Below are 115,343 nucleotides of genomic sequence, written 5' to 3'. Positions count from 1 at the left end.
TTACAGCGGGTTGTAACGCCACAATTCGATATTGACCCACCAATAGGCGTCCTGGCTGGAGTAAGCCCACACTCGACGGGTGCAACAAAATCGGATCGAGGGAGCGGTGGAAATCCTCCGCGAGTGGTGCTGGCCCAGGCGGGCGCACAAGATAAAGAACCGCAGCAAGAGCTGCGGCTAAGGTGAGAAGTATGAGGGCCCAAAACAGCGCCAGCAGACGCAGTGTTAAAGACTGATACCAGCGAGTGCGGCCAGGAGCCATGGCTTACATTTCCAAAAGTTCAGGCTCTGTTACGCGATAACCACGGCCACGTACGGTTTGGATGCGTTCGGGCTGGTTTGGAAGTTTCTTACGAATATTACTAATGTGCACATCAAGGGAGCGATCAAAAGGACCCAATTGGCGGCCCAACACATGATTCGACAAGCTTTCTTTGGTAACGAGTTGGCCATGATGCATGACCAACTGACGCAACACTTCGAATTCAGTTGGCGTAAGGGTGAGCCCTTCGCCATCACAGGTGGCTTCAGCATTAACGATATCCAACTCAAAGCCAGCGAAACGAATTTGTTCGGCAATTTGGGGCACGCCTTTTCCCTTGGCACGGCGCAGCAAAGCCCGCACTCTCGCCACTAGCTCGCGCGGATAAAATGGTTTTGGCAGGTAATCATCCGCACCAAGCTCAAGGCCTACAACGCGATCCACATCGTCACCGCGAGCGGTCAGCATCAATACCGGTGTTTCAATTTCGGCGGCTCGCAGTTGCTTCAATACCTGTAGCCCGTCTATTTCCGGCAACATAATATCAAGCAAGATTAAATCAAAGGATTCACTCGTTGCAGTTTTTAAGCCCGCTTTGCCATCTTCCACGTGGGTGAGCTTAATGCCCTCACGTTTAAAAACATCCGTGAGCATTGCGCCCAAATCCGCATCATCATCAATCAGTAATAAGTGCACCACAGCTTTGCCCTCTGCTTTAAATGATTCCAATGTACCGCCTGCTAGCCCGAACAAAAGTCGATTTTCGTTCTCTTTACAATTGGCCTTTACATTGTATCTTTACACTGATCATGCCACTTTACATATAGGGGAAAGCCCTTATTTTGCAACGTTTTTATCCGTAAGTCGTTGAATTTTGCGGGTCAGCGTATTGCGACCCCAACCCAGAATCTCCGCTGCTCGTTGGCGATGACCGCCCGTCTCTTGTAAGGCAACCTCAATGGCTAAGCGTTCCACTTCATCTTGAACTTGGGTAAATATATCCTGAGCATCCGCACGGATTTCACGGCGCAAATAGGCGTAAAGCCCTTGCTGCCAATCATCAGTTTGCGGTTCCGACGTGGTGAGTTCCGGTAACTCATCTACATCCACCCAATCACCGCTAGCCATCACCGTGATCCAACGACAGAGATTTTCTAGCTGGCGCACATTACCTGGCCACTCCGCCTGCTCAAGGGCAGCCAATGCCGCTTTTGTTAAGCGCTTGGCGGGCATCTGCAAATCAACGGAGGCTTGCTGCAGAAAATGTTCGGTGAGGGCTGGTATATCACTGCGACGCTCTGTGAGAGAGGGTAAGCGCACATGGATAACATTCAGGCGATGATATAAGTCTTCGCGAAAGTGTCCTTCCGCAATGGCTTTGCGCAAGTCAATATGGGTGGCGGCGATGACACGCACATCCACAGTCGCGAGTTGATGGCTTCCTACGGGGTAGAACTGACCTTCTGCCAGCGCGCGTAGTAAACGGGTTTGCACCGCTAACGGCATGTCGCCGATTTCATCAAGAAAGAGTGTTCCGCCGTTCGCTTGTTGGAATCGACCATCACGACGCTGTAACGCGCCAGTAAAGGCCCCTTTCTCGTGGCCAAACAATTCAGATTCAATCAGTTCGCTTGGGATAGCTGCCATATTTAGGGCGACAAAGGGTTTATCGCTACGCGGGCTATGTTGGTGCAGCGCTCTGGCGACCAATTCCTTCCCTGTACCTGTGGCGCCAGTAAGAAGCACCGTCACGCTGGAGCGCGATAAGCGCCCGATGGCCCGAAACACCTCCTGCATTGCGGGCGACTCACCAATAATGCCGGTTTGCGAGGGTTGTACTTTATTGCTCGGCGCATCTTGAGTGCGTGATTTTACTGCCCGTTGAGCGACAGCAATCACATCATCGAGATCAAAGGGTTTCGGTAAGTATTCAAAAGCCCCCCCTTTGAACGCATTCACTGCGCTGGCTAAATCCGAATGGGCAGTCATCACCACGACCGGTAGTTGCGCCCAAGTGCTGCGGAGCTCTTTGAGGATTTCCATGCCGTCGATGCCAGGCATCCTTACATCGGTAAGCACCAAGTCTGGCGCTGACTCTGCATTTTTTAGCGCGTCTAAGAACGCATGGGGGTCAGCAAACATCACCGGGGTCCAGCCCGCTCCAGTAAATGCCCGCTCCAAAACCCAGCGAATCGAACTATCATCGTCGAGAACCCACACATCACGCGCCATCTACGCTACCTCCTGAGTGGTTTCGCTGCTTTCTGCATACGGTAAAAACACAGTAAATTCAGTGCAGCCAGGACGGCTATTCAGCTCTATTTTACCGGCGTGTTGGTGCACTAGCGATTGAGCAATCGACAGCCCGAGCCCCGTGCCGTTTTCTCGGCCGCTCACTAAGGGGTAAAACAAAGTATCCTTCAGATCTGCTGGCACGCCCGGGCCATTGTCTTGAATGCAAATCACAGCGCACTGGCGGTAACGCTTGCCATAAATAGTTTCTTGATGAGATACCCGGGTTTTAACCACAACTTCACCGCCGTTTTGACCTTCTACCACCTCAAATGCGTTCTTAATAATATTGAGTAACACTTGCTCGATTTGATCAGCGCTGACATGAATATCAGGCAAACTTGGGTCGTAGTCTTTGCGAATGGCGGTGTTTTCACTGTGCTCAAGGCTCAGTACATCGAGCACGCGCTGCAAAATGGCGTGAATGTTTTCGGGCGCTCGAGCACTCGGCCGATTGGGGCCAAGCAAACGATCCACCAGGGCCCGCAAGCGGTCGGATTGATCCATGATCATCTGTGTGTATTCCCGTTGGGATTCGGTGAGTTGTGATTGCAGTAATTGCGCCGCACCGCGAATACCGCCCAAAGGGTTTTTGATTTCGTGGGCAAGACCACGCACAAGTTGCTGTGCCGCTTCTAATTGATGTTGCTGCACTTGCTCTTGGTTGATTCGGCGAATCAGGTCCACTTGCCGAAGTTCTAGCAACACAACATCGCCGGATTCGCTAGCAACGCTGGGAAAACTGGCCACTGATGCTGTGAGTTCTACCGTGATGGCCTTGCCATCGTGCAGCACCCAGCTTACGTCGCTATCGGAAATGGTTTGTTGGCTTGCAAGAACAGAGCGCAGAAGGTGTAAATCAAAGCTGCTGTAGCGGAGTAGGGAATCTAGAGGAGCCCCAATTAAACGCCGTGAGCTGCCCGCGAAAATAGCTTCCGCCGACGCATTGGCGTAGCGCACCGCAAGCGACTCATCCAATATAAGCAGCCCCATCACCAACTGATCGGTGAGGTGTTCACTTACCCACGGCGACGTTGTTGCCATACCACCCTCAACTGAATATTCACGAACCCACAGTTTGCACCAACTTGGTGCAATACACAATCTCCAACAATTCCGCCCCAGGGGTACAATTCTGTTTTCGTGTATTCCACCCCTGGGGCATAACGCCATCTCCGATGTCTCCCAACTCCTCCACAACCCGCACCACACCGTGGGTTAAACAATTCCACCCCAGGGGTGCAACTCGGTTTTCGTGTATTCCACCCCTGGGGCGAAACTCTGTTTTCGTGAATTCCACCCCTGGGGCGGAATTCTGTTTTTGCCACTGCTGCAGGGATAAAAAAAGCTGCAGCGAGCGGTACCCGTGCAGCTTTCTTGTTGTGCTCAATCCCGTTAGCTGCCGGTGTCTACCGACAGCTCATCGGTATTAGCACGAGTAGTACATATCGAACTCAACCGGATGTGTGGTTTTGTTTAGTGTTTCCACTTCTGAACGCTTCAGCTTAATGTAGGCGTCGATCATGTCGTCGCTCATCACGCCGCCGGCTTTCAAGAAGTCGCGGTCTTTGTCTAAACAATCCAGCGCCATTTCTAATGAATGGGCAACGGTTGGGATCTCTTTGGCTTCTTCGGCCGGTAAATCATAGAGATCTTTGTCCATCGCATCACCAGGATGGATTTTGTTTTGGATTCCGTCGAGGCCGGCCATCATTAGTGCAGTAAAGGCTAAATATGGGTTTGCCACCGGATCTGGGAAGCGCGCTTCGATACGACGTCCTTTTGGATTTGGTACCAAAGGAATACGAATCGACGCTGAGCGGTTGCGAGCAGAGTAAGCGAGCATCACTGGTGCTTCGAAGCCCGGTACCAAACGCTTGTATGAGTTCGTCGCTGGGTTGGTGAAGGCATTCAAGGCGCGTGCATGCTTAATGATACCACCAATGAAAAACAGGGCAGTTTCTGACAGGCCGCCGTACTTGTCGCCGCTGAACAAATTCTTGCCATCTTTTGCTAACGACATGTGTACATGCATACCCGAGCCGTTGTCGCCAACGATTGGCTTCGGCATAAAGGTCGCCGTTTTGCCATAGGCGTGGGCAACGTTGTGCACTACGTACTTGTAGATTTGAATCTCGTCGCCTTTGTTCACCAAGGTATTAAAGCGCGTTGCCACTTCATTCTGGCCAGCCGTCGCTACTTCGTGGTGATGCGCCTCAACCACTAAACCCATGGCTTCCATCGTTTCACACATCACGCTACGAATATCGTGAGATGAATCTACTGGTGGTACTGGGAAATAACCGCCTTTTACGCCTGGACGGTGCGCTAAGTTACCTTCTGCGTAGTCGCGACCTGAGTTCCACTTTGCTTCTTCAGAGTCGATTTTGTAAAACGAACCGCTCATGTCAGTGTGGAAACGTACATCGTCGAATAAAAAGAACTCTGGCTCTGGGCCAAACAGTGCGGTGTCGGCAATACCGGTTGATTTCAGATATTCTTCAGCACGGCGTGCAATAGAGCGCGGGTCGCGGTCGTAACCTTGGCGGCTATCTGGCTCCAAAATTGAGCAACGAACGATAAGCGTTGGAATTTCTGAGAACGGATCCATAACCGCAGCATTGGTGTCTGGCTGCAGTACCATGTCTGATTCGTTGATTCCTTTCCAGCCCGAAATTGAAGAGCCGTCAAACATTTTACCGTCTTCGAAGAAGTCTTCGTCGATCTGCGACACAGGAATAGTCACGTGTTGCTCTTTACCCTTGGTATCAGTAAAGCGCAAATCTACAAAGCGCACTTCATTCTCTTCAATTAAATCCATAACGGCTTTAACAGACATAGTAACCTCCGGTTCGTCGCATCGTCTGTGCTTAAAAAGGTGTGGTCGACACCAAGTCGAATCACATTACGCTAGTAATTAGCGTGCTACAGATAGGTATAGCAAAGCCTATGCCAGATTGCTTACCTATTGATTTTTAAAGATTAAATAAATTCACTAAACGTAGGCAGGCGTGAGAATGGAAAATATGACATGAATTTATCGCATTTAGCACCAATATGGTGCAATTATGGCACCACTTTGGTGCGAAGTGGCGGTGGGCGTTCGCAAATACTGCCGACGCCCACCGCTAATGAGCTACTCTAAGGTAAATAGGTAATCTAACAGTGCATAATAATCATCGGTCGTAGCGATGTTTTCTGGTAATGAATTGCTAATCAAATAACGGCCATTCACCACGATAGCAGGCACGCCGCGCATATCATTTTGGCTCATATCCGTGAGATTAGCCTCCATAATCGCATCCACTTCTTCACTGTCGGCCTTGGCAAATACTTCATCTGCATCAAACCCGTGCTCTTCCATAAACTCAACCAAATCCTCACTACCGGGCAAGTTCGGTGCTTTGCTGGCATAAAATTGCAACAGCGCTGGCGTCACATCATGATCTGCCAGCAAGTCCATGGCGTGAAACACACGGCCATCGACGATCCAACGGTTGGTAAGCGAGCCGTGCCGGCGCACGAAGGTTACGTCAGGGTTCGCCTGTTTGTAACCCTGCAAAATGGGCTCAAACTGCTGGCAGTAAGGACATCCCACCCATAGGTATTCGACGATAAAGGGGGCGCTTTGATCCTGGTGCACAGGGAACTCAAGCACCCGATAATGGGCACCTTCTTGGAAGGTAAGGCTGGTGGTATCTTCTTCGGGAACTTCGCTACAGGCGCTAATCAATACAACGGTAACCAAAGCGAGAAGTGCCGAGCTGAGCCAACGACGAATCATAATGCTTCCTTATTTATAGCAGCGACGATAATTTCACGTCTAAGGCGGAATTGTTTGAAATCGTGAACTCCACCCCTGGGGCGGAATAGTTGTTCAACTCGATAGTAGCTTAGTCGAGGAGTGCGCACAAAGCGCTTTTCACATCATGCGGGAGCTAACTTGTTCATTTTTATTTTTTACAACTGCCCGCAACCCCCTGTAAATCGTTACCATTGTGTTAATTTTACGTGTCTAACTGCTATAGGTGCTTTTTTATTCAGCGAAATCAGCGTATGATCCGCCCCCCTAAGGCCCGCTGCCCTGCCTCGAATCGCTGATTCAGGGTGTAGGTGATGCCTTCTATTACAGGTTGAAAAACAGTTTTATGTCCAAAGCTATCGAAAAAATACGCAATATCGCGATTATCGCCCACGTTGACCATGGTAAAACCACCTTAGTTGATAAGCTTCTGCAACAGTCTGGCACTCTTGAGAGCCGTGGCGAAGTGCAAGAGCGCATCATGGATTCTAACGATATTGAAAAAGAACGTGGAATCACCATTTTGGCGAAAAACACCGCCATTAACTGGGGCGATTACCACATCAACATCCTGGACACCCCAGGACACGCCGATTTCGGTGGTGAAGTTGAGCGCGTACTTTCGATGGCTGACTCTGTTCTTCTGTTGGTTGACGCCGTTGATGGCCCGATGCCGCAAACGCGCTTCGTAACACAGAAAGCCTTTGCTCACGGCCTGAACCCCATCGTTGTTGTGAACAAAATCGACCGCCCAGGCGCACGTCCTGATTGGGTGGTTGATCAAGTATTCGATTTGTTCGATAACTTGGGCGCAAACAACGAGCAGTTAGATTTCCCTATCGTTTATGCTTCTGCATTAAACGGTTATGCAACCTTGGATCCAGCAAACCCAAGCACGGATATGACTCCTTTGTTTGAAACCATTATCGATAAGGTGTCACCACCGGATGCAGACTTAAATGGTCCATTGCAGTTCCAAGTGTCACAGCTTGATTACTCAAGCTACGTGGGTGTTATCGGTATCGGCCGTATCCGTCGCGGTACCATCAAGCCAAACCAACAAGTCACCATCGTTGATGCCGAGGGCAAAACCCGTAACGGTAAAATTGGTCTGGTATTTGGTTACCTCGGCCTTGACCGGATGGAAGTGACCTCCGCTCACGCCGGCGACATCTGCGCCATTACTGGTTTGGGCGATTTGAACATTTCTGACACCGTGTGTATGCATGGTCAGCCAGAAGCGATGAAGCCACTTACCGTTGATGAGCCAACTGTGACTATGACCTTCCAGGTCAACACCTCACCGTTCGCTGGTAAAGAAGGTAAGTTTGTAACATCGCGTCAGATTCTCGACCGCTTACAGCAAGAGCTCACGCACAACGTTGCATTGCGCGTTGAGCAAACCGATAACCCGGATAAATTCCGTGTATCTGGCCGTGGCGAATTGCACTTAGGCGTGTTGATTGAAAACATGCGTCGCGAAGGCTTCGAATTAGCCGTATCGCGCCCTGAAGTAATTATTAAGTATGAGAACGGCGAAAAGTTCGAACCGTACGAAACGTTGACCGTTGACGTTGAAGACCAACATCAAGGCGCTGTAATGGAAGCTTTGGGCTTACGCAAAGCCGAAATGACCAACATGAGCCCAGATGGTAAAGGCCGTACCCGTATCGACTTTATGGTACCAAGCCGTGGCTTAATTGGTTTCCAAACTGAATTTATGACGCTTACTTCAGGTACAGGTTTGATTTACCACGCATTCGATCATTACGGCCCACATAAAGGCGGTAAGATTGGTCAGCGCGTGAACGGCGTATTGATTTCAAACGCGCAAGGTAAAGCATTGGCTTACGCCCTGTTTAACCTGCAAGAGCGTGGGCGCTTGTTTGCATCACATGCAGATGAAGTATACGAAGGCCAAGTCATCGGTATTCACAACCGTTCTAATGATTTAACTGTGAACTGCTTGAAAGGCAAACAGTTAACCAACATTCGTGCGGCCGGTACTGACGAAGCGCTAACGCTAACACCACCAATTCGTATGTCACTTGAGCGTGCGCTTGAGTTTATCGACAACGATGAGCTGGTAGAAGTCACGCCTAAGTCGATTCGGATTCGTAAGAAGTTGCTCACTGAAAGTGACCGCAAGCGTGCTTCACGCCAAACCGAAGAAGCATAAAGACCTATCAAGTCAAAGCCCGGCAATCGCCGGGCTTTTTTGTATGTGTAATCCAGTACCCAACGCACCGCGTTGGCCTTGCGCATCTATCTCCACCAACGCGATGCATTGGCCTTGCGCATCTATCTCCACCAACGCGATGCATTGGCTACGCTAATATCACACCATAAATAACGGCGAGGAAATGGGCAACGCTGGCAGCAAGTACAAACACATGCCAAATCGCATGGTGAAACAGCATTTGTTTACGCACGTAGAAAATCACCCCGAGAGAATACAAGATCCCGCCACCGAGCAGCCACAGTAAACCCACCATGGGGACTAATTCCAGCATTGGCTTCATTGCCACCAAGGCCATCCAACCTAAACCTAGGTAGAGCGTGAGGGATAACCACTTCACTCGCTCTTTCTTCATGGTTTCAAGCAGCACGCCCAAAATCGCGATTGTCCAAATAATGATAAACAGCGTCCAGCCCCAGGGCCCGCGCAAATTCACTAACAGGAACGGCGTGTACGTACCGGCAATAAGAATAAAAATCATGGCGTGGTCCATCAACTGGAACACGCGCTTGGCTTTCGGATGGGTGATGGCATGATACAGCGTCGACGCGGTATACAGTAAGATGACCGACGCACCGTAAATAGACGTGCTCACCACCATCCAGATATCGCCGTACTTCACCGACAGCGCGACCATGACAGCTAAGCCGACAATTCCGAGCACGGCACCGATACCGTGACTCACCGAATGGGCGATTTCTTCAAGTAATGTATATTTTTTTGCAGAACTCATGATCACCTCTGACCAGTTACCAGAGATGGCATTTAATCATAGTTTTCATCGATATACTTCAGTTTCTGCGCAAAACTACCAAATGCCCGCTCTGAGTCGTAGTCGAGATGATAGGTGTTGTGGAAGCCTGTACGTAGTTTGACATTGAAGCCTTCGAGAAACACCGTATAACCATCGTGATCGGTAAATCCAGTAATCCCCTCCAACTCATGGCGCTCATCCTTGTGCTCGCCATGCTTCTGGACTTTCTCGAATACCGATAAAATCATGCGTACGCTTAAGTCATCTTTCATAACCGCTCCAATAGTGACGATCCTGTATTAGATCTATGGCACCGGATAGGCAATAACTCAAGGGCCGGACCTACTTAGATCCGGCTTTCTTGGCAAGTTCTCGTTTGAGGAAGGTTTTCTCAATCCACTGGTAGAATACGGGGATAAAGAAAATAGACACAAAAGTGGCAACCAACATGCCGCCAACCACTGTCACGCCCACTGCTTGACGCGCCGCAGCACCTGCACCGGAGCTAAACGCCAACGGCATAGCACCTAAAATAAAGGCCAGAGATGTCATTAAGATTGGACGGAAGCGTTGCTTACAAGCAGTAATAGCGGCAGCCGTTACGGCCATACCGCGTTTGCGATTAAGTACCGCAAACTCGACGATGAGAATGGCATTCTTCGCCGACAGCCCTAACAGTACCAACAACCCGACTTGGAAATAAATGTTGTTTTGTAACCCTGTCATCCAGGTCGCCATCACTGCACCAAACACCGCAAAAGGAATGGCGGTAAGTACAGCTAAAGGCAGCGTCCAGCGTTCATATTGCGCCGCAAGGAGCAAGAATACCATTAACAAGCCAAACCCAAATGCGAGAGGCGCGGCACTGCCGCTTTCCCGCTCTTGTCGCGATGCACCTGTCCAAAACAATTGATAATCGTAAGTGTCGCCCACCACGTCAGCAACCACTTGCTCAAACGCACGCATGGCTTGACCACTGCTGTACCCAGGCATAGGATCCGCCAATAGGCGTCCAGCTGGCCTATTATTGTAACGATGCACTGTATCTGGGCCCGTTGTTCGCTCCAAATGTACCAACGAGTTCAACGGAATCATCTCACCGCTGTTAGAGCGCACGAATACGTCAGCTAAGTTGTGGGGGCCTTCTCGGAATGAAGACTCACCCATCATGTACACCCGCCAAGCGCGCCCTAAATAGTTAAAGTCATTGAGGGTAGTGCGGCTGAAGTTCGCCGACATAGTGGCAAAAATATCGGTAATCGCAACCCCAGAAGACTTGGCTCGTTCTCTATCCACATGCGCAACATAACGGGGGATATCCATGGATAACGTCGTGCGCACATTTTGCAACTCTGGACGCTCATTGGCCGCGGCAATCACCTCATTTAGACGCTCAACCAAGGCTTCATTATCACCGTCCATCACCGCCATTAAATAGGCCTCGAGGCCACCTGTGGTAGAAATTCCCGAAATCGGCGGCGGGTTAAACGCGGTAATATTGGCTTCCCGATATGCTTGACCCTTTTCATTGATGGCTTCGGCAAACTTAAACGAACTGTTGCGTCGCAAATTGCGATCACTCCAGTGATCGAGGGTAACGAAGCTCGCACCCACATTCGGCTTCCGGCCTCCGCCTACGAGGTCGTACCCCATAAAGGTTAAGGTGTTGCTCACGGATTCTGTAGTGCGTAACTCTTCGTTCCAAGCGAGGGAAAACTCGCGCGTTCGATCCAACGATGCACCCACTGGGAGTTGATGGCTTACCAAAACGTAACCCTGATCTTCGTCGGGCACTAAACCGCCAGGAAGCTGTGAAATGCCTCCGAAAGCAATCAAGCCCAAACCGACAAATATGGCAAATGCCATGCCGGTACGCTTCAGCATAAAGCGCACACCATCGGTGTACTTCTGTGTGGCTTTTTCGAACCACACATTGAATCGCTTCAGCAGTTGGGGAGGATCTTCAGGCTTTTCCTTGAGAATTTGCGCACACAAAGCTGGGCTCAAGGTTAAGGCGACAAACCCCGATAAAATAACAGATACAGCGATAGTAAGTGCAAACTGCTGATACATCACTCCCGCTAATCCGCCGAGGAAGGCAACAGGAATAAATACAGCGGCTAGTACCAACACCATGGTGACAATCGGAATGGATACTTCTTCCATCGCTTCGATGGCAGCTTGCTTCGGCGTGAGACCTTTCTCACGCATCAAGCGTTCCACGTTTTCTAGCACCACAATGGCATCATCGACGACAATACCTATGGCTAAAACCATGGCGAGTAATGTGAGTAAGTTAACTGAGAATCCAAATACAAACATGCCGGCAAATGCACCAATCAGCGCAACGGGAATGGACAGTAGCGGAATTAAGGTAGCGCGCCAGCGTTGTAAAAAGAGATAGATAACGCCCATGACCAACAAGAGTGCTTGGAACAGGGTGAGCACCACTTGCTGAATCGACACTTTGACAAAGTCGGTGGTATCAAATGAGGTGGAATAAGTCACCCCGCTGGGGAAGGATTGGCTCATTCGCGCCATCACTTTATCGACTTCCTCCGACACCTCTAGTGCGTTGGCGCCAGGGCGTAAAAAAATCCCCATGGAGACCACGGTTTCACCGTTCTGAACCGCATCGAAATCGTAATTACTCGCCCCAAGCTCAACGCGTGCCACATCACGTAGTCTTACCACGGAACCACCTGGGTCGCTGCGTAAAATGATCTCTTCAAATTGCTCAACCGAGGAGAAACGCCCCTCAGTACCAATCGGGAGCGTCAGTTCTTGCGGGTTTCCTGGGTTCGGTGCGTCACCAAAACGCCCTGCTGCGAACATATTGTTTTGTTCATTTACTGCAGCACGTACATCGGCGGGGGTGAGGCCATAATCTGCCAGTTGGTCCGGCAGCAACCAAATCCGCATTGAATAGGTCTTCGAACCAAAAAATGTAACCTGTGCCACGCCATCCACACGACTGAGTTCATCTTGCACTGTTAGGGTGGCGTAGTTATTCAAAAACAGAGCATCTCGGCTACCATCCGGAGAGCTCAATGAAATAATCTTCAAAATGGCGCTCGATTGCTTGCGAATCTCAACACCACTGCGCTGCACTTCTTCCGGTAAACGGGAATAGGCTCGTTGCACTTGCGCTTCAACATCAATAGCCGCCTGATCCACATCGGTACCCACGGCAAACACAACCGTTAGTGAAACAGAGCCCGTATCATCTGCCGACGAGGTCATATACAGCATGTTTTCCACGCCGTTGATGTAGAGCTCCAGTGGTGCGGCAACCGCTTGCGATGCGGCCTCAGCTGTCGCCCCCGAATAACTTGCACTCACCACCACTTGGGGCGGTACAATCTGCGGATATTGCTGTACCGGGAGCATGCGTAATGCCATTAACCCAGCCAATACAATCAGAATTGAGAGCACCGATGCCAGCACCGGGCGCTCAATAAAGTGGCGTGCAATCATTCATCTTCCTCCACGTGCACCCGAGTCCCTGGCTGCAACATGGACAAACCTTCAACGATCACGCGATCGCCACTTGCTAAGCCTTGTTCGATCAATTGTTGATTACCTACACGCACACCGAGCGTCACTTCACGTACCTGCACAATGTCTTGGTTATCGACAATGTACACGACCGAGTGCCGGCCCGATTGCACAACGGCGCGCTGCGAAACCGTAATGGCGTGCTGTAATTCAATTTGCGGGAGTTGTACTCGAACGAATTGGCCTGGCAGTAGTGTCATATCTGGATTAGGGATAACCGCGCGAGCCTCTATGCTACCCGTTTCCCGATCAACAATCCGACTCACATAATCAATGTATCCTTCGGTCGTATGCTCGCGACCATCGCTAAAACGTAAGCGGGCCGCAGGACCAGGACGCTCGTCGTCAGCACTAAGGCTGGTCGCACGTAATAAATAGTTTGCAGCGATATCACTTTCTGGCACATTGAAATGCACATAGATAGGATCCAAGCTCACAATAGTGGCTAGTGTGTCATTCGCTTGAATCAAGTTCCCCACAGACACCGACTCACGACTCGCGACACCGGTAATTGGCGCACTAATTTCGGTGTAGTTGTAGCGCAGCTTCACGTCTTCTAAGGTAGCTCGCGCCCCTTCAAGCTCCGCTTCCGCTGATTCCACCCGCGATTGAGTTTGATCAAATTCACGCGCACTCACCGCGCCATCGCTAAACAGGTTCTCTACCCGCGCCCAATCTCGACGCGCTTCGTTATAGGTTGCTTCGGCGCTTGTAAGCTCGGCTTGAGCCTTTTGTAAATCCACTTTGTAAGGGGCCTTTTCGATAGAGAACATAATGGTTCCCTTCTCCACCAATTGGCCTTCATTGAAATGACGTTCTTCTAGCTGACCACCAACGCGCGCACGCACTTCGGTAACCATAGAACCTTCTGTTCGGGCGGCAAAAGAACGTTCTAATTCAAGAGTTTGTGCCTGTACTGTATTCACCAGTACGCGATGAGCGGGACGCGTGTCTTCATCGTTCATCGCCGTCCCTTCTGAGCACGCAGACAGCTGAGCAAGCATTAGTGTTGCACTTGCAACCACCAATACTCGGCTCCATGGGTTTAACGTCTGCAGTCGTTTCATTCGATTCACTCCAATTTGGCATCTTTACAATTGTAAAGAATACGGTACTAGCTTCAGACCAACAGTCGATTTACCTTTACTTTACGCTCCGCCAAACATGGAAATTATCGAACAAAATAAGGCAAATTGCTTAATCTTTAGGGTCTTTCGGGGGCTTACTTTGTGCTGCAGAGCCACGATGGGGGTGAATTTGCCCTTGAGCTTGTTGGTAATGACGATGGGTCAGCACAAACGCATGAATTATTGAGATCACGTAAAGCACTGGAGCTGCTGCGTAGGCCCCGGGGGTTTCACCACCCGTAGCGATCCGAAATAACATTAATGCGGCCAAATAAAGTACCAAACTCAACCACATTTGCTTGCGCGCCCCAGACATCCACACCGCAACCGGTGGAAGAACTAAAGCCAGTAAATAATTCATAATGCAGATCCTTTCTTATTGTTAGTGTCGCACTCTGCGCAGATTATCAGGTTCCTCAAGGATCGCCCAGATTTACACAAACGGCAAGATTGAATCTGCACGCTGCATCGTGTTCTTTACGAAAGTAGGCGTTGATCAGATTACCAAGGCAAGCGCTCGCCATCCCAGAACCAGAAATCTCCGGACTCTTGGGGTGTGAGATTCCAAATCACCGAGCAGATTCGTTGCGCGGATTGCTCAGGTGAATAAAGCTTATCTTTGGGTAGTCGATCTTGAAAAGGTTCCGACAAAGGCGTGTCTGTCGTGCCTGGGTGAATCACAGCTAGGGTAAGCAACTTATGGGTGCGTTTCAGTTCAATGGCAGCGGTTTTAAACAGCATATTCAGCGCCGCCTTCGATGCCCGGTATCCATACCAACCACCCAACTGATTATCACCGATACTACCCACCTTGGCCCCAAGTTGAACCACGAAGCAGCGCTTCTTTTTTGCAAGCACAGGTTTAAGTATTTGAATGAGTAGTGCTGGAATCGTCGCGTTTACGCGAAAGTACTCTTGCAGCTGTTCTGAGTTCAACTGTTCGAGCCGACGCTCCGGCTGCCACTCGCCATGATCCGCGTCAATGCGGTGTAACCAACCGATGGTTGAAATGACACCGTTCAAAAACACCCCTTCTTGCTGCCACTTCTGCACCGCAGCAGCGGCGGCATCGAGAACCTCTCCGGTATACTGATGCCAGATCAAATTCGTTATGTCCGCTAACTGATCTGGACAAGGGCGGCGACTAAATCCGTGAATCTCGGCCTCTGGATCACGTTCATACAAGGCACGTACAAGGGCCTCACCTAAACCACCACCAGAGCCAAACACCGCATACACGGCCATAGATTTACCCCTCAGGCACCACCTGAATTCAAGCTATGCCGACAATTGAACAGACTTGGACGTCGCTGCAGTATCTTTCTTACCAAACCGCTGCCACGCCTTCTCATGAAAGAAGTACGCAACAGTATTCACTGCCGGTTCAATCAAGGCGATTAATCCACCTAAAACAAAACTACCCGTGATTAACCAAGTAACGCCAAAGGCCACAGTAAAATGCACAATGGCAAATGAAAATGTCTTCTTCATGATTCGCTCCTAACCACATCAGTGCCACCAAGCACTTATCTATAAATCGATAATAGCGATTGCATTAAAAATATACAGTTAATAAAACCGATTGAGGAGTTCGGGCCAACGCGGTGCATTGGGTACAATGGTCCAGAGGGAGACATTGGCTTCGTGGGGGTGTCTGCCGCAGGGATGCGGCAGCCAAGCCTGCATGGATGCATTCACGGCGTCCCCCACGGGGCTTTCCCAGCGCCGAGCTGGTTAAGGGGAGGTGAGGGTGAAGGTAACGGGGCCGTCGTTGATGAGACTGACTTGCATGTTGGCGGCGAAACGGCCGGTGGCGACGGGAACATTAAGGCTGCTAACAGCATCGGCAAACGCGTGGTAGAGGGTTTGTGCTTGTTGCGGTGAGCCCGCCGATGAAAAGCTAGGTCGCCTTCCTTTGCGGGTATCCGCAGCGAGCGTAAACTGAGACACAATTAACATCTCCCCTTGCACATCACGCACATCTAAATTCATTTTATCTTCAGCGTCGGCAAAGATCCGATAACCGACAACGCGCTCGGCTAAGCGCTTGGCGTCGGCAACCGTATCATCACGCTCAACCCCGAGTAACACCAAAATACCGCGCCCGATGGCACCGACAGTTTCACCTTCGGCCGTTACTGCCGCCTGAGTGACCCGTTGAATCAACGCAATCATGCTTTATCCTTTGCCGTGCTGCGCTTCTTCGTAGATGAACGTTTCTTCGTCGCTGTAGCTTTTTTCTTCGCGGGTTTAGGCGTCTCTACATCTTGCTTCTCCGCAGGTGCCTCTTCTTCCGTTGCATCTTCCGTTTCAGCGGGCTCTTCTTCCAACTCAGACGGCGGCACAGGCTCATCTGGGTCCTCCGCAAATTCGCTTATACTCACGCTCAATTCTGCACCCAGCAAAATAATGTTCCATGACAAATAGATCCAAACGATTAAAATCGGAATCGTCGCCAAGGCGCCATATATAAGCTCATACGAAGGAAAATATTGGAGATAAATGCGGAAGCCGTTCTTCGCAAGCTCAAACAAAACAGCTGCAACTGCCGCACCCCAAATCGCATGACGGAACTTCACCACTTTGTTCGGTACCATGACATACAACAGCATAAAGGCCATGGCGCTGGTGAAAAATGGGAACAAAGTAAGGAGTGTGGCTTGCACGCCCGTCACATAATCATCGGCAAAAGCCGCGACCGACAACAAATATGATGATAAACCTATGCCGGTACCGACCAGTACTGGCCCCATGGTGAGGACCATCCAGTATACCGCCAAGCTTATAATCATACGGCGCTTGTTCTCGACGCGCCAAATTTGGTTCATCGCTTTATCGATGGCGCTGATAAGCATAATCGCCACCACAAATAAGAACACCACACCAATGGCCGTCATTTGATTGGCGTTCACCACAAAACGGTTTAAGTACTCCTGAAATGCCTCACCACTCGTGGGCACTAAATTCTCTAACAACGCGGTTTGCAGCGCCTCGCGAGTTTCAGCGAACATGGGAAATGCAGCAAACATCGCAAACATTACAGCAAGGAGAGGCACTAAGGATAGCAGGCTCACATAGGTGAGATGACCCGCCATGACATTGATACGGTCTGTCGCGCAACGGCGCAGAAAGTAGCGCAAGAATTCGAAACTCGTGCGAATTGCATTAGGGGCGTGGGACTTGAACAGAGTCCACAATTCTTTGCCACTTCTCATAATTTCGCCATATCGTCCGTTAGTTAAGAGCTCTTATTGTGGCAGGCATCCAAATTTACGACAAGTCGCACGCGTCTCTATCTTGATTCTGTCACACTGCTCGCATACCCTCGTCTGTCTGACTTTATTTTGGATGAGATCATGGAATATCAGATCGTCGCCCCGAAAACCAAACAAGAATTCGAGGACTATTACGACTTGCGCTATCAAGTATTGCGCGAGCCGTTCCAGCGTCCGCGTGGCTCTGAGAAGGACGAATACGATTTAGTCGGCGAACATCGCATGCTCATCGACGCCAATAAACAGCTCATTGGCATCGGCCGCCTGCACTTTAATAGTCGCGAAGAAGCACAAGTACGCTTTATGGTGGTCAAACCCGGGTTACAAGGCGAAGGGCACGGCGTTCGCTTACTGCATGCACTAGAAATATTAGCCCGGGAAAATGGCGCGAAGCGCGTAATTATCCGCTCACGGGATGCCACGCTAGGGTTTTACCTCAAGTGCGGCTACGAGCTTCATGAAGAAGGCAACACCGTCGATAATCCAATGGCTGAGCACCTGTTGGTCAAAACCCTCGACCCAGTAAACCATATCATCTATCGACCGCAATGGTGCGTAGAACTTGAAGCCACGTGGCACCAGAAGATTCCAATTAGTGAAGCCATGGGCATTCGTGTGCATCAATATACCGGCCGTGAATTCGAATTGCGGGCCCCCTTACCGCGCAACATTAATCTTCACAACACCATGTTCGCTGGCAGTATATATACGCTGGCAACCCTTACCGGCTGGGGGTTGATTAGTCTACAAATGCAAGAGCGCGGCATTTCCGGTGCCGTTGTTCTGGCCGATGGTCATATTCAGTACCAGCAGCCGGTGCGTTCGCATCCGCGCGGGCTCGTCCACTTGCGTGATTTAGAAGGCGATATGAGTGTGGTAGAACAAGGCAGGAACGCGCACCTAAAGCTCACCACATATATTTACGATGGTGACAACGAGGCCGCTGCAGCTACCTTTACCGGGCAATACGTGATTTTAGCCCCACGGGACAAATAAAAAGGGCCCTTCAGTGAAGGGCCCTCGATGTAACCAAGTTTAGTTATTCGCCGAGGCGTAATTCCACCATCTCAGTCAGCTCACCCGAGCGCACCAACTCCGCAATCGCAATGATGTCTGGTGAGAAATAACGGTCTTCATCATAGAAGCCAACCCGTGCCCGCACCGCACTATGCGCTTTTTCAATCATCGCTGATGACTGTAACGGACGACGGAAATCAACGCCTTGGGCAGCCCCAAGCAATTCAATGGCAACAATATTAGCCACGTTTTCGGCAATATCTTCTAAACGACGGGCCGCAAAGGTTGCCATAGACACGTGATCTTCCTGATTCGCTGAGGTTGGTAAGCTATCAATCGAAGCCGGATGTGCCAAGGTTTTGTTTTCCGACGCCAAGGCTGCAGCAGTCACTTGCGCCAACATAAAGCCCGAATTCACCCCGCCGTTTTCCACCAAGAAAGGCGGCAAATTGCTCAGGTTACGATCCACCAAAAGCGCAGTACGACGTTCGGACAACGAACCTACTTCTGACACCGCAATGGCGAGCATATCCGCTGCCATCGCCACCGGTTCTGCATGGAAGTTACCGCCCGACAAAATATCGTTATCGTCGGCAAACACCAGTGGGTTATCCGTTACGCCATTGGCTTCTGTGCCTAGCACGGTTGCCGCATAACGAATTTGATCCCAAGCTGCGCCCATCACCTGTGGTTGGCAACGTAAGCTATACGGGTCTTGCACTTTGCCGCAGTTGGTGTGCGATGCACCAATCTCACTGGTATCGGCGAGGAGTCGACGCAATTCCGTTGCCACATCGATTTGTCCCGGCTGACCGCGTACCGCATGAATACGGGGATCAAACGGTGTGCGCGAACCAAGCGCGGCTTCTACTGACATCGCCCCAGCAAGCATGGCCGATGCAAACACATCTTCGATGGCAAATAGGCCATGCAGGGCCAACGCCGTTGATGCCTGAGTACCATTCAGAAGCGCCAGTCCTTCCTTCGGTGCCAACTCCATCGGGGCCAAGCCAAGCTGTTGTAATCCCTCTTTGGCTGGCATACGCTCCCCAGCGATACGTAGCTCCCCTTCACCAAGTAAAGGCAACACAAGGTGTGCCAAGGGTGCTAAATCGCCACAAGCGCCCACTGAGCCCTTCTCAGGTACACAGGGATATGCCTCATGGTTCACCAATGCGATGAGAAAATCGATCACCTCTGGACGAACCCCAGAGTAGCCCCGCGCCAGTGAGTTGATCTTCAAGACCAACATTAAGCGAACCACGTGGTCACTCATCATTTTGCCAACACCCGCTGCATGTGACAGCACAATGCGTCGCTGCAGATCGGCCAGTTGTTCAGGCTGAATCCGGGTATTCGCAAGCAAGCCAAATCCGGTATTAATACCGTACACAACACGACCTTCCGCAAGCACATCTGCTACTGTCTTTGCGGCACGGGCAACATCCTTGCGGGCTTGCTCAGGCAAAGTTAAGCGCACCGGCTGCCGGCTGATGGTGCGTAATTGGCGCAGCGTTAGCTGTCCAGGGGGTAGTTCTAATTCATATACGCGAGTCATTACGAGCTCCTACTTCAGGCTGAGCCTAGTTATTCGTTATCCAACATGGGCAAATCGAGATGACTTTCCCGTGCTGCTTCTTTGGCGATATCATATCCTGCGTCCGCATGGCGCATCACGCCCGTGCCTGGATCATTCCATAACACGCGGCTGATACGCTCCTTCGCAACGTCGGTACCATCGGCCACAATCACCACCCCAGAGTGCTGGGAATACCCCATTCCTACGCCGCCGCCATGGTGTAAAGATACCCATGTAGCGCCGCCGGCTGTATTTAATAATGCATTCAGCAATGGCCAATCTGATACGGCATCGGAACCATCGAGCATGGCTTCGGTTTCGCGGTTCGGGCTAGCCACCGAACCTGAATCCAAGTGATCACGACCAATCACAATCGGGGCTTTCAGCTCGCCGTTCTTCACCATTTCATTAAAGGCTAAGCCCAAGCGCATGCGATCCTTGAGTCCAACCCAACAGATGCGCGCCGGTAATCCCTGAAACGAAATCCGCTCTTTGGCCATATCCAACCAGTTGTGCAAATGCTGATCATGGGGCATGAGCTCTTTCACTTTCTGATCGGTTTTATAGATATCTTCCGGATCACCGGACAAAGCGACCCAACGGAACGGGCCAATACCTTGGCAAAACAAAGGGCGAATATACGCAGGCACGAAACCTGGGAAATCAAAGGCATTGGTTACGCCCTCGTCTTTAGCCATTTGCCGGATATTATTGCCATAGTCGAGCACCGCCGCACCGCGCTTTTGGAAATCCAGCATGGCTTGCACTTGCACTGCCATGGACTGCTTCGCCGCTTTTACTACCCCTTGCGGATCCTGCTCGCGCATTTGTTCTGCTTGAGTCATCGTCCAGCCCTGAGGTAAATAACCATTGAGCGGATCATGGGCTGAAGTTTGGTCCGTCACAACATCTGGGGTAATTTGGCGAGCAACCAACTCGGCGTATACATCTGCCGCGTTGCCTAATAGCGCCACCGACACGGCTCGGCCTTCATTTTTGGCCTGCTCCAAGCGCGCTAATGCATCATCGAGGTCTGTTGCTTTCTCGTCGACGTAGCGCGTGCGCAGACGAAAATCGATACGGCTTTCATCCACTTCACAGGCCAACATGGAAAATCCTGCCATGGTTGCGGCGAGAGGCTGAGCGCCGCCCATACCACCTAACCCGCCCGTCAGTACCCATTTACCCGCCGCGTCGCCACCAAAATGTTGGCGTGCCACAGCACCGAAAGTCTCATACGTACCCTGAACAATGCCTTGGGAGCCGATATAGATCCATGAGCCGGCTGTCATTTGGCCGTACATCATCAATCCTTTTTTATCGAGTTCGTTAAAGTGCTCCCAATTAGCCCATTCAGGCACTAAGTTTGAATTCGCAATAAGCACCCGTGGGGCATCCGGATGCGTTGGAAATACACCTACTGGCTTGCCGCTTTGCACCAATAACGTTTGGTTGTCTTCAAGACGATCCAGTACTTCAACAATCTTATCAAAGCACTCCCAACTGCGGGCCGCACGTCCAATACCGCCATACACCACGAGTCCTTGTGGATGCTCAGCAACCTCGGGGTCAAGGTTGTTCATTAGCATGCGTTTTGCCGCTTCTGTCTGCCAGCTCTTCGCGGTTTTCTCACTTCCATGGGGGGAGCGAATCACGCGATTTTTGTCGATACGAGTAAAGCTCATTGCTCGTCTCCTGTTGTTGATCCCTTGGCCGCACCGCGGCTAGATCGCTGTGTTGATTTAAATGTCATATGCCCACCTAAGCGGAAACGACTGCCTGGATGCGTCAAAGTCGCCTGACTCACCACGCCATCACGACACCAGGTGCGCCGTTGGATTTGTAAGCAGGGCTCAACCTCGTGCATATCAAGCCATTTGGCGGTTTGCTTTGTCGGCATGACCGCTTCAATCAAATGACTTGCTTCCGTCAGCGGGGTTACTTCGCACAAATACTCGTGCGGAGTGTGTTCGGTAAAGTCTTGCTCGAGATAATTCGGCACTAACAGTGGATTGACAAAACGCTCCTCCACTTGCACCGCCTGACCGTTCTCAAAATGCGTAATGACGGAGTGAAACACGTGGCCTTCTGGATCCAATTGCAGGGCAGCTGCAATGTGTGGGAGCGCAGGAACGGACTGCAACGAACGCACAACCGCATGGTGTTTGTGATTACGCATTTTAATTTCATCCGCGATGTTACGAATGGTGAGCAACGCTGATTGGCTTTTCAAAGGCGCCACAAAAGTACCTGATCCCCGAGTTCGGGTGACCAATCCTTCGTCGGACAGCTCTTGCAGCGCTCGCCGCGCTGTCATTCGACTCACGTTAAATTCCGCCGATAACTCATTCTCAGAACTTACCGGGTGATACTCAGGCCATTCACCGGATTCAATTTTCTGATAGATGTGTTCTTTAATAACCGCAAACTTAGCCATAATAGGTCCGTCTTGTAATTACGTAGGAATTTGCTATGTTGTATATACATTAGCAAGTTCATCGCATTTAGCAAAGGGTTTTTTTATGTCGAATACGTCGATGCAGCCGGGAACCGTCACCTTGATCAAAAACGTGACTGCGGCAACCATGACTGATGCACAGCTGGGCCTGATTGAGCAGGCGGCCATTGTGGCGCACAACGGAGTCATTCAGTGGGTAGGCCGAGAAAATGCACTACCTATGGAATATCAGCATCTTGTGCTTGCCAGCGAGGAGCGCCAAAGTGCGACCATCATTGATGGCCATGGCATGCTTGCAACGCCTGCCCTCACCGATTGCCATACGCATCTTGTGTGGGCTGGAAGTCGCGCCAATGAGTTTCGCCAACGCTTGCATGGCGCCAGTTATCAAGACATCGCTGAACAAGGCGGGGGCATTCTTTCCACTGTACGCGCCACCCGTGCTGCCAGCGAAGATGCGTTATTTCGAATGACGTTGCCACGAGCAAAAGCGCTCTTGAGCCAAGGCGTCGCCCATGTGGAAATCAAATCAGGTTACGGTCTCAGTCTCGATGATGAACTCAAACAATTGCGGGTTGCACGACGTATTGGCGATGCCCTACCATTGCGTGTAAGTACCACCTTATTGGCCGCCCACGCACTACCGCCCGAATTTGCCAACGATAGTGACGGTTATATTGATTATGTGGTGCGGGAAATACTTCCGGCAGCTGCCAACCAAGGCTTGGTGGATGCGGTGGATGTATTTTGTGAGCAGATTGGGTTTAGCCGAGAACAAACCGATCGGGTATTTCGGGCAGCCAAACAACTGGGAATTCCCGTTAAACTGCACGCTGAGCAGTTGAGCGACCAAGATGGCGCTGCATTGATGGCATCTTATCAAGGACTCTCAGCGGATCACTTGGAGTATTTATCGGATAAGGGAATTCGCGCAATGGCCGATGCCGGTTCAGTTGCCGTACTTTTGCCTGGGGCTTTTTACTTTTTGCGAGAAACCAAATTACCGCCAATTCAGGCGCTGCGGGATGCCAAGGTGCCGATAGCCATTGCTACCGACGCCAACCCCGGATCCTCACCGCTGATTCAGCTTCCCTTAATGATGCATTTTGCTTGTACATTGTTTCAAATGACGCCGGAAGAATCTTGGCTTGGGGTCACCAAGCATGCAGCCGCAGCTTTAGGTGATCACCAGCAGGGCACCCTAGCACCAAATCAGCGTGCTGATATTGCCCTGTGGGATTTAGAGAGCCCCGAAGCGATGTGTTACGAGTTTGGTATTAATCCGCTTCGGCATTTATTGATTGGTGGCGAGCAAGTAAGTAAAGACCAACTCGCTTAATAGCTGCCCACAGGCTTTATTGCCTGCTTCGAGTCCCGCTGGATGACAAGCAGGCGCCGCTTCCGCTAAGTGCAAGTAGCGCGCTTTCGGATAGGCCGCTAGCCGACGCACAAATACCTGTGCTTGTGCAAATGACACCCCCGTGTAATTAAAAGCACTTGCCGGTGCACCAGTAATGGCATCCACATCCAACTCAATGCCAAAGGGTATTTGCCAATCACAGGCCTGCCGAGCAACTTCGGCCATCACTTTATCCATACGACTTTCCGCCAGCTGATGCATAGGCACATAGCTTGCCCCTGCATCCGCTAACTGATCGAGGGTACTGCGAGAATTTTTCGCTTCATGCAAACTCACCACTTGGTAATGCTGCAGCAAGCCTGCCTTGTGTGCATAGGAGAAGCCATTGCCACTATGCCGTCCTTCGAGCGGACGAAAATCTGAATGGGGGTCCAGATTTACCGCGCCCACAGCACTATTTTGTGCCGCCGCAAGCGCTTGAATCAGTGGTAACGCATTATTATGACCACCGCCAATCAGTATAACGCGCACGCCACGCGCAAACAGGGGCGTTAATATCTCACGGACACGCCCATCGAGTTGTTCGCACAGCGCTCGTAATTGGCTGAGATCATCGGCGTTACTAGCATCTAGATGCGCTGATTGTTCCATTAAATCACGGCAATCCACTTCGCCGCCCAGCAGCAAACGCTGCACGGGTAAGCGTCCGGCATCTTGCATATTGAGGAATTGCTGCAAGAACGCAGCAAAGCCTGCTTCTGCGCCACCGCGACCAAGATTCGCCCGAGGTCCAATCGACTCCGGTACACCAATGAGCACAATACTGTCGTCGGCTATACCATCCAGCAGTGCCGACCATTGCTGAGGTGCGTTGATAGACTCGCCGATACGGGTTTCACCAGCACGGGCATGCACAAATGCGCCCGGATTAACCGGGCGCCAGTATGAAGGAGATTGATGCATCACGTTGCAGAACCTACCTGTGGTTTATTCGATATCTAAAGCTTCCGGCGACAAAATAATCCCGGTGCTATCCGCATATAAATGATCTTCAGGCAGGAAAGTGACCCCACCGAAATTCACCGCAATATCACTTTCCCCAACGCCTTCTGAAGGCGCACCCACGGGAATTGATGCAAGCGCTTGAATGCCAATATCGAGATCTTCAAGGGCATCGACATCACGTACACAGCCGTAACACACAATGCCTTCCCAATCATTTTCCAAGGCCAACTCAGCAATCGCAATATCAATTAATGCACGCCGCATGGAGCCGCCGCCATCAATTAATAGTACTTTGCCCGCGCCCGGGTTTTCGAGAACCGTTTCTATCAGTCCTTTGTCTTCGTGGCACTTGATGGTCACGATTTGTCCGCCAAACGATACCCGTCCGCCGTAGTTCACAAACATGGGCTCAACGACGTCTACTTGATCTGCGTATAAGTCACAAAGTTCCGAGGTGTTGTATTCCATAAGAAACGCTCCTGCGGTGTTACGGATAAGAGGGGATTGACGCTTAGTATAAACCTTTTCCGACAAGGAGCGAAACGATAACGCAAGAAACCTTGAAAACTGCCGTTTCGGTTGATTTATGTCACAAAAACGCGTTAAATCAGGGTACGCACATAATAAAAATAAAGATTCGTGTATTGATGCTATTCAGCGATGAAGCAGTTCTGGGGGCAACAAACGCTGGGCAGGGGCTTATGGTCCTTGGCTTTGCGCTACTGCTTACCCATTATTTCAGGCTTTATCGGCGTCCCTATCTCCGCTTTTGGTCCTATGCGGCCGTCTGGTTCGGCTGTAGTTCTGCCGTCAAACTTGTCATCAATGCCAGTCATGATTGGTTAACCCTACCAAGTTTTGTTGTATCTGGTCTAGAAACCACGAGCTTAGCATTAATGTATGTGGCCCTCGGCCTCCTCGCCATTGGTGTGTTCGACATTACAGTAAATCGTATTCCCGAGCGACGCGCTCGCTGGCGTATTTATTTTGGTTGCTTAGTGATCGCTCTGTTTACCTCTACCGAGCTCGGCCCCGTGGGTGATCCACTTACCTGGCAGCCATTTTTCAAAGATGCCAGCCTGTATTTAATTAGTGCCATTACGCTTGGAATTATTGGTGGGGTAATCTTAGCGCAATCAACACCCACGATGGGGCCGCGCTTGATCGCTTCGGCGTTTCTCTTACAGGCCATTAAAAACGTATTTTTAGTCAGCCTCTTGTTACTGGATAGTACTTGGCTCAGTTCGCAGCTCGTGTGGGTGATTACCGGCATCGTCAACGTGGTGTTTCTTACCTCAGCCATGCTCGGCATCACCATTTGGCTACTGGAAGCTGAACGGCATCGCGCCGTAGATGCTATTCAGAAGGCCGAATACGTGAATACCCACGATGCCCTCACCGGCATTGAGAACCGCGACGAACTCATGACAAAATTACCTGTATTTATTGATTCCTGCCGAGGCGACGGCCGTGAACTTGTGCTCTTTATGCTCGGTGTCGACCGCTTTAAGGCAATTAACGATACCATGGGCTTACGCGGCGGCGACCGAGTACTTGTTGAGCTGAGTCAGCGCTTACAGAACCTACAAACCCGGCCCGTGTCTGTTGCCCGTATCAGTGGCGATGTGTTTGTGGTGATATACGACCATGTCCGTGGACGCGAAGATATTTCCAATCTGGGCTACGACCTACAACGAATCATCCAAAAACCCATGCTGATCGACGGCAAGACGATGAACATTACTTGCAGTATCGGTGTGTCACGTTTCCCTCAACAAGGCAGCCGGGCGGAAGGCCTGCTCAGTAAAGCCAATATCGCACTGGCCAACGCCAAACTACCGGAAAGCCCTTCGGTGGTGTTTTATCGCGACGGCATGGATGATCAATATATCAAGCTCGTCGACATGGAACCCGAGTTGCGCAAGGCCTTGTTACGCAATGAGTTTGTAGTACACCTGCAGCCGATATTTGATGTCCGTACGCAATATTTAAGCGGCTTTGAAGCCCTATTGCGCTGGCAACATCCTATCAAAGGCATGCTCAATCCAGACAGTTTCTTGCCGTTTGTGGAGCAACTCGGATTGTCCTCAGAAGTGGACGATTGGGTACTGCGCCACTGTGCAAAATTGATTTCACGCTGGCGAGCACAAGGTGAGAAAGTACTCCCGATTGCAGTCAACCTTTCGGCGCGCCACTTCCAGCAGCCGGAATTGACCGATAAACTACGTCGCTTATTCCGCGAATACCAACTTAAAGCAGGCGATCTGGAACTCGAGATTACGGAAAACGTGGCCATGTCGGATATCACCACGGGCATGAATGTACTTAATCGCTTGCGCGATATGGGGATTCGCGTGGCTATCGACGACTTTGGCACCGGCTACTCATCACTGGCCTATTTGCGCAAATTGCCCGTGGATAAGATCAAAATCGACCGCAGCTTTATCAACGAGCTAATGGCAAGCAAAGAAGACTCCACCATTGTGCGCACTCTGATTGAGCTGTCGCATGTGTTGAACAAGCAAATTGTCGCCGAAGGCGTGGAAACTGCAGAGCAGTTTGCCATGCTCAGCGAAATGCACTGTGATTCGGTGCAGGGATTCTATTTCTCACCACCGGTGAACGAAGAGAAGTCTCGAGGTATTTTACAGAAGTTTTGGCGTGAGTTCCTACATCTTAGCAATGCCAAAGGCAATGACAGCGGGGCCGCGCCTGGCCCCAACACCCTCAAAGCCTAATGGAATCTCAGATTGAGTCGGGATTGGCGCGCATGAATTTTTGCATCGACGCGCCGCACCCGCTCAAGGCCCTGGGGGGGTTATAGGATAAACCGGCTTAGATCTTCATCGTCCGCCAAGCTATTCAGATGTTCATTTACATAATCACGATCAATGGTGAGGTGTTGCCCATCCATATCCGACGCATTAAATGACACTTCTTCCATCAAGCGCTCTAGCACCGTATGCAACCGACGAGCCCCGATGTTCTCGGTTTTTTCATTGACCTGCCAAGCAATCTCGGCCACGCGACGAATGCCATCTTCCGTGAACTCGATGCCCACGCCTTCGGTGGCCATCAGTGCTTTATATTGGACGGTTAATGACGCGCTCGGTTCCGTAAGAATGCGCACAAAATCTTCTGTGGTGAGCGCACTTAACTCGACCCGAATCGGTAAGCGGCCTTGCAGTTCTGGAATCAGATCCGATGGCTTTGACATTTGGAAGGCGCCGGATGCAATAAACAGAATGTGATCGGTGTTCACCATACCGTGCTTGGTGCTCACGGTAGTACCTTCCACCAATGGCAACAGATCTCGTTGCACACCCTCGCGGCTTACATCCGGCCCACTGACATCGCCACGTTTACAAATTTTGTCGACTTCATCGAGAAACACAATACCATTTTGCTCTACCGACTCGATGGCCTTTTCTTTGATCTCTTCCGGATTTAGCATTTTCGCTGCTTCTTCCTCGATCAACTGCTTCATGGCGTCTTTGATTTTGAGTTTACGTTTCTTGGTTTTGCCCGAACCCATGTTCTGGAACATGCTCTGCAATTGCGAGGTCATTTCTTCCATGCCTGGAGGCGCCATAATCTCCACGCCCATTTGTGGCATAGCGATATCAATTTCGATTTCTTTATCGTCGAGCTTGCCTTCGCGCAGCTTCTTACGAAACACCTGGCGGGTGTTTTCCTGATCGTCGGCTTGACGGGTTTCATCGTCGCCCCATGTTTTCCGAGCCCGCGGTAATAACGCATCTAGGATTCTGTCTTCTGCAGCATCTTCTGCACGATGCCGCATACGCGCCATTTCTTGTTCGCGCATCATTTTAACCGCAGTGTCTGTAAGGTCGCGGATAATGGATTCCACTTCCTTACCCACATAACCAACTTCGGTAAATTTAGTGGCTTCAATTTTAATAAAAGGTGCATTAGCAAGTTTTGCTAAACGTCGTGCGATCTCAGTTTTACCAACACCCGTAGGACCAATCATCAAAATATTCTTGGGGGTAACCTCTTGGCGTAGTTCACCATCGAGTTGCATACGGCGCCAGCGATTCCGTAGGGCCACAGAAACCGCGCGCTTGGCGTCCTGCTGACCAATAATATGACGGTTTAGTTCGTCGACAATCTCGCGTGGGGTCATATTCGACATGCTTACTCCTTATTCACAGATTCTGCATCGAGCACTTCGATGGTCTGGTGGCTATTGGTAAATACACAGATGTCCCCAGCGATAGTGAGACTCTTCTCGGTAATTTCGGGTGCGCTCAAATCGGTGTTTTCTAACAGCGCTCGAGCGGCCGCTTGAGCGAATGGACCTCCGGAGCCGATGGCAATCAGGTCATCTTCCGGCTGCACCACATCGCCGTTACCGGTGATAATCAGAGACGTGGTTTTATCGGCAACCGCGAGCAAGGCCTCTAAGCGCCGCAACATGCGGTCGGTACGCCAATCTTTGGCAAGTTCTACAGCTGCGCGGGTGAGATGGCCTTGGTGCTTCTCGAGCTTCGCTTCAAAACGCTCGAATAGGGTAAAGGCGTCGGCAGTACCGCCAGCAAACCCTGCGATCACTTGGCCGTTATAGAGTCGACGAACTTTGCGGGCATTGCCTTTCATCACGGTGTTGCCCAGAGAAACCTGGCCGTCACCGCCGATGGCGACTTTATCGCCGCGGCGAACAGATACGATTGTGGTCATGTGCTTTCCTCTTTATCGCTGATAAAGAGGAAGTGAGGGCGGAGGGTGTAAATTTCAATGGAAGAGTGTGTTAATCCAGATTCCACAACCAGATTTGGCAGCCGTAAATGCCACCACGTTGCAGTTGGTTGTTCACTCGTTGCGCTGCACGTAGATTTTCAAAAGGCCCTAAAATCACCCGGAACCAACGACCATTGCTGCCATGGCTTTCTCGAACTTGGGATTCAAACCCTTGCATGGCGATATTGGCGCGCAAGGTATCGGCGTCGTTAAAATTACGAAACGATCCGCATTGCATCAGGCGCGGGCGTGATTCTTGTCGCTCTGGTACGTCTACTTCCACGGTGCGATTTTCTAGTTCGCGAATATACTGCCACCGCTCTTCCGGCTTTTCTGGTAAGGGATCCAATTCTCGCTCAGGCGCCGCATTCGGGGAATCTTGCGCCGACACGACCACTTCCGGCTCACCGTTTTTGAGCATCCACAAACCCACACCGAAGGCCAATACCACGAGCAGGGTAATCACGACCTGTTTAATCGGCGGCTTCTGTGGCCCGTTTCCTTTTCGATTGCGCACGGCACCGCCCGAACGCCCGCCGGAATTGCGACTTTTCGCAGCAGGTTTGCGTTTCTTGGGGGCACCTTTTTTAGCGTAATCCACGGGCATAAGGTTACATCTTCTCCAGCGTATCAATACCCAACAAGGCCAAACCTTGCTGCAATGTGCGAGCCGTTAATGCGGCTAGCTTTAAGCGGCTGTTCTTCAGTGCGTCATCGTCGCTGCTCAAAATAGGGCAGGCTTCATAAAACGATGAGAACGCACCCGCTAATTCAAACATGTAGCCACACAGGAAGTGCGGCATACCTTTATTACCAACCGATGCAATCACCTCTGGGAACTGAGCAAGTTTACTCGCCAGAGCTTCGTCTTGATCGGTCTCTAGTTGAATATCACCGTGCACTTGATCCAAGGTAATACCCGCTTTTTGAAAAAGGCTATTCACCCGTGTGTAGGCATAAAGCAAATAAGGCGCGGTATTCCCTTCAAAGGATAACATGGTATCCCAATCAAATACGTAATCACTGGTCCGGTTTTTCGACAAGTCCGCATATTTCACCGAGCTGATACCCACCACTTGGGCCACCCGCGCTTGTTCTTCTGCGCTTAAATCGGTACCTTTGCCGGCGATCAATTCCGCCGCCCGACGCTCTGCTTCATCAAGCAAATCCGCCAGCTTAGTCACACCACCATCACGGCTCTTATACGGCCGCCCATCTTTCCCTAACACCATGCCAAAGCCAAGATGTTCGAGGCTCACTTGATCATTGGCATAGCCGGCTTTGCGCGACAGCGTAAAGATTTGCTGGAAGTGTAGTGATTGGCGCGCGTCCACCACGTAAATTACACGGTCAGCCTCTAGTGCCCCGGTCCGATAGCGCACCGCGGCTAAATCCGAGGTCGCATAGAGATAGCCGCCATCTTTCTTCTGCACAATAATCGGCAAGGGCTCGTCTTCTTTGCCTTTGAACTCGTCCAAGAACACGCATTGGGCGCCTTGGTTTTCCACCAATAGTCCTTTGGCCTTGAGGTCTTCAACAACTTTCGGCAAATCAGCGTTGTAGGCCGATTCCGCCATCACATCCGCACGGGTCAGTTGCACTCCCAGACGATCGTACACCTCTTGGCAGTGGGCCAACGAGGTTTCAATAAACTGGGTCCACAACTGCTGGCAATGGGCATCACCCGATTGCAGTTTCACCACCAAGCTGCGCGCTCGATCGGCAAAACCTTCCTCATCGTCAAAGCGTTTTTTCGCGGCCTTGTAGAAGGTTTCCAAATCGCTCAGTTCGAGCTCCGTTGACGCCCCTTCGTTCTTTACGTCTTCCATGTGTGCCAACAGCATGCCAAATTGCGTGCCCCAATCCCCTACGTGATTCTGCGGAATCACTTTGTGCCCTTGCAGTTGCAGAGTCCGCGCCACCGCATCACCGATAATGGTGGAGCGCAGATGGCCTACGTGCATTTCCTTGGCCAAATTCGGTGAGGAGTAATCGATCACTACCGTTTGTGGCTGCTCTGCTTGCGGCACACCCAAGCGTGCATCCGCGTAGGCTTGTTCTAACTGTGTAATCAGGTGGGAACGGTCTATCGAGAAATTAATAAAGCCAGGACCTGCAATATCAGCCTTAGCAATTAAATCATTCTCTGGAATGGCGGCAATAATGGCCTCGGCTAATGCGCGCGGATTTTGTTTGGCCGGCTTGGCCAACATCATCGCTAGATTACTAGCAAAGTCACCATGACTCTTATCGCGTGGACGATCCAGTTGGATTCGGAAGGAGACGTCTTCAGGCAGAGTGCCCTGGGCAATCAAACCTGCAACCGCCGACTGGAGTAACGCTTCAATTTGCTGTTTCATGGGTGCCGCACAACCTTGGAATTGGGAATACAGAATCTGTTATTTTCGAGCCCGATAGTTTAATCGTTCAGCGCCCTAAAAAAAACCGCTGAACACCGCTTCTTACGTGAAATCCTGTGGATCAATATCCAGACTCCAACGTGCCTTCCGCGTTTCCGCTAAGGTTTCTATCAAACTTAGCTTAGATAACAATAATTTATGCAATGCAGCACGGTGTGTACCATGGAGCATTAGCTGGTAACGATAACGGCCGGCTTTTCGAGCCAAAGGCGCCGGCATTGGGCCGATCACCGTAACTTCGCCATTTCCGTCCTGTTCTAGCGTTGCCATAATCGCACGTAATAGCGCTTCGGCGGCTTCTTTCTCCAATGCCTCGGCACGGAATAGAGCCATGGCCGCATAGGGCGGTAACATCGCTTGAGAGCGTTCCAGTAACGCACTGCGGGCAAAATCCGCGTAGCCGTTATTGACTAACTCTTGAATTAACGGATGCTCCGGATGATGGGTTTGCAACACCACGGTGCCTGCTTTGCTTGCGCGACCAGCCCGACCCGCAACTTGAATATAGAGTTGTGCTAAGCGTTCTGGGGCACGAAAATCGGCACTATACAAAGCACCATCCACATCCAACAGGGCCACTAAGGTGACGTCGGGAAAATGATGCCCTTTGGCCAGCATTTGTGTCCCAATTAAAATATGATGTTCGCCCGCGCTTACCGCATTCAGGTGTGATTCGAGCTGGCCCTTACGGCGTGTGCTATCACGGTCGATTCGTACTGTCGAATAGTCTGGGAACAACTGCTGAATACATTGTTCCAGCTGCTCGGTGCCCACGCCCCGACTAATGAGTTGGGTGCTACCACAACCTCCACATTGGCGTGGGATGCGTTGGCTCGCGCCACAATGATGACACTGCAAGCTATGATTATGCTGATGCACTGTCATGTTCGCTTGGCAGCGCCGGCATTCGGCTACCCAACCACATTCATGGCAAATCAATGCATTGGCAAAGCCGCGACGGTTTAAAAACAACAGCACTTGATTACCCTGCTGCAAGTGTTTGCGCATAGTACTGACAAGTTGCTCCGAGAGCCCTTGTTGCATCCGCTGCTGCTTCAAATCCAGCAAAAAGTGTTTAGCCGGCTTCGCGTTCCCCGCGCGGTTTTTCAATTGCAGATGGTGATAACGCCCTTGTTGTGCGTTGCTTAGGGTTTCTAATGACGGTGTCGCCGACCCTAAAATCACGCCAAAGCCTTCTTGGTGAGCACGCTTAATCGCCAGATCACGAGCGTTGTAACGAAACCCATCTTGTTGTTTAAAGGAGGCGTCGTGCTCTTCATCAATGATCAGCAAGCCTAAGTTTTTAATAGGCGTAAAAATTGACGACCGCGTACCAATAATAATGGCCGCGTGTCCTTCTCGGGCTTGCAGCCATGCTTGCAATCGTTCTTGATCACTAAGCCCTGAATGCAAAACCACTACGGGCACTTGGTAGCGCGCGCGAAAACGGGCCACGGTTTGTGGCGTTAAGCCAATTTCCGGAACCATCACCAACACCTGCTGGCCTCGCGCGAGTACTGCCTCCATGGCCTGCAAGTACACTTCTGTCTTGCCACTGCCAGTGACTCCTTCGAGCAACCAAACGCATGGGTTCGGCTCCGCCAGTCCGGTGGTGAGTGCGGCAACGGCCACAGCTTGCTCTGGGTTTAATGGGTGCGCTTGCTCACCGCGTTGAAGTGTCCATGCCCCAACACCGAGGGCTTCGGCTTCCACCTGCACCCAGCCTTTCTCTTGTAATGTTTTGAGCGCCGTTGGCGCTAATTCAAGGGATTTTACATCCGCTGAAGTGAGCGCTCGCTCACGCAGGGCGCTAATTATTTTGCGTTGTTGTACTGCGCGCTTGAGTGAGTTGAGGTCGATTTCGGCACCACTTTCAGTCAGGGAATAGCGCAGTATTTGTTGGAATTCAGGGGGCTCACCATGGCGCAATGCAATGGGGGCTGCATGGGAGAGCACGTCGCCAAGGGGATGGTGGTAATACTGAGCCGCCCAGAGTAACAACTCCCACATTGATTGCGACCACAAGGGAGTTGCATCGGTCACCTGCTCAATCGCCTTTAACTTTTCAACCGGGGTATGCGGCGAAACATCCGTCGCGGTAACAAAGCCAATCAGTGAACGGCTACCAAAAGGAACGCGCACCCGCGCACCAACAACTACAGCGTCGGCATCGTCAGGTAGCAAATAATCGAATTGACGACGCATAGGGACGGGGACCGCCACTCGCACGCAACGCTGCTCCTGTTGATTTTCCATAGCCGACGACTTCCTGTTGTTAGATAAAGTTTATGCTACCACGCTCTGTTTGATCAGGGGTATCCCTTTACTCCATGACGAACTACTCAACACCGAGCGCCACACCAACCCGTGCTTGATCATCACGCGAAATCACTCTATAATCCGCGGCCTTGATTAGGTGAAGTTTCATCCAATCAGATAAACGAATCGAATTAATTACGCGTGGTGTTCGTGGAAAGCACGGATGGCGATGCGGCCTGAACTGAGGTAACCCCATGAAGCAAGGTATCCACCCTAAGTACGACACAGTGAAAGTCACGTGTTCGTGCGGTAACGTTTTCGAAACGCGCTCAACCCGTTGTGAAGATTTCCACATCGACGTATGTTCTGAGTGTCACCCATTCTACACCGGTAAGCAGAAAGTTCTGGATTCTGGTGGTCGTGTGGATCGCTTTAAACAGCGTTTTGGTTCACTTAAGTCTAAATAAGACGATTGAACCTGCTTACGCGCTACATAGGCGCTGAGTAAGAAACCGTAAGAGAAAACAATAAAGGCTGCCCTCGGGCAGCCTTTTTGTTTGCTTCACCTTAAGGCCCTGCATGCGTTGGGTACGGTCGGAACTATTCGAGCAGGCCTTCTCGGGCTGCTAAACGAATCAGCTCAGCGGTGTTCGCTACTTCCATTTTCGCCAATACCCGGCCCCGATGATTCTCCGCTGTCTTGTGGCTCATATCCAGAAGACCCGCGATATCTTTCGTTGTATGCCCGGCCACGACAAGGAAAAACACTTCCCGCTCCCGGCGCGTGAGTCCACCTAACAAGGATACCGGTTTTCCGCGGCCATTCGCCGTGCTTTCCAGAGATTTTTCCAACACATCAGGGAAAAAGGTACGACCGCGATGCAAGGCACGAATCGCCGTCGCCAGTTGATCTGTGGATGATTCTTTTAACAGGTATCCGCGCGCACCAGCTCGATGCAATGCCACCATATATTCGATTTCATCGTGCATCGTCAGCACCAGCACTTTCGCATCGGAGCGTTGTTGAATCACCCGATCAATCGCCACCAAGCCGTTCATTTTCGGCATGGAAATATCCATCAAAATAACATCAGGGTTATGTTTAACAACGGCTTGCACTAGAGCAACGCCATCTTCACATTCACAAATTACATCGAACTCATCGTGTTGCCTAAGCATTTGCACAATACCCTGGCGAACCAGCGTATGATCGTCCGCTACGATAAGGCGGATCTTATTGTCATTGATTGTCATAGGGGTACCAATACACTTATATGGCAGCCGCCTCCGGGGCGACTTTTTACATAAAATTCAGCAGCAAAAGCCGCTGCACGGTCGCGCATACTTGTTAACCCTACCCCTTGCTCGACCGTATCCATATCGAAACCACACCCGTCATCTATGACATCAAGGCGCAAGGTTGTACCTGCGCGACTTGCATATATATTGATCATTGAGGCATTGGCGTGGCGAACAGCATTGGTTAACGCTTCTTGTGCTATCCGAAACACCAAAATAGAAGAGGCCGCGTCCGGTGGGATATCGATGTCTACTTTCACATCGGTCCGTAGGTCTTCATCTTCACATAATGTGCGAACCAACCAGTGCAATGCCGCTTCCAAGCCCAGATCATCGAGAATTCTCGGACGCATCAACCGCGACATTTGACGTACATCATCCAATGCCTGTGTGGCGATTTCCGGAATCTCTTGACCAATCATACCTGCATCTGCGGCACTTTGTAATCGGCGTGTTAATGCGGTGAGTAATTGGCCTAAACCATCATGCAGCTCTCGCGACAACCGAGCGCGTTCCGCCTCTTGCTGACTCCACAAACGCTGAGCTAAATCACGAAGGGTATCTTGTTCTTGTTGCAACAAATGTCGCAGCTCGGCCTGGCTGCGTCGAAGCGCCTCAATTTCCTGTTCGATCTTGAGTTTGGGATCGCTCATAGACGCGTTGGTATGCCTCAATCTGATCGGGAGTCATATGCTCAAACAATGCGGTACGCAATTCGTCGGCCCGCCGTTGAGAGTCCTCATCACTAAAAATCTCATAATACAAATGATTACGCCAGTGGTATGGATGATTTTGTAGCATCCGACGTAGATTTTCACGCGCCTGAGCATCGTTAAACTGAATCACTTGTAAATACAAGCCGTGCATATGTTCTTTATACATCACTGGCCGGGTTAATTCACGCACTCGTTCCCATTGCCAGCTATCTTTCGGCAGTGGATGCAGCTCCAATGTCATTAATAACACGCGAAGCTCGGTTTGTACTGGGAGCAACTGCTTACGGAACTTCGACCAAAATGCGGCAATTTCGCTCGCTGTAGCGGTGTTCTCATACACACCAACGGTTTTATGTAGCCATTCCAACAAGATAATTTGTTCAGCATTAAGTTGCTGTGAATTTTCTTCCAATAATTCAATTTGTTCGGAGATGCAATCACTATCAGCGAGTTGCGCGCACATCTCCGCGATCCAAATACGAGTTTCAATCATTGGCCGGATATTCCCTATTTCTTCGGCCAGTTTTAAAGCACGGTAACTGTTTTGTAAGGCCGTTTCGATCAAGCCCAAAGAGAAATTACGATGGCTTAAGAAGTATTGAGTCACAAGCTCTTCTTCCGGTCGGTGGTCTTTCGCCTGTTCCAGCACCTCACTTAAAATATGGGTGGCGCTGGTGTAATCCCCACGGGTTAAACTCAAATGTGCAAGATTTAACTTGGTGCGTAAAATACCGCTCTGATCTCCAACCCGAGTAAATATATTCAGCGATTGTTTCCAAAAAATGTCTGCTTGGCTAAAATCGGCCATCAAAAAGTGCATATAGGCCACGTTATTGATGGTTTCCGCTTGTTGTAGGGTAGCCCCCGCCTCGATACGTAAATCTAGAGCCATGCGATAGTGGGTCAGCGCTTCACGATAGCGCCCTTGCTCTTCGAGCAGAATCCCCCACTCATTTTCTACCTGGGCTAGCCCTAGCTGGTCGTCCGTTTGCGCAAAGAGTACAGCGGCTTCTGCCAAAGCGGCCTCTGCTTCTGCATACTGCCGCTGGATACTCTTTACAGTGGCTAAGTTCGCCAAGGTCACCGCCCGCCCGGCGGGATCACGTTCTTCCGTTCGAAATTCAAGGGCTTCGTTAAAGTAGCGGCTCGCCATCGCTGGATCAGACCAGCGCAGATAGGCCACACCAAAGGCATTCAATACCATGCCCTGACCGCGTAAATTCTCTTGTTGTCGGAACTTAATTAAGGCTTGAGTCAGTTCGTTATCCAGGGCCTGTTGGATTTGCCCTTGAATAATGCGTAAGCGTGCTAGCTCGAACCAGCGTTCAGGGGAGCTGGGGTCCAGTTCTAACGCCGCCTGATACATACGAATGGCAGTGTCAGCGTCGTCCATCCATAACGCCAGCTCCGCACGCCGCTCTAATAAACCACTACGCCCGGGAAAAAGCTGAATCAGTCGTTCAGTAACTGCAATAGCAGCATTCACATCACCGGACAATTCAGCTTCGAGAGCGCGGCCCTCAAGGTGCCAATATTCATCGTCTTGGGAGAGCTGGAATACTCGGTCTAACTGATCTTGAGCTTGTTGGATATTGCCCTGATTACCCGCTAATCGGGCGCCTGCCAACCAACCACCCGCAAATTCCGGCCATTCTTCTTGCAGTGAACGCACAAAAGTTTGCGCCTCTGCTTCACGCCCTTCGCGCATAGCGCGCAGTACGGGCTCTACCCGTTGTAATTCTTCCGGACGAACAATCGGCTGCCGTGCCGGTAAAGCCAGTTGCTCATTGAGGTGGGTGAGCATTTGCTCCATGGTTTGCGGTAGGGCATCGTTACTCACGGTTCCCTGAAAAGCACCGAAAAGGCGATTCCCTGGCATTTCTGCGAGCAGAACTTGCACGCGTGGCGACTCGCCGGAGCTAATTTGACTATTTTGTAGCAGCACCATCACATCAGCATTTACTAGCTGCGCTAAGCGGTTTCGGTGATCTTGTTGACGGAAGGGGCGCAAGCCTAAATTTCGCACCAACGTATCCACCCGGTCTTGCTCCACCACATCCACCCCACTTTGGGAAATCAGGTGCAAATGCAGCAGCTCGGAAATACCGCCTAACAGATGATCATCAGGTGAGTATACAATCGCTACTCGTTTGACCACATTCTCCGACGTCGCTGGAGTCTCAAACTCACCCACGGGTTTTGACCAAACCATATACAACAACACCACCAAACCTACCCCAATTAAACTTGCGGTGTAGGCCATGTTGCGATGATGGGCTGGGGCAATACGTTCTTGCGCTTCTTCGATGCTAATGCGCTGATGGGCGAGCGGCTTGCTCAATTGCTTGGCAACACGCTTTAAGCGCAAGTACCAACGCCAATCCCCCATGTGCCAGGTACGGATGTGAGTGGCGGCCAGCATATCCGCAAACAAGCGACCACTGCTGTAGCTATCACTACGCGGGCTCGCCTTTCCAAACTGCGTAACCTCAGGGGCCTTGTACCCTTGCGAGCCGGCAAAGTCAGCCCGTTCATAATCTCCGTGCACACCAATGCCAAAATCTAACAGCACTAGATTGCCCCGCTCATCGATAAGCAGGTTTTCCGGCTTTACATCTGCATGGGTAATATTGTGAGAATGGCATGCTCTAAGCGCCAGGAGCAGTTGTTCGCTCCATAGTTCGGTTTGCTGTCGGCTAATGCCTTCATGCAAAAACTCAGCGAGACTTCGTCCTTCGATTAGCCCCATGGTTAAGAACACCCATTGGCCATCCTGATAAAACTCAAATACCCGCACAATATTGGGGTGATTGAGCTCACGGGCTAAAAGGGCTTCTTGACGGAGGCGTTGTACTTGTTCTACATCGAGGGCATGCTGCGGAGCGATCAGTTTCACCGCAATGTCGGAACCAAGAATTTCATCTCGGGCCGCATACACCTGCGCCTGACCACCAATACCTATGGATCCTAAAATACGAAAACGACCCGCGAGGACATGACCTTCCGGCAATATCCTCGTGTTCGTTAATGACGCTGTCTGGTGACCGGTAGAATGGCTAGGCCGGTCTGAGCTGACTGTCACGTATTTTCTCCATCAGTGCTTTCGCTGATATTACCAAGAATACTCCGCTTGGTAATACCTTTGCAAAAACATATGTGTAGAAAACACAAATTAAATGGCTTGAAGGGTCGACAGGCGCCGTTCGAGATCCTGAACTTGCAAGGCCATCGACAACTGGCGGGCAAACGCACGCACAATGACCAGATCTGTATCCAAGAAACTCCGTTGCTCTGCCGTACTGTCTGCATAAAGCACTGCCACCACTTGGTCACGGTAGGTCACCGGGTAGCATAACAAGGCTTGAATGTGGTTTTTAATCACACTCTTTGCGTGCGACAGCAAGGGGTCGGCACTAACCTTGGACAACACCACTGGCGCATTCGTACTTAGCGCTTGTTGAATTGCCGTGCGGCTACCAGTGAATTGCTCACCGTTCATCCATTGGGGGAATCCGCTGCATCGAGAAATATCCCCTTGTTCATCGAGGAATATCACAGCAGCGCGATCGCTGGATAAAATAGTACTCAAGGTTTCCGTTGCCGACATCAAAAGCCGATTGAGCGACGTTTCCCGAAACAGTTGTTCCGTTGCTGTATCCACAAACCGCGAACGCCACTGGCGAAAGCTACTTTCTGCGGTGACTTGGCGATGAGGTACTTGCTCGAAGTAACAGTTCACCGGACCCAAGGTAATCTCCGCCCGTCTCGCCAAGTGCAGTTTGTTGATGCGATCCGAGCCACTAAAACACCCGTTCTGGCTATTGTGGTCAATCAAGGTCCAGTTACCGGTGCGCGCCTCAAGACGCGCATGGTAACGGGATACCTGAGGATCATCGATAATAATATCGCAATCGTCCGCTCGGCCGAGCAGATAGTCTTTTCCTTCAAAGAGGATATGACTCTCTGCAGGCCGATGTGGATAACGAAGTTGTAATCGTAATGGCATAAGTGACGCTCACTTCGTTGTTACAGTTGTGACAGTGTAAAGCGCAGGTTTCGAGCGCGCGTTAACAACTCACCTTTCACGTTTTCAATATCGTCTGATGACCGCCATACATCTGGAATGCTGTCGCCAGAAGTACGCTCAAGCACACGAATGAAGTTATTCACTATAGCAGCAGCGGCATTAAAGCGACCCTCGTATACATGTGCTTCTGCGTTGCGACTCAGAGCACGCAGCTCTGCACCTACGTCATCGCCAAGCGAATCAACGAAAGAATACAGATAGCTCGATAATTCTCTTGCTTTCGCAGCAACTTGCGCTTGCGGGTCGCGATCATCAACAAGGATTAGGAAATCTGAGAACTGCCCTGTTGAACCATGGGCGCGCAAGCTACCGGCTGCGGTTAAGGTGGTAATGTCCTCAAACTGTCCTTGATTGTGTGAACGGAATAAACGCAGATTCTCTGCGAAATCGATGCTTTGGGTATAAAGCTCCAATTGCGCTTCACCGGTAAAAGCAAAACCACGATCAGGGCGCGCGGTAACGGTAATTAATACCGGAAATCCATCGTGCAGCGCTGTATGCATGGAATCGGGCAAGCGACTGGTAATACTTGAATCAAACGGAGAGACCCGTTGGGCAGTGACTTTAAAATTAGTTTCGTTCAAGCCAACTGCGTGCTCAAACGAAATTGAGAAATCGAATGATAAATTTTGGTCGAACTTAACATCAGCGACCACCTTGTTGCTATGATACGTCACCGTACTTGTCGGTGCCGCAACTGCCGCAATCATCGCTTGTGCCATCAGACCAAGCGCTAACATCATCGTGATAAGATACTTTTGCATCTTCGTTATCCTCTTGTTTTAACCAACTAACTGCCATTACCGTTTCAGATTACGTGATCTGTGTGGGGGTAAGCAACTAGCATTAATCCCTTTTTGAGGCCATAGCATGGCAAGAGGAAAAGGTTTCCGCTATAGGGGTTTACCCTCAATTTGTACAAAAAACCCTCTTTTTTTGACAAAAAGAGGGTTTTTCCGTTGTTTCCATCCCGTTGAGAAAGAAAACTATCGATTAATCAGCTTTCTTTACAATCTCAATTGCCCATGCAAATGGTTCGTTCTCGAGATTAAAATCGGAGTAATCGTTCTGTTTTGATGCCTTACCTGCCGACTTGATCACCGCTTTCACGTCAGCTTCTGTTAACGACGCTTTTACTTGGTCTTGCACACGCATTAAATGCGCCTGCAACATGTTGTATTCACGACCTAAGGCTTGCAGAGCCATTTCTGCTTTTTCTGCGCTATCGACCGATTGAATTAAGCGCGCAACACGGCCAATGATATCGTCAACCCAAACGCGCTCGGCATCGTTGCTGAAGCGCTCACGCAACATGTCCATAATCCAACGCGTCGTTTTCTCTGTGGCTTGACCGTGTTGGCTGCTCTTCCAATTGGCCACAGTATCTGCCTTCAAATACTGTAAACCGATCCGCAGCAACAAGTCTGCTTGCATAAACAACGGGGTTTCGTTGAGGGTGTATTCGAAAACACGTACGCCGGTTTTTGAATCTTGCATAATCGACGATTTATGATGATGCGCAAGCATGACCACTTTGCCACCAGGCTTAAGCACGCGCAGAATTTCTTTTAGCGCTGCTTTGCGATCCGCATACTCAAACGCGAACTGGCTCACCACGCAATCTACCGAGCCATCGTCGAACGGTAATTTGCTCATGTCGGTATCACCGTGGAACTGAACTTCACTGAGTAACGCTTTCAGCTCTGGTGTACCATCAACATCTTCAGCCGGATTAATGGTCGCGGCGTCGACACCATGCACCGTCCAATTTTTCTTCTGCTGTTTGCCAAACTGGTTCGCCAACAGCGCTAATGCACCATTTCCAGTGCCCACATCCACAACAACCGCGTTGTCGTCTAAGTCTTTTAAATGAAATTCCCAGAAAGTTCGGATATCACCTTCGTAACCACGCCCCGCGTCACCTTCAGCAAAACTACTTAGCGCATTTGATACTTTCCAGTACTGACTCCAATGATTCATATAGTTACGTCTCTGTATTTTTTAGTCTTTTTTTTGGCCTTGAGTCGGCCGAGATGTGCAGCCCCGTGCTACGCCATCTTTCCCCCTGAACTTATCAAGCAACACCATACCTGTGGGGCGTTTCGCAAGCAAGTCTGATCCACGTAGGTGCGGCTGAAAACACCCCTACGGATTGGTAAGATTTGTTCATTCGGGAAAACCCATTACACTGGCTTACAATCCCAGGTTGCTTACTTACCCTGGATATTTCTTCCTGCACACTGTTTATGGACACCACATCACCATGACCGATTTCCGTCAGCAAGCCCTTGATTATCATGCGCTTCCCGTACCTGGGAAGATCAGTATTGAGCTCACTAAGCCCGCTGAAACTGTACGCGATTTAGCCCTCGCCTACAGCCCAGGGGTGGCGGAGCCAGTGCGTGCCATCGCGGAAAATCCAGATGATGTGTATAAATATACTGCCAAAGGAAACCTTGTGGCAGTGATCAGTAATGGCACGGCGATTCTCGGTTTAGGTAATTTAGGTCCGATGGCATCCAAGCCGGTGATGGAAGGCAAGGCGTTATTGTTTAAACGCTTCGCCGGGCTCGATTCCATTGATATCGAAGTAACCCATCGCACCACCCAAGATTTTATTAACACCGTGGCCAGCATTGCTAATACCTTTGGTGGTATCAATCTTGAAGATATCAAAGCCCCTGAGTGCTTCGAGATTGAAAAGGCCCTGATTGAGCGCTGCGATATTCCGGTATTTCATGATGATCAACACGGCACTGCGATTGTCACCTCTGCAGGCTTACTTAATGCCTTGGCGATTCAAGGCAAATCAATCGAAAAGGCACAAATCGTATGTATGGGCGCGGGCGCCGCGGCCATCGCCTGTATGGAACTTCTCATCCAGTGCGGCGCACAACGGGAGCATATATATATGCTCGACTCAAAAGGCGTCATTCATACGCGCCGCACAGATTTGAACGAATACAAAATGTTGTTCGCCAACAACACCGATAAGCGCACGCTGCAAGAGGTGATTACAGGTGCGGATGTCTTTGTTGGTGTATCGGGCCCGAACTTGCTCAGCGCCGACGATTTGCGTTTGATGGCGGATAAACCCATTGTGTTCGCGTGCTCCAACCCTGATCCAGAAATTCACCCTGATATCGCCAACAGCGCCCGTGACGATTTGATTATGGCCACAGGTCGTTCGGACTACCCCAATCAGGTCAACAATGTGCTCTGCTTCCCGTTTATTTTTCGCGGTGCCCTTGATGTGCGCGCCAGTGCAATTAACGATGACATGAAACTTGCCGCGGTTCACGCACTCAAAGATCTTGCGCGGGAACCAGTTCCGGAAAGCGTGTTAACTGCCGCCAGCGTAAGCGCATTATCGTTTGGCAAAGACTATATTATTCCGAAGCCCATGGATCCGCGCCTCTGTGGACGGGTCGCACGCGCTGTCGCTATTGCTGCAGTGGAGTCTGGTGTTGCGCGCATCGATTTACCTGAAAATTATTTTGTAGAAGGAGGTTAGTATGCCCCGTATAACCGCGATTTTTGTAGCGCTTTTCTTGGCCATAGGGTTGAGTAGTTGTGCCAGTACCGCGAAGAGTAACGGTGCGGCAACCATTACCTTAGATCAAAATCCACAAACCTTGCGTGCTTTTCGTGATGATCCCGGCATAGCTGATTTTCGTCATTCCGGCCCGATTGATATCCTTTGGTATGACGATACCTTGCGCGATCAGCACATCGCTTATGCAGCCATGCCTCGGGGCAGTGAGTTGCCCGCAGAGCTGGCGCAAGCTGAGCGACAAATTCGGCGTGCAGTCAACTATCCGATTCGCTTTGGAGTGTCGGGAAATCGTATGTGGATTGAACCCCGCGGGGCCGATGTTGATTATCGCTATGTGGTAGCAGCGTTAGCAGGCACCGGCCTATTCACGCGCGTGCAGGCCGGGCACCTGATTTATCAATAAGCGCGATATCTATCTATGAACCGAGGTGTTTGCTCAGCCCCGCTGGCAGGCGTTTCGGTTCAAATATTTCAATCCAATAGCCGTCCGGATCTTGGATAAAAGCAATATCGTTCATCTTGCCATCTTGCGGCCGCTTCACGAAACGCACCCCTAAGGCTTCAAACCGTTCACAGGCTTCATCAAGGTTAGGCACCGCAAAGCCAATATGTCCAAAGCCTTTGGGTTCATCGTTGCCGTTGTGATAATTCACCTGATCATCATGTTCGCTTCCCCAGTTATAGGTAAGCTCAAGCATCGCGGGTCGGGAAAAGGTTTCCACCAAACGAGTATCCGCATCTGCCGACCAGTCTTTTAATTGCTCTGGCGTGAGTGCCGCCAAAAAGAATAAGGTGAATTTCATTTCTGGAAACGGGAGTTTTTTCACGAGGGTCATCCCCAGTACCCGCGTGTAAAAATCTAAGGTGGCTTCTGGGTCTTTGATGCGCAACATAGTTTGGTTGAACACGTAAGCGTGGGTTGCTTCGTCGTGGGCGTCATACAAACCAGGTGCCTCTTCAAAATGGCGACTCATACTTCCTCCACTATTGCAGTTCTAGTCGATTTCAGGATCAGAGGTGAGGTCATCTTCTGAATATTCAATCCCCAACGCATCCATAATACGGCGCGCTTCAGCAGGGATTTTATGGGGATTATCTTTGCGTAGGTCCTCATCACTTGGTAGAGGCTGTCCGGTGAAGGCGTGGAGAAACGCTTCACACAGAAGTTCGCTATTGGTTGCATGGCGTAAATTCGCCACCTGCCGACGGGTCCGCTCGTCAGTAAGCACCTTCAGCACGTTCACGGGGATGGACACAGTGATTTTTTTCACTTGTGTGCTTTTTTTCCCATGTTCGGCGTATGGATAGATGTACTCACCATCCCATTTCATTGTGAAAACCTCCGGTAAATATGTACTGCCGTTGTGCGCATTGCGCTATTGTTATTTTCGCTATGGGCACAATTCTGCAATACTCATTTGGAATATGCTTATGCCCTAAGACGGCAAGTATGTCATTTTTCAATGTATTTAGCCATCTAAACTTCTATTTATCATTTAAGTTCGATATGATGCCGACACTCCATTCATCAATGAGGCACGCAGTTACGCAGCATGAATAGCGACCAACTTCCGAACCCCGACCGTATTCGCGCTATTGCCGATGAAATTCACCTGCATAAGTTTGGCGGCAGTAGCCTCGCCGACGCTTATTGCTATCGCCGCGTTGCTCGCATCGTCACCGAATATGCGGGCGTCAGCGATCTTATCGTTGTCTCAGCAGCCGGTGATACTACCAACCGTATACTCGCTATCATTGATGCCCGTGAAGCCCAACCGGAGTATGCCGCCACGTTATTGGCATCCTTACAACGCTATCAACAGGGCTTAATTGAAGAGCTACTGTCTGGTCGCCAACTCACCCGTGTAATGGCGGCTTCCGAGAAAGACTTTGCCCGTTGGCAACAATGGTTCATTGGCGAGGAAACGATCGAGCGCGCAGAGCTCTGCGCCTACGGTGAGCTTTGGTCAGCTCGCTTACTCGCCGCACTGTTAGAGAAACAAGGCACACGCGCGGATTATATCGACGCGCGCACATTTTTATCCGCCACTGATGCCGCCGAGCCGGTGATCGACGTTGCCCGTTCTCGCGATGCTTTATTAAAACGATTAGGCCCCTATCCGGGCATGCGCTTTATTGTCACTGGGTTTATATGCAGTGAGACCGGCACCGGCCGCACGTTATTGCTCGGGCGTAACGGATCTGATTATTCTGCCACCCTGATCGGGAGCCTCATTGATAGCCGCCAAGTCACTATCTGGAAAGATGTGGCCGGTGTTTATTCCGCCGATCCGCGCAAAGTTGAACGCGTCGTGAGTTTACCTACCCTCGACTGGAGCGAAGCGGAAGAGCTCGCACGCTTGGGCAGCCCGGTATTACACCCACGCACCTTCCAGCCCGTGAACCGCGAACGCATGGTGATTAGCGTGCGCTCGAGTTTAAAGGTGGAAAATCAACAAACACGTATTGGTCAGTACGATTACACCGAAGCCCAAGGCAAGGTGCTCACATCGTTGCAAGATGTGGTGTTGTTTAGCATTCATGTAAGCGATAGCGATCTCATTGCTCGCTTCGAAGGCACCCAGCTCGAACCATTGGTGAGCTGGATTGAAGAAGAAAGCCAAGAAAAATACTACGCCTTCCACCAAAACCATTTGGAGTTTATTCGCAGTTGGTTGAGCAAAGAAGATGCAGAGCACCACGTGCATGAAGTCAGTGGCTACAGCATGATCGCTTTGGTGGGCGCGCGCATTCAAGAAAGTCGGCAGTTTGCCGTGTTACGCCGAGAAGCTGGCGAGCAGCAACTGCGCCGGTTTTTAGTGTCGCCTCAGAAAACATCCGCCATCGCCATATTAGGGCAGAAGCTAGATACGCGATTGCTCAATCGGTTGCACAGTCAGTTATTCAACTTCCGCCGCAGCATTGGCTTGCTGGTGCTGGGTCGCGGCAACATCGGTGCCGAATGGTTACAATTATTCCGGCAACAGCGCGACCGCATGAACGAAAATGTCGATGTGCGCATTATGGGCATCGCTAATTCCTCACGCATTTGGCTCGATTACAGCGGGGTGGATTTACAGGATTGGCAAGATAACTTTGAACGCCTAGCACGGCCCTATGTGCTCACCGAACTGCTGCGGGAATTGCCGAACGCCCCGTGTGACGAAATGGTCGTGCTCGACCTCACCGATGCGGCCTCGATTGCCCAGCTGTACCCTAGCTTTTTCGCCAATGGCATGCATATTATCAGCGCGAACAAGCGAGCGGGCTCCGCCCACGAATCCTTGTATCGGGAAATTCGCACCATTCAACACGAGTACAAACGAGAATGGTTGTACAACACCACCGTGGGTGCGGGCTTACCACTCAATTATGCACTAAATGACTTGATTCGGTCTGGCGATCGCATTCGCAGTATCTCAGGCATTTTCAGCGGCACCATGAGTTGGTTGTTCGAAAACTTTGATGGCGAAGTAAAGTTTAGTGATCTGGTGCGGCAAGCGCGTGCTGAAGGCTTCACAGAGCCGGACCCACGCGAAGATTTATCCTGTCACGATATCGTGCGCAAGCTCCTCATCGTTGCTCGGGATATCGGCGCCACCCTCGATTGGGATGATGTGGAAATTCACGGCTTGGTGCCAAAAGCCTTGCAAGATATTCCCCTCGATGAGTTTTTGCAGCGCCTCACTGAGCTCGATGAGCCCATGCAAAAGCTGTGGCACGAGGCACAAGCGGAGCGCAAAGTTCCGCGCCTAATGGCGAGCTTCTCTGTCGGTGAAGATCGTTCCCATGCCCGGGTCGGCATTGAGTATATTTCTGTCGACGATATGCTCACCAACTTAATTCCTGGCGAGAACATTTTTGTGATCTTCAGTGATTGGTATAAAGACATGCCGCTCGTGATTAGCGGTCCAGGTGCGGGACGTCAAGTAACAGCAGGCGGCGTGCAATCGGATTTACACCAATTACTCGCCCGCCTCGCCGTTAAACGCGACGTGTAAACTCGGGTTAATTCTTTAGCGGAATAACCCGTCGTCATCTTCGAACAATTGCGGCCGGCGGCCATCAGAATCTGCGAATTCTTTTGGCTCTGTGCCGCGCACGAAATATTCAAACATACTGGTATGGTCGGAACGGTTGGTGAGCTTACCGGTCGGTTGATCAATGCGCACCGACATCATTCCTGATGGTAATTCATAAGGACTGGTATCCACATCGCCAATTACCCGTTCCATATACAGAATCCAGCCCGGCAGCGCGGTGGTTCCCCCAGCTTCTGAACCAACAATCGGTTGCCGCTGGCGACCTAAATTGGCGTTCAAGCTAGTCCGTCCGAGCGCAAACTCAAGATTATCAAAGCCCACCCAAACCGCCGACACTGTGCCTTGGCTATAGCCGGCAAACCAAGTATCACGCACGTCATTCGTGGTTCCTGTTTTTCCTGCAATGTTTCGATTGCGAAGGCTTTGCGCGCGCCAGCCAGTTCCGTTCCAACCGGTTTGATGTGCCCAACTACCGCCCCCCCAAATCGCTGATTGCAAGGCTTCCGTAATTAAGAATGCCGTTTGCTCAGAAATCACTTGCGGTGCTTGATGGAACTCTTGCTGCAACGGCGTTTCTGGGTCTATGGCGTGGGTTTCGCGGTATTCAGATTCCGCACAGCGCGCACATGCATAGCGTGGATTCGCTTGATAGATGATATTGCCGTCTTGATCTTCAATGCGATCGATAAAATAAGGATCAACTAAGTGACCACCATTCGCAAACACGGCAAATGCACGAGCGAGCTCAAGCGGCGTAAATGAAGCAGAACCGAGTGACAAGGACTCGTTGCGCGGAATTTCATGAGGCGCAAAACCAAATCGGGCCAAATAATCAGCGGTTCGATCGACTCCAACATCACGAATTAAGCGCACCGATACCACGTTTTTTGAGCGTGCTAAGGCTTCGCGCAGGCGAATTGGCCCATCGTAAACGTCTGGTGAATTGCGCGGTCGCCACGCCACGCCTGATCCCGGGTTCCATTGTGTAATGGGTGCATCGTTCACCAAAGAGGCCAGTGTAAAGTCATGCTCAAATGCGGCCGCATAGATAAATGGCTTAATGGTTGAACCCACTTGCCGCTTCGCCTGCGTCGCTCGGTTAAATTGACTCAAACTAAAGCTATAGCCGCCAACGATAGACTGTATTGCACCGGTTTGGGGGTGCAGAGCAACGATAGCAGAGCTTGGTCCGGGAACCTGCGCTAGCTTCCAACCATCATCAAAGGGTCGAACGAGAATATGATCACCTTCGTTCAGAATATCTGCCGCTCGCTGTGGCGCACGACCTTGGCGTTCATTATCAATATACTGACGAGCCCAATCGAGTCGATCCCACTCTAAGGTGTGCTGCATACCGCCACGCAGAATAATATCCACACTCTGTTCATGCACACCGACAACCACTGCATGTTGTAAACGTCCAAAGCGAGGTTGACGATTCACATACTGAATAATCTCTTGATCCGTCCAGCGAGCGCCACCATGACGCAGCATCGTTTCCAGTGTGGCTTCATCGGGAAGTGGGCGTCGTGTATCTTCTTCAGCGCGGAAGAATCGCTCTGGATCGAATCCCCACAATTGCTGCTGTGGGCCACGATAACCATGCCGCTCATCATAGGCGTGCAAGTTTTCTTGTAAGGCAAATTCTGCGGCCAATTGATGCTCTGATTTGACCGTGGTGTATACCCGCAATCCGGCTGTATATGCCGCTTCTAAACCGAAGCGATCAACTGTTTCCTGGCGCACCATTTCAGCCAAAAAAGGTGCATTCACTTCGATCTCAGCGCCGTGATAGCGCGCCGTAACAGGCGCGTTAAATGCAGCGTCGTACTCTGCGCGACTGATGTAACCTTCATCCAGCATGCGCCGCAAAACAATGCGCCGCCGCTGTACCGATGCTTGCGGATTAGAAATAGGGTTAAGGATCGATGGGCCTTGCGGTAATCCCGCAATAGTGGCTATCTCAGCAAGGGTTAACTCGTGCAGTTCGCGACCATAATACACCTGTGCCGCCGCCCCCACCCCGTAGGCACGATGCCCTAATGCGAGTTTATTTAGATACAGTTCGAGAATTTCGTCTTTACTGAGCTTTTGCTCGATATGCACGGCAATAAAGGCTTCTTTTACTTTGCGCATCCATACCCGCTCGCGGCTTAAAAAGAAGTTTCGCGCCAGCTGCATGGTAATCGTTGATGCCCCTTCACGAATCTCACCGGTAACCACGAGCACACGAAACGCTCGCATCACACCAATAGGGTCGACGCCACGATGTTCATAAAAGCGTGAATCCTCAGTGGCGAGAATGGCATCAATCATGGGTTGCGGAATTTCATCGAGGGTAAGTGGAATACGACGTTGTTCACCGAACTGAGAAATCAGTCGGCCATCGGCACTATATACCTGCATCGGGATTTGTAATCGCACATCACGCAAGGTTTCCACACTTGGCAAATCATCCTTGACGTAATAATACAAACCAACCACGGCCGCACCCGCAAGCGCGAACAACACTATCAGTGTGAGTACCGTGTACTTGAGAAATCTAATCACAAAAATTCCGCCATTACCCTGTATTGAACTGCGCATTATAGAAAGATTATGCGCTAAATTTAACCAAAGCGTTGTTGAATTTACGTAAGTTTGTTGCGCGCTTCATATTTGGATAGTCGTTTTAGGAGATTGCAGGATGCATTCGAGCCACAAGAAGCAAACCAAGGAAGGGGTTCTACGGAAACACATGAACGCTCTGGTCGCCGGCTTATATCACACAGAATCCGACGTTGTTATGGTGATTATTGAAGACTGGGCGACATGCCCTCGGGTTCGGCATGTCTTCCAGTTTCCTCACACTGAGCAAGCTCTCACACTCAACTCAATTTCTCTCTTCACACACATCAGTAAGAGATTCGTTGTCGGTAAAAGTTCCACGAAGTTTTGGCAAAAACGAAAAAAAGTGATCTGCTCTTGGGCGATTCAGACCTATGAACGTTATTCGTTATTTGTACCCGATGATTTAACCATGCCGGAGCAGATGCATTTCGCTCATACAAAAATAATGGAACGGGATCAGCACTGTCCGTTTGAGGATTTTTGGGACATGTATCACCAAGGCGCCGACACCGAGTTACGCAGTGTTGAACGGCGCCAAATTTTGCCTTACTGGCAGGTCCTGACCTCGTGGAAACGTCGGTTTAGTCCCTTGCCGAGCCTCGCCATACACCCAGTTCCGCCCCTCTTTGCAGACGACCTTGATGGGTTTGTTGCTCCTGCCCAAACCTTGATCGAGCAGCGATGCCAGCAGTGCGACAACGAGCGCGAGCATACACCCGCGTTAGTGCATGCAGCCTCAGTGGCCCTAGCGCTGGGCAATAAGCTACGTTCAATGGGGTCATCCATGTCAGCCGCAAGAAAGCCTCACGCCTATGGCCTTTAATTTCCTCACCCCCTTTCCACAACGTTGGCATCAACGCTGCCAGCGTGCCAGGCACCAGCTTTATGCGGCGTTCATCTTGCTGCTGATCACACTCACCGTGCAGCTCGTGCGCATACCGTCTGCGCTGACATTGAGCGAACGAGAGGCCTTACAACAGTTTCGCCTCGCGGCTTCTCAGCCGCAAATCCACGAGCATCAAGTACAAGCATTACTGAACTTTATTGCATCAATAACTGCATTGGATACGGCCTTCCAAATACCCGTGGTTCGTATGCAAAACCACGTGCTGACGCTGGAAATGCGGGTTCCTCGCTCGGATACATTAGCCATGGTAACCGATACTTTGGATATTACTGGGTGGCAGCAACAGTCTGTCGTTATCGAACCAGAAGCCCCTGACGCTTCTTTTGTTCGCATGATCTGGACCTTTCATCATGCATACTAAATCTTCCTTTTGGACTCAGTTTGTTATGCGTTCATCTCAGCAGCGCCTTGTAATGCTCGGCAGCTGCATTCTGGCCGTATTTCTTATATCTGACATGCATTGGCGTGCTCCTTTAAGTGATGAACGGCAAAGGCAGCGCCAGCAGCTCCAACGTTTTCTCGCGCAAGCACAGGATGACGCTTACATTGGGCAGCCACTCATCATGGCACAGGAGCCTTTGCTCATTCCCCAACAGCCCATTGTGATAGAGACCTGGCAACTTGAAGCGGATCAGGGGCAACTCCAATTATTGGGTCCCGCGGAATACATCCTAGGATGGTTACACGCACTGCAAACCACACCCTGGATGTTCAGTGCATTAGCGCTTGAGGCCAATCATCAGGGTTTGCGTTTAAGTGGCAGCTTACACCGCCAACAGCAGCGAATCGGATCTGCTGCTGTCGTTGTGCCTGCGCACTGGCGACAATTGGTACAGCCGATAAAACCTACAAAATCGGCGCCAGCCGTTGAATCAACGCCACTTATCTCATGTGCGCCGGATTTTTCTTGGGAACATGAAGTAATCGCATTCACTCCCGGGGCAGGCCCACAGGCCGCGCGCATTGCTACGCGCGGGCACCCTGCATTAATGCCCATTTCGTATTATTTACCCACACTTAGCAGCACACAGGATGTACAGGTTCACGTCTCCACAGCGGGCGAATTCCGCCTGTTCGCGCCTGATCGAGACTGTATCCCTGTGGAGTTCCCCCTTTTACCGACACGATCCTCCCCTGTGTTCTGGTTGCCATAGCCCATACAAATTGCGATAATCGCGTGTCTTTTTCAGGGGCACAGGGGTGGTTGGACACTCATTTGATTTACTACAGCAAATACAGAAGTGACGTATAAAGCTATGGCTGATAAGCGTAACATTTTTCTCATCGGTCCTATGGGGGCCGGCAAAAGTACCATCGGGCGACAACTCGCCAAATCCCTTCACCTTGAATTTTTTGATTCAGATGCTGAAATTGAGCGCCGCACCGGTGCCGATATTAGCTGGGTATTCGAGCTCGAAGGGGAAGATGGTTTTCGTGATCGCGAAGAGAAAGTGATTAACGAGCTAACCGAAAATACTGGGATTGTACTGGCTACCGGTGGTGGCTCAGTGATCAGCAAAGAGAACCGTAATCGCTTATCTGCGCGCGGGGTAGTGGTGTATTTAAAAACCACCATCGACAAACAAGTTGCGCGTACAGAACGAGATAAGCGTCGTCCGCTTATTGCAGAAGCTGATAATCCGCGTGAAGTGCTAGAAAAACTAGCCGACGAGCGCAATCCGTTCTATGAAGAAATCGCTGATGTCATTATTCAAACCGATGAACAAAGCGCAAAAGTCGTTGCCCATGAAATCATCGAGAAGTTAGGGCTATAACCATGACAACGCCGCACGCCACATTACATGTTGAGCTTGGAACGCGGCGTTATCCGATTCTTATTGGCCATCACATATTGAGTGATCAGCTCATTGCTCTTCTTCAGCAAAGCCTGCCTCACCATGGTCGCAATATCTTAGTGATGAGTAACCCGACCGTTGCTGCCCATTATATGGAGCCGGTGCTGCAAGCTTTGCAAAAAGCGGATAAAGACTATCGGGTTCAGCATGTGCTCATTCCTGATGGCGAAAGCTACAAAAATTTAGCCACCTACAGCGATGTGATGGATGTGTTGGTCAAACACCGTTTTGATCGCGATTGCGTGATTATCGCCTTGGGTGGAGGTGTAGTGGGTGATCTCGCTGGCTTTGTTGCTGCAACTTGGCAACGGGGTGTGCAGTGCGTACAAATCCCAACCACGTTACTTGCTCAAGTCGACTCGTCTGTGGGTGGTAAAACTGCCGTAAATCACCCCGGCGGTAAAAATCTGATCGGTGCCTTTCATCAACCGGCTGCGGTACTGATCGATACAGACGTACTCACTACATTGCCGCAGCGAGAATTGGGTGCCGGCATCGCCGAAGTAATCAAATACGGCGTGATGGCTGATGCCGCATTTTTCCAATGGTTGCAAAAGAACATACAGCGACTATTAGACAAAGACGCCGAGGCACTGGCCTATGCTATTCACACCAGTTGCGCCATCAAAGCGCGGGTTGTGGCGGCGGATGAAACGGAGCAAGGGCAACGGGCACTGCTGAATTTGGGCCACACCTTTGGCCATGCCATAGAAGCAGCGACGCAGTACACTAGCTGGTTACACGGCGAAGCCGTGGCCACGGGCATGGTCATGGCAGCGCGCCTGTCTTGTTTGCGAGGATTCATCGGCACCACCTATCGGGATGCGATTATCGAGCTCATCGCCCAAGCGCAATTACCTATAGCACCGCCGGCGGCGATGGATATCGATACCTGGCTCGACCTCATGAGCCGCGATAAGAAAGTAAAAGATGGCACCATGCGCTTTATCCTACCCACCGGGCCTGGAGCGGCTGGAATTTTCAGCAATGTGACCCAAGCGGAGTTAACGGCCGTTATTACAGAGTCCGTTACGCGATCCTGAGGCCGTGTTATTCCTGATCGGTTCGGGGTACAATCCATTTTTATGCATTTAATTGGTGCCCGGCGTTTCAATAATAATGAAATCAAAGCAACGCGCATTCCTAAAGTGGGCTGGTGGCAAGTACACCCTTGTTGAGCCAATCCGTAGCCTATTGCCCCCAGGCGACAAACTGATCGAGCCCTTTGTCGGCGCCGGTTCGGTATTTCTAAATACCGACTACGACAAGTACCTTCTCAACGACATCAACGCGGATTTGATCAATCTTTATAAGATTATCAAACGCCGACCTAAAACCTTTATTGAAGACGCACGCCGACTATTTATTCCCGCGAATAATCACGCCCACGTGTATTACGCCATGCGCACCGCCTTTAATGCCTGCACCGATCCCTATGAGCGTTCCCTGTATTTTCTGTACTTAAATCGCCATGGCTACAACGGACTTTGCCGTTATAACAGCCGCGGACTCTTTAATGTGCCCTTCGGAAAATACCGCGCCCCATACTTTCCCCAGCAAGAACTGGAGTTCTTCGCAGAGAAAGCCAAGAAAGCGACCTTTACCTGCGAGCCCTTTCAGAATTCGTTTCGCCGGGCGCGCAACGGTCATGTCATTTATTGCGATCCCCCCTATTTGCCGCTGAGTCCCACGGCCAATTTCACGAGCTATGCGGGGAATGGATTTGGTTTGGATGAGCAGGCAATTCTTGCCCAAAAAGCCATTGATGCCTCAAGCCGACGCGGTATTCCTGTACTTATTAGTAACCACGATACGGTGTTTGCCCGTGAGTTATATCACTCGGCTGAACTGCTGCCATTGCAAGTACATCGTTTTATTAGTCAAAATGGCAGTACTCGAAATAAAGTCGGTGAATTGCTCGCGTACTTTGCTCCACCCATTCCTGGTCTAAAATAGGGACGTTGTCTCTTTCCAATCGCGCAAGGATTGATTCTATGTTGAATTTTACCGTCTCCACCTTCAACGAACTCAGCAACGAACTGGTGCATGACGTTTTCCGGCTGCGCCAAGATATTTTTATCGTTGAACAGAATTGTCCTTATCCTGACATCGATGGCATCGACCCTGACTGGCTACATTTGTGTGGTTTCGATGACCAAGGGCTAGTTGCCTACGCACGTTTGATGTGTACCAACCAAGAGCCCTCTCATATTGGGCGTGTGGTGGTGCATGCCCGTGGTCGTGGAAAAAGCTATGGGCGCGAGCTGATGCAACGGGCCATCGTCGAAGTGGTTGAGCGGGCCCCGGATTACCCCATCGAGCTCAATGCACAAAGCTACTTGCTCGACTTTTACACGTCTCTTGGATTCCATGTCATTGGTGACGAGTATCTGGAAGATGGCATCCCACACCGCCACATGGAATATCACCCATGAGTTTTATTGTTCCCCTGTTAGCCGCCGAGCCGGAGTTACAGCCAGCAGCAGCGAAGCTTGCGGAGCGCTTTGAATTACCGCAAGAGCATTGTGGTGAAGATTTTGTGCTCGAGCTCACCCGCGACGGTTTGCAGTTGCGTTGGCTCGACCGCCCGGATATGCAGCCTTTAGTATTGGATTACACCCGCGGCCGCCAGGCTTGGCGGCAACAGCTCGGTGGGGGCCGACAAGAAGCTGTGGTGCGTGCATTGGGTGTCGCCCATGGCATGCGACCACGAGTGCTTGATGCCACCGCCGGCTTAGGAAGAGACGGGCTTATGTTAGCCCACGCAGGTTGTGAGGTTTATTTTTTGGAGCGCCATCCGGCAATCCATGCCTTGTTGGATCAAGCGGTATTGCACTTTCAACAATATCAATCCGACGACCACTGGAGTCGCCAACGTTTGCACATGCTACCGTCAGGGAGTTTGCTAGAGCACGATGTGATGCCGTCCTTTATTCAAGAGCTCAAGCCTGACGCAGTATATCTCGATCCGATGTTCCCGGAGCGCGACAAGTCTGCAGCCGTCAAAAAGGACATGCAAATATTGCAGCAACTGGTTGGCCCCGACTTTGATGCCGACGGGTTACTGCCATTAGCACTGGAGTTGGCCACCTACCGCGTGGTGGTGAAGCGACCCAACAAAGCGCCGTTTTTAGCCGGGCAACAACCACAATCACAAGTTGCCAGCAAAAAACACCGCTTTGATATTTATCTCAAGCAGGCCTATCCGAAAATCCGTTAGTCATCATTTTGCTGAGCCCGGAATCGCAATCCACCCGACTCCACTTCCATGGAGATGGGAAAGCGCATTAACATGCGATGGTGAGGGTTATTTTCATTCAGACGATACACCGGATTCTCCGCCATGAATTCATCTAGCAGCTCTTTCACCTCGCGATTCAAAAAGGCCAGCGACCCTCGATAACCCCCGGCATCCACCGATGCACTGAGAATATCCAGATCCCGCACAAATACCGCATGCTGATCATGCCGATACACAGGCGCACCCTCCACCGACATCTCGATGGCAATGGGATAACTCATTCCCAGCCCTGATACATGCATGGTAAAGGCTGTGTGTAGACGCACTAACTTAGTGTCGTCCGGCCCCACTTCCAGAACAAGATGCTCAACTTCCAAGGGCACCGACATACCCAAAATAGTAATACGGGTTTCTAGCTCACTGGCTTGATCCCGCAAAATTTGCTCCAACTGCGCTTGCTCGACCCGATAACTGGCGATTTGGCTCAACTGGGCGCAGCCAAACAAAAACAATGTTACACAAAGAAGCACACCGTATTTTTTCATTGGGTTTCCTTATTTCATCGCATAAATCGTAGAATCCTAACAATTAGGCTACATTTTACGCTTGGTTGACCGCAGTGCATCCGATAGACTTAGGGCATCCCGCACAGGCCGTCCGTATGGACCACCTAATTATAATGAAAGATATAACACCACAGACATAGGCTTGTTTATGAAGAAGACGTTTAAAGTTCCACATACTCTAACGTTACTGTTCGGTATGATGATCATTGCGATGCTCGCCACCTGGGTGGTGCCGCAAGGATTTTTCCAAACCGAACTCACCGACACCGGACGCAGCGTTGTTATTCCTGACACCTTCGAATTGGTAGAAGAACGTCAGTTTCTCACTCCTTGGCAACTATTAACAGCAGTTCCTCGTGCCTTTGCCGCCGCTCAAGACATTATCTTCTTCGTCTTTATTGTGGGTGGCGTATTAGCCATTGCTCGCCGCACAGGCACAGTCGACGCTTTAATCGGCCGTTTGCTCGAGAAGCACAAAGATCGCCCAGAAAAGCTTATTTTTATGGTGATTTTCTTCTTCGCTCTTGCCTCTGGGGCGATTGGAACAGCCGGGGAATACATTCCCTTCGTACTCATCTTAGTGGCCTTATGTAAGGCCATGCGCCTGGATGCTATGACGGCGGTGGGGATGACAGTGGCCGGCTACGGTGTGGGTTACGGGGTGTCCGCATTTAACCCCTTTACTGTACTTATTGCGCAAGGCATTGCCGAAGTGCCACCGTATTCTGGTTTGTGGTTACGCCTATTGCTCATTGTGCCCTTTGTTTTGATCGCCTTTCACCATGTATGGACCTACGCGAAGAAAGTTAAAGCAGACCCAAGCCAAAGCTTGGTGGCTGATTTACCTTGTCCATTGGAAGGGAAAGTTCAGGCTGAGTATCCCAAGCTCAATGGTCGCCATCGTTTAATTCTCGGCACTTTCTTAGTCACCATCGCGATCGCCATTTATGGTATTTCCCAATATGGTTGGTACCTGTATGAACTGGGCGCTTGTTTTGTCGGGTGGGGTCTTTTGATCACCGTGCTGGGCCGACTGAAATTCGACGAAGCAGCAGACAGTTTCATTGAAGGCGTCAAAGATCTCACAACCACTGCCGTGCTTATCGGTGTCGCCCGAGGTATCGCCCTGATACTGGAAGACGGACAAGTGCTGCATAGCATTGTGAATGGCTTATCAATGCCTTTATCCTATGTGCCATCCTATATTTCAGCCATAGGCATGCTGATCATTCAAACCATTCTGAATCTCTTTGTGCCATCCGGTAGTGGTCAGGCATTTGTGACTATGCCATTGATGGCGCCTTTGAGTGATTTAGTTGGGGTGCCACGTCAGGTGGCGGTATTGGCCTATCAGTTTGGTGACGGCTTCTCCAACATGATTGTGCCGACCAACGCGGTGCTTATGGGGATCATTGGGATTGCCGGGGTACCTTACGATCGCTGGTTCCGCTTCTGTTTACCGCTGCTCGGTAAATTGATGCTTGCCTGCGTGGTGGTCCTCGTCCTCACGGTTATTTTTGGCTACGGAGCCGATGTTCAACCGGATGTGACCAGTATGGTGACGGTGGCAACCAGCGCTCTCGCCTAATACGCTCAATGTGAACCACAAAAAAACCCAGCAACCTCAATTGCTGGGTTTTTTATTGGGGGGCATTTAGTAACGATCTAAGCCTAATGCTTCCATTAAGGTATGACCGACAAAGTCTTGGCCATGTTGATAAATAATACGACAACCAGGGTTTGCTGCTCCGCACGCGTGGGCGCGACGGAAACGAGAACCGGTCGGTGGACGGTTATCAAAGTGCTTGAACAACAATTCGTTCATTTGCGCTAACCGATCCTCCAACGAGCCGGTTAATGCCCGCACTTGAATGCGTTCCATATTTTCGTATTCGCGCAACTGCCGCGCAATCGTTTGACCCTGCTCCGATTGCTGCTCAAATTCATCGGCAATGGCTCGTAAACGAGTGCGAGCGTCACTATGTCCAACGACAGCAAGATGCTTGTAAATTTCACCCGCAGCTTGCAAGTCTGGCTCACCAAGCACACCTTCTTCATAAAAACGTGCCACCGCATACATAGATTCAGGATGGCCTTGTTCCGCCGCTTCGCTTATCAGCTCAAGAGCCAGATCCACGTCACGGTTTTCCCGTAGCAGATCAATTGCTTTTTCATACATAGCCGGTGCAAAGCCAAGCTCAATCGCGCGATCACGGAAGTGGTCAGCACGCTCGATATCTTGTTCGAACACCACACCGTGACGGCGCCAGCTGGATTTCACATGAAAGGCTTGTGGGTTGCGCAAACGGATAGACTCTTTCATCCATTGCCGTGCTTTGTCGATATCTTGTTCCACGCCTTCACCATTGGCATAGGCCACTGCTAAAATCAGCATGGCTTCAAAGCTGCCGTTTTGCGCATAGCGCTGAAAGCGCTCAATTTGCGCTCGGCAAGATTCCGTTTCACAGCGTTCTCCGGCTAATGCGGCCGATGGCGCAAAAACAGTCGATATAACCAGTGACAGCCCAAGTAAAAGTGGTAATTTCATAGTCGTATCCTCACTTGCCAACCACAGTGGCCGGCTCTCTCCCTAGATAAATTACTGGCGCTACAACTTCAGGTCAGTGATTAAAATATACGCAACGAACGTCGAAATGGGCAAAGGTTACTTTGTAACAAAGTATGTTTGCGACTGATTTTTCAAGGCTAGAGCCATGCTATACTGCGCCCCTTTATCTCACTCACGACAGCAAGCGAGCATACGATTGGATACCATGAGCACTGCAGAGCCCACCTATGATGTGATTGTCATTGGCGCCGGAGCCGCGGGATTAATGTGTGGCCTCACTGCAGGGCAACGCAATAAACGCGTGCTCGTGCTCGATCATGCCAAGCAGGCAGGCAAGAAAATTCTCATCTCCGGTGGCGGTCGCTGTAATTTTACCAATATGCACACCAGCCCGGAGCAATTCCTCTCCCAAAATCCGCATTTTTGTAAATCCGCATTGAGCCGGTATACCCAATGGGATTTTCTGGCGATGGTGGAGAAGCATCAGATCGCGTGGCATGAGAAAACCCTCGGTCAGTTGTTCTGTGATGATTCCGCAAAAGATATCGTGGCGATGCTAATGCACGAATGCAAAGCCGCGGGAACGCGCGTGCAATTGCGTACTGAAATTCTGAGCGTTCGCTACACGGCTCAATATCATGTCGACACATCAGAGGGCATGTATATCGCCGATAAGCTTGTGGTGGCTTGCGGCGGCCTGTCTATGCCGAAATTAGGGGCAACTCCCTTAGGTTACCAACTCGCCAAGCAGTTCAACCATACCATTGTGCCGGTTCGAGCGGGACTGGTGCCCTTTACCCTCCATGATCATGATAAAGCCTCATTCGCTGAACTCACAGGCGTGGCCACTGATGTGGTCGCCGAAGCCAATCATGTTCAGTTTAAAGAAGCCATGCTGTTTACCCACCGTGGCCTCAGCGGGCCTGCCATGTTGCAGATATCTAGCTTTTGGGAACCAGGGGATAACATCAACGTGAATCTTCTACCCAACGAACGGATTGGTGAGCGATTACGTAGCATGCGTGCGGAACAACCTAAGCTCTCCCTCGCCAACGCCCTGAGCCGTTGGTTGCCAAAGCGTTTAGTGCAGGTGCTTATTGAGCGTGGCCAGTGGCCAAATAAAAATCTCGCAGACCTATCAAATCAGGCAATCGATACCATTGATCGAGATATTCACGGTTGGGTCATTAAACCCAATGGCACTGAAGGCTATCGTACCGCTGAAGTCACCTTAGGGGGCGTAAATGTCGATGAAGTGAGCTCGAAAACCATGGAAAGCCTGAAACAGCCTGGGCTCTATTTTATTGGTGAGGTCCTCGATGTAACCGGCTGGTTAGGCGGCTATAACTTTCAGTGGGCGTGGAGCTCTGGGTGGGTTGCTGGGCAGTCGGTGTAAGCCCAGCAGTTACGACGTCTTTTCGTTCTTCGCCACCAACACCAACAGTTCTGAAAACGGCATTGGTCGATAGAAGTAGAAACCTTGTATCGAATCGCAGTTTTTCTCGCGACAGAACGCCACTTGGGCTTCAGTTTCAATGCCTTCGACGATCACCTGCTTGTTTAAGCGGTGTGCTAAATCAATCACAGTGCTGGCCACTTGATACGCCGCAGAATCAGGTTGTAAGTCAGTGATAAAGGTTCGGTCGATTTTGATTACATCCAATGGCAGCTTATATAGCAAACTTAAGCTTGAGTAACCGGTACCAAAATCATCAATGGAAATCTTTAAACCGCGTTGCTGCAGGGCCTTGAGTTTTTCTGGGATGTTGTGTTGGTCATCGGCAAAGACACTTTCCGTCACTTCGACATGCACGCGTTTACCCGCAACATCCGCTTCATTGAGTAAGTAATCCACGCGTTTTACGATGTTTCCACGATGGAATAACCGCGCAGAGAAGTTAATCGATACAAACCAATCCACTTTTGCTTCAATGGTTTTCAGATCGGCAAAAGCCTTTTTCATCACCAGATCACTAATCTCGTGTATCTGACCTGTTTGCTCTGCCACCGGAATAAATTCGCCCGGTGATACCATGCTGCCATCGGGTTGAGGCCAGCGAGCCAATGCTTCCACTCCGACAATTTCTCCGGTATGAGCAGCCACAATTGGCTGGTAGTACATCTCAAATTCGTCGTTAAGGATCGCTTCTTGGATACGAGCACGCAACTCTACTTCACGGTTATAGGCTTCTGTCATTATTGGTGTGAAGAACAAATAGGTGTCACCACCTAGGCGTTTCGCCCCAGTCATGGCCACATCGGCGTTTTGAATCATGGTTTCCGCCGACCCTTGCATACTCTCTGCACCGGCTATACCAATACTTGCGGTGAGATGCACGCTAACACCGTCCAACATAAATGGCTGACGTACCTCAGATAGTAGCCGTGTGGTGAGGGCTTTTAATTCATCGGAGCTGTAATCCTGGGTGACTAAAATAAACTCATCACCACTAAAGCGCGACACAATGGCGGTATCACGGGTGACCCGCATAATCCGACGGCCCACATCAGCCAGCAGTTGATTGCCGAGCGCGATGCCAAAGGTGTCATTGATCGGTTTAAACCCGTCCAAATCAATAAACATCACGTAGACCCGAGCGTTCTTGCGCAGTAATAATTCACTCAGACGGCGCTCTAACACATCTCGGCGCACTAAGCCGGTGACCCCGTCATAAGTAGCCAATATATCGAGCTTGTCACGTTCTTCTTTCAGTTGTTTATTTGCATCAGCGACGGTCACCAGCAGCAACGCAAACAAACTCGAAAGAATAAACACAAATTGATTCACTCGAGCACTTTGCCAAATCACTTCGGTGCTGCCGAGTGTTACGTAAAAAGTACGTGTATAGCCCTGCAAAACCTCCGCTTCTCTGGAGTACACGAGTGGATAACGGCGTTCAAAATCCTCTATCGTGTAATAATGGAAATCAGTACGATTTGCGGAGATCACCAACTGGGTACTCACTTCTACATACACCGTAAAGAAGTCCAAAAAGCGATTTTGTGGCACATCGACGATACTTTGCACGTCGAGAGTCATCACTACTTGTTTCGGAACATCCGGAATCCGATGTTGGGTCAGGGCATTTTGTTCTGGCTGCATTGGCACAGTCACATACAATAAGGGAATGCCCAATGCTGTGGTCTCGCGGGAAATCAACACATCTTCACGCCCCATAGCCGCCTCTAGCCATTCCTTGGGTGGGTCACGTAAATCCGCTGTCATGGTCCAAAGCTGATTAGATGCATGGGGCGACAGCGCTTCAAACTCTAACTCCCCATGTTCATCATACATGGCGATACTCACAATCAGTGGGTGGTCTTCCAAAAACGCCATGCTATCCGGGAGAATGCTTCCATTCTGCTCCGCAAGATGCGTCCAATGCAGCACCAAACGGCGCAATGCATTGTGGTGCTCACCAAGGCGCTTATCCACATTGACAATCGTTTGCTCGAGCAGAATCTCGGCACGATTATCAATATCGCGCACATTCATGGCCGATAAAGAAAACCAAATAAAGATCCCGAGCGCCGATACCAAAACCGCTGGCAATAGAATCGGCCAATCAATTTCAAAGCGCGAAAAACGATACTTGAGCTGGGAGTACAACATCACCGAGGTGAGCGCTAACAAAAATGCCACTCCAATAAAGCTCATGGGCAGCGGAAGGTTTAGGTTTTCGGTATCGGGCATCCACGCGTAAATAAGTAGTGCAATGGCCAGCGTCAGCGATAAATACAGGGTAAATCGCCAAAGATTGCGTCCAAAGCCAGAGTTTGGCGGAAACAAAAACGCCATGCCCAAAAAGAAGAAGTGAACATTGATCCCATGCAGCAACATGAGACTAAAGGACCAAGTGAGCTCCAAATCCGAAATAAAAAGCCGATTCCATAACTGGAGTAACGACAATACGATACAGATCACACCAGGAATAATTTGTAGAGAACGCTTCCCTTGCGCAACCAGAATAAAACCAAAAGATACAATTAGGGCACCGAAAGAGGTGCGGGCGGAAATAATTTCAAGCAGTGTATGTGGCGCAGCCAAGGACGCAAAAAGTAATCCTATCACGCCCATCGCAGCCCCAGTTAAGGCCGCTACATAGTATGCTGCACTGGCTGATGTACGGGTATCGTATCCGGCCACCCGATTCCCCCAAATGAAAGTAAAGAGACGAAATAACGAAGTGAGAATATATTTTCACATTCTATCTACATTTGTATAGAAAAGTTTAAGTATCTACAACCGAATAGTAAGAAAATATCATGCTGAGGATAAGAAACCCGCAATCAGAAACAAAAAAGCGCCCTGGCGGGCGCTTTTAAAGGTTCAGTTGTCGCTTACAGCTTACATGAGGCCACATGGGCAGTCACGTTGACTGTGCCACCTGTGGTTTCACCGTAGTAATGCACTACGTCTTGCGCTTCCATGGTCACATTACCATTGAAGTTGTAGTTACCACGACCGTTCACTTCCGTGGTGTAACCACCCACATGAAGGTGCGTGTCAATGAATCCGAATCCTGAGTCAGCGATGAATGTCGCTGAGAAGAACCCATTGGTTTCATAAGACCACGTGAAGGTACCCACTGGATCATCTATTTTGTACTGCATACCCGCATTTGCGTAGATGACCGCTTCGCCAGAATCGCCAGGATCGGCGCCAGTAATCGTCCAGCCCCAGCCAGTCTCACCGACTTGTCCGAAGGTTACATCACCAAACGCATAGCCAGTACCATAGCTTACACAAGCTTGTGGAGGGGGTGGTCCGTTTGTTGGGCATTCCGCTTGGTAACTAAACCACATAGCCCAATTGCCGCGCTGTACCATGCGGGTACCGCTCGCCCAAGCAGTTTCAGTGCTTGAACCATTGGATACAACCGCATGAGCAGCGATGGCAAGTTCGTCATCGCAGGTCAAACCGAAATCCGCGAGATTAAAGGTGTAGCTTACTGTATTGCCGGTGACTCCACCCCCATAAGGGAAGAGGCCAATTTGCGGGTTGCCCGCACGATTTGTTGGGATGCCGCTGGCGTCCGCGCCCACATACAGGTGGGTATCTAGCAATGACCAACCATTCGCTGTTGCAAAGGTTACCGTCACTGTATCGGCATCATTACTGACGCACACTGTTCCAGCATCATGATGCTGCCCAGCGAGTAATGTTTGACACGTTTCACTCGCAACAGCAGTAAAATGCATACTTGCTGCAAGCAAAAGCGTAAACAAAAGCGAAATTATTTTAACACTGTGTTTCATAATTTTGTTTCCTTAACGAGCCGTGCTCGAAAGTGGAAAACATTGCGGTACACACACCACCGAACCGCATCCTTCCGTGTATTGCTTAACGCTTCTACCGGTGACGCAAGCTTAGGTGGTAATTTAGGATTTAGTAATATATAACGATCCTCATATACCTCTTAAGAGCATGAAAAATATCAAATTCTCGATGTCATGATGAATGTTATATTGCTTTTGACATAGATTATCGCGAACTCATGCAAGAGTACGTATGAAGGTGAGCTGTGTTATGGCGTTCAGTACAAGTTTTCAGTCGCAAGGAAGGGAATAAAGAGAAAGGTACCTCATCCGTGAGGTCAGTGACATCCATGTAAACCATTGCGTGCGCAAAGGTTCCGTCCATTTGAATAAGAGTATCGATCTGAGTTGGCAAACAAGCTGGGAGGAAGGAAGCACACGTCCTTGTGCGCAATGTCAAACCCGAGTCGTGCCGATATTATAATTATTTGCTTGATTGGGCTGATCCGTTGCCCACGCTCTCTCCGTGAGCATCAAGAAACCTGAGGTTTGAGTTAAAGTCTTCTGACTAGCAAAATCTATTGTGTTCAGAAATAAAAAGCCCCTAGGTCCTGAGCAAATTAGCATAGGGACGTATAGGGGCAAACCCTCAATTTGTTACAAATTGTTAACAGAACGAGGGTGCAGTTACGCGTTCTTATTAGTTATTCAGGAATTCTTTAATCAAATCAGCTTTTTGGCTAATCTCAAACACACCATCCAAATGGCCCCATGGCCCCTCAAGTTCAACATATTGACTGTCTTTGCCAAGTTCAATCAGGGTGTTATGGGCCTGCTTTGCTAAGTACGGTTGCAATAATAAATCATTGCTAGCTGGGATAAATAGCGAGCGCGCTTGCACATCTTGCAAACCAGTCGCGAGGTCGTCCTGATAGCCTGCCATAAAGAGCTGGTTCGCGCGCACCAGATACAAAATATGATTGGCATCGGCATAGGTTGCCCGAACCCGCGCCGCGTCTTGCAATCGCTCCACCACACTAAAGTTATTGCGGATATCCTGAAGCGGCGCTGCTTCCCGAGGAGAGCTATCTGCGTATAGTTGATTAATGATGAGCGGATGCATGGCCGTTAACGTAATCATTCCCAATGTTTGCTGCATGCCCGCTAAAGGCGGTTCGCCATCGTAGTAATTACCTTGATTCCAATTCGGATCATGGATAATCGGATTGGCCCATTGTTGCAAGGTCGCAATAGTCCAAGGATCTGCGGCCCCCATCCCAATCACTGAAATCATCCGATCCACCTGATCAGGATACGCAGCCGCCCAATCTAGCGCCTGCAAGGATCCCATAGACGCACCAATCACCGCATGCAATCGTTCAATTCCGAGCGATTCAAGTACAGTTTTTTGCACATTCACGAAATCACGAATGGTAACCACCGGGAAGTCTAAACCGTAAGGAGCCCCTGTTTCAGGATTGATAGTCGACGGTCCCGTTGTGATGACGTTCGGATTATAAGGCTCTTGATTGACCAATGTATCCACACTAATCACATAGTAGATATTGGTATCAATGGCTTTCCCAGGACCAATAATAGCGTCCCAATAGCCCGGCTGCGCGTCATCTTCGGAATATCGTCCCGCCGCATGACTGTTCCCAGAAAAAAAGTGCGTCACAAGAATCACATTGTCCTTGGCGTCGTTTAATTCGCCATAGGCTTCCCAACCCACACGCACTTCGGGAATTACTTCCCCTCCAAAGGTCGTGAAGTTGTGCGTCACAAACTCTTGTTTCTCCACCATCGGCAACGCCTGAACCGCTGCCGGCGAACAGGCTGTGATCAGCAGCACAAATGCCACGGCTACTATGATCGGCTGCATTAATTGTTGAATTCTATTCATGATATGACGCCCCATAAGTGAACACTATTCATGTTTACTGTTGTAAAAAGTGAAACCATTTATCTCGTAATTCGTTTTTACGTACCTTGCCGGTGCCTGTTTTTGGGAGCTCGTCGACAAATACCACCGCATCCGGTGTCCACCATTTGGCAATTTTCCCCTGTAAATGCGCCAATATATCGTCCGCGTCGGCTTGGGTACCTTTATTTAAAACCACCAGCAGTAACGGACGCTCGTCCCATTTCTCATGCTTCACGCCAATCACCGCGCACTCATTGACACCATCGTGGGCGCTCACAATATTTTCAATTTCCAGTGAGCTAATCCACTCCCCGCCGCTTTTAATCACGTCTTTCTTCCGATCCACCACACGCATATGTCCGTGTTTATCGATCACCGCGATATCTCCCGTGGCCAACCAGCCGTTGGGAAAGCTACTGAGGTCGTCATTCTTAAAATATCGAGAGCAAATCCATGGGCCGCGCACACGCAACTCGCCCGTTTGTTCACCATCGTGGGCAACGGGCTCGTCGTTGCCATCAAAAATTTCCATCTGTACCCCAAACGCGGCTTTTCCTGCCGTGGTTTGCAGTTCGTAGCGCTCGTCCTTCGGCAGGGCCATAATCGCCGGCGTGGGTGGCAATGAGGTAGCCAAAGGCCCGGTTTCCGTCATGCCCCAAATCGGTTGCCAATACACCTGATAGCGCTCGGCATAGGTTTTTACCATACCTAGCGGCGAGGCTGCGCCCCCAACGCACACCCGCGCCAACGGTACATCAGTGATACCTTGCTCACTTAAATAATTATGTAAGGTTAACCAAATTGTCGGGACACCAAGCCCCACATTTACCGCTTCGTCACGAATCAGCTCCCACATGCTAGCGCCATCCATACCGCTTCCCGGCAACACCAGCTTGCATCCGGCGAGGGGGGCGGCATAAGGCGCACCCCACGCGCTCGCGTGGTACATGGCGACCATGGGTAGCAGCACACTATCTGTATCGAGATCAAGTAAGTGCTTACTTACCGTGGCTTGGGCGTGTAGTACCATAGCCCGTTGCGAATACAGCACACCTTTGGGGTTGCCTGTGGTCCCGGAGGTATAACAAATCGAGCTCGCTTGGTTTTCATCTAGGCGCGGCCAGGTGTAGGCATTTGGCTTATCCTGAAGCAAGCTTTCGTAACACAGCACATGGGGTAAGGATGTGCTTGGCATATGCGCTTCATCGGTAAGAATAATGTAACCGCGAACCTGCGGAAGCTGGTCCTGAATTTGTTCAAGCAATGGCACAAAGCTCAGATCAACAAATACATAGGTATCTTCCGCATGCTCAATCACATACTGAATTTGCTCACTAAATAAGCGCGGGTTGACCGTATGTAACACGGCGCCGACACCGGACACCGCGTAGTACAGTTCCATGTGCCGGTACGTGTTCCAGGCCAAAGAAGCCACACAATCCCCTTGTCGCACATCGAGCTGATCCAATACATGAGCCAACTGGCAGCTCCGATGCCAACAATCCTGATACCCGTAACGGTGAATATCCCCTTCGATTCGGCGACTGACAATTTCCTGTTCCGGAAACTGCTGACGCGCATAATCCAGTAAATCGATAATCAGTAATGGTGTATCCATCATATTGCCGGTGACCACCCCTTGCATGTGCAAACTCCTATGAGAACAAGTTAAATAAGGCAATCGCCATGGCAAGGCCAATCACAGGAACTACGACCGTGACTGCACCTACGGCCCAATAAGCATCTTTATGGGTTTCGTTACAAATCGCACGAATGGTCGTGACTACATAACCATTGTGTGGCAATGAATCCAGGGCTCCCGATGAAATCGACACCACCCGATGCAACTGTTCCGGACTCACCCCTTGATCCAAGTAATGTGGCCCCACTTCCGGCAAGGCAATCGCCTGCCCGCCGGAGGCTGAACCGGTGAGACCGGCTATGACACTTACCGCAATGGCGGCACCGATCAGTTCATTGCCTGGAATCGAGGTCATGGCCAGTACCGCGGCTTCAAATGCCGGTGTCACCCGAGCGACAGAGCCAAAGCCAACCACGGCTGCCGTATTACCGATGGCAATCAAAGCACCGGTCGTAGCGGCACCCAGGGCACCTTGGATATCATGAAAGTATTTCCAATTGATCACCATAATGGCGAGTACGCCGCCCAGTAGGGCGATAATTAGCGCCATTTGCGCATATTTGGTGTGAAAGAAAAACGATAAAGTGAGCACCACAGCCAGCGGAATCAAACCGGTAATTGGATGAGGGCGGCGGCGGTCCATTAATACCGGGTCGCCTTTACGCTCTACAAAAGCTTCGCCGCGATCCACCGCTTTTTTGATGATTTTCATCAGCCACCAATAGCCGAATATCGCCATAAAAACGGCAACCACTAAACTGACTTCCCATGCGGCATACGGTGATGTGCCTAGGTACGCAATCGGAATCCAGTTTTGAATTTCCGGAGAGCCCGCCGAGGTCATGGTGAAAGTCACTGAACCAAAGGCGAGGGCAGCTGGAATAAAGCGACGGGGTAGGTTAGCATCTTTAAATAAGCTTAAGGCCATCGGATATACCGAGAAGGCGACCACAAACACACTCACCCCACCGTAAGTGAGAATGGCACACGCCATCACCACCGCTAAAACCGCTTTGCTTTTACCCAGTTTATTAATAATCCACTCAGCCACGCTGTCGGCCGCACCGGTGTCTTCCATAAATTTACCGAAGATTGACCCGAGCAAAAACATAAAAAACCAAGCGGCGACAAATCCAGAAAAACCACTCATATAGTTTTCCACAAAATTCACGTCACCGAGGAATACAGGAATGCCGCTACATGCGGCAACAATGAGAGCGCAGATGGGCGCACTGATAAATAGATTCCAGCCGCGCAGCGTAAGTACAATGAGTAGTACCAACCCCCCAATCAATCCAATCATGCTTAGCATGCATCACCTCTTATTGTTTTTATCATTCGTGCGCTCACGATGAATTTTTAAACTGTTCTTATTGTTCCCTAAGTTTTAATTTCGATGCACTGTACTATGGTACAGGTCACAAATTACCCAAGTTACGCTAATGTTGCATCGGGAAACAAAAAAATAACGTTTGCTTTAAAACGGATAAACCCTCGGGGGAAGCACACATGAGTACTACCAATGCAACACCATGGCGTTTTCGCCATAGCCTATGTGCGGCTGCAGTAAGTGCCGCGCTGCTCGGTTTAAGTAGTATGCCAACATTGGCGCAAGAAGCCGAAGAAGCTGAAGCCACGGAAGCGACTGAAGAAGTTCGGCGTTTAGAGCGCATTCAAGTCACGGCCCGTCGTACGGTCGAGAACTTGCAAGAAGTTCCTGTTGCCGTCACGTCGCTTAGCGAAGCTGAATTACTAGAGCGGGGTATTGATTCGATTATTGAAATCAGTCAGTTCTCGCCAAACACGACCCTGCAACAAAGTCGTGCGACGAACTCAACCATTACCGCGTTTATTCGGGGTGTGGGCCAAGAAGATCCACTCTGGGGTTACGAGCCTGGGGTTGGTATCTACATTGATGATGTTTACGTAGCCCGCCCGCAAGGCGCGGTTCTGGATATTCTCAATGTTGAGCGTATTGAAGTATTGCGTGGTCCACAAGGTACCCTATATGGTAAGAACACCATCGGTGGTGCGGTCAAATACGTGACCAAAACCATGTCGGGTGACAAAGAATTCGATATTAGCGCCACCCGTGGCAGCTATAACCAGATGGACATCAAAGCGACTGGTCAAATTCCATTAGTAAAAGATCATCTGTACTTCGGTTTCGGCTATGCCAATATGCAGCGCAATGGTTATGGTCAGTTCTTGGTAAGCGATTTGCCAAACCAAGATACCCACAACTATAACAAAGACGTTGTTGCATATCGGGCAACTTTGGAATGGCGCCCAAATGATGAGGTGTTTTTCCGCCTGAACTACGACAATACAGATGACAAATCGAACTCAAAAGGCGGTTATCGTTTAATCCCAAGTATCCTCACCAATGCGCCAGTACCCAACAGCGTGTATGACTCATACACCAGCTTGCCAACCTGGAACCGCGTAGAAACCAAGGGTTGGAGCTTACTCGGTGAGTGGGAATACAGCGATACCACCACCTTCCGTTCAATCACAGCACAGCGCGAAAACTACTCGCCGGTGAATATCGACTTCGATAATACCGCACTACGTATTTTCGATGTGCCTGCGATTTATGAAGACGATTGGTTCACCCAAGAACTTCAAATGAACTATCGTACCGACAATCTAAGTATGGTCTCTGGCCTCTACTACTACGAAGCGGACAGCTGCGGTATTTTCGATGCGATCCTCGAAGAGTTTGGTAAGTCACTCGGTTTACCTGGCCTAACCCGTGAAGTATCTGGCTGCAGTAACAGCACGAGCACGGCGATTTACTCGCAAGGTACCTATTACATCGATGATAAATGGTCGGTAACCGCTGGTTTGCGTTACACCCGTGACGAAAAAGAAGCCCTTGTTCGCAACGGCCTTATTTTCGATACAGTGTATCCAGAAAGTGGCTGGATTCCAGGCTATGTGCGCGGCCCCAATGTCGGCACGCCAGTGGTGTTGGATGATAAGGCACGTTGGAGCAAGTTCACTCCGAAGTTCGGTGTTGAATATCGGTACAGCCCAGACACCATGTTCTATGCAAGCTTTAGCCAAGGGTTTAAGTCGGGTACCTTTAACCCGCGGGCCGAAGTAGCCGAACCGGCAGCGGATCCAGAAGATGTATACAGCTATGAAATTGGTGTGAAAACTGATCTCACGGATACCTTCCGGGTGAATGCCACTGCGTTCTACTTAGATCATAAAAACCGCCAGTACATCTCTGTATTCCCAGATCCAAACGATGCCACAGCACTGAATCAGCGCTTAGGTAACGTGGGTCGTTCTGATGCGACCGGCTTAGAAGTTGAGTTTGTGTGGCTACCGATGGACGACCTTCGTCTGTACGGGAATGTTGGTTTAATCGATGCAAACTTTAAGAACGTGTTCAGTTTTGACCCGAACCAAGGTCAAATCGACATTACTGATCAGTTCTCCATTACCAACACGCCAAGCACCACAGCAAACTTAGGTTTTACCTATGATATGGATGTGGATAACGGCTCGCTCCGCTTCGTGGGTAACTACGCCTATCGCGGTAGCTACGACGTGGTTGAGCTCAACAACCTGTTGACCCAAAGTGCCTATGGCATCTTAAATTTGGGTGTGAACTGGTATAGCCCAACGGGCAGCTGGACGGTTGGCCTCCATGGTAAAAACCTAACCCGTGAAGAATATCTGGTAGGTAACTACTCGTTCGTTGCCCCAGATCCAAACAATCCTGGTCAGTTTTTACCAGGCTTGGGCGGTGATACCACACTGATTGGCTACTATGGCGCGCCGCGCACTGTGTCGCTGACGGTTGGTTATCGTTTCTAGAAAGACCTCGTTTTCTCTGGATAAACTATTGCCACCGTCACGTAAGTGCCGGTGGCTTTTTTCTCCCCAGTGGAAACTTGCAAGGGTGAGTTACATCAGGTACAAATCGAGGACCACGCATATGTTAAAGACTGGGAATATGGCCCGCGCAATTATTGCTGATGACCATCCGTTATTCCGAAGCGCGTTACGCCAAGCACTCGCCAATACCTTGGGTAGCGACGTTCTCGAAGCTGAAAACTTTCCCGACTTGCTCGCGTTATTGCAACAACAACGCCAAGTCGAGTTATTGTTTCTTGATTTAAATATGCCCGGCAATCGCGGGCTCACAGGCTTAACTACGATTCGAAATCAATTTCCGGATATTCTCGTGTTAATTGTATCGGCAAACGAAGATATCGATGTGATTCAACGGGCGATTGATTACGGCGCTAGTGCCTATATTCCAAAATCCGCACCCTTGCCCACACTGATGCTTGCAGTTGAAGCGGTGCTTGATGGTGACAGCTGGTTACCAGAACATTTACTCGACACGGTCACGGAAACATCGCAATCCCAGTATCGCGATTTCGCGCATCGCTTAGAGCAGCTCACACCGCAACAATTTAAAGTGCTGGCGGGCATCGCCGATGGCAAGCTCAACAAACAAATCGCTTATGAATTGGATGTGCAAGAAACCACCATAAAACAGCATGTGTCGGCGATTTTACGAAAACTTGGCGTGATTAATCGCACCCAAGCAGGGGTTATCTTCCACGATATGCTGAAAGTAGACGACCCGGCTCAGGGCGACTCACATCTGTAATAGCCGTTTAATGGTGCGCCGCAGTGCGGCCTGCTTTAATGGTTTTGGTAAGAATGCGGCTTTACTTTCCACCACATGCTCGCGAATGCTTTCATTAGGATCCGCTGTGGATAAAATGGCCGGAATATTGCTGCCCCAATGCTTCCGCAACTGTTGAATACCATCGGTCCCGATCTCGTGATCATCTAAGTGATAATCCACCACCAATAAATCCGGTTGCTGGGCACATTGCAATGCATCATCGACCCGATGACACGAATCCACCGTGGCTCCCCAATCGCGAAATAGTGAGGTAAGTGCCGCTCGCAGCGGCTCATCGTTATCAATCAACAACACATGCACACCGGTGAGCCAGCCGCTCAATGGTTCAGTGGCCACCGCCGCCTGCCGCCGCGGTTGTTCACTCCAAGCATAGACAGGTAAACGAATGGCAAACATTGTGCCTTTGCCAACCTGTGAGTGAAGAGTTATAGGAATATCTAGCAGCCGACACATCCGATCGACAATAGCCAGCCCAAGCCCCAAGCCAGGTTGGTCCGCATTGCGCTCGAGCTGATGAAACTCCTCAAAAATGTCCGTTTGTTTATCCTCTGGAATACCCTTGCCTGTATCCCACACTTGCAGCTCCAGATGATGAGGACCACGCCGACGCACTCCACATAACACCCGGCCTTGATGGGTATAACGAATGGCGTTTGAAAGGAGGTTTTGAATCACGCGACTAAGCAAGCGTTTATCGGTGTAAACCGTTACCGCTGGAGTGCGGATCGTCAGCTTTAGGTTTCGTTCTCGCGCCACAAACTGAAACGACTCCGCCAGTGGCTGCAATACTTCCGCTAACGAGATGGGTCGCAGCTCTGGTTTTAGATTACCGGATTCGAGCTTGGTCATTTCAAGTAGCATGGTTAGCAATTCTTCGGCACTTTGCAGAGATTGTTGCAACTGCCGTGCGAGCTGTTGATCTTCCTCCTGATTTGCCCGCTGCAGACGCTGATGCAACATCTCACAGAACAACGAAGCGGCGTTAAATGGCTGCATCAAATCATGACCGGCGGCTGCGAAAAACTTAGATTTGCTCACATGAGCATGTTCCGCGGCTTGTTTCGCGTGCTCCAATTGTCGGTTTGCATCGGTGAGCGCTAGGGTGCGATCGCGCACCCGCAACTCCAGCTCTTGGTTAATCAAATGCAATTCTTCTTGGGCTCGCACCAGCTCAGTGATGTCGGTGTAAGTGGTGACAAAGCCCCCTTCGGGCATCGGGCTTCCTTGCAGTTCAATGATTTGCCCGTCGTGCTGGCGCCGTTGGTAACGATAACTACTCCCAGCTTCTAGGTAGCGTAATCGTTTTTCAATCTCCTCTTGAATATCCGAATCTGGTTGCCCAAATAGGCCCCGCTCGGCGTTGTAGCGCAGCAGCTCGATCACCGGCATCCCCGCCCGAATAAAACCTTCGGGGTAATTAAAAATTTCGAGATAACGGGAGTTCCAAGCCACAAGGCGCAAATCTTCGTCAATCACGCTAATGCCTTGCGGGATGTTTTCTACCGACGCTTGCAGCAACTCACGGTTAAAGCGATATAAACGTGACGCTTCTGACGCCCAATCCGCCATGGTATCCACAGTCACTTGTTCTTGGGCGGCCAATCCCCGCAAAATCAAACGACTGGCGGCACTGCCCACAGCGCCAGCGAGCTCCCGTTCGATGCGTTGCAGTAACCCCGGTGGAACTAGGCCATCAGCAGGGGCTGCGGCGAGAGTGAGTCCGAGTCGACGGTCGAGCTGATGGGTGTCTTTCTCATCAATAAAGCGCGCCAGCAAGCTGCGTAAACGGCCCCAAGTCACTTGCTGTGTGCCGGTGGTGTCCACTTGCTCTCGCTCAGGAAATACATAACGCTGCCCGTGCATATATTCGATACCTCGCGCGGGCTTCAGCCACGAGACCAGTAGATACAATAAGATATTCACCGATAAACTAATCACAACACCGTGACTAATGGTGAGATCGGTAAGGTCACTAGAGGCACTTAACGACGGCAATAGTAATAAATACGCCCAGATAAAGGTGCCTGCCAGGATGCCAGACACTGCTGCAGTGTGGCTCGGCCGCTGCCACACCAAACCGCCGAGCATGGCGGGACCCAATTGCGCCAACAAGGCCATGGCGATCAAGCCATTGCTCACCAGCGTTACGCCCGCCTGTGTGGCTTCATGATAGAGGTAGGCCAACACAATAATAAACACCATCACTAAGCGGCGAATAGTGAGAACAAGGCGCGGGGTAAGCTGAATCACGGTTTGTCGTGCTTGCTTCATACGTAACCACAATGGCGTGATCACATCGTTCGACATCATAATACTTAAGGCTAAGGTGGCCACAATCACCATACTGGTCGCCGCCGACAAGCCCCCGATAAATGCGATCAAACTGATATCTGGCCGCTCCGCAAATACTGGCAGTGCCAGCAAAAACATATCGGTCTGGGCGTATTCGGGTACTAAAATTCCGCCAGCTAACGCGATAGGCAAAATAAATAAGTTAATGGCAAATAAATAAAGCGGGAATGCCCAGCGCGCGGTACGCAATTCATCCGGGTGAGTGTTTTCAATAAAATTAACTTGGAACTGACGCGGCAGCAAAAACATCGCCAACCCGCCCAATAGCATATGGGTGAGATAGATATAGATACCTTCTGGCGGTGAACTCAGCATGTCTTGGGTCACTGTATGCTGGGCAGCCTGTAAAATGAGGTCGTTAAACCCATCAAACAACTGATACACGCAAAACAAGCCGACAATCATAAAGGCGACGAGCTTTACCACAGATTCAAATGCCACCGCATCCATCAAGCCCGGGTGCTTTTCCGATAAACTCAAACGCCGCGCACCAAATAAAATCGCAAACCCTATCATGGCCAATGCCACCCCTGCGGCAACATCGGTAAACCACGGGATCCGCGCACTATCGATGCCAGTAACCGCAGAGAAGCTCGCCGTAATAGCGCGTAATTGCAGTGAAATGTAGGGAACGAGCGCAACTAAGGCGATAAGTGCCACACCCGCAGATAGAGCATGGGATTTGCCGTATCGTGAACCGATCAAATCAGCAATAGAGGTGAGGTTTTGCTGCTTGACCACCATTAACAATTTCATCATCAACTGGTGGGCAAAGAGAAAGACAAGAATACCGCCGGCGTAAGTGGGCGCAAACCACCAACCATAGTGAGCTGCTTGCGTAACCGTGCCGTAGAAAGCCCAGGTGGTACAATGCACGCCAAGGGCCAACGAATAGCGCCACGGACGTGGGCCATTTGATTTTCTGCGCTCGCCTCGAGAAGCAATTGAGAACAGCAGAGCGAGATAGGCAAATGCCGTAAACAGGACAAGACTTACCGGAAGCATGCAACGCGCCTTTTACATTATTATTCGTGGCTACCGCAACGCAAACAAGATATGTTTTACCTTATCATACGCAACGCAAATCTGTGTAAATTTTAGACGCGAAAGAGCGATAGCTAATCATGTCGGATCCCCAGCCTCCATCTGATCTCCCCACGCCATATCCTTGCGCCCTGTGCGGCTCAACAGATACTCGGCTGTGGCACGTGGAAACCCGAAAGCCCTTGGTCGGTCGTGAGTTCCATCATTGCCTCAAGTGCCAAGGGGTATTTGTGCCACCACAGTTCCATATCAGCCCTGTCGAAGAGCTGGCCATCTACCAACAGCATGAAAACTCCCCCGATGACCTCGGCTATCGTCGTTTTTTAAGTCGTACTTTGGATGCGGTGCTGCCGTGGTTACCTGAACGCGCTCACGGACTCGACTTTGGTAGCGGTCCTGGACCGGTGTTGGGTATCATGTTTGCGGAGCATGGACACCAGTGCAGCAACTACGATCTCTACTTTGCCAATCAGCCGGAACGACTCCAAACACAATACGATTTTGTGACCTCCACGGAAGTGATTGAGCATTTGGCTGATCCCTTGCCAGTATTTGCACAAATGTTTGCATGCCTAAAACCTACTGGCGTGTTAGCCGTAATGACGCAAAAGCCAACCACGTTGCAGGCGTTCTCCCATTGGCAATATATTTTGGATCCGACTCATATTACGTTTTATCGGGACCCAACCTTTGACTGGATCAGCCAGCACTTTCGCGCCCCGATTGTACATCGGGGACGCGACGTGATTGTTTTTCAAAGTTCGCTTGGAGATTAATCCGCACTAGGTGTGCGTTCGCCACGAAGTTCCTGTCCGCCTTGGTATAAGGTCATGGCATCAACGCTGCCGTCACTGTTGCGACTAAACACAAAACGCGCACCAAACTGACGGTTTTCAAAGGTGTCCGTTTCCACATAATTTACCACGGCCGCAGGTTGATTGGTGCCTTGAATAAACAATTGCCCCTCTTCGCTAAACACCCGCACAGCGAATCCAGGCAATAGAGGATAACTGCCTTCGTATTGGGTTAAATCCAATGTTTCGGGACGTTCTGCTATGCGATACGCCTCACCCGGGCCAACCTCTGGCTCAAGAAAGTGCAACGCAAGTGCTTGAATATCTCCCGTTTGATGCAGAGCCGCGTTGCTTAGCACAATGGCCCCGCGACGTGATTCCGGATCGAAGACCACCATGCTCGTGAATCCGCCAGTACCACCACCATGGGCGATGTATTGGGTGTCGCCTACAGGTACGGTCATCCAACCCCAGCCTAACGGACGCCCCGACGGCGACTCCAATGGCGTTTGACTGAGTTGCAATGCTGCGTACAACTCTCCTGGGGCCTCACCCAAATGCGCTTTCACATAGGCCTCCATGTCACGCAAACTGGCCCGAACGCCGCCAACCCCCTCCATATCCGTGGGGAAATTCCAGTTTTTCACCGAAGAACCATCGGAATTCAAAGGCGTCATGGTCTCGCCGGAGAACGACGCAGTGGCCATTCCTAATGGCGTAAACAGCCACTCTTGGAATAAGGCCTCCAGTGATTTTCCGTTATGCTCTGCCACAAGTTTTGACAGCAGCATATAAGCAAAATTCGAATAAGCAAATTGCTCGCCTGGCGCACTAGCCAAGGTTACCGACGTCACCGCCTGCCATAATTGTTCTGCACTGTAGTCCGCGTACGGATCATACATATCCGCGGGCGCCAGGTTGGCGGGTAAGCGCGGTATGCCCGACGTGTGTGTAAGTAAATGGCGAATCCGAATTGGCCTATCCGTGTCGGGAAGGGTGACATCCTCAGGCAGCAATTCGGCAATAGGTGTCTCCGCGTCAACGAGGCCCTGTTGGGTCATATAAGCGAGTACCGCTCCCAACATGGTTTTGCTCACGGAGCCAATTTCAAAACGACTATCTGCATCGGGAACCGCGCGGCTTTCATCGGCACAAACAAAGCTGCGGGAGGCCACTAACACCCCATTGGCATCAGGTTCAATACGGGCGGCGGCGATGCAGGCACCAGACATATCGCCCAGAATCCTTGTCGTTACCGCCTCGTCCATGTTTTCTGCCGAGACACAAAATACAGCCGCCATGGCGGTACCTGCCATCACCCATTGACGATAGCGAAAAAACTTTTCAGCGAAGAACTTCATCCTTTGACCCTCTGTGCGCTAAAGTAAGCGGTAGTATAAAGACTATGATATAAACCAATGAACCAGCTAAATATTCCCAAAGAATGCCTGTAGCTCATAACCGAGTGCAAGTATATAAATTAAACTACGACCAAAAGGGGACACACCATGCAAGGCCATAGTTTTTTAATTCAGGATTATCATACCTCGTTAGTGTGGCTCGGAATTCTGCTTGCCACCATTATGCTGCAGTGGTTTGTCGCCAGTTTTGCCAAAGCACGGCAGCCCGGTTCCATTCCTGGCTTGCCCCCCCGCGATGCAGCCCATCGTAGCTTCACGTTCCGAGCGTGGCGCACACACCAAAATACCCTAGAAAATACAGGAACCATGGTGGGCGGCGCGATCTTTGCCATTATGGCCGGTGCCAATCCCGTGTGGTTGCAAGGGCTTATGGCCATTATGGTGGTTGCCCGTATCGCTCACATGCTGTTGTATTACGGCATTGCCACTGAGAAAAACCCAAGCCCGCGCAGCTATTTCTTTATGTTTAGTTGGTTTGCCAATATCGGTGTGATTGTTTTGGGCTTTGTCGCACTGTTCAGCTAAGCCGCCACTTTGAGTCTCTCACCCGTGGGGTAAAGCCCTTTATCCCGCCGAAAATCATGGTAGGCTGTCTTCATCCCTTGTCGATGGAGACAGCACCACATGAAACTTGTGATTCAAAGCCTACTAAAGGGCCTTGCGATTATCCTGCCCCTTCTTATTACGCTGGAAATTGTGCGTTGGCTTCTTTCTACCATTGAGGGTTCCCTCGCTCCATTACTGCAAGCCGTACTCAATAATGATTGGTACTATCCTGGCATGGCTTTGATTAGCTTTTTGCTGCTCTGTACCTTAGTTGGCTTTACTGCGCGTTGGCGCAGCTTTTCATGGCTTTGGAGTCTCCCCGGCAAAATATTACTGAAAATTCCAGGCGCCAGCCAAATTTACGGCATCCTCCAAGACCTCATGGAACTCATGTCGGGCAAAAATTTCGAAGAAGAAAGCGTCGTAATCGTTAAACTCCCACAATCGGACGTTGAATTGATTGGCATCGTGACCAAAAAGGGCGGTATAAAAGATGATCGCATGTCGTCGTTAATGGACGATGAACAATTAGCGGTTTTTTTGCCCATGGCCTACAACGTGGGTGGGTACACCATCATTGTTCCGAAATCCTGTACGCGCAATATTGATATGAAACCCGCGGAAGCATTACAACTCGTTTTGAGCGGTGGATTGGGAAAATCGAAAGCGCCAAAGCCTACGAAGTAAGCTCCTCATATTAACCACGGAAGTAACAACATGAAGAATGGTTCACGTCGCACACTCTCAGCGCTCAGCGCGTTGTTTGTTGCGCTCTCTTGTGCCTCGGTGACGGCCTCTGAGGCCGAGCAGGGCTATTATCGGGCTCCGGCCATTTTCCAAGACACAGTAATCTTCACCGCCGAAGGTGACTTGTGGAAAACCCATCTTGATAGCAATGTGACGCGTCGCCTCACACGCCACGCAGCAGAAGAGCTTGGAGCGCGCATCTCCCCAGATGGCCAGTTCGTTGCCTATGTGGCGAATTATGAAGGTGCCCCAGAAATCTATGTACTGCCCATGCGGGGTGGCGTACCGAAACGGGTAAGTTTCGAAAATAGCCGCGTACGCATGCAAGGCTGGAGCTCGGATGGTCAGGTGCTGTATAGCACCGACAATATTGTCGGCCCGGCAAACCAATGGGTCATGCGACAAGTCCACCCTGACACCTTGGAAACCACTACATTTCCACTGATCGATGCTATCGAAGGCCAGCTCGACACCCAGGGCGAACATCTTTATTTTACCCGCTTTGGCCTACAAGCCACCGGTGACAACGCCAAGGTATATCGCGGTGGTGCTCGGGGCGAAATTTGGCGCTACACCACAGGAACCACGCAGGAAGCAACACACCTGACTGCCGAGCACCAAGGGTCCGCCAAGCGACCCATGCTCTGGCAAGATCGCGTGTACTTTATTAGTGACGCCGATGGCACACCAAATATCTGGTCGATGACCTCTCATGGCCGCGATTTTAAACAGCACACTCACTATAACGACTGGCAAGTATGGGATGCCAACCTACACAATGGCCGGATTGTCTATCAACATGGTGCCGATATCCGCTTATTCGACATCGATAGTGAACGCTCACAAACGCTGACAATCGGATTAGCTAGTGACTTCACCCAGCGGCAAGAGCGTTGGCTAGACGATCCGATGGATTACCTCACCGACGTGACTTTTGGTGGTGACGATCAAGTGGTGCTTACCGCTCGTAGCCAAGTGGCAGTGGCAAGCACGGGCCAGCGTCGCGTCGCCCACATCCAAACACCAGAGGCCTCACGCAGCCGGTTTGCAGTGATTAGCCCAGATGGTGAATGGGTATATGCGGTAAACGACCATAGTGGTGAAAATGAAATTTGGCGCTTCCCAGCAGATGGTAGTAGTGGCGCGGAGCAACTCACCACCGATGGTCATGTGTTCCGCTGGAATATCCATGTGTCACCGGATGGCCGCTACCTTGCCCATCACAATCACTTAGGACACCTGTATCTGCTGAACCTAGCGACCGGTGAAAACACGCAAATCTTTGCCGAGAATATGCCCAGCCGCGGCTACCCCGATGTGCATTGGTCTGCCGACAGCAGCCTGCTCAGTTTTACCATCGAATCGCGGCATGAACCGCAACGGCACCAAGTGGTAGTGTATCACTTAGATAGTGGCGAACATGCGCTGGTCACGTCGGATAAATACGAGTCTTACTCCCCTGCTTTTAGTCAGGATGGCCATTGGCTTTATTTCTTATCTGACCGAGTCTTCACACCGACCCCAAGCTCGCCTTGGGGCGACCGGAATATGGGCCCCATGTTTGACAAGCGCACCCAGATTTTTGCGGTGTCATTAAAACCGGATGCCTGTTTTCCATTTGCGCCACCTGCGGAAATTCGTCACTGCGACGATGAAAAAGCCGGTGAGCAATCAATCCGCTTGGACGGCATTCAAGACCGTTTGTGGCAGGTTCCAGTCTCCGCAGATAACTATTTTAATCTAGCAGCGAATGAAGACCGATTGTATGTGCAAGCCCGTGAGGCCGGTTGGGGTAACTCTCCGACCTTATATAGCATTGCCTTTTCCAATGACGAAGCCAAGCGCGAAACCTTCGCCAACAATGTCGTGCGTTATAGCTTATCTAACGACGGCAAGCGCTTGTTCTATCAGCAAACCGGTGCCCACAATCTATTTATCGTGAATGCAGGGGCCACTGCTCCAAATGATATCCAGCACGCGCGCGTGGCAACGCGCCAATGGCAAATAGCATTATCGCCAGTACAAGAATGGCGACAGATGTTCCGAGATGCTTGGCTAATGCATCGCGATTATTTGTTTGACCCCAATATGCGGGGTGTCGATTGGACGGCGATGTATGAACGCTACTCACCATTAGTGGATCGCCTCACCGATCGGCATGAACTCGATGATTTATTCGCGCAAATGATGAGCGAATTGAATGTACTGCACTCGCAAGTGCGTGGTGGTGACTATTCGCAACCTCGGGAGCGTACATCGGCGGCAACTCTGGGCGCCCAACTCACAGCCACCCGCGATGGGGTGCGTATTGAGACCATCTATCGGGTGGATCCAGAATTACCTCAACAGGCGGCACCACTGGCGGCCCCGGGCGTAGATGCCCAGGAAGGCGATCTAATTACTCAGGTCAACGGTCGCGATGTATCTAATCCTGGTGAGGTGCTGCATGCCTTACGTGGCACGGCCAATAAGCAAGTGTTGCTGACCTTGAACCGCAATGGAACATCGCTGCAAACCGTGGTGACACCGGTGGATGGTAACCGCGATCATCGCTTACGTTACGAAACCTGGGTACAGAATAATCGGGACCGCGTCAGCGAGGCCAGCGACGGCCGTTATGGATACCTACATTTGTATGCCATGGGGGCCAACGATATCAGTAGCTTCGCTCGTGAGTTCTACGCCAATTTCCAAAAAGAGGGGCTAATTATTGATGTACGTCGCAATCGTGGCGGCAATATCGATAGCTGGGTGCTTGAGAAATTGATGCGCCGCGCTTGGTCATTCTGGCAACGGCGTGGCGGAAGCGATAGCTTTACCAACATGCAGCAAGCATTCTCAGGTCAGCTCGTTGTGCTCGCCGATCAGCTCACCTATTCCGATGGCGAAACCTTCTCTGCCGGTGTCAAAGCCCTCAACCTCGGACCCGTCGTCGGCAAGCGCACTGCGGGAGCGGGCGTATGGCTATCGGATCGCAATCGTCTTGCTGACCGTGGCTCAGCCCGTGTCGCAGAGCTAGGCCAATTTGCCGTCGATGGACGTTGGATTGTAGAAGGTTACGGGGTCGCTCCAGATATTGAAGTGGATAACCTACCATTGGCGACATTCCAAGGTACCGATGCTCAGCTTGAACGAGCCTTAGAGGTACTCCACGAGCTTGTGAAGCAGTCACCACGACCTTCATTCACTCCGGGTCCACTCACGGCCCCTATCGCTGACGACGTCCGCTAACCGGGGCTTACAGAAGCGCTGGCAATCTATTCAGGTCGCCAGCGCTTTTCTTTAAAACACTCGACCTAATTGCTCAATCCCCTGAATATCCGTTGCCTGTAATGGCACTTGATAGAGCGGGTAGCGGTCAAATAACGTTGAAATCTCGTGCAAGCGTTGTGCTTCTTGTTGTCGCCGCGTGGCTAAAAACGCACCGTCCGCGCTTTTGGGCAAAACTCGATTCACAAACAATCCCGCTAGAGGTAACCCTTCGTTCTCTAACACCTTCAGTGCTCGTTGAGTTTCTAAAATAGGTAGCTTTTCGGGAGTGAGTACATACAGCATCGCCGTTTGTTCTGGGTTTTTTAAAATCCGTCGCGTGCGCTGAAACAAGCGCTGGCGATGTAACAATGTTTCGGTGATTCCACGACTTCGCGCACTCATGCCGGCACTAGCAAGCTGCTCCGGTTCGTCCATCGGGTGGTCAATATCTTTTCCGCGCTTCGGACTCAAATGGGCCAACACTCCACTTAGCTCCGAGGATTTCTTATCGTGCTGCAACATACCTTGAGTCCAGGCGGCCATGGCTTCGGGCAAAGTGAGCAAACGCAATGTGTGTCCGGTGGGGGCGGTATCAAAAATAAGTAGGTCGTATTCATTTAAGCCCCGTTCTATTTCCCGGCAAATACGTTCTAATAGGGCCGCTTCTTGTGCGCCCGGAGAGTTCGCCGATAGCCGTAATTGACGTTCCGCTTCCGCGTACATATCAGGATGCACAAACTGCTTCATTTGTTGAACAATGCGATCAACATGGGCTTTCGCTTCTGCATCCGGGTCAATTTCTAACGCCGACAGGTGGCTCGTGATCGAAGTAACACGCCCCCCAATGGATTGGTCGAAGGCATCACCCAAATTGTGGGCTGGGTCGGTGGAAATGAGCAACACTCGTTTACCGCTAGCCGCTGCTTGTAACGCTAGCGCCGAAGCGATTGTGGTTTTACCCACCCCACCTTTCCCACCCACGAGCAACAATCGCCGTGAAAACAACTGCTGTTGCGCGGTGATCGAAAAGTCCATCCAAGTCATAGCTAAAAAGACCTCTCCCAAAAAAGTTGGCATCTGCCATACTCACTCCATGAGCGAGGAGTTCCATTTATGATAAGTCGTATCATCGCAATCCTATTACTCGTGCTCGGTGGCGCCTTAATCTGGCAAAACCACCAGGCGTCATTTGCTTTAGTAGTTGCCAATGCGCTGCCGTTACTCGCATTTTGCAGCTTCGTATTTTGGGCGCCAAAGCTAGCCATCATCTGGCGACGGACACTTAACCTTTGCGCTCTATTTGGATGTTTAATGTGGTTTAACTTTCAGCTCGCCATCCGCCTCGATCTGGGTCAGCTCTATTCGAATCCTGAATACTATGGCATCGTCGCCATATGGGCGCCTCTGTATAGCACAATCTTTGCTGCCGTGGTGGGCATCGCAGTATACGTGGTGTTACGTATCAAGCTCGCGCGTAATGAATCCATTTAACAGCAGCGTATGTTATCTAAGGGCGAATGCTCCATCCCCATACGAATATGCCACTCGTGGAAACGTTCCAACATCAGTGGCTGCAATTCCAATGTATAGAAACTCGCAGGATTCGGCACCCCCATGAGCTCCGAATACACCATCAGCATAAACAGATCATCACGATCACGTTTTGCGCGTGCAATCGCCGATCGGTAAGGAGCATTATAGGCCTCCTCGGCAAATGCATTGGCCTTGCGCCAAAAGGCTTTTATCTTGCCTAAACGAGGCATGTTTTAATCCTCTGCATTCGCTGGCACTGAGTCGGCAGTTCCTTTGCGAAGCCGGTTCAGCGTAGATGCACATTCCAAAGCAATAAAAATTGCTGCGATTAACACCACGATATCTAAACCGAACAAGAACCATTGCTCATTTGAGTAGAAGGTGCGTAATTGTATAACTAAGGCCGCAACTGTCATCACCAGCAGGAATATCAATGGTACTAAGGTAAAATACATTGGCCGACCATAACGCACCAACAACACGGTGATCACCAATAAGGTTAAGCCCGCAAGCAACTGATTGGTGGTTCCAAACAAAGGCCAAATAATTAACCCACCGGAGCCGTCAGCGCCCCCGGCTCCAAAAGCAAGGAGCAAACAAGCACCTACCGCCAGCAAAGTCGACGGCACTATTTTCTGCATCCACGAAATACCGTAAATCTGCCCCCATTCTTGGAAGATATACCGCTGTAAGCGCAAACCGGTATCCATGGTGGTTCCTGCAAATAGCACCGCCATTACCGTAAGTAGGGTCTGCGCCAACCCTTCACTTAAGCCCACGCCATTGCTTAGAATACTAGCACCACCGGTAACAAACGCATTCACTCCACCTTGCCCGAAGCTCTGATATACGGCCTGCCAGTCTGCCAAAGTAGCAAAGCCTGCGGCTGCGGCAATAATGGCAGCTAACGCTAGTGAGCCTTCGCCAACGGCACCAAAATACCCAACGAAACGGGCGTCGGTTTCCTTATCCAGCTGCTTCGCGGTCGTGCCGCCCGCGACTAAGCCATGGAAGCCACTAATGGCGCCGCAGGCGATGGTCACAAACAGCAAAGGTACCATCGATGGTGTTCCCGCCGGTAAATCAGTATTAAATGCCGGAGCGACCATGTTAGGCCCCGCAATCAGTACCGCTGCGTAGAGCAAGATCAATCCGATAAATAGCTGCAAGCCATTAATGTAGTCCCGAGGCTGCAGAAGTACCCAAACCGGTAGTAATGAGGCAATGGCGGCATAGCCAAACAAGATAACAATCCACTGAGCACGATCGGAAAGCCCGATAAAGGTCTCGGGAAGAGCAAGCGGGAACACAGGGCCGAGTCCAATCAGGCCATAAAGCGCAAGAACACCGATAATCGACACGGCTAGTAAACCCACCAATTTTCGATAGATGAGCTGACCGATGATCAATGCCACAAATATCGCGCCCCATACTGGAATCACCGCGCTGTTGAAATCAACGAGTAAGCCCGCAATGACCACCGCAAACACGGCGTTGACCATAAGAAGCACAAGGAAAATCACGATCATAAACAAGCTGCGCGCACGGGCGCCCACCACATCGCCGGTAAGCGCGCCAATGGATTTCGCTTTGTTTCGGTTACTGGCCCAAATCGCACCCGCATCGTGCACTCCGGCAAAAAATATGGTGCCCAAAATCACCCACAAAAAAGCAGGGACCCAACCCCAGATCACGGCAATAGCAGGACCAATAATCGGCGCAGCGCCCGCCACCGAGGTAAAGTGATGGCCCCAAAGAACAAATTTATTGGTGGGAACAAAATCAACGCCGTCTTCAAATTCATGAGCGGGGGTTCGAAAGTTGGGGTCTAGCTTGTAGATACGCTCTGCAATAAATTTGGAGTACAACAAATACCCCAGTGCCATAGCGCCAATACCTGCAAGTAAAACGAAAATAGCATTCATGGTGTGAGTCCACTGGTTGATATTTTTCAATGGGTCGATTCGATATTGCACGGTAACACGCGTGACATCGAAAACAGACTAGACTTTAGCAGAATATCTCACAGCAAAAAAAAACGGCCACTAAAAAGTGGCCGTTTGTTCAATACTTTCTTGCTAACTCAGGTGCTTAGAAGCGGTAACGAACACCGATCTTCGCGTTCCAAGTTGATCCGCGTGCGTTGTAACGTACTGCGTCAGCTTGGGTACCGAAGCCACCGAAAGGCGGGCTATAGATGTACTGTCCAGTTTCTGGATCAAGCTGAACGGCCGCAAAGCGAACGCCGGTATCAGAGAAGCTCACAGTGTGACGTTGGTTGTTGTCAAACATCGCCAACACGTTGCGGATATCAACATAGATAGCACCACGGTGATCATTGAACAATCCTGGAATTTCCTGCTCAAAGCGGAAATCTAGGTTGGTCAACCAAGGACCACGGTTACCTTCGTTACGTACCGCATAGCCACCAGCGTACTGGCTCAGGTTTGCTTCCGTTAACCATGCATTCAATTGCTCATACGTTAACCCACCTGCGTAACGAACGTTTGGATCGTTCGGGCCGCTTGGGATGTATGGCAAGTAGTTGGTAGAAGACCACAAGTTTTGTTGTGAACCGTCACCAAACCCACGGAAGCGGAAGGTATCCAATGCATAGCTGTATGGACGTCCCGACATACGCTCCCAGAACAGGTTAAAGTTCGACGAGTAACCTGCAAAGATTTCTGTGCGATAGTTCAACGATGCCATCAAACGGTGCTTCACTTCATACGATGCAACGCCCACTGTTGGATGCTGCTTGTCGATTGCCGTCTGGAAGTTGTAGTTTGAGTGAGCCGTTGAAGAACCACCAGAGGTGATATCTTTAACGTCTTGGTTCGCATAGCTGAAACGGAAGCCTAAGCCGTTGTCCCAGTTATTGCCCAAGCTGAACGTTGAAACCACTGAACGACCGCCAGATACGTTGGTCAACATAATGTCGTAACGATCTGTGTTAAAGCCACCAATGGTATCTGGACGTGGGCCTACAAGTGGATCCCAGCCAACATATAATGGACGTCCGCCCATTGATGTTACTTGGTTGCCGCTGTCATCAAGCAGAGCCACTTTGGCTAAGTTCGTCCATGCAACTTCACGATCTTTTTGCGTGTACACCACTTCTGCTGATGCAAACCAGCCGTCACCCAACAACGGAATGCTCAGATCAGAGTAATCTAACGCTAATGCATAACGTGTGTCGTAAGGCATTTTGAAGTTTGGATCGATTGGCGTGGTATTACCGTCACCTGCTTGTAATGCATCGCGCATTTGCTGAGGAACTTGAGTAATGTCCGCGTTTTCAACGTTGTTCAAGTTTGGTGCTGCAACGATGGTTACACCGTCGTTAGAGTACGCATTTGAAATCCACACATTAGGACGGCCACCAGAGAAGCGACCTACACCACCGCGTACGGTCATGTTGTCTGTCCACTCATAGTTGAAGCTGAAACGTGGAAGAACCAGATCCAGACCATCCATGTTGTTGGTGTTGTCGAAACCGTAGCGATCCATGAAGTTCTGGTTAAACGCTGGGCGGTCACTTGAGCTAAAGCGCTCATAGCGAACACCAAAGTTTAAGGTCAGATCCCAGTTCACATCCCAGGTGTTTTGCAAGTATGCCGCCATGTTGCCGTAGGCAAACTCAGCTGCACCGTCATTCACGTTATTGGTAAATGCGTTTTGATACTGAATCTGTGCTGCCTGACGATTCTCGAACGCTTCAAGGCTATCGAAGGAATACACGCCTAGCGCGTTCTGAACGAACAGGTTAAACACATCGATATTTTGATATTCAGCACCGAACTGAATCTGATGCGCGCCTAGCAAGTACTCAGCGTGCAATTGAATTTCAGTGGTCGTAGTTTCTAAATGGTTCGCATGGCGTGAACGGTCTGGACCAATATTAATGGTACCGCCAGCACCTGCTGGGTTTTCATCGTCAGTAAAGCGAACATCAACCTGACCCATGTTTAGACCCAACGAAGGATCCTGACCAGTAGTCACATCTTTTACGGATGCTTTAAGTTCAGTGCTGAAGTTTGGCGACCAGTTTGAATACAGCTGCAATGCAAAGTTGTCCATGGTCTGAGTACGCGTATACCAGCGTGAATTCAGATTCAGGTTTGTAGTGCCACCGGTTAGGGTGTTGTTTGCTGCTTCATCATCGGCACGCTGGTAAGTGAACGATGCACGATGGTCATTGCTCACGTTCCAATCCAACTTAACTAGAATCTTTTCGTCTTTCTGGTCCGGTTGTACGTTCCAGTCACCCGCGTCTACACCGTAAACATCACGAGCAATCTGTTGCACACGGGTTACAACGCTTGGATCGATCAGTTTTTGCTCAACCGCAGCAGAACCCGCTGGGCCTTGACCAATTGACGTCGGCTCGCTGTAGTTTTCGTAGTTTACGAAGAAGAACAAGCGGTCTTTAATGATTGGCCCACCTAGACTAAAGCCATAGGTTTCTTCTTTATAATCAAGGTTCGGACGGGCGCCGCCTAAAATGCGGCTTGCCTTTGGATTGCCCGCCAGATCGTCTGATGCGTACTCGTAGAAGAATGAACCACTAAGCTCGTTCGTCCCTGAACGCGTTACCGCGTTGATGCGTGCACCAGAGAAGCCTGAATAACGCGCATTGAAAGGAACGGTTTGAATCGATACCTGCTCAATAGCGTCAATTGAAATTGGTGAACGGTTGGTGGGGTAACCACCGGAGTTCAGACCGAAGTCATCATTCTGACCGATACCGTCAACCGTAATGCTGTTATAACGTGGGTTGTTACCGCCAACCGTCAATGAACGGTTGTCGTCACCCAAGTCTGCTGCCAATGGGTTTTGACGCACGATGTCTTTTAGATCGCGGTCAAAGGTTGGCATGTTTTCGATTTCTTGTGCGCCCCACGTACTTGAAGAGCCAGCTTGCAACGATGTGGTGTTGATGGCACGACCGGTGACAGTGATGCGCTCATAACGTTCTTGACGCGCATCAAGCTGTGCGTTCACACGGTAGGTGTCACCTAACTGCAGGAAGATGTCTTCCAGCGTTTTGCCTTCGTATACTTCAGAGTCGATCATTACAATGTAAGGACCGCCAACACGCAAACCAGACGCGGTGAAGATACCCGAGTTGTTGGTTGTTGTGGTGGTAACGGTACCCGATGGAACGTGCTGGATGATTACGCGAGTGTTGGCGACCACTTCACCTTGTGGTCCAACGATCTGGCCACGCATGGAGGAAGCAGTTTCCGCCATCGCAACACCAGACATTCCTAACGTAAGCGCTACTGCCGCAGCGATGCGGGTCAGTTTCGTCGTTTTAGTCATGCCAATTTCCTGCATAGTTAGTGTGTGAGAGATTTAAGACTAGCTTGGACGCGTAACGATAACCTCGAATTGTGACAACCCGATGACTACCGTATGAACGAAACGCGCGAATTCTATTACAAATAGAGGACAGTTTCACAGTTTTTTTGCCCAATTTAGCCGCTTTTTTGTTGTAAATTTGTAGCTACAGCAATTTGTTCTGATTATATATTAGACAAACTGTATGACAAAATTTTTACAAGATCTAGGTGTATAATTAATCAAATAGCGTAGAAGTTGTTAAGCGTTTTTCAGATGGGCTTTTTTCGGTTTCAGTCTGCACATAAAAAATGCGTGACATTAAAATCACTTAGCTTGAAATCGGTGACTGTGTCATTTGATGTTCACTACATCATTAATTACCTAAGTAATTTTTTATCTCAGCAATAAACGCATCCGCATAGCGCTCGAGTTTTACTTGGCCGACGCCGGAAATACGCAACATGGCGTCATGGGTAGTGGGTAGCATCAGGGCCATTTCCTGCAGGGTTACGTCGCTGAACACCACGAAGGGCGGCTTTTCTTCCCGCTCCGCGATAGCTTTGCGTAATGCACGCAATCGCTTAAACAACGCCTTGTCGTGTTGCCCTCGATCCGTCACGGTGTCCGTTTGCGCCACAGTTTGCACGCGCGGTACCGCCAACGTGAGTGCGATGTCACCACGCAGCACCGGGCGCGCTTCTTCGGTGAGTACAAGGGCACTATGGCGGCGAATATCTTGAATTAATAAGCCGCGGTGAATGAGTTGCCGCAGCACTGATGTCCAATGTTCTTGGCTGTTATCCTTGCCAATCCCCCAGGTGCTTAACTCGTCATGGCGGTATTGCTTTATTTTTTGGGTTTGCGCACCACGTAGCACCTCTACCACATAGTGCAATCCGAACTGCTGGCCCGTGCGATAGACACAACTGAGTGCTTTTTGAGCGTCTACGGTGCCGTCGTAGGAGCGCGGCGGCTGCAAACACAAATCGCAGTTCCCGCAGGCCCTCTCCCGGTACTCGTTAAAATAGTTCAGTAGCACAATACGCCGACAGGTCTGAGCTTCTGCAAACGACGTCATGGCTGAGAACTTTTGTTTCTCAACACGACCTCGGGGGGTATCGTCTTGCTCATCGAGTAAACGCCAAATCCAATTGGAGTCGTTTGGCTCGTACAGCATGATGGCTTCTGCCGGGGCACCATCACGACCGGCGCGACCGGTTTCCTGATAATAGGCTTCAACACTGCGAGGAATATCAAAATGCATCACAAAGCGCACGTTTGGTTTGTTAATCCCCATACCGAACGCCACTGTGGCGACCACCACGTCAATGTCATCGCGCAGAAATCCTTTCAGGGTGCTATGCCGATCTTCATGAGGGAGTCCCGCATGGTAAGGTGCTGCCCGCACACCATTGCGCATGAGTGATTCGGCGATATCTTCGGTTTTTTTGCGGCTACCGCAATAAATAATGCCCGACGCGCCCTTTTGCCGCTTCACATAAGCAAGTACTTGCTCGCGCGGTTTAAATTTCTCCTGCACCACATAACGAATATTGGCCCGGTCAAAAGACCCTTGCACCAGTTCGGGATCGTGAAGATGTAAGCGTTCAATTATATCGTGGCGGGTCACTGCATCGGCAGTAGCGGTGAGCGCAAGCACTGGGGTACCCGGGAGCCACTCTCGAATTTGGCCGAGCTGACCGTATTCAGGACGAAAGTCGTGGCCCCATTGAGAAATACAGTGGGCTTCATCCACCGCGATAAGGGCCACATCCAGTTCCGCGAGACGCTCTCGGAAGTTCGGCTGCATCAGGCGCTCAGGTGCTAGATAGAGCACTTTTAAATCGCCGCGATGGAGCTTGCGAAAGGTGTCCATCACGTCCGCCGGTTGCATGCCAGAATGCACAGCGCCGGCGGCAATACCGAGCTCCTGCATCGCGGCAACTTGGTCGTCCATTAACGACACCAAAGGCGATATCACTAAGGTGACACCAGGTAACATTAGCGCCGGCAACTGATAGCACAATGACTTTCCCGCGCCCGTCGGCAACAATGCGAGTGTATCCCGACGCTCAAGCACAGCACGAATGATTGCTTCTTGCCCAAAGCGAAAGGCATCGTAACCAAATACGTCACGTAGTTTTGCTTTCGCCTCGAGCAATCGAGAATCAAGGTTGGTTTGAGCTGTAGATATGGAATGCACTGCTAACAATCACCGTGGTCGTAAGTTCTGGGCAAGTGGCCTGATGTCTTATTGACTCTCTCAAAGATGGTCACTATTGTAAGCGTCCCAGCCACAGATAACCATGAGCTTATGTCTTCTTCTTCGTTACTTGAGCAAATTTCTACCTTTATGAACGAGCAGATCCCATTTCAGCAGTATTTGGGCATTGTAGTGACTCGTTTCGACGCTCAACAATCGGAAGTGCGCTTTCGCTGGAAAGAGGAACTAGTTGGCAATGCACCCATGCAAATCTTACATGGTGGAGCCACAGCTACGGCGCTTGATACCGCTGGCGGCGTGGTGATTATGGCCAGCGTAATTGAACGTTTGAACAAAGATCTTAGCCCGGAAGAAATTGTGCAGCGTATCGCCCGCTGCGGCACTATCGACCTACGCGTCGACTATGTGCGCCCAGGACGCGGTGAAGAGTTTATTACCACGGCGACGATTATTCGTTCTGGCAATAAAGTGGCCGTTGCTCGCATGGAAATGCACAATAATGAAGGCATGCTCATCGCCTTCGGTACTGGTACTTATATCGTAGGATAATGGCGTGACTCCACCGACTCCTTTACCTGGATCAGCAGAAGCGGATCGCCAAGCACGACAAGGCGTATTTTTTGCCATCGCCGCCTACACCATCTGGGGTGTTGCCCCGATTTATTTTAAATCAGTTGCTCACGTACCTGCCTTTGAAATCCTTGCCCACCGCATCATGTGGGCATTTATTTTGGTGTTTATCCTGCTCGCTCTAACCGGACGGTTAGGCCGTGTGGCCGCTGCCTTTAAAACGCCCAAATTACTTTTCCGCCTTGGTATCGCGGCGGTACTGGTCGGCTTTAATTGGTTTTTGTTTATTTGGGCAATTGCTAACGACTTTATCCTTGATGCGAGCTTGGGCTATTACATCAACCCGCTGCTAAACGTGGCTATTGGCATGTTGTTTTTTGGTGAACGGCTGCGCAAATTGCAAATATGGGCGGTGGCCTTGGCCTTTACCGGCGTTGCCATTCAAATAATTACCTTCGGTTCCGTGCCTTGGGTCGCGCTGGTGTTAGCCACGTCATTCGCCACCTACGGTGCCATTCGCAAAAAGCTCCCTTTCGATTCCCTCACAGGACTCTGGCTTGAGGTGCTGATTCTGCTGCCGGCAATTCTCATTTACTACTTCGGGTTTGCCAATAGTGACGCGAGCAATATGTTTGCCAACGATTGGAGTTTGAATGTGTTACTGGTGATGGCTGGGGTGATCACAACAGTGCCGCTGCTGTTTTTTACTGGGGCGGCAAAGCGCATTCGCTATTCCACCTTGGGCTTTTTCCAGTACATCGGACCGAGCTTGATGTTTGTTTTGGCGGTATTTCTATACGGCGAGCCCTTCGAGCTGGATAAAATGATCACCTTTGGGATTATTTGGACTGCATTAGGAATCTATTCGTTTGATGCAGCACGCCTACACCGACAAACACGGCAAGCAGCCAAAGCTGCTCGCATTGCGGCCGCCAAACAATAAGTGCAGGCAGGCCGCTAGCGCAGCGGCGTGAGTTTCGCGTAGGCCACCACGAGCCATTTACTACCCGCATCATCGAAGTTCACTTGAATACGGCTTTGTGGGCCAGTGCCCTCGTAGTTGAGTACTGTGCCTTCCCCAAAACTTTGATGCAGCACCCGCTGCCCTAATTGAAATCCCGTTTCGCTAAAGGCTTCGTGTGAGGCGCTGGTGTGGAAACGGCTGCGCCGCGCCGCAGGTTGCTCAATGCGGGTTTGCACGCGCACTTCCGTGATCAGCTCTGAGGGAATCTCCGCAATAAAACGACTGGGCCGGTGGAAGTTTTCTTGGCCATAGAGCCGACGGCTTTCTGCGTAGCTCATCACCAATTTCTCCATGGCGCGAGTCATGCCCACGTAACATAGACGCCGCTCTTCCTCTAACCGTCCAGGCTCGCCCGATGACATTTGCGAAGGGAAGGTTCCTTCCTCCATGCCCGTCATAAACACCAGCGGGAATTCTAGCCCTTTCGCGCTATGCAGGGTCATGAGCTGAACCGCATCTTGATACGCATCCGCTTGCTCGTCGCCAGCTTCCAATGCCGCATGGGCCAAAAACTCCGCAAGGGGCGTCATGTCCTCTTCACCCGAAGGCATAAACGATTCGGTGGCGCTCACTAATTCTTGTAAGTTTTCTACTCGGGTTTCCGCTTTATCGCTTTGTTCTGCCTGATACATAGCGAGCAGACCACTGCCTTTAAGCACTCGGTCTGTTTGTTTCGACAACGGCTGATCGGCGCACTCTACTTCTAGCTGCGCGATCAAGTCCAAAAACGATGCCACCGCATTGCGGGCACGGCCCGAAAGCATCGACTCGTTCACCATTTTACGTGCCGCATTCCACATGGTGGTTTGTTCGTTACGCGCTAGTTCTCGCACCAAGCTTAATGTGCGCTCGCCAATACCACGACTTGGCGTGTTTACCACACGCTCAAAGGCCGCGTCGTCTTGACGATTGCTGACTAATCGCAAATAGGCCACAGCATCTTTGACTTCTTGTCGATCAAAGAAGCGTAAGCCGCCATAAATACGATAAGGCAAACTGGCGTACAGGAGAGATTCTTCTAGCACTCGGGACTGAGCGTTGTTGCGATACAACAACGCCACATCACTGAGGGCGCCGCCTTGGTCTTGCCACTGTTTGATTTGCGCGACGATATACCGCGCTTCTTCTTGTTCGTTAAACGCAGAATATAGGGTGATCGGCTCGCCTTCCGTACCCTCTGTCCACAAATCTTTGCCCAAACGGTCACTATTATTGGCAATCACTTGGTTGGCAGCTTTGAGAATAGTACTTGTAGAGCGGTAATTTTGCTCAAGGCGGATGGTATCTGCGCGAGGGAAGTCTCGTAAAAAGTGCTGCAAATTTTCCACTTGAGCACCGCGCCATCCATAAATCGACTGGTCATCATCGCCCACGATAGCGACATGGTTATCAGCGCCGGCCAGTAACCGCACCCAGGCGTACTGAATTTGGTTGGTGTCCTGAAATTCATCCACCAAAATATGACGAAACCGCTTTTGGTAATGCTCGCGAACATGTTTGTTATCGCGCAGCAACTCGTGAGCACGCAACAGTAGCTCAGCAAAATCCACTAAGCCCGAGCGATCACATGCCTCTTGGTAGGCTTGATAGATTTGCAAAAAGGTCTTCTCAGCCGGATCCCAGGTTTCAATATGTTGTGGACGCAATCCATCATCTTTTTTGCCATTGATATACCAGCCCGCTTGCTTTGCTGGCCATTGCTTCTCATCTAAATTCAGTGCCTTGATGGTGCGTTTCAATAACCGGAGTTGATCATCGCTATCGAGGATCTGAAAGTTTTGCGGCAAACCCGCATCTTGATAATGAGCGCGTAACAAACGATGGGCTAAGCCGTGAAAGGTACCAATCCACATACGCTGCACATCGCGCCCGAGCAGCTTCTCGACACGACCACGCATTTCCGCCGCAGCCTTGTTGGTAAAGGTCACCGCCAGAACCGAAAATGGCGAATAGTTCATCACCTGAATCAGCCAAGCTATACGATGCACCAGCACACGGGTTTTTCCGCTGCCAGCGCCCGCAAGGACTAGCATGTCTTGCTCGCCAGCACTCACGGCCGCACGTTGCCGTTCATTTAGGCCGTCGAGCAAATATGAAACATCCATGGTGATCCCTCAGGGTTGGCAAAATCAAAAATACGCGCTCATGATACTGTACATAAAACCAGTAGGCAATTGTCGTCCGTTGTACGTTAATTAGGTCAGCAAGTGGCGCAATGCATGCAAGTCCTCAATGGTGGCATGAGGTAATCGTGTCATCTCTACGGGCGGAGCTTTTGGGGCGAACCAAATTGCCTGTGCGCCATAACGTAGCGCGCCTTGCACATCACTCACAGGATGATCACCCACATGCAACAAGTGCATCGGTTGCGCAAGCTGCAAATGCGCGCCAGCGGCCACGAAAAGATCCGAGTATGGCTTTCCTCGGCGACCTTCCCCTGGATGAAATGCCCTCTCAAAGTAATCCCCTAAACCGAGACGATAAATATCGGCATTGCCATTGCTTACCGCCACGAGGGGATAGCGCGTGGCTAACTCCGCCAACAATGTATGTACTTCTGGGGCTATCAATACGTCGTTACGGGCGTGTAAAAACACCTCCATTCCCTCGCTAGCCAGCGCCTTCGCTTTATGTAAGCTTATACCGCGTTCGGTGAGACCCCGCGTTAATGTGGCTAACCGCAAGGCGGTCATATCGCTGGCTAATTCTGCGTCTTCTGCTGCCACAGCATCGCGCAATTTCCGCCAAGCATGAGCATCCAGATCACTCACCGATGGCCATGCCGTTGCGATGTGGTCCGCCAACAATTGCTCCGCTCGCTGAATGACCGGCGCGTTGTCGTACAGAGTATCATCGAGATCAAAGCTGATCGCCGTAAAGGGTTGTAAGCGTTGGTGAAAATGCCACATAAAAACTCTCTGGGAAAAGGCGGTTATTTCTTTCGCTTTGCGCGAGGATGCGCCGCATCATACACCTGTGCTAACCGCTGAAAATCCAAATGGGTGTATATTTGCGTGGAGCTTAAATTCGCGTGGCCTAGCAGTTCCTGAACCGCGCGCAAATCCTGACTCGACTCCAACATGTGGGTCGCAAAACTGTGGCGTAACTTGTGCGGATGCAGGTTATCAAACAGCCCTTGTTCTATGCCCCACTTTTTTAAACGTATCTGCACGGAGCGCGCGCTGAGACGGGTGCCTCGCTGACCTAAAAACAATGCCGGTTGACCGCTTCCCGGCAGAGATGCGCGTTGTTCAAGCCATCGTTGCAGCCACACCGCAGCTTCACGACCATAGGGCACAATGCGCATTTTACTGCCCTTACCTTGAATTCGGAGTTCTTGATCCGCCTGAATATGCTTCACATTCAGAGATACCAACTCCGCTAAACGCAAGCCACTGCTATAGAGCAATTCAAACATAGCGCGATCACGAATAGCCATCCAATCATCAGGGGGAATATCCAATAGCTGAATCATGCTGTCGACATCGAGATTCTTCGGTAGGCGTTTGGGCGCTTTGGGGGCTTTAACCACGCGCGCGGGATTAGTTTTTAGTACACCGCGTTCAATCTGAACGGTAAAAAAAGTGCGTAGTGCCGACAAGCGTTGGTGAATGGTTGCCGGTCCATCGCCCGCACGACGCCAAGCAATGAGCATCTGCTCAATGGTTGAAACTACAGCATCTTTCCAGCGGGAAACGCCAAGTTTCTCTAAGTCCGCCACACAGTGCATCAGTTGGCGCCGATAACTTTCAACGCTGCGGCTTGCGTAACCGCGCACTCGCAACAGATAATCGGCAAATGCGTTCACCTCCTGCTGCAGCGTGGTCTTGGCCATTACTCGGGGCTCCGGTGTGCTCCTAAAACCCGTGGGAGCACAACCGCTAATACGTCCTGAAGCTGTGTAATCAGCAAGTAATCCATGGTGGGATCGAAGTGCAGAGGATCTTTACTGCCAACAGCAAGCATACCTAGTTCACCGTCTTGCCCGAGTAGAACCAAGGCTACCGATTGAATATGCTCTTCTTCTCGGAACAAAAGTTTCAGTTCGTCTTTGGGTAATCGGCCTAAATAAACTTTTTCTTCCTCGAATCGACGGGACAATAATTGCTTGTGGGTGTCGGCCGAGAACGTAAATTGCTCGGGTAAGGCCACTGGGCTATCAAAAAACTTCAACGACAACTCCGGCAACGCCAACTGGTCGCGGAACGTATCTTGCAGATGATCAATAACCGCATCCAAGCTATCGCATTTGAGCAGCTTGCGGTACAGCACGCTGTAGCCTTTAAAAATCTGTTCGTTGCGGCGCGCTTGTGTCATCAGTGCGGTAATTTCATCTTCAAGGCTGGTGACTTTCTCCCGCAATGCCCGCTGCTGACGCTCCATCAGTGATACCGATCCTTCTTGCTGATGACGCAAATTCATGCGTACCAGCACGTTCGGATAGTGTTCAAAAAAATCGGGATTGGCGCGCAGGAAATCCGCAACCATATCTGCATCGAGTTGCGTTGTGTCTAGTTCAGTGGCCAGCACTTTATCTTTACTCATAATACGAATTGTCCATCAAATACATGTTCCGCAGGGCCACGCATCCACAGCGTTTCGCCGGGTTGCCAGGTAATCTCGAGATTTCCGCCAGGGAGCGTGATCGTCGCTGGTGAAGCAAGCTTTTCTTGTAGCATACCCCAAACCGCGGCTGCACAGGCACCCGTGCCACAGGCTTGGGTTTCACCCACACCCCGTTCATATACACGTAACTTAGCCGTTTTCTCGCCGGTGACCTGCAAAAATCCGACATTTGCTCCTTCGGAAAAGCGTTCATAGCGTGTGAGTAACCCGCCCACTTCATTCACCGGAGCACTTTCCACATCGTCAACGAGCAACACGCAATGAGGGTTGCCCATGCTCAGGGCCCCAATCAAAAATGTTTGTTCTTGTGCTCTAACAATGTAGGTGATTTCTTGTTTATTCGCTCGAAAAGGAATTTCCGATGGTTCCAAAACCGGCTTGCCCATATCCACATTCACTTGCCCATCGACTTCAAGACGAATCCGAATGGTGCCTTTTTTCGTGCTGACAGTAATCTCTTGCTTGTTGGTTAACCCTTTCATGCGCACAAAGCGACCAAAACAGCGCGCGCCATTGCCACACTGCTCTACTTCGGAGCCGTCTGCATTAAAAATCCGATAGTGAAAATCCACATCTGGATCATAAGGTGCTTCCACCATGAGTAACTGGTCGAAGCCAATTCCCCGATGCCGGTCCGCCAAAGTGGCAATTTGTTCGCGACTCAAAAAGATATTCTGGGTGACGTTATCGATCACCACAAAATCATTACCAAGTCCGTGCATTTTTGAGAAGTGAACCAACATGATTATGTCACTGTGTCCTTTATTGTGTGTCGCTTATCGGAATTAATGTTTCTCCGCGCCATACATCGTCGAGCGTTTCTCGCGCTCGAATTAAATACGCCTGTTCACCGGCCACCATCACTTCCGGTGGCCGAGGTCGTGAGTTGTAATTCGAGCTCATAGCAAATCCATATGCACCTGCGCTTTTCACCGCCAACAGATCACCGGCGGCCACTCGCAAGGTTCGATTCTGGCCTAAAAAGTCACCGGTTTCACACACTGGACCGACAATATCTCCAGTGACCTCAGGGGCATTCGATGCCACCACATTCACGATATCGTGATGGGCCTGATAGAGAGAAGGCCGCAGCAAGTCGTTCATGCCTGCATCTACCATCACAAAATGTTTGCTGCGATTAGCTTTCAGGTATTCGACCCGCGTTAACAACACCCCTGCATTAGCGACAATAGCGCGACCTGGCTCGAGGTACAAAGCTAAATCCGGGTAATCCACCAACCGTGCATGCATGGCTTGTAGATAGTGACCAATCGGCGGCGGTGTTTCATCCGCGTAAGTCACCCCTAAACCACCTCCCATATCAAGATGCTTCAGTGAGATGCCTTCTGCCGCCAACGCATCGACGAGCACAAGCATGCGATCAAGCGCATCCAGAAACGGCTGTGTTTCAGTGAGCTGAGAGCCAATATGGCAATCTGCACCCACAATCTCAACCGATGGCAAACGCGCCGCACGGCGATAGGTAGCCAGTGCATCTTGCATGGGAATGCCAAACTTATTCGCTTCAAGTCCAGTGGCAATATAAGGATGGGTCTTCGCATCCACATCGGGATTCACCCGAAATGAAATTCGCGCGGTGCATTGCAGGTCGGCGGCAATCGCTGCGATGCGATCCAGCTCCGCATCACTTTCCACATTGAACTGACCAATGTTTTGCTCAAGGGCGTAACGGATTTCCGCGTCTGATTTGCCAACCCCAGAAAACACAATATTCTTGGCTAAGCCGCCAGCGCGCAGTACTCGCGCTATTTCTCCGCCAGACACTACATCGAAACCAGCACCAAGCTCCGCAAGCACCTGCAATACCGCCAAGTTCGAATTTGCTTTTACTGCGTAACACACCTTATGGGGCGCTGGCATATGGGCTTGAAACGCCTCCCACTGGCGCACAATTGCCGCTCGGGAATACACATAACACGGCGTACCAAAACGCGTCGCGAGTTCGGTTAAAGGTATTTCTTCGACGTGCAGTACACCGTCGTGGATCGCAAATTCTGACATGAACAACCTGTCTAAACTGATGTGTGAGGTAACAAATGTTCGACCCGCGCACGCACCGATGTCGATTCCTCAACTGAGGTCGCATCTGGATCGGTTTGCTCTGGCTCATCCGGCAAATACAAAGGACCTTTTTGGCCACAGCCCGCCAAAATAAACAGGGTGATGAGCGCTAACATAATGGTCTTCGTGCGTTTTATCATGAGTCACGTTACACTTGAGTCTTAAAGTTCCATATAATCGCATTCACGTGCCAATTTGTCACCCGAAAGCCACGTGAACAGGCTCGATTCGTAGCAATTTCTGCACGAAGATACAGGTTTTCAATCCGATTCTACTGTCAGGGAGCATCATGACCAGCAACACTCTCACCATCGCGACTCGCAAAAGTGCATTGGCACTGTGGCAAGCAGAACACATTAAAGCGCGCTTAGAAGCCCTGCATCCCGGCCTTCAGGTCACGCTTCTGCCTATGTCCACCCGCGGCGATGTGATTCTGGACACGCCTCTGGCCAAAATTGGCGGCAAAGGGCTCTTCGTCAAAGAGCTCGAAGTGGCCATGTTGGAAGGGCGCGCCGATATCGCGGTGCATTCGATGAAAGACGTTCCTGTTGAGTTTCCCGAAGGTCTTGAGTTAGCCACGATATGCACGCGGGAAGATCCCCGTGACGCCTTTGTATCGAATACCTATAAAAGTTTGGCCGAAATGCCTGCTGGTAGTGTAGTGGGTACCTGCAGCCTGCGCCGCCGCTGCCAAGTAGCCGAGCAGTTTCCTGATTTGGTCATCCGTGATTTGCGCGGCAATGTGCAAACTCGTTTACGCAAACTCGACGACGGCGAGTTCGACGCCATTATTTTGGCCGCATCTGGGTTAAAACGACTAGAACTGACCGACCGTATTACCGCCTGTATGCCTGTGGAACTATCTCTCCCCGCCAATGGCCAAGGTGCCTTGGGAATCGAGTGCCGAAGTGATGACACCCGTGTGAAAGGCTTACTAAAGCCCTTGGAAGACGAAGCCACCCGCGCCTGTGTTCTTGCGGAACGAGCAATGAACCGACGCCTCGAAGGGGGCTGTCAGGTGCCTATCGGCGCCTATGCGGAACTGCACAATGGTCGTATTCATTTGCGCGGTTTGGTGGGTGACCCAGACGGTACCCGTGTGCTCAGAGATCAAATTCAAGGAAAAGCATCGGATTACGAAGCGCTCGGTATCCAACTTGCTGAACAACTTATCGCGGCCGGAGCCGATAAAATTTTGGCGGCGGTTTATCGTAACGCGAAGGAGTAAACTATGCGCACCGGCACGTTACTTATCCGTCCCGACCAAACAGCAGATCCGATTGAATTAGCCCTGCGCGATCACGGCGTGCCTGTGTACAAATTTGCCATTATTGATATTCAGCCTCTGACCATAGCTTCACATCAGGTCAAACAATGGTGTAACACGCAATGGCAGGGAGTAGTCGCCATTAGCCCCAATGCAGTGCGCTGCTTCGATAAGTTACGAAAGAAATCCCCGTGGCCTACGGCACAGCAGTACTATGCCGTAGGCGCAGGAACCGCAGAGTCATTGGCCTCAGCAACAGCACAGCCGGTGCATTATCCTGCCGGTGACTTTACCAGTGAAGGCCTATTGCAACTGCCTGAATTACAACAGTGCGAAAATCAGGAATGGTTGCTCATTACCGGTGAAAACGGTCGCAGCTTATTAGCAGATACCCTGACCGAACGCGGCGCCAAAGTAACCACCGCGGAAATTTATAAGCGCGTGCCGCAGGTAAATACCTTGCCCGATGAGGAACCTAAGTGGCGCGACAACGTCGAAACTATAGTTGTATCCAGTGTCGAGCAAACTCGGTTATTCTGGGAAAACTTAAGTGACGCGGGGAAAGCATGGGCCAAAACCTGCACTTGGGTTGTTCCCAAAGGCCGAATCTCCGATTTTGTCGTAAGCTTAGGTATTGAAGAACAACAGATTGAAGCCACTGAGAACGCTGCAACACCTTCAATTATTCGGACGTTGACGAAAGTTAGGAAATCGACTGCTATGACGAAAAAGGATACTTCAGACCAACCTACCGCTAAGGCCACTGATTCTGGGTCGTCTACGCCACAACAGAAAAAGGCATCTGCACCTGAAAGGGCGACGCCCGCAAAGCTCGGTTTATTTAGTCGCTTCCTGATTCTCATGATTACGTGCAGCGTTTTGGTCCTTGCCGCCGGTGGCTACTTTGTTTGGCAAGCCCAACAGCAGCTGGTATCAGAGACGCAAGCACAACTTTCTGATATGAATGCTCGTTTAGCGGAAAGCGAACGCCCACGCACGGATGATCGAGATTGGAGCGAAGAGATAAGTGAGCTTCATGATACCATGACACGCCAGTTTGAAGCTGAGCGTAGGGCCCGTGAACGCGGCTTACAACGAATCGATACGCTCCGGCTTGAAACCGAATCAAGCTTACAGCAAGCCATCGACGATAACGCGCGAACCACGCAACGGTTAAGTGATGAAGTCCGGGCGGTGAACGCCCGACAAGGATCCGCTCGGCATATCTTTGAAGCCTATGATCTCGTGACTGCCGCTACCCATCGGCTGCGGTTTGAATACGATAAAACAGGGGCAATTAGTCTGCTCCAAGCAGCTAGTGAGCTTCTAGAGTCACAATCACCCGACCGCGATCAGAGCATTATTCGACAAATCCGCAATGACATCGAACTGCTGGAGGAATTACCGACAGTGGACGTTCACGCTATTGCTTTGCATGTACAGCGCTTACAACCGCAAGTGCGAAGCTTGCCCTTTAGCAGTGAATTTGCCGCACAACTGCAAGACGACGCGCAAGCAGATATCAGCGCCGACATTAGTCAGTGGCGACAGAATCTTGCCAATGCATGGTCGAGCTTCAGCCAAGACATCATCAAGGTGCAGCGCCACGACGAAATTCCGTTGCGTCTGGATCATGACCAACGCACCTTTATCTTGGGGCAAATTGAACTGTCATTGCAGATCACACAGCAGGCGGCATTGCGCCATCATGGTGACTTGTACCAAAACACCCTACGGGATTTACTTCACGTCATCGACACCTATTTAAGTACCGAGCATACCGACGTTCGCCAATTTCGGGCGGAGGTCGAGGTACTGTTAGATCTCCCAGTTGAGCCAGATTATCCAACGCGACTTCTCTCGCATGCTATGTTGCGGGATCGCGTAAGCGATCTTCAATCCAACAGCCAGGGGGAGTAACCGGACGTGCTCAAAGCTTTGCTACTGATAATTATTCTGGCCCTTGGCTTAATTGTAGGACCCATGTGGTCTGGAAACGCTGGCAGTGTGTTAATTCTGGCGGGGCCTTACTCCATTGAAATGAGTCTCGTGGTCGCCACCCTATTAGTGGCCGCCTTTCTCCTCTTGCTTTGGTTAGTCCAGGCTATCTTTCGCAAGCTTTCGTCCGGTAAACGTTTTACGCTCAGCTGGTTTTATAAGCGCAAGCAAAAGAAAGCGGAGAAACAACTTGCTCAAGCCATGCATCATTGGCTGAGCAAAAACTATCGGGAAGCAGCGGATTATGCCGAACGGGCGGCACCCCACTTACAACAGCCTCAGCACGGCTATCTGTTGGCGGCGTCTGCCTGGCAAGCATTGGGCAACTTAAAAGAACTGCAGCGTACACTTGGGCTTGCCTATGATTCTGCGCACCACGATTTGAATGTACGATTGATGCAACTTGAACAGATGACCGATAGCGGCCAAGCATTAAAAACCGCACGCACACTGTTGCAGGACCACCCAAAACACGGAGGGGTTCTGCGTGCCTGCGCAGAAACCTACTACAAGCACCAACATCTTGAATCATTGCGCGAATTGCTTCCACGTATCCAAGATCGCGACATCGTACCCGGTGCACGTTTAGCGGAATTTACCCGCGCTAGCTACCGCTCTTTATACCAAAGTGCGGGCACATCATCGGAACGTTTACGTGAGTTATGGAAGGAAACACCAAGCAAGTTGCGCCGCACACCTGCCGTACGCATGGCTTATCTAGACGTGCTCACACACCGAGGCTTTGGCGCTATCGCCAGTAAAGTAGCCACCCGTGGTTTAGCATTGAACGTATTTACCGCCAGTGACTTATTACAGTTTGATATGCGCGAATGGCGGCAAACCGAATCGCTGCGGGAAGAGGTCGAGAAACAAATCAAGCAACACCCAGAGCACCCCAATTGGTTTGTACTGCTCGGCGTTTTAGCCATGCAGGAATCGGATTATGGATTGGCCGAACGAGCCATTCAAAAAGCAATTTCCATGAAGCCTTCGCAGCTCGCATACCGACTGCTAGGTGATGCTTACTATGCAAGCGGGCAAAAAGAGTCCGCCTTACAAGCCTTTCGACAAGCAGCCAACTTACGCTAGGAGGTTTTTATGCGGTTCCTAGCTTCCATTGTTTTCATCGCTGCTTATTGTTTAGTCGCCTCCGCCGTTGCCCAGGAAAATACCGGCAACGGTACCGTTTATGTCTCTATTAGCGGTGTTGACGGGCGTGTGGCCAACAATGTACGAAGCTTACTGAGTATCCATGCTTTACACGAGCAAAGCGCTCCTGGGGCAGCCCGTGTGCGCTATCTACATAATCTTGCCCACCGTGATATTCGCCGCGCCGTGACCCCATACGGGCATTATCAGTTTGAGCTTGAGAGCACCCTTGAGCAGCGCGGAAGTGACTGGCATGCACACTACGACATCCGTCTGGGACCGGCCATTCCCATCGGTACGGTCTCCATTGAAATTCAAGGTGAAGCGCAACAAGACGACGCATTTCGCAATATCCGCAATCAAGTCAATTTACGCTCGGGAGCGCCTCTGCGGCACAGCAATTATGAAAATGCAAAAAGCCGAATCCGCGATATCGCCGCAGAACGCGGGTACTTCCAAGCGCGCTTTGTAAAACAAGAATTACGCATTGATCTCGACAGCTACCTTGCACATGTGGAGCTCGTGTTCGATTCTGGCCCACGTTATCGCTACGGCAAAGTCACCTTTAACGAAGGTCATCTCGACGAAGATGTGCTCTATCGCTTTGTTGTGTTCGAACAAGGTGATCACATATCGTCGACAGAAATTTTGGAACTGCAACAAGGCATGGCGGGTACCGACTATTTCGGCCGAGTCGAAGTACAACCACTTTGGGCAGAAGTCGATGACGATTACCAAGTACCTATTTCGGTAAATTTTGAACCCAACAACCGGCGCTATTATCGCACCGGGATTGGCTATGGAACCGACACCGGGCCGCGGATAAGTTTTGACGTAAACCAACGCTGGGTAAACTCTCGGGGGCATCGAGTAAACGGACAAATCCAGCTGTCAGAAATTTTACGCAGTGTGGGTGCCAGCTATATTATTCCGGGCGCTCGACCGCAAACGGATCAATATGCCATTCGCAGTTTATATCGAGATGAAAACACCAGTAATACCGAATCAGAATTATTCCGAGTCGGTGTCAGTTGGCAAACGGAGCTGACCCGCACCCAGCGCGTCATTGCTCTTGATTGGCAGACTGAACGCGATGTGATCGACGGCGTATCTCGCCGCTCAGACTTTCTATTACCGAGTGCATCATGGACTCGTGTTCATACGGATAACCGAATGGACGTCGATCGTGGCTTCCGAACCAATCTAACCGTCCGCGGTGCCTCAAGAGATTTGATGTCCGATACCGACTTTATACAGGGAACCCTTGCAGGAAAGTTCGTGCACCGCATGAGTGAGCGAGTTCGCATCCTCGGACGCAGCGAAGTGGGCTTGTCCGCAAGCGAAGAGTTTAGTCGCATTCCTACATCGTTACGTTTTTATGCGGGGGGAGATAATAGTGTTCGCGGCTATGGTTATCGTTCTATTGGGCCCCGCAGCGAATCCGGCGACGCCGTCGGTGCGCGCCACTTGGTGACCGGAAGTATTGAAGCGGATTACGAATTTCGCACCAACTGGCGTTTTGCGGTATTTACCGACGCCGGTAATGCGTTTAATGATTTAGATGAGCCATTTAAAGTGGGTGCCGGTTTCGGTTTCCGCTGGCAAAGCCCCGTGGGCCCTATTCGATTCGACCTTGCCCACGGATTTTCTTCTCCGGGCGATCGCATCCGGCTGCATTTAACCATAGGGCCTGATTTATGATGTTCTGGAAATGGTTAAAACGTTCTCTTTATGCATTGTTTGCGCTGTTATTAATCGTCGCAACTTTAGTCACTATTGCCATAACCACAGAGATTGGAAACCGCCTACTCCTCAGCCAAGCGAATCACTTTATACCGGGTGAATTCGAATACGGTGAATACTCAGGTGCACTATTGCGTGATTTCACTTTGCGTGATGTACGTTACCGAGATACAAACCAAGACATTGATATCGAGCTCAGTCATCTGCATGTGCGCTGGCGACCATGGGAACTTCTCGCGCAAAAACTCCACGTTCGAGATATCAGTGCAAACGGTATACGCATTCGATTGCCAGAAACCGCCGAAGAAGTTCCAGAAGAACCTAGCGAGTGGCCAGCAGCACTTCCTGATATCACCTGGCCTATTCAAGTAAGGCTAGATCACGTTTTAATTACCGATGTTGTGGTCAGCCAAGGCGAACAAGACATGGTGCTTGAACGTCTAACCATGCGCGGTCGCACCCGAGGAAATACGTTACACCTATACAGTTTTGTTGCGTCTACACCGGATATTCACCTGCAGTTGCACGGAACCATCGCGCCTCAAGGGGAATACTCAATGAGCATGAATAACCTTATTCGGGTTCATGTTCCTGATCAGGGCGACCTCACCGTCACTGGACAGCTATCAGGGAGCCAACAGAATCTCCAATTGCGCCAACAGGTCAGCGGGTTTCTCAGCGCCGATATCAATATAGAGCTTATCGATCCGTTAACGCCAAATTTGCGTTGGCAGGGCAATCTTCGCGCCGTGCAAAGTCGCGCACAAAGCAGCCTCCCCGAACTAGACTATATCCTTGCAGAATTGCGCGGCTCTGGCACATTGAATTCTTTTCAGGGCGATTTAAGAATTGAGGGGGAGCATGATGACTACGGGCCCTTTGTTGCCAATACCCAAGCCACTTATACAAGCGATGGCGCATCCCTAGATACCCTTTACGTTCGCGCCGACCAATTAGGCCTTATTGTCGATTGGACCGGTCACGCAGATATCACCACCACAGAAAGCAACGGCGTAACTACTGTCAATGCGATCCGAGCAAGCATGGGAGGAGCCTTACATTACGGTGATTTCGCCCCTACCGACGTGCGCTTTGACTATGAAGGCGATCTCACCCAAGCTTCTGCCCTGAACGTGACCATAAGTTCCGACGCGGGCACGATCGCCGTTGCAGGCAGTATAGCTTGGCACGAGGGTTTGCAGTGGGAGTTATCCCTGAATGCAGACCAGGTGCAATTGGACGACTATCACGACGACATCAGCGGCGAACTAGGTGCTGAAATATTCTCCCAAGGCCAATGGCACGAGCATGCGGATTTCGAAGTGGTGATTGGTCGCCTCTCTGGCATGGTCAATAACGTCGATGTTGAATCAAGTGGGCGTATCTATTGGCAAGATGACCGAATCCATACTCAGGATCTGCGCGTGTCACTCGACCAATCCTTACTGCTCGCTGAACTGGATATCAATCTCACCGATACCCTGCTAACCGCCAAGGTCAACGGTTCATCCTTCGTTTATGAAGATTGGCGCTTAGCTGAATTAGATGCCGATGTTCGCGTGGACTGGAGCATTGATGAACTCCCCGTAGGTACCATCGTAATTCGCGGTTTAGAACAGAACGAGAGTGTGCTTCTTGATGATCTCACGCTCAGCGCCGAACGTGAAGGCAACCGCTACAGTTTTGATATTCAAGGTACGGGACAAACTGCCGAAGTTACCCTTGCGACTTCGGGTACTTGGGAAAACAGTACGTGGGACGGCGTGCTGCATCAGGTTCATATTAATCATCCCGAAGCCGGCGAATGGCGCACGACCCAGGAAAGTGCGATGCAGATTAGTGCTCTTCATGCGCAAGTATCTCGCTTTTGCATTGAGCGGATTCGGCAAAATGCAGGCTTTTGCCTCGACATGGACTGGGATTTTGAATCGAATACGGGCCGCATTAACGCCGACGCGCAAGCTATTCGGTTAGCGCTTCTGCAACCGTTACTGCCAGAACAAGTGCAAATTAATGGCGCCTTAGATGCTCGGGCTCATCTTGAAATTATGCCAGATCGCTTCGATATCGATGCCTTTGCCACTATATCTGATAGCGAAGTGCTATTGCCCGAACAAGACATCGAATTACGCTTTAGAGAAAGCGAACTTGTGCGTATTCAAGGGAACGAGCGCGAGTTAGCAGTGCGATTCCAATTGCTCACTGATGATCTCGATGGCGGAGTTCAAGGACAAGCGACCATTACCAATGCACTGGGAGACGCCCAAGTCCGAGGTGACTCTCAACTAACCCTCGATAATCTTGGATTTATCTCAATTTTGGCACCCCAATTACAGGCTGTTGTAGGACGCGTTCGCGGGCAACTCAATTATTCAGGCGCTCTTGCTTCTCCGGCATTCCAAGGACAGATTGAGCTGCTTGATGCCGGAGCGGAAGTTCCTGCCGCAGGAATTACCATTACCGAATTACAGGTGAATGTCACCGGCTCTGGCGCTGAGGGCGAGCCCTTTACCTTGGTTGCGTCTGCTCGTTCCGGCGATGGCACTATTGAGTTTCAAGGACTCTACGATGTACTTGCCGCTCGGGCTGAGCTGAACGTCGTAGGAAGTAATTTTCAGGCCATGCAAACCCGTGACATAGCGGTTACTGTGAGCCCGGATTTACGCTTGGTACATACTACCGAGGGCTTGCGTATTCGAGGTGAGATACAAGTGCCACGGGCACGCATAACGCCGCCAGATATCGAGCAAATCGACATGGCCTCACGGGATACAGTGATTGTGCGAGGCGACGAGACTGTATTTACCTTTGAAGAGCGTGACTTACCGATCGATGCCGATGTTCAAGTGAGCTTGGGCGATCAGGTTCGTGTCGAAGCCTTTGGTTTTGAAGGCAGGCTAACCGGTCGCTTGCGCGTCATCGAACAGCCGGGCCAACAAACATCAGCCGTGGGCAACATTAATGTGGCTACAGGTCGCTACGAAATATTTGGTCAACCCCTCGATATCGAGCGCGGAAGCTTAGTATTCACCGGTGGAGTCATCAATAACCCCGGCCTCGACTTGCGTGTATCGCGAAGTATACCGGGCGAAAGTGTCACCGTTGGTGCCCGTGTCGCCGGCACACTGAGAGAGCCAAACTTATCATTTTTCTCAACCCCCGCAATGCAAGATAGCATGGTGCTTTCCTACCTCGTGTTGGGTCGTGCGCCTGGCGAAGGATCAGGGGAACAAAGTGCCTTCGCACAAGCCACGCTCGCTTTAGGAATGCATGGCGGTAATCTTATTGGTGGACAAATCGGTCAAGCTATAGGCGTCGATGAAGTCATGCTTGACGCTACCGGAGAGAACCTAGAGAACACCAGCTTATTTATTGGAAAACACCTCTCCTCCCGGCTCTATGTGAAATATGGCATTGGTTTGGTAGAGCCAGTGACGACCTTTTTTATTCGCTATCGACTCTCGGATAACCTTAGCTTTGAGAGCCAAACCGGCGGCGAGCGTAGTGGGGCAGACTTGTTTTACACGATTGAGCGCTAATAAGGCAGGCGAGCGCATTACAGATACAAAAGAGCCCCGATAACATGGTCAACCGGGGCTTTTATTATTTCGTTTAATAGGACTTAATGACCGTGATGCTCATCAACATCAGCGTCGGCAATCACGCCACACAAAATCCGCGCTCCGGCATCACCTGTTGGCTGTGATTCAAGGTCGTCAGCTTGCGCGTGAACGATCACCGATTTCCCAAGAATGCTATTCGGCCCACTTAGCTCGAGTTTGGTATCAATCATCTCGAGATGCGCCATACCCGCATCATCGGCTTGTAAATTACCTAAGTCACCCGCATGGCGTTCACTGCTATCTGGCCCGCCGTGATCGCGACCGTGCGGATTAAAATGGCCTCCAGCAGAGGTTCCGTCAGGGGCGCTGCAATCACCGTACTCATGTACATGGAAACCATGTACGCCACCGGGCTCTAATCCTTCAACATGCGCGAGCACAAAGACACCTTCGGGCGTGTCTTCGAACATAACGAATCCTTGCAGACCCTCGTTACCCTCGGTTGGATTGAGAATGGCACTGAAAGAACGCTCACCGATGTGCTCGCCTTCTGCGTGCATATTATGAGCATCGTGATCACCGCTACATGCAGATAAAAAAACTGCCGCAGAAGCGGCAGTAATCAATGATTTCAATTTCATGCCTTACCTCCTATGTTAGGAAGTAAGCTTATCAGAAACTGGGCTAATCGCCATAGGTTGTTGACGAATGCGCGCTTTCTTTAGTTTGAGTAAAGTCTTCGCTGGCATTCCTTTTGGCAATTGAACCGTAGTATGAGTCGCGAATAATTGGATTTCGCCAATGTAGCGCGAATCGATGTCCGCTTCGTTTGCAATAGCACCGACAACATCGCCTGGACGTGCGCCATGCTCAGTACCGACCGCTAAACGGTATGTATCGAACTCAACGCCAGCATCACGACGTGGCTTACGCTCACGACGCTCACCACTATCACTGCGAGCACCACGGTCATTGCGATCAGCACGCTTACCACCGCGAGCACCACGGTCAAAGCGATCGCTACGTTCAGCGCGCGCAGGGCGCTCTTTGCGATCAAACTTCGGCTTCGGCTCTTCTTTCACAATCAACGGACGCGCTTGTTGCGCTTCAAACAATAACGCAGCAGCGATATCTTCAACGCTCATTTCAGTTGCTTCCGCCATTTGCGTAATCAAGCTACGCATGGTGGATAGATCAGTACCTTCGGCGCGCTCAACGAGCTTGCTTTGGAACTGTTGAATACGCAATTTCGATAATTCACGACCTTGCGGGATCTCAATCATCTCAATGGTGCCGTTCGTGGCACGCTCATAACGCTTCAACAAATGCAGTTCCCGCGGACGTGCAAACAAAATAGCTTCGCCTGAGCGACCCGCACGACCGGTACGACCGATTCGGTGAACATAAGATTCAGCGTCTTGCGGTAAATCATAGTTAATGACGTGTGTTACGCCCGGGACATCAAGTCCACGTGCAACAACGTCTGTACCCACAAGAATACGAATTTTACCCGCTTTCAATTGGGCTACTGTGGCTTCACGCTGATCTTGGCTCATATCACCGTTCAAACCAGCCGCTTTAAAACCACGCTCACGCAAGTAAGCAGAAACCGTTAAGGTGTCTTGACGAGTACGTACGAAGATCAACGCCAGTTGATAATCAATAGTTTCAAGCAAACGCTCGAGACCTGCGTCTTTCGTCATCCCTTGCACTTTCCACGCTTTTTGCGTGATGTTCGCTTTATTCGCTTGCGTAGACGCAATTTTTACGTGAACAGGATCAGACAAGAACTTGTTCGCGATCTTACGAATTTGCGGTGGCATAGTCGCAGAGAATAACGCTCGCTGCGCCGTTGAAGGCACCTGTTCCATGATCCATTCGATATCTTCAACGAAGCCCATATTCAGCATTTCATCGGCTTCATCCAAAACGGCCATTTTCAAGTTACTTAAATCAATGGTGTTTTTACGAAGGTGATCCATCAAACGACCTGGGGTACCCACAACAACTTGTGCGCCACCTTTCAGTGCTTTGATTTGAGGACCATAAGCAGCGCCACCGTATACGGTCGCAACGCTCAGGCCTTTCATGTGTTTACCCATTTGTGAAATTGAATCAGCCACTTGAATCGCCAATTCGCGAGTAGGCGCAACCACGAGTAGCTGCGCACCCCGGGTACGGGTATCAATATTGGCTAATGCAGGTAAACCGAAAGCGGCTGTTTTGCCGGTTCCTGTTTGGGCTTCGCCCAACACATTTTTACGTTCCAATAGCGCAGGAATAGCCTGTTGCTGAATTGGTGTAGGTGTGTCGTAACCAAGCTCTAAAATGCCACGAAGGATTGGCTCTGGTAATTCCAAAGCAGAAAAAGTATTAAATTCAGACATATTTGTCCCACTATCTAGACTCCGCACATGATTGGCGGAAAACTACAAAATAATCAGACTCGGTAGACAAATCGCGCACGCAATGTGCATGCAACATCCTGCGATATTGCGATGGTAGACCAAGGCTGGGCATTGGCGTGTTCGATAGATTGACTATCTGACACGCATCCGACAACTGCCCCTTAGACCCTGTTCTCAAATGAACGAACGTGATGTAATGCACGTCGTTTTTAGTGTTGTCAGGCGACTTGAGCGCCTGCAAGATAGGGGACCACTGTCAACATTTACCTCTCATATCATTGAGAGGTGGCGCAGTATAACAGGATTTTTTGATTTGTCTTGTTGTTTCTTTGTAAACAAATAATGAACTACTGCGCCGCTAACCGAGGTTTGGTAGAGTAGATCTTTAGAAAATCACCTCGAGGATGTTTTATGCGTTGGATCGCACTTGTTGTTTTCTTAGTTACTCTCGCTGGCTGTGCAACCACCTCCCAATATGAACGAGACCTTACTCAAATCACCACCCATTATGCATCACTGGATGCGATTTGGCCTGGCTACCGCCCTTCAGAACGCATTCTCGGCGTTTACGATTCTTCCGGTGTGGTCGTCGCAACTGGACGGTCTCATGTCAGCGGATTTGAGCGTCTCGATTCCGGGCTGTGGCGATTGCACGACCCTAATCTACGACTACAAGGTGCGTTTTATATCAATTACGAGCTTAACGGCGAGCGCATGACTCTAGTGCGAAGGCAGGACCGTTCCGACTTGGTTAGTTTCTTAATTCATGAAGATTTTCATGGCTACCAAAGAAGCGCATTTGCTAATCACGGCGGCTCCACACTATCAGCAGCCGACATTGGCGAGATGCCAGCAGAACAATTGCTCGCCAGTATTCGCCTCGAGCGTAACTTACTGATCAGCGCACTTGAAGCACCTACGGAGCTTGACCGCATACGAGCACTCGCCGCCTACATCGCCTTGCGAGAGTGGCGCAATGAACAGCTGCCGGAAAGCTTTCGAGGTACAGAAGATCGAACCGAGCGGATTGAAGGGTCAGCGCATTGGGTCGAGCTCAATGCAGAAGCGCGTGTTCAAAATCGAGACAACATTCAAGAACGTTTGCGCAACTCCCTCAATCGAGACATCGAAACGCAAACCGGTAATCTCGCGAATGCGCTTCTCACGCATCGCCTGTATCCTACCGGAGCTTCGCTTCTTGAACTTGCACAAGAATTGCAGGCCAAAGACTGGCAGGGCAGGATAGAAGCGGGTAGCACTCCTTATCAGCTGATCCGAGAACACATAAATCTGGGACCAGAGCAGCTCCAGGAATTCCAAGAGGACTTGCTAAACTCCGCGGTATTTGAGCGTGAAGTAGAGCGTGCAGGCAGGATTGAGCTTGGCCAGTCAGGGCAGGATTTGTATGAAGCCTTGCGACAACGCTATCGTCATGAGGTGAGATTTTATATTCCAGATAATATCAACGAAGAAGGTGAACGAGTCGGTCGAAGTTCATTGTCTATGCAACAAGCAGCTCCCTTTTCCCAAGGTTTGGCAATGGACCCGGTCGATCAATTCACCTATGAAGGACCAAACGTGGAGATACATGTAACTCGAAGTCCCTTTGTGCTCTGGCGCACCCCATTTTTGAACGAGCAAGGGGAAGAAGTCCCGGGACTTAGCTTTTCTATTTTTACCAGCCGAGTAATCATTGACGGTGAAAGAGCTGGGTCAGGTGAATACCAGATGACTCCGGATAATATTCGAATTCGCGGTTTACAAATGCAAGGTGAGCAACCTATTCGCCTAGAAATACGCTAAATTGAAATGCAGTGCTGCTGATAAAACAAAGGACCATCATCCATGAATTACGAAGAGTTACTCAAGGTCGCCCGCGATCAAGCCCGCAAAGGCTTTGAAGAAGGCGGTGTGCCTGTTGGTGCGGCGATGTTTGATAGTCACGGCAACTTGCTCGGTGAAGGACGCAACCGACGGGTGCAAGAAGGTGATCCTTCGATTCATGGAGAAACTGATGCGTTTCGTAAAGCCGGTCGCCAGAAAACCTATCGTGATAAGATCTTAGTCACTACGTTAGCGCCTTGTTGGTATTGCTCTGGCCTTATTCGCCAATTCAATATTGGTACCGTAGTCGTCGGCGAGTCTATCAACTTCGAAGGTCATCTAGACTGGTTACGGGAAGCCGGCGTAAATGTGATCGAACTCCGCGACCCCGAATGCATCGACATGATGAAATCCTTCATCGACACCCGTCCCGACATCTGGAACGAAGATATCGGTGAGTGTGATCACACGTAGCCATGTGGGGGGCTTCCAGGTCGGCATCCATGCCTCCCGTTCGGACCTGAAGTTGCCATGCAACTTCCGGGCGGTCCTCACCCTACTCGAGAGTAGGACACCTGTTGCAGAGCCCATAAGCAAAAAGGCCACCCGCATGGGTGGCCTTTTTGGCTTAATTGGATGCCTGGCGGTGTCCTACTCTCACATGGGGAGGCCCCACACTACCATCGGCGCTGACATGTTTCACTTCTGA

90 protein-coding genes and 1 pseudogene (1 of these 91 running past the window's edge) are annotated in these 115,343 nt (G+C 50.6%); 34 read left to right on the top strand and 57 right to left on the bottom strand.

Annotated features, from left to right (window positions below; genetic code table 11):
• From FM042_RS09175 to FM042_RS09150, 6 genes are all read right to left on the bottom strand, one after another.
• Positions 1–262, bottom strand: partial view of a sensor histidine kinase gene (locus tag FM042_RS09175; protein ID WP_143236133.1) — the beginning only. 1,262 nt of this gene lie to the left of the window's left edge; the window shows 262 of its 1,524 coding nt (coding positions 1–262); it begins with the start codon at positions 260–262; its stop codon lies beyond the left edge, outside the window.
• A gap of 3 nt (positions 263–265) precedes the next feature.
• Positions 266–961 (bottom strand): response regulator transcription factor, encoded by a 696-nt coding sequence (locus FM042_RS09170; protein ID WP_143236335.1) that lies wholly within the window; start codon positions 959–961, stop codon positions 266–268.
• 138 nt (positions 962–1,099) lie between these two features.
• Positions 1,100–2,494 carry a nitrogen regulation protein NR(I) gene (ntrC, locus tag FM042_RS09165; RefSeq protein ID WP_143236132.1) on the bottom strand — a complete coding sequence of 465 codons (1,395 nt, stop codon included), beginning with the start codon at positions 2,492–2,494 and terminating at the stop codon, positions 1,100–1,102.
• Entirely contained in the window at positions 2,495–3,598 is a 1,104-nt protein-coding gene (gene glnL, locus FM042_RS09160) for a nitrogen regulation protein NR(II) (RefSeq protein WP_143236131.1), read from the bottom strand.
• Positions 3,599–3,983: 385 nt separating this feature from the next.
• Complete coding sequence (gene glnA, locus FM042_RS09155; RefSeq protein ID WP_143236130.1) at positions 3,984–5,393, bottom strand: glutamate--ammonia ligase; 1,410 nt, start codon at positions 5,391–5,393, stop codon at positions 3,984–3,986.
• Positions 5,394–5,690: 297 nt separating this feature from the next.
• Positions 5,691–6,338: a DsbA family protein gene (locus tag FM042_RS09150; protein WP_143236129.1), complete on the bottom strand. Its 648-nt coding sequence runs from the start codon at positions 6,336–6,338 to the stop codon at positions 5,691–5,693.
• Positions 6,339–6,702: 364 nt separating this feature from the next.
• Between FM042_RS09150 and typA the strand changes: the two genes are divergently transcribed.
• Positions 6,703–8,535, top strand: a complete 1,833-nt coding sequence (gene typA / locus FM042_RS09145; protein ID WP_143236128.1) for a translational GTPase TypA — start codon at positions 6,703–6,705, stop codon at positions 8,533–8,535.
• Positions 8,536–8,683: 148 nt separating this feature from the next.
• Here the strand turns inward: typA and trhA are convergent, their stop codons facing one another.
• The 9 genes and pseudogenes from trhA to FM042_RS09100 form a co-directional block, all read right to left on the bottom strand.
• On the bottom strand, positions 8,684–9,328 hold the full coding sequence (gene trhA / locus FM042_RS09140; RefSeq protein ID WP_185960757.1) for a PAQR family membrane homeostasis protein TrhA: 645 nt from the start codon (positions 9,326–9,328) through the stop codon (positions 8,684–8,686).
• A 32-nt stretch (positions 9,329–9,360) separates the two neighbouring features.
• On the bottom strand, positions 9,361–9,621 hold the full coding sequence (locus FM042_RS09135) for a DUF3081 family protein (protein ID WP_143236127.1): 261 nt from the start codon (positions 9,619–9,621) through the stop codon (positions 9,361–9,363).
• Positions 9,622–9,691: 70 nt separating this feature from the next.
• Positions 9,692–12,826: an efflux RND transporter permease subunit gene (locus FM042_RS09130; protein WP_143236126.1), complete on the bottom strand. Its 3,135-nt coding sequence runs from the start codon at positions 12,824–12,826 to the stop codon at positions 9,692–9,694.
• A complete protein-coding gene (locus tag FM042_RS09125) occupies positions 12,823–13,974 on the bottom strand; it encodes an efflux RND transporter periplasmic adaptor subunit (RefSeq protein WP_143236125.1) in 1,152 nt (383 codons plus the stop codon). The genes FM042_RS09130 and FM042_RS09125 overlap by 4 nt, the downstream gene beginning before the upstream one ends.
• Before the next feature lie 130 nt (positions 13,975–14,104).
• The gene (locus tag FM042_RS09120; protein WP_143236124.1) at positions 14,105–14,395 is read right to left on the bottom strand and encodes a YqaE/Pmp3 family membrane protein; all 291 of its coding nucleotides are present in this window, start codon (positions 14,393–14,395) and stop codon (positions 14,105–14,107) included.
• Positions 14,396–14,535: 140 nt separating this feature from the next.
• Positions 14,536–15,279, bottom strand: a complete 744-nt coding sequence (locus FM042_RS09115; RefSeq protein WP_143236123.1) for an SDR family NAD(P)-dependent oxidoreductase — start codon at positions 15,277–15,279, stop codon at positions 14,536–14,538.
• 33 nt (positions 15,280–15,312) lie between these two features.
• Positions 15,313–15,525 carry a DUF2061 domain-containing protein gene (locus tag FM042_RS09110; RefSeq protein ID WP_143236122.1) on the bottom strand — a complete coding sequence of 71 codons (213 nt, stop codon included), beginning with the start codon at positions 15,523–15,525 and terminating at the stop codon, positions 15,313–15,315.
• Positions 15,526–15,768: 243 nt separating this feature from the next.
• The gene (dtd, locus tag FM042_RS09105) at positions 15,769–16,209 is read right to left on the bottom strand and encodes a D-aminoacyl-tRNA deacylase (protein WP_143236121.1); all 441 of its coding nucleotides are present in this window, start codon (positions 16,207–16,209) and stop codon (positions 15,769–15,771) included.
• 170 nt (positions 16,210–16,379) lie between these two features.
• Positions 16,380–17,249, bottom strand: a pseudogene (locus tag FM042_RS09100) (virulence factor BrkB family protein); the annotation flags it as partial.
• 141 nt (positions 17,250–17,390) lie between these two features.
• Here FM042_RS09100 and FM042_RS09095 point away from each other — a divergent pair.
• Positions 17,391–18,305, top strand: coding sequence for a bifunctional GNAT family N-acetyltransferase/hotdog fold thioesterase (locus FM042_RS09095; RefSeq protein WP_143236119.1), 915 nt, complete (start codon positions 17,391–17,393; stop codon positions 18,303–18,305).
• Positions 18,306–18,348: 43 nt separating this feature from the next.
• On the opposite strand, the gene hutH is transcribed toward FM042_RS09095, so the two are convergent.
• Genes hutH through hutC form a run of 3 tightly spaced genes read right to left on the bottom strand, consistent with a single transcriptional unit; the run spans position 18,349 to position 22,342 of the window.
• Positions 18,349–19,884: a histidine ammonia-lyase gene (hutH, locus tag FM042_RS09090; RefSeq protein WP_143236118.1), complete on the bottom strand. Its 1,536-nt coding sequence runs from the start codon at positions 19,882–19,884 to the stop codon at positions 18,349–18,351.
• A gap of 29 nt (positions 19,885–19,913) precedes the next feature.
• On the bottom strand, positions 19,914–21,590 hold the full coding sequence (gene hutU, locus FM042_RS09085; RefSeq protein ID WP_143236117.1) for a urocanate hydratase: 1,677 nt from the start codon (positions 21,588–21,590) through the stop codon (positions 19,914–19,916).
• Positions 21,587–22,342, bottom strand: coding sequence for a histidine utilization repressor (hutC, locus tag FM042_RS09080; protein ID WP_143236116.1), 756 nt, complete (start codon positions 22,340–22,342; stop codon positions 21,587–21,589). The genes hutU and hutC overlap by 4 nt, the downstream gene beginning before the upstream one ends.
• An 85-nt stretch (positions 22,343–22,427) precedes the next feature.
• Between hutC and hutI the strand changes: the two genes are divergently transcribed.
• Positions 22,428–23,702 (top strand): imidazolonepropionase, encoded by a 1,275-nt coding sequence (gene hutI / locus FM042_RS09075; RefSeq protein ID WP_221931522.1) that lies wholly within the window; start codon positions 22,428–22,430, stop codon positions 23,700–23,702.
• On the opposite strand, the gene FM042_RS09070 is transcribed toward hutI, so the two are convergent.
• Positions 23,658–24,686, bottom strand: coding sequence for a formimidoylglutamase (locus FM042_RS09070; protein ID WP_143236333.1), 1,029 nt, complete (start codon positions 24,684–24,686; stop codon positions 23,658–23,660). The two genes, hutI and FM042_RS09070, sit on opposite strands and share 45 nt — an antisense overlap.
• A gap of 24 nt (positions 24,687–24,710) precedes the next feature.
• Positions 24,711–25,196 carry a ribonuclease E activity regulator RraA gene (gene rraA / locus FM042_RS09065; RefSeq protein WP_143236115.1) on the bottom strand — a complete coding sequence of 162 codons (486 nt, stop codon included), beginning with the start codon at positions 25,194–25,196 and terminating at the stop codon, positions 24,711–24,713.
• A gap of 179 nt (positions 25,197–25,375) precedes the next feature.
• Here rraA and FM042_RS09060 point away from each other — a divergent pair, with 179 nt between their 5' ends.
• Positions 25,376–27,466, top strand: coding sequence for a putative bifunctional diguanylate cyclase/phosphodiesterase (locus FM042_RS09060; RefSeq protein ID WP_143236114.1), 2,091 nt, complete (start codon positions 25,376–25,378; stop codon positions 27,464–27,466).
• Positions 27,467–27,546: 80 nt separating this feature from the next.
• Here FM042_RS09060 and hslU read toward each other — a convergent pair whose 3' ends face one another.
• The 5 genes from hslU to priA all read right to left on the bottom strand — a co-directional run bounded on the left by hslU (position 27,547) and on the right by priA (position 34,165).
• Positions 27,547–28,884, bottom strand: a complete 1,338-nt coding sequence (hslU, locus tag FM042_RS09055) for an HslU--HslV peptidase ATPase subunit (RefSeq protein WP_143236113.1) — start codon at positions 28,882–28,884, stop codon at positions 27,547–27,549.
• Positions 28,885–28,886: 2 nt separating this feature from the next.
• Positions 28,887–29,429 (bottom strand): ATP-dependent protease subunit HslV, encoded by a 543-nt coding sequence (hslV, locus tag FM042_RS09050; RefSeq protein WP_143236112.1) that lies wholly within the window; start codon positions 29,427–29,429, stop codon positions 28,887–28,889.
• A 70-nt stretch (positions 29,430–29,499) separates the two neighbouring features.
• Complete coding sequence (locus FM042_RS09045) at positions 29,500–30,096, bottom strand: SPOR domain-containing protein (protein ID WP_143236111.1); 597 nt, start codon at positions 30,094–30,096, stop codon at positions 29,500–29,502.
• Positions 30,097–30,100: 4 nt separating this feature from the next.
• Positions 30,101–31,849 (bottom strand): arginine--tRNA ligase, encoded by a 1,749-nt coding sequence (argS, locus tag FM042_RS09040; protein ID WP_143236110.1) that lies wholly within the window; start codon positions 31,847–31,849, stop codon positions 30,101–30,103.
• Positions 31,850–31,951: 102 nt separating this feature from the next.
• Entirely contained in the window at positions 31,952–34,165 is a 2,214-nt protein-coding gene (gene priA / locus FM042_RS09035; RefSeq protein ID WP_143236109.1) for a primosomal protein N', read from the bottom strand.
• A 257-nt stretch (positions 34,166–34,422) separates the two neighbouring features.
• Here priA and rpmE point away from each other — a divergent pair, with 257 nt between their 5' ends.
• Entirely contained in the window at positions 34,423–34,635 is a 213-nt protein-coding gene (rpmE, locus tag FM042_RS09030) for a 50S ribosomal protein L31 (RefSeq protein ID WP_143236108.1), read from the top strand.
• 133 nt (positions 34,636–34,768) lie between these two features.
• On the opposite strand, the gene FM042_RS09025 is transcribed toward rpmE, so the two are convergent.
• From FM042_RS09025 to FM042_RS09000, 6 genes are all read right to left on the bottom strand, one after another.
• Complete coding sequence (locus FM042_RS09025; protein ID WP_143236107.1) at positions 34,769–35,422, bottom strand: response regulator transcription factor; 654 nt, start codon at positions 35,420–35,422, stop codon at positions 34,769–34,771.
• Positions 35,419–36,120, bottom strand: coding sequence for a sensor histidine kinase (locus tag FM042_RS09020; protein ID WP_143236106.1), 702 nt, complete (start codon positions 36,118–36,120; stop codon positions 35,419–35,421). The genes FM042_RS09025 and FM042_RS09020 overlap by 4 nt, the downstream gene beginning before the upstream one ends.
• Positions 36,083–39,265 carry a protein kinase domain-containing protein gene (locus FM042_RS09015; protein WP_143236105.1) on the bottom strand — a complete coding sequence of 1,061 codons (3,183 nt, stop codon included), beginning with the start codon at positions 39,263–39,265 and terminating at the stop codon, positions 36,083–36,085. Before FM042_RS09015 ends, FM042_RS09020 begins: the two co-directional genes overlap by 38 nt.
• A gap of 90 nt (positions 39,266–39,355) precedes the next feature.
• A complete protein-coding gene (locus FM042_RS09010; protein ID WP_143236104.1) occupies positions 39,356–40,189 on the bottom strand; it encodes an FHA domain-containing protein in 834 nt (277 codons plus the stop codon).
• Between the two features lie 20 nt (positions 40,190–40,209).
• Positions 40,210–41,034 carry a DUF6689 family protein gene (locus tag FM042_RS09005; RefSeq protein WP_143236103.1) on the bottom strand — a complete coding sequence of 275 codons (825 nt, stop codon included), beginning with the start codon at positions 41,032–41,034 and terminating at the stop codon, positions 40,210–40,212.
• A 229-nt stretch (positions 41,035–41,263) separates the two neighbouring features.
• Entirely contained in the window at positions 41,264–42,250 is a 987-nt protein-coding gene (locus FM042_RS09000; RefSeq protein ID WP_143236102.1) for a class I SAM-dependent methyltransferase, read from the bottom strand.
• Positions 42,251–42,533: 283 nt separating this feature from the next.
• Between FM042_RS09000 and FM042_RS08995 the strand changes: the two genes are divergently transcribed.
• Together FM042_RS08995 and FM042_RS08990 are read left to right on the top strand one after the other, a co-directional pair.
• Positions 42,534–43,784 carry a malic enzyme-like NAD(P)-binding protein gene (locus FM042_RS08995; protein ID WP_143236101.1) on the top strand — a complete coding sequence of 417 codons (1,251 nt, stop codon included), beginning with the start codon at positions 42,534–42,536 and terminating at the stop codon, positions 43,782–43,784.
• 1 nt (position 43,785) lies between these two features.
• Positions 43,786–44,229 (top strand): hypothetical protein, encoded by a 444-nt coding sequence (locus tag FM042_RS08990; RefSeq protein WP_143236100.1) that lies wholly within the window; start codon positions 43,786–43,788, stop codon positions 44,227–44,229.
• 13 nt (positions 44,230–44,242) lie between these two features.
• Here FM042_RS08990 and gloA read toward each other — a convergent pair whose 3' ends face one another.
• Together gloA and metJ are read right to left on the bottom strand one after the other, a co-directional pair.
• Positions 44,243–44,800, bottom strand: coding sequence for a lactoylglutathione lyase (gene gloA / locus FM042_RS08985; RefSeq protein WP_143236099.1), 558 nt, complete (start codon positions 44,798–44,800; stop codon positions 44,243–44,245).
• A 21-nt stretch (positions 44,801–44,821) separates the two neighbouring features.
• A complete protein-coding gene (gene metJ / locus FM042_RS08980; protein WP_143236098.1) occupies positions 44,822–45,157 on the bottom strand; it encodes a met regulon transcriptional regulator MetJ in 336 nt (111 codons plus the stop codon).
• 222 nt (positions 45,158–45,379) lie between these two features.
• Here metJ and metL point away from each other — a divergent pair, with 222 nt between their 5' ends.
• Positions 45,380–47,827: a bifunctional aspartate kinase/homoserine dehydrogenase II gene (gene metL, locus FM042_RS08975; RefSeq protein ID WP_143236097.1), complete on the top strand. Its 2,448-nt coding sequence runs from the start codon at positions 45,380–45,382 to the stop codon at positions 47,825–47,827.
• Between the two features lie 15 nt (positions 47,828–47,842).
• Here metL and FM042_RS08970 read toward each other — a convergent pair whose 3' ends face one another.
• Positions 47,843–50,416, bottom strand: coding sequence for a penicillin-binding protein 1A (locus FM042_RS08970; protein ID WP_143236331.1), 2,574 nt, complete (start codon positions 50,414–50,416; stop codon positions 47,843–47,845).
• A gap of 190 nt (positions 50,417–50,606) precedes the next feature.
• Between FM042_RS08970 and FM042_RS08965 the strand changes: the two genes are divergently transcribed.
• The 8 genes from FM042_RS08965 (at position 50,607) to FM042_RS08930 (ending at position 56,462) form a co-directional block, all read left to right on the top strand.
• Positions 50,607–51,302, top strand: coding sequence for a hypothetical protein (locus FM042_RS08965; protein ID WP_143236096.1), 696 nt, complete (start codon positions 50,607–50,609; stop codon positions 51,300–51,302).
• Positions 51,292–51,747, top strand: coding sequence for a hypothetical protein (locus tag FM042_RS08960; RefSeq protein WP_143236095.1), 456 nt, complete (start codon positions 51,292–51,294; stop codon positions 51,745–51,747). The genes FM042_RS08965 and FM042_RS08960 overlap by 11 nt, the downstream gene beginning before the upstream one ends.
• A gap of 25 nt (positions 51,748–51,772) precedes the next feature.
• Positions 51,773–52,540, top strand: a complete 768-nt coding sequence (locus FM042_RS08955; protein ID WP_143236094.1) for a hypothetical protein — start codon at positions 51,773–51,775, stop codon at positions 52,538–52,540.
• 102 nt (positions 52,541–52,642) lie between these two features.
• Positions 52,643–53,161 carry a shikimate kinase AroK gene (gene aroK, locus FM042_RS08950; RefSeq protein ID WP_143236093.1) on the top strand — a complete coding sequence of 173 codons (519 nt, stop codon included), beginning with the start codon at positions 52,643–52,645 and terminating at the stop codon, positions 53,159–53,161.
• 2 nt (positions 53,162–53,163) lie between these two features.
• Entirely contained in the window at positions 53,164–54,285 is a 1,122-nt protein-coding gene (gene aroB / locus FM042_RS08945; protein ID WP_143236092.1) for a 3-dehydroquinate synthase, read from the top strand.
• Positions 54,286–54,361: 76 nt separating this feature from the next.
• Positions 54,362–55,198, top strand: a complete 837-nt coding sequence (locus tag FM042_RS08940) for a Dam family site-specific DNA-(adenine-N6)-methyltransferase (RefSeq protein WP_143236091.1) — start codon at positions 54,362–54,364, stop codon at positions 55,196–55,198.
• Between the two features lie 38 nt (positions 55,199–55,236).
• The gene (locus tag FM042_RS08935) at positions 55,237–55,677 is read left to right on the top strand and encodes a GNAT family N-acetyltransferase (RefSeq protein WP_143236090.1); all 441 of its coding nucleotides are present in this window, start codon (positions 55,237–55,239) and stop codon (positions 55,675–55,677) included.
• Complete coding sequence (locus FM042_RS08930; RefSeq protein ID WP_143236089.1) at positions 55,674–56,462, top strand: class I SAM-dependent methyltransferase; 789 nt, start codon at positions 55,674–55,676, stop codon at positions 56,460–56,462. The genes FM042_RS08935 and FM042_RS08930 overlap by 4 nt, the downstream gene beginning before the upstream one ends.
• On the opposite strand, the gene FM042_RS08925 is transcribed toward FM042_RS08930, so the two are convergent.
• Complete coding sequence (locus FM042_RS08925) at positions 56,459–57,028, bottom strand: DUF1439 domain-containing protein (RefSeq protein WP_143236088.1); 570 nt, start codon at positions 57,026–57,028, stop codon at positions 56,459–56,461. The two genes, FM042_RS08930 and FM042_RS08925, sit on opposite strands and share 4 nt — an antisense overlap.
• Before the next feature lie 169 nt (positions 57,029–57,197).
• Here FM042_RS08925 and FM042_RS08920 point away from each other — a divergent pair, with 169 nt between their 5' ends.
• Positions 57,198–58,637 (top strand): YfcC family protein, encoded by a 1,440-nt coding sequence (locus FM042_RS08920; RefSeq protein ID WP_143236087.1) that lies wholly within the window; start codon positions 57,198–57,200, stop codon positions 58,635–58,637.
• Positions 58,638–58,703: 66 nt separating this feature from the next.
• Here the strand turns inward: FM042_RS08920 and FM042_RS08915 are convergent, their stop codons facing one another.
• Positions 58,704–59,597 (bottom strand): tetratricopeptide repeat protein, encoded by an 894-nt coding sequence (locus FM042_RS08915; protein WP_143236086.1) that lies wholly within the window; start codon positions 59,595–59,597, stop codon positions 58,704–58,706.
• Positions 59,598–59,823: 226 nt separating this feature from the next.
• Here FM042_RS08915 and FM042_RS08910 point away from each other — a divergent pair, with 226 nt between their 5' ends.
• Positions 59,824–61,014, top strand: a complete 1,191-nt coding sequence (locus tag FM042_RS08910; RefSeq protein WP_143236085.1) for a BaiN/RdsA family NAD(P)/FAD-dependent oxidoreductase — start codon at positions 59,824–59,826, stop codon at positions 61,012–61,014.
• Positions 61,015–61,023: 9 nt separating this feature from the next.
• On the opposite strand, the gene FM042_RS08905 is transcribed toward FM042_RS08910, so the two are convergent.
• From FM042_RS08905 to FM042_RS08885, 5 genes are all read right to left on the bottom strand, one after another.
• Entirely contained in the window at positions 61,024–63,765 is a 2,742-nt protein-coding gene (locus FM042_RS08905; protein WP_143236084.1) for a putative bifunctional diguanylate cyclase/phosphodiesterase, read from the bottom strand.
• A 194-nt stretch (positions 63,766–63,959) separates the two neighbouring features.
• On the bottom strand, positions 63,960–64,877 hold the full coding sequence (locus FM042_RS08900) for a hypothetical protein (RefSeq protein WP_143236083.1): 918 nt from the start codon (positions 64,875–64,877) through the stop codon (positions 63,960–63,962).
• 700 nt (positions 64,878–65,577) lie between these two features.
• Positions 65,578–66,780: an E22 family MetX-like putative esterase gene (locus FM042_RS08895; RefSeq protein WP_408608856.1), complete on the bottom strand. Its 1,203-nt coding sequence runs from the start codon at positions 66,778–66,780 to the stop codon at positions 65,578–65,580.
• A 34-nt stretch (positions 66,781–66,814) separates the two neighbouring features.
• Positions 66,815–68,446 carry a long-chain fatty acid--CoA ligase gene (locus FM042_RS08890; protein ID WP_143236082.1) on the bottom strand — a complete coding sequence of 544 codons (1,632 nt, stop codon included), beginning with the start codon at positions 68,444–68,446 and terminating at the stop codon, positions 66,815–66,817.
• Between the two features lie 10 nt (positions 68,447–68,456).
• Complete coding sequence (locus FM042_RS08885) at positions 68,457–69,755, bottom strand: GntP family permease (protein ID WP_143236081.1); 1,299 nt, start codon at positions 69,753–69,755, stop codon at positions 68,457–68,459.
• A gap of 197 nt (positions 69,756–69,952) precedes the next feature.
• Here FM042_RS08885 and FM042_RS08880 point away from each other — a divergent pair, with 197 nt between their 5' ends.
• Both FM042_RS08880 and FM042_RS08875 read left to right on the top strand, forming a co-directional pair.
• Complete coding sequence (locus tag FM042_RS08880; protein WP_143236080.1) at positions 69,953–72,274, top strand: TonB-dependent receptor; 2,322 nt, start codon at positions 69,953–69,955, stop codon at positions 72,272–72,274.
• Positions 72,275–72,395: 121 nt separating this feature from the next.
• Positions 72,396–73,079: a response regulator gene (locus FM042_RS08875; protein ID WP_232366412.1), complete on the top strand. Its 684-nt coding sequence runs from the start codon at positions 72,396–72,398 to the stop codon at positions 73,077–73,079.
• Here the strand turns inward: FM042_RS08875 and FM042_RS08870 are convergent.
• Positions 73,068–76,478 carry a hybrid sensor histidine kinase/response regulator gene (locus FM042_RS08870; RefSeq protein WP_143236079.1) on the bottom strand — a complete coding sequence of 1,137 codons (3,411 nt, stop codon included), beginning with the start codon at positions 76,476–76,478 and terminating at the stop codon, positions 73,068–73,070. The two genes, FM042_RS08875 and FM042_RS08870, sit on opposite strands and share 12 nt — an antisense overlap.
• A 119-nt stretch (positions 76,479–76,597) precedes the next feature.
• On the opposite strand from FM042_RS08870, the gene FM042_RS08865 reads away from it, so the two are divergent.
• Positions 76,598–77,293, top strand: coding sequence for a class I SAM-dependent methyltransferase (locus FM042_RS08865; RefSeq protein ID WP_143236078.1), 696 nt, complete (start codon positions 76,598–76,600; stop codon positions 77,291–77,293).
• Here the strand turns inward: FM042_RS08865 and FM042_RS08860 are convergent.
• Positions 77,290–78,672, bottom strand: a complete 1,383-nt coding sequence (locus FM042_RS08860) for a serine hydrolase (protein WP_143236077.1) — start codon at positions 78,670–78,672, stop codon at positions 77,290–77,292. The two genes, FM042_RS08865 and FM042_RS08860, sit on opposite strands and share 4 nt — an antisense overlap.
• A gap of 147 nt (positions 78,673–78,819) precedes the next feature.
• Between FM042_RS08860 and FM042_RS08855 the strand changes: the two genes are divergently transcribed.
• The 3 genes from FM042_RS08855 to FM042_RS08845 all read left to right on the top strand — a co-directional run bounded on the left by FM042_RS08855 (position 78,820) and on the right by FM042_RS08845 (position 83,256).
• On the top strand, positions 78,820–79,257 hold the full coding sequence (locus tag FM042_RS08855; RefSeq protein ID WP_143236076.1) for an MAPEG family protein: 438 nt from the start codon (positions 78,820–78,822) through the stop codon (positions 79,255–79,257).
• A 99-nt stretch (positions 79,258–79,356) separates the two neighbouring features.
• A complete protein-coding gene (locus FM042_RS08850) occupies positions 79,357–79,965 on the top strand; it encodes a DUF502 domain-containing protein (protein WP_143236075.1) in 609 nt (202 codons plus the stop codon).
• A gap of 30 nt (positions 79,966–79,995) precedes the next feature.
• Positions 79,996–83,256 carry a S41 family peptidase gene (locus FM042_RS08845; RefSeq protein ID WP_143236074.1) on the top strand — a complete coding sequence of 1,087 codons (3,261 nt, stop codon included), beginning with the start codon at positions 79,996–79,998 and terminating at the stop codon, positions 83,254–83,256.
• Positions 83,257–83,307: 51 nt separating this feature from the next.
• Here FM042_RS08845 and FM042_RS08840 read toward each other — a convergent pair whose 3' ends face one another.
• Positions 83,308–84,321, bottom strand: coding sequence for an ArsA family ATPase (locus FM042_RS08840; RefSeq protein ID WP_232366411.1), 1,014 nt, complete (start codon positions 84,319–84,321; stop codon positions 83,308–83,310).
• A gap of 69 nt (positions 84,322–84,390) precedes the next feature.
• Between FM042_RS08840 and FM042_RS08835 the strand changes: the two genes are divergently transcribed.
• Positions 84,391–84,768, top strand: a complete 378-nt coding sequence (locus tag FM042_RS08835; RefSeq protein WP_143236073.1) for a hypothetical protein — start codon at positions 84,391–84,393, stop codon at positions 84,766–84,768.
• On the opposite strand, the gene FM042_RS08830 is transcribed toward FM042_RS08835, so the two are convergent.
• The 4 genes from FM042_RS08830 to recQ all read right to left on the bottom strand — a co-directional run bounded on the left by FM042_RS08830 (position 84,765) and on the right by recQ (position 92,350).
• The gene (locus tag FM042_RS08830; RefSeq protein ID WP_143236072.1) at positions 84,765–85,040 is read right to left on the bottom strand and encodes a cory-CC-star protein; all 276 of its coding nucleotides are present in this window, start codon (positions 85,038–85,040) and stop codon (positions 84,765–84,767) included. The two genes, FM042_RS08835 and FM042_RS08830, sit on opposite strands and share 4 nt — an antisense overlap.
• Positions 85,041–85,043: 3 nt before the next feature.
• The gene (locus FM042_RS08825; protein WP_143236071.1) at positions 85,044–86,735 is read right to left on the bottom strand and encodes a carbon starvation CstA family protein; all 1,692 of its coding nucleotides are present in this window, start codon (positions 86,733–86,735) and stop codon (positions 85,044–85,046) included.
• Between the two features lie 166 nt (positions 86,736–86,901).
• A complete protein-coding gene (locus tag FM042_RS08820) occupies positions 86,902–90,135 on the bottom strand; it encodes a TonB-dependent receptor (protein ID WP_185960756.1) in 3,234 nt (1,077 codons plus the stop codon).
• A gap of 394 nt (positions 90,136–90,529) precedes the next feature.
• Positions 90,530–92,350, bottom strand: a complete 1,821-nt coding sequence (gene recQ, locus FM042_RS08815; RefSeq protein ID WP_143236327.1) for a DNA helicase RecQ — start codon at positions 92,348–92,350, stop codon at positions 90,530–90,532.
• 120 nt (positions 92,351–92,470) lie between these two features.
• Here recQ and FM042_RS08810 point away from each other — a divergent pair, with 120 nt between their 5' ends.
• A complete protein-coding gene (locus FM042_RS08810) occupies positions 92,471–92,929 on the top strand; it encodes a thioesterase family protein (protein ID WP_143236069.1) in 459 nt (152 codons plus the stop codon).
• Between the two features lie 4 nt (positions 92,930–92,933).
• Positions 92,934–93,893, top strand: coding sequence for an EamA family transporter RarD (gene rarD / locus FM042_RS08805; protein WP_143236068.1), 960 nt, complete (start codon positions 92,934–92,936; stop codon positions 93,891–93,893).
• Positions 93,894–93,907: 14 nt separating this feature from the next.
• Here the strand turns inward: rarD and uvrD are convergent, their stop codons facing one another.
• The 7 genes from uvrD to lptM form a co-directional block, all read right to left on the bottom strand.
• Positions 93,908–96,079 (bottom strand): DNA helicase II, encoded by a 2,172-nt coding sequence (gene uvrD / locus FM042_RS08800; protein ID WP_143236067.1) that lies wholly within the window; start codon positions 96,077–96,079, stop codon positions 93,908–93,910.
• Between the two features lie 90 nt (positions 96,080–96,169).
• Positions 96,170–96,883: an HAD-IA family hydrolase gene (locus FM042_RS08795; RefSeq protein ID WP_143236066.1), complete on the bottom strand. Its 714-nt coding sequence runs from the start codon at positions 96,881–96,883 to the stop codon at positions 96,170–96,172.
• Positions 96,884–96,906: 23 nt separating this feature from the next.
• Positions 96,907–97,809 carry a tyrosine recombinase XerC gene (locus FM042_RS08790; RefSeq protein WP_143236065.1) on the bottom strand — a complete coding sequence of 301 codons (903 nt, stop codon included), beginning with the start codon at positions 97,807–97,809 and terminating at the stop codon, positions 96,907–96,909.
• On the bottom strand, positions 97,809–98,519 hold the full coding sequence (locus tag FM042_RS08785; RefSeq protein ID WP_185960755.1) for a DUF484 family protein: 711 nt from the start codon (positions 98,517–98,519) through the stop codon (positions 97,809–97,811). The genes FM042_RS08790 and FM042_RS08785 overlap by 1 nt, the downstream gene beginning before the upstream one ends.
• Positions 98,516–99,343 carry a diaminopimelate epimerase gene (gene dapF, locus FM042_RS08780; protein WP_143236063.1) on the bottom strand — a complete coding sequence of 276 codons (828 nt, stop codon included), beginning with the start codon at positions 99,341–99,343 and terminating at the stop codon, positions 98,516–98,518. The genes FM042_RS08785 and dapF overlap by 4 nt, the downstream gene beginning before the upstream one ends.
• Positions 99,344–99,362: 19 nt before the next feature.
• A complete protein-coding gene (gene lysA, locus FM042_RS08775) occupies positions 99,363–100,622 on the bottom strand; it encodes a diaminopimelate decarboxylase (protein WP_143236062.1) in 1,260 nt (419 codons plus the stop codon).
• An 11-nt stretch (positions 100,623–100,633) separates the two neighbouring features.
• Complete coding sequence (gene lptM, locus FM042_RS08770; protein WP_143236061.1) at positions 100,634–100,822, bottom strand: LPS translocon maturation chaperone LptM; 189 nt, start codon at positions 100,820–100,822, stop codon at positions 100,634–100,636.
• A 149-nt stretch (positions 100,823–100,971) separates the two neighbouring features.
• Between lptM and hemC the strand changes: the two genes are divergently transcribed.
• Genes hemC through FM042_RS08745 form a run of 5 tightly spaced genes read left to right on the top strand, consistent with a single transcriptional unit; the run spans position 100,972 to position 110,378 of the window.
• A complete protein-coding gene (hemC, locus tag FM042_RS08765) occupies positions 100,972–101,910 on the top strand; it encodes a hydroxymethylbilane synthase (protein ID WP_143236060.1) in 939 nt (312 codons plus the stop codon).
• Positions 101,911–101,913: 3 nt separating this feature from the next.
• On the top strand, positions 101,914–103,869 hold the full coding sequence (locus tag FM042_RS08760; protein WP_143236059.1) for a uroporphyrinogen-III synthase: 1,956 nt from the start codon (positions 101,914–101,916) through the stop codon (positions 103,867–103,869).
• Between the two features lie 6 nt (positions 103,870–103,875).
• Positions 103,876–105,036: a heme biosynthesis HemY N-terminal domain-containing protein gene (locus FM042_RS08755; RefSeq protein ID WP_143236058.1), complete on the top strand. Its 1,161-nt coding sequence runs from the start codon at positions 103,876–103,878 to the stop codon at positions 105,034–105,036.
• A gap of 9 nt (positions 105,037–105,045) precedes the next feature.
• Complete coding sequence (locus FM042_RS08750; protein ID WP_143236057.1) at positions 105,046–106,797, top strand: autotransporter assembly complex protein TamA; 1,752 nt, start codon at positions 105,046–105,048, stop codon at positions 106,795–106,797.
• Positions 106,794–110,378: a translocation/assembly module TamB domain-containing protein gene (locus FM042_RS08745; RefSeq protein WP_143236056.1), complete on the top strand. Its 3,585-nt coding sequence runs from the start codon at positions 106,794–106,796 to the stop codon at positions 110,376–110,378. The genes FM042_RS08750 and FM042_RS08745 overlap by 4 nt, the downstream gene beginning before the upstream one ends.
• Positions 110,379–110,461: 83 nt before the next feature.
• Here FM042_RS08745 and FM042_RS08740 read toward each other — a convergent pair whose 3' ends face one another.
• Both FM042_RS08740 and FM042_RS08735 read right to left on the bottom strand, forming a co-directional pair.
• Positions 110,462–111,043 (bottom strand): superoxide dismutase family protein, encoded by a 582-nt coding sequence (locus tag FM042_RS08740; RefSeq protein ID WP_143236055.1) that lies wholly within the window; start codon positions 111,041–111,043, stop codon positions 110,462–110,464.
• 15 nt (positions 111,044–111,058) lie between these two features.
• Positions 111,059–112,789, bottom strand: a complete 1,731-nt coding sequence (locus FM042_RS08735) for a DEAD/DEAH box helicase (RefSeq protein WP_143236054.1) — start codon at positions 112,787–112,789, stop codon at positions 111,059–111,061.
• A gap of 432 nt (positions 112,790–113,221) precedes the next feature.
• Between FM042_RS08735 and FM042_RS08730 the strand changes: the two genes are divergently transcribed.
• On the top strand, positions 113,222–114,613 hold the full coding sequence (locus FM042_RS08730; protein ID WP_143236053.1) for a hypothetical protein: 1,392 nt from the start codon (positions 113,222–113,224) through the stop codon (positions 114,611–114,613).
• 42 nt (positions 114,614–114,655) lie between these two features.
• The gene (locus tag FM042_RS08725; RefSeq protein ID WP_143236052.1) at positions 114,656–115,108 is read left to right on the top strand and encodes a nucleoside deaminase; all 453 of its coding nucleotides are present in this window, start codon (positions 114,656–114,658) and stop codon (positions 115,106–115,108) included.
• Positions 115,109–115,343: the final 235 nt, after the last annotated feature.

Source organism: Aliidiomarina halalkaliphila (genome assembly GCF_007096385.1).
Lineage (GTDB): Bacteria > Pseudomonadota > Gammaproteobacteria > Enterobacterales > Alteromonadaceae > Aliidiomarina > Aliidiomarina halalkaliphila.
Note: the sequence above shows the minus strand (reverse complement) of the source record. Positions and strands in the feature narration are given on the sequence as shown.

What these genes read in the sequence shown, in the direction of transcription:
- FM042_RS08795 (WP_143236066.1), bottom strand. Translation starts at nt 96,883, where the DNA reads ATGTGGCATTTTCACCAACGCTTACAACCCTTTACGGCGATCAGCTTT.
- FM042_RS08920 (WP_143236087.1), top strand. Translation starts at nt 57,198, where the DNA reads ATGAAGAAGACGTTTAAAGTTCCACATACTCTAACGTTACTGTTCGGT.
- FM042_RS09130 (WP_143236126.1), bottom strand. Translation starts at nt 12,826, where the DNA reads ATGATTGCACGCCACTTTATTGAGCGCCCGGTGCTGGCATCGGTGCTC.
- hutH (WP_143236118.1), bottom strand. Translation starts at nt 19,884, where the DNA reads ATGACTCGCGTATATGAATTAGAACTACCCCCTGGACAGCTAACGCTG.
- FM042_RS08925 (WP_143236088.1), bottom strand. Translation starts at nt 57,028, where the DNA reads ATGAAAAAATACGGTGTGCTTCTTTGTGTAACATTGTTTTTGTTTGGC.
- FM042_RS09115 (WP_143236123.1), bottom strand. Translation starts at nt 15,279, where the DNA reads ATGGCCGTGTATGCGGTGTTTGGCTCTGGTGGTGGTTTAGGTGAGGCC.
- lptM (WP_143236061.1), bottom strand. Translation starts at nt 100,822, where the DNA reads ATGATAAAACGCACGAAGACCATTATGTTAGCGCTCATCACCCTGTTT.
- FM042_RS08745 (WP_143236056.1), top strand. Translation starts at nt 106,794, where the DNA reads ATGATGTTCTGGAAATGGTTAAAACGTTCTCTTTATGCATTGTTTGCG.
- FM042_RS09150 (WP_143236129.1), bottom strand. Translation starts at nt 6,338, where the DNA reads ATGATTCGTCGTTGGCTCAGCTCGGCACTTCTCGCTTTGGTTACCGTT.
- FM042_RS09070 (WP_143236333.1), bottom strand. Translation starts at nt 24,686, where the DNA reads ATGCATCAATCTCCTTCATACTGGCGCCCGGTTAATCCGGGCGCATTT.
- argS (WP_143236110.1), bottom strand. Translation starts at nt 31,849, where the DNA reads ATGAAACAGCAAATTGAAGCGTTACTCCAGTCGGCGGTTGCAGGTTTG.
- FM042_RS08760 (WP_143236059.1), top strand. Translation starts at nt 101,914, where the DNA reads ATGCGCACCGGCACGTTACTTATCCGTCCCGACCAAACAGCAGATCCG.
- hslU (WP_143236113.1), bottom strand. Translation starts at nt 28,884, where the DNA reads ATGTCGAATATGACCCCACGCGAGATTGTCGACGAACTAAACCGTCAT.
- FM042_RS08850 (WP_143236075.1), top strand. Translation starts at nt 79,357, where the DNA reads ATGAAACTTGTGATTCAAAGCCTACTAAAGGGCCTTGCGATTATCCTG.
- FM042_RS08895 (WP_408608856.1), bottom strand. Translation starts at nt 66,780, where the DNA reads ATGAATAGAATTCAACAATTAATGCAGCCGATCATAGTAGCCGTGGCA.
- hutU (WP_143236117.1), bottom strand. Translation starts at nt 21,590, where the DNA reads ATGAGCTTTACTCGTATCGACAAAAATCGCGTGATTCGCTCCCCCCAT.
- FM042_RS09010 (WP_143236104.1), bottom strand. Translation starts at nt 40,189, where the DNA reads ATGCCATTACGATTACAACTTCGTTATCCACATCGGCCTGCAGAGAGT.
- FM042_RS08880 (WP_143236080.1), top strand. Translation starts at nt 69,953, where the DNA reads ATGAGTACTACCAATGCAACACCATGGCGTTTTCGCCATAGCCTATGT.
- FM042_RS08725 (WP_143236052.1), top strand. Translation starts at nt 114,656, where the DNA reads ATGAATTACGAAGAGTTACTCAAGGTCGCCCGCGATCAAGCCCGCAAA.
- hutI (WP_221931522.1), top strand. Translation starts at nt 22,428, where the DNA reads ATGTCGAATACGTCGATGCAGCCGGGAACCGTCACCTTGATCAAAAAC.
- FM042_RS08955 (WP_143236094.1), top strand. Translation starts at nt 51,773, where the DNA reads ATGCGTTCATCTCAGCAGCGCCTTGTAATGCTCGGCAGCTGCATTCTG.
- typA (WP_143236128.1), top strand. Translation starts at nt 6,703, where the DNA reads ATGTCCAAAGCTATCGAAAAAATACGCAATATCGCGATTATCGCCCAC.
- FM042_RS08965 (WP_143236096.1), top strand. Translation starts at nt 50,607, where the DNA reads ATGAACGCTCTGGTCGCCGGCTTATATCACACAGAATCCGACGTTGTT.
- FM042_RS08845 (WP_143236074.1), top strand. Translation starts at nt 79,996, where the DNA reads ATGAAGAATGGTTCACGTCGCACACTCTCAGCGCTCAGCGCGTTGTTT.
- FM042_RS08735 (WP_143236054.1), bottom strand. Translation starts at nt 112,789, where the DNA reads ATGTCTGAATTTAATACTTTTTCTGCTTTGGAATTACCAGAGCCAATC.
- metL (WP_143236097.1), top strand. Translation starts at nt 45,380, where the DNA reads ATGAATAGCGACCAACTTCCGAACCCCGACCGTATTCGCGCTATTGCC.
- rraA (WP_143236115.1), bottom strand. Translation starts at nt 25,196, where the DNA reads ATGGAATACAACACCTCGGAACTTTGTGACTTATACGCAGATCAAGTA.
- FM042_RS08885 (WP_143236081.1), bottom strand. Translation starts at nt 69,755, where the DNA reads ATGCTAAGCATGATTGGATTGATTGGGGGGTTGGTACTACTCATTGTA.
- gloA (WP_143236099.1), bottom strand. Translation starts at nt 44,800, where the DNA reads ATGAGTCGCCATTTTGAAGAGGCACCTGGTTTGTATGACGCCCACGAC.
- FM042_RS08890 (WP_143236082.1), bottom strand. Translation starts at nt 68,446, where the DNA reads ATGCAAGGGGTGGTCACCGGCAATATGATGGATACACCATTACTGATT.
- FM042_RS09025 (WP_143236107.1), bottom strand. Translation starts at nt 35,422, where the DNA reads ATGACAATCAATGACAATAAGATCCGCCTTATCGTAGCGGACGATCAT.
- ntrC (WP_143236132.1), bottom strand. Translation starts at nt 2,494, where the DNA reads ATGGCGCGTGATGTGTGGGTTCTCGACGATGATAGTTCGATTCGCTGG.
- FM042_RS09120 (WP_143236124.1), bottom strand. Translation starts at nt 14,395, where the DNA reads ATGAATTATTTACTGGCTTTAGTTCTTCCACCGGTTGCGGTGTGGATG.
- priA (WP_143236109.1), bottom strand. Translation starts at nt 34,165, where the DNA reads ATGGAAAATCAACAGGAGCAGCGTTGCGTGCGAGTGGCGGTCCCCGTC.
- FM042_RS08910 (WP_143236085.1), top strand. Translation starts at nt 59,824, where the DNA reads ATGAGCACTGCAGAGCCCACCTATGATGTGATTGTCATTGGCGCCGGA.
- FM042_RS08840 (WP_232366411.1), bottom strand. Translation starts at nt 84,321, where the DNA reads ATGACTTGGATGGACTTTTCGATCACCGCGCAACAGCAGTTGTTTTCA.
- FM042_RS08825 (WP_143236071.1), bottom strand. Translation starts at nt 86,735, where the DNA reads ATGAATGCTATTTTCGTTTTACTTGCAGGTATTGGCGCTATGGCACTG.
- FM042_RS09060 (WP_143236114.1), top strand. Translation starts at nt 25,376, where the DNA reads ATGCTATTCAGCGATGAAGCAGTTCTGGGGGCAACAAACGCTGGGCAG.
- aroB (WP_143236092.1), top strand. Translation starts at nt 53,164, where the DNA reads ATGACAACGCCGCACGCCACATTACATGTTGAGCTTGGAACGCGGCGT.
- FM042_RS09020 (WP_143236106.1), bottom strand. Translation starts at nt 36,120, where the DNA reads ATGAGCGATCCCAAACTCAAGATCGAACAGGAAATTGAGGCGCTTCGA.
- metJ (WP_143236098.1), bottom strand. Translation starts at nt 45,157, where the DNA reads ATGAAATGGGATGGTGAGTACATCTATCCATACGCCGAACATGGGAAA.
- FM042_RS08870 (WP_143236079.1), bottom strand. Translation starts at nt 76,478, where the DNA reads ATGCTTCCGGTAAGTCTTGTCCTGTTTACGGCATTTGCCTATCTCGCT.
- aroK (WP_143236093.1), top strand. Translation starts at nt 52,643, where the DNA reads ATGGCTGATAAGCGTAACATTTTTCTCATCGGTCCTATGGGGGCCGGC.
- FM042_RS08820 (WP_185960756.1), bottom strand. Translation starts at nt 90,135, where the DNA reads ATGACTAAAACGACGAAACTGACCCGCATCGCTGCGGCAGTAGCGCTT.
- FM042_RS08940 (WP_143236091.1), top strand. Translation starts at nt 54,362, where the DNA reads ATGAAATCAAAGCAACGCGCATTCCTAAAGTGGGCTGGTGGCAAGTAC.
- dtd (WP_143236121.1), bottom strand. Translation starts at nt 16,209, where the DNA reads ATGATTGCGTTGATTCAACGGGTCACTCAGGCGGCAGTAACGGCCGAA.
- FM042_RS08855 (WP_143236076.1), top strand. Translation starts at nt 78,820, where the DNA reads ATGCAAGGCCATAGTTTTTTAATTCAGGATTATCATACCTCGTTAGTG.
- FM042_RS08935 (WP_143236090.1), top strand. Translation starts at nt 55,237, where the DNA reads ATGTTGAATTTTACCGTCTCCACCTTCAACGAACTCAGCAACGAACTG.
- FM042_RS09095 (WP_143236119.1), top strand. Translation starts at nt 17,391, where the DNA reads ATGGAATATCAGATCGTCGCCCCGAAAACCAAACAAGAATTCGAGGAC.
- uvrD (WP_143236067.1), bottom strand. Translation starts at nt 96,079, where the DNA reads ATGGATGTTTCATATTTGCTCGACGGCCTAAATGAACGGCAACGTGCG.
- FM042_RS08875 (WP_232366412.1), top strand. Translation starts at nt 72,396, where the DNA reads ATGTTAAAGACTGGGAATATGGCCCGCGCAATTATTGCTGATGACCAT.
- FM042_RS08785 (WP_185960755.1), bottom strand. Translation starts at nt 98,519, where the DNA reads ATGAGTAAAGATAAAGTGCTGGCCACTGAACTAGACACAACGCAACTC.
- hemC (WP_143236060.1), top strand. Translation starts at nt 100,972, where the DNA reads ATGACCAGCAACACTCTCACCATCGCGACTCGCAAAAGTGCATTGGCA.
- FM042_RS08830 (WP_143236072.1), bottom strand. Translation starts at nt 85,040, where the DNA reads ATGCCTCGTTTAGGCAAGATAAAAGCCTTTTGGCGCAAGGCCAATGCA.
- glnA (WP_143236130.1), bottom strand. Translation starts at nt 5,393, where the DNA reads ATGTCTGTTAAAGCCGTTATGGATTTAATTGAAGAGAATGAAGTGCGC.
- FM042_RS08835 (WP_143236073.1), top strand. Translation starts at nt 84,391, where the DNA reads ATGATAAGTCGTATCATCGCAATCCTATTACTCGTGCTCGGTGGCGCC.
- FM042_RS09005 (WP_143236103.1), bottom strand. Translation starts at nt 41,034, where the DNA reads ATGCAAAAGTATCTTATCACGATGATGTTAGCGCTTGGTCTGATGGCA.
- trhA (WP_185960757.1), bottom strand. Translation starts at nt 9,328, where the DNA reads ATGAGTTCTGCAAAAAAATATACATTACTTGAAGAAATCGCCCATTCG.
- FM042_RS08740 (WP_143236055.1), bottom strand. Translation starts at nt 111,043, where the DNA reads ATGAAATTGAAATCATTGATTACTGCCGCTTCTGCGGCAGTTTTTTTA.
- FM042_RS09135 (WP_143236127.1), bottom strand. Translation starts at nt 9,621, where the DNA reads ATGAAAGATGACTTAAGCGTACGCATGATTTTATCGGTATTCGAGAAA.
- FM042_RS08900 (WP_143236083.1), bottom strand. Translation starts at nt 64,877, where the DNA reads ATGAAACACAGTGTTAAAATAATTTCGCTTTTGTTTACGCTTTTGCTT.
- lysA (WP_143236062.1), bottom strand. Translation starts at nt 100,622, where the DNA reads ATGTCAGAATTTGCGATCCACGACGGTGTACTGCACGTCGAAGAAATA.
- FM042_RS08810 (WP_143236069.1), top strand. Translation starts at nt 92,471, where the DNA reads ATGTCTTCTTCTTCGTTACTTGAGCAAATTTCTACCTTTATGAACGAG.
- hslV (WP_143236112.1), bottom strand. Translation starts at nt 29,429, where the DNA reads ATGACCACAATCGTATCTGTTCGCCGCGGCGATAAAGTCGCCATCGGC.
- glnL (WP_143236131.1), bottom strand. Translation starts at nt 3,598, where the DNA reads ATGGCAACAACGTCGCCGTGGGTAAGTGAACACCTCACCGATCAGTTG.
- FM042_RS08915 (WP_143236086.1), bottom strand. Translation starts at nt 59,597, where the DNA reads ATGAAATTACCACTTTTACTTGGGCTGTCACTGGTTATATCGACTGTT.
- FM042_RS08995 (WP_143236101.1), top strand. Translation starts at nt 42,534, where the DNA reads ATGACCGATTTCCGTCAGCAAGCCCTTGATTATCATGCGCTTCCCGTA.
- FM042_RS08860 (WP_143236077.1), bottom strand. Translation starts at nt 78,672, where the DNA reads ATGAAGTTCTTCGCTGAAAAGTTTTTTCGCTATCGTCAATGGGTGATG.
- FM042_RS09000 (WP_143236102.1), bottom strand. Translation starts at nt 42,250, where the DNA reads ATGAATCATTGGAGTCAGTACTGGAAAGTATCAAATGCGCTAAGTAGT.
- rpmE (WP_143236108.1), top strand. Translation starts at nt 34,423, where the DNA reads ATGAAGCAAGGTATCCACCCTAAGTACGACACAGTGAAAGTCACGTGT.
- FM042_RS08750 (WP_143236057.1), top strand. Translation starts at nt 105,046, where the DNA reads ATGCGGTTCCTAGCTTCCATTGTTTTCATCGCTGCTTATTGTTTAGTC.
- FM042_RS08790 (WP_143236065.1), bottom strand. Translation starts at nt 97,809, where the DNA reads ATGGCCAAGACCACGCTGCAGCAGGAGGTGAACGCATTTGCCGATTAT.
- FM042_RS08730 (WP_143236053.1), top strand. Translation starts at nt 113,222, where the DNA reads ATGCGTTGGATCGCACTTGTTGTTTTCTTAGTTACTCTCGCTGGCTGT.
- FM042_RS09045 (WP_143236111.1), bottom strand. Translation starts at nt 30,096, where the DNA reads ATGCCCGTGGATTACGCTAAAAAAGGTGCCCCCAAGAAACGCAAACCT.
- FM042_RS08960 (WP_143236095.1), top strand. Translation starts at nt 51,292, where the DNA reads ATGGCCTTTAATTTCCTCACCCCCTTTCCACAACGTTGGCATCAACGC.
- FM042_RS09125 (WP_143236125.1), bottom strand. Translation starts at nt 13,974, where the DNA reads ATGAAACGACTGCAGACGTTAAACCCATGGAGCCGAGTATTGGTGGTT.
- dapF (WP_143236063.1), bottom strand. Translation starts at nt 99,343, where the DNA reads ATGTTGGTTCACTTCTCAAAAATGCACGGACTTGGTAATGATTTTGTG.
- hutC (WP_143236116.1), bottom strand. Translation starts at nt 22,342, where the DNA reads ATGGCTAAGTTTGCGGTTATTAAAGAACACATCTATCAGAAAATTGAA.
- FM042_RS08930 (WP_143236089.1), top strand. Translation starts at nt 55,674, where the DNA reads ATGAGTTTTATTGTTCCCCTGTTAGCCGCCGAGCCGGAGTTACAGCCA.
- FM042_RS08865 (WP_143236078.1), top strand. Translation starts at nt 76,598, where the DNA reads ATGTCGGATCCCCAGCCTCCATCTGATCTCCCCACGCCATATCCTTGC.
- FM042_RS09110 (WP_143236122.1), bottom strand. Translation starts at nt 15,525, where the DNA reads ATGAAGAAGACATTTTCATTTGCCATTGTGCATTTTACTGTGGCCTTT.
- FM042_RS08990 (WP_143236100.1), top strand. Translation starts at nt 43,786, where the DNA reads ATGCCCCGTATAACCGCGATTTTTGTAGCGCTTTTCTTGGCCATAGGG.